This is a genomic window from Clostridium sp. MCC353 (genome assembly GCF_018785315.1).
Taxonomy (GTDB): domain Bacteria; phylum Bacillota; class Clostridia; order Lachnospirales; family Lachnospiraceae; genus CHH4-2.
In genome coordinates this window covers 1-115,343 of record NZ_WQPN01000008.1, presented here as the reverse complement: position 1 = coordinate 115,343, position 115,343 = coordinate 1, and the positions used below count along the sequence as shown (strand labels likewise).

90 protein-coding genes and 1 pseudogene (1 of these 91 running past the window's edge) are annotated in these 115,343 nt (G+C 46.3%); 8 read left to right on the top strand and 83 right to left on the bottom strand.

Going from position 1 to position 115,343, the window contains the following annotated elements:
• The 20 genes from GPL15_RS02490 to GPL15_RS02390 form a co-directional block, all read right to left on the bottom strand.
• Positions 1-2,505: the 5' portion of an AAA domain-containing protein gene (locus GPL15_RS02490; protein WP_215695634.1), read on the bottom strand. It extends 1,425 nt beyond the left edge of the window; the window shows 2,505 of its 3,930 coding nt (coding positions 1-2,505); its start codon is at positions 2,503-2,505; its stop codon lies beyond the left edge, outside the window.
• A 658-nt stretch (positions 2,506-3,163) separates the two neighbouring features.
• Positions 3,164-4,279 carry an ADP-ribosylglycohydrolase family protein gene (locus GPL15_RS02485; RefSeq protein WP_215695632.1) on the bottom strand — a complete coding sequence of 372 codons (1,116 nt, stop codon included), beginning with the start codon at positions 4,277-4,279 and terminating at the stop codon, positions 3,164-3,166.
• A gap of 743 nt (positions 4,280-5,022) precedes the next feature.
• The gene (locus tag GPL15_RS02475; protein WP_215695628.1) at positions 5,023-6,087 is read right to left on the bottom strand and encodes a hypothetical protein; all 1,065 of its coding nucleotides are present in this window, start codon (positions 6,085-6,087) and stop codon (positions 5,023-5,025) included.
• A gap of 44 nt (positions 6,088-6,131) precedes the next feature.
• A complete protein-coding gene (locus tag GPL15_RS02470) occupies positions 6,132-7,628 on the bottom strand; it encodes an endonuclease NucS domain-containing protein (RefSeq protein WP_215695626.1) in 1,497 nt (498 codons plus the stop codon).
• A 547-nt stretch (positions 7,629-8,175) separates the two neighbouring features.
• Entirely contained in the window at positions 8,176-8,433 is a 258-nt protein-coding gene (locus GPL15_RS02465; RefSeq protein ID WP_252198043.1) for a hypothetical protein, read from the bottom strand.
• A gap of 42 nt (positions 8,434-8,475) precedes the next feature.
• Positions 8,476-8,880 (bottom strand): GNAT family N-acetyltransferase, encoded by a 405-nt coding sequence (locus tag GPL15_RS27240; protein ID WP_215695624.1) that lies wholly within the window; start codon positions 8,878-8,880, stop codon positions 8,476-8,478.
• On the bottom strand, positions 8,877-9,302 hold the full coding sequence (locus GPL15_RS02455; protein ID WP_215695622.1) for a UPF0158 family protein: 426 nt from the start codon (positions 9,300-9,302) through the stop codon (positions 8,877-8,879). Before GPL15_RS02455 ends, GPL15_RS27240 begins: the two co-directional genes overlap by 4 nt.
• A gap of 456 nt (positions 9,303-9,758) precedes the next feature.
• A complete protein-coding gene (rhuM, locus tag GPL15_RS02450; protein ID WP_215695620.1) occupies positions 9,759-10,763 on the bottom strand; it encodes a virulence RhuM family protein in 1,005 nt (334 codons plus the stop codon).
• A gap of 134 nt (positions 10,764-10,897) precedes the next feature.
• Positions 10,898-11,047, bottom strand: a complete 150-nt coding sequence (locus tag GPL15_RS02445) for a hypothetical protein (protein ID WP_215695618.1) — start codon at positions 11,045-11,047, stop codon at positions 10,898-10,900.
• Positions 11,048-11,096: 49 nt separating this feature from the next.
• Positions 11,097-12,104, bottom strand: coding sequence for a DUF2971 domain-containing protein (locus GPL15_RS02440; RefSeq protein ID WP_215695616.1), 1,008 nt, complete (start codon positions 12,102-12,104; stop codon positions 11,097-11,099).
• Positions 12,105-12,725: 621 nt separating this feature from the next.
• Positions 12,726-13,802: a PDDEXK nuclease domain-containing protein gene (locus GPL15_RS02435; RefSeq protein WP_346344881.1), complete on the bottom strand. Its 1,077-nt coding sequence runs from the start codon at positions 13,800-13,802 to the stop codon at positions 12,726-12,728.
• Between the two features lie 240 nt (positions 13,803-14,042).
• Positions 14,043-15,539, bottom strand: coding sequence for a serine/threonine-protein kinase (locus GPL15_RS02430; RefSeq protein WP_215695615.1), 1,497 nt, complete (start codon positions 15,537-15,539; stop codon positions 14,043-14,045).
• 561 nt (positions 15,540-16,100) lie between these two features.
• Entirely contained in the window at positions 16,101-17,171 is a 1,071-nt protein-coding gene (mcrC, locus tag GPL15_RS02425; protein WP_215695613.1) for a 5-methylcytosine-specific restriction endonuclease system specificity protein McrC, read from the bottom strand.
• Positions 17,168-20,008, bottom strand: coding sequence for an AAA family ATPase (locus GPL15_RS02420; RefSeq protein ID WP_346344880.1), 2,841 nt, complete (start codon positions 20,006-20,008; stop codon positions 17,168-17,170). Before GPL15_RS02420 ends, mcrC begins: the two co-directional genes overlap by 4 nt.
• A 9-nt stretch (positions 20,009-20,017) precedes the next feature.
• Positions 20,018-23,086, bottom strand: coding sequence for a DEAD/DEAH box helicase family protein (locus GPL15_RS02415; RefSeq protein WP_252198042.1), 3,069 nt, complete (start codon positions 23,084-23,086; stop codon positions 20,018-20,020).
• Positions 23,079-24,314, bottom strand: a complete 1,236-nt coding sequence (locus GPL15_RS02410) for a restriction endonuclease subunit S (protein WP_215695610.1) — start codon at positions 24,312-24,314, stop codon at positions 23,079-23,081. The genes GPL15_RS02415 and GPL15_RS02410 overlap by 8 nt, the downstream gene beginning before the upstream one ends.
• A 12-nt stretch (positions 24,315-24,326) precedes the next feature.
• Entirely contained in the window at positions 24,327-26,465 is a 2,139-nt protein-coding gene (locus GPL15_RS02405) for a class I SAM-dependent DNA methyltransferase (protein ID WP_215695608.1), read from the bottom strand.
• 177 nt (positions 26,466-26,642) lie between these two features.
• Positions 26,643-28,007, bottom strand: coding sequence for a 23S rRNA (uracil(1939)-C(5))-methyltransferase RlmD (rlmD, locus tag GPL15_RS02400; protein ID WP_215695606.1), 1,365 nt, complete (start codon positions 28,005-28,007; stop codon positions 26,643-26,645).
• 346 nt (positions 28,008-28,353) lie between these two features.
• Positions 28,354-29,301, bottom strand: coding sequence for an HD domain-containing protein (locus GPL15_RS02395; protein ID WP_215695604.1), 948 nt, complete (start codon positions 29,299-29,301; stop codon positions 28,354-28,356).
• Between the two features lie 145 nt (positions 29,302-29,446).
• Positions 29,447-30,760, bottom strand: coding sequence for a PDZ domain-containing protein (locus tag GPL15_RS02390; protein WP_215695602.1), 1,314 nt, complete (start codon positions 30,758-30,760; stop codon positions 29,447-29,449).
• Between the two features lie 230 nt (positions 30,761-30,990).
• On the opposite strand from GPL15_RS02390, the gene GPL15_RS02385 reads away from it, so the two are divergent.
• From GPL15_RS02385 to GPL15_RS02375, 3 genes are read left to right on the top strand one after another with little or no spacing between them, the layout of a single operon-like run.
• Positions 30,991-33,390, top strand: a complete 2,400-nt coding sequence (locus GPL15_RS02385; protein WP_215695600.1) for an endonuclease MutS2 — start codon at positions 30,991-30,993, stop codon at positions 33,388-33,390.
• 14 nt (positions 33,391-33,404) lie between these two features.
• The gene (locus tag GPL15_RS02380; protein ID WP_215695599.1) at positions 33,405-34,115 is read left to right on the top strand and encodes a response regulator transcription factor; all 711 of its coding nucleotides are present in this window, start codon (positions 33,405-33,407) and stop codon (positions 34,113-34,115) included.
• Entirely contained in the window at positions 34,112-35,518 is a 1,407-nt protein-coding gene (locus GPL15_RS02375; RefSeq protein WP_215695597.1) for a HAMP domain-containing sensor histidine kinase, read from the top strand. Before GPL15_RS02380 ends, GPL15_RS02375 begins: the two co-directional genes overlap by 4 nt.
• Before the next feature lie 488 nt (positions 35,519-36,006).
• Here GPL15_RS02375 and nagA (GPL15_RS02370) read toward each other — a convergent pair whose 3' ends face one another.
• From nagA (GPL15_RS02370) to GPL15_RS02235, 29 genes are all read right to left on the bottom strand, one after another.
• Positions 36,007-37,155 carry an N-acetylglucosamine-6-phosphate deacetylase gene (gene nagA, locus GPL15_RS02370; RefSeq protein ID WP_215695595.1) on the bottom strand — a complete coding sequence of 383 codons (1,149 nt, stop codon included), beginning with the start codon at positions 37,153-37,155 and terminating at the stop codon, positions 36,007-36,009.
• 212 nt (positions 37,156-37,367) lie between these two features.
• Entirely contained in the window at positions 37,368-39,062 is a 1,695-nt protein-coding gene (locus GPL15_RS02365) for an FAD-dependent oxidoreductase (protein WP_215695593.1), read from the bottom strand.
• A gap of 16 nt (positions 39,063-39,078) precedes the next feature.
• Entirely contained in the window at positions 39,079-39,396 is a 318-nt protein-coding gene (gene trxA / locus GPL15_RS02360; RefSeq protein ID WP_215695591.1) for a thioredoxin, read from the bottom strand.
• 92 nt (positions 39,397-39,488) lie between these two features.
• Positions 39,489-40,160: a Crp/Fnr family transcriptional regulator gene (locus GPL15_RS02355; protein ID WP_215695654.1), complete on the bottom strand. Its 672-nt coding sequence runs from the start codon at positions 40,158-40,160 to the stop codon at positions 39,489-39,491.
• A gap of 174 nt (positions 40,161-40,334) precedes the next feature.
• The gene (locus GPL15_RS02350) at positions 40,335-40,826 is read right to left on the bottom strand and encodes a 4Fe-4S binding protein (protein ID WP_215695589.1); all 492 of its coding nucleotides are present in this window, start codon (positions 40,824-40,826) and stop codon (positions 40,335-40,337) included.
• 4 nt (positions 40,827-40,830) lie between these two features.
• Positions 40,831-41,496 (bottom strand): rubredoxin, encoded by a 666-nt coding sequence (locus tag GPL15_RS02345; RefSeq protein ID WP_215695587.1) that lies wholly within the window; start codon positions 41,494-41,496, stop codon positions 40,831-40,833.
• 415 nt (positions 41,497-41,911) lie between these two features.
• Positions 41,912-42,040 carry a hypothetical protein gene (locus GPL15_RS27680; protein ID WP_275950450.1) on the bottom strand — a complete coding sequence of 43 codons (129 nt, stop codon included), beginning with the start codon at positions 42,038-42,040 and terminating at the stop codon, positions 41,912-41,914.
• Between the two features lie 15 nt (positions 42,041-42,055).
• Positions 42,056-43,765, bottom strand: coding sequence for a DEAD/DEAH box helicase (locus tag GPL15_RS02340; RefSeq protein ID WP_215695585.1), 1,710 nt, complete (start codon positions 43,763-43,765; stop codon positions 42,056-42,058).
• A gap of 205 nt (positions 43,766-43,970) precedes the next feature.
• Positions 43,971-45,212: an ROK family protein gene (locus GPL15_RS02335; protein WP_215695583.1), complete on the bottom strand. Its 1,242-nt coding sequence runs from the start codon at positions 45,210-45,212 to the stop codon at positions 43,971-43,973.
• A 54-nt stretch (positions 45,213-45,266) separates the two neighbouring features.
• A complete protein-coding gene (locus tag GPL15_RS02330) occupies positions 45,267-45,923 on the bottom strand; it encodes an XRE family transcriptional regulator (RefSeq protein WP_215695581.1) in 657 nt (218 codons plus the stop codon).
• An 85-nt stretch (positions 45,924-46,008) separates the two neighbouring features.
• Positions 46,009-47,295: an AGE family epimerase/isomerase gene (locus tag GPL15_RS02325; protein WP_215695579.1), complete on the bottom strand. Its 1,287-nt coding sequence runs from the start codon at positions 47,293-47,295 to the stop codon at positions 46,009-46,011.
• Between the two features lie 61 nt (positions 47,296-47,356).
• Positions 47,357-48,517 carry an ABC transporter substrate-binding protein gene (locus tag GPL15_RS02320; protein WP_215695577.1) on the bottom strand — a complete coding sequence of 387 codons (1,161 nt, stop codon included), beginning with the start codon at positions 48,515-48,517 and terminating at the stop codon, positions 47,357-47,359.
• A 183-nt stretch (positions 48,518-48,700) separates the two neighbouring features.
• A complete protein-coding gene (nagA, locus tag GPL15_RS02315) occupies positions 48,701-49,879 on the bottom strand; it encodes an N-acetylglucosamine-6-phosphate deacetylase (RefSeq protein ID WP_215695571.1) in 1,179 nt (392 codons plus the stop codon).
• Positions 49,880-49,897: 18 nt separating this feature from the next.
• Positions 49,898-50,653: a glucosamine-6-phosphate deaminase gene (locus tag GPL15_RS02310; RefSeq protein WP_215695569.1), complete on the bottom strand. Its 756-nt coding sequence runs from the start codon at positions 50,651-50,653 to the stop codon at positions 49,898-49,900.
• Between the two features lie 59 nt (positions 50,654-50,712).
• Positions 50,713-53,130, bottom strand: coding sequence for a glycoside hydrolase family 2 protein (locus tag GPL15_RS02305; protein ID WP_215695568.1), 2,418 nt, complete (start codon positions 53,128-53,130; stop codon positions 50,713-50,715).
• The gene (locus GPL15_RS02300) at positions 53,117-54,160 is read right to left on the bottom strand and encodes a uroporphyrinogen decarboxylase family protein (protein ID WP_215695567.1); all 1,044 of its coding nucleotides are present in this window, start codon (positions 54,158-54,160) and stop codon (positions 53,117-53,119) included. The genes GPL15_RS02305 and GPL15_RS02300 overlap by 14 nt, the downstream gene beginning before the upstream one ends.
• The gene (locus tag GPL15_RS02295) at positions 54,157-55,926 is read right to left on the bottom strand and encodes a family 20 glycosylhydrolase (protein WP_215695566.1); all 1,770 of its coding nucleotides are present in this window, start codon (positions 55,924-55,926) and stop codon (positions 54,157-54,159) included. The genes GPL15_RS02300 and GPL15_RS02295 overlap by 4 nt, the downstream gene beginning before the upstream one ends.
• Positions 55,927-56,057: 131 nt before the next feature.
• Positions 56,058-57,476, bottom strand: coding sequence for an extracellular solute-binding protein (locus GPL15_RS02290; RefSeq protein WP_215695565.1), 1,419 nt, complete (start codon positions 57,474-57,476; stop codon positions 56,058-56,060).
• A 12-nt stretch (positions 57,477-57,488) separates the two neighbouring features.
• On the bottom strand, positions 57,489-58,343 hold the full coding sequence (locus GPL15_RS02285; RefSeq protein ID WP_252198041.1) for a carbohydrate ABC transporter permease: 855 nt from the start codon (positions 58,341-58,343) through the stop codon (positions 57,489-57,491).
• A 16-nt stretch (positions 58,344-58,359) separates the two neighbouring features.
• The gene (locus tag GPL15_RS02280; RefSeq protein ID WP_215695564.1) at positions 58,360-59,262 is read right to left on the bottom strand and encodes a sugar ABC transporter permease; all 903 of its coding nucleotides are present in this window, start codon (positions 59,260-59,262) and stop codon (positions 58,360-58,362) included.
• 130 nt (positions 59,263-59,392) lie between these two features.
• Positions 59,393-60,883 (bottom strand): response regulator, encoded by a 1,491-nt coding sequence (locus GPL15_RS02275; protein WP_215695563.1) that lies wholly within the window; start codon positions 60,881-60,883, stop codon positions 59,393-59,395.
• An 11-nt stretch (positions 60,884-60,894) separates the two neighbouring features.
• Entirely contained in the window at positions 60,895-62,682 is a 1,788-nt protein-coding gene (locus tag GPL15_RS02270; RefSeq protein WP_215695562.1) for a sensor histidine kinase, read from the bottom strand.
• A gap of 298 nt (positions 62,683-62,980) precedes the next feature.
• Positions 62,981-64,579, bottom strand: a complete 1,599-nt coding sequence (locus tag GPL15_RS02265) for a D-aminoacylase (RefSeq protein WP_215695561.1) — start codon at positions 64,577-64,579, stop codon at positions 62,981-62,983.
• A 15-nt stretch (positions 64,580-64,594) separates the two neighbouring features.
• On the bottom strand, positions 64,595-65,680 hold the full coding sequence (locus GPL15_RS02260; RefSeq protein WP_215695559.1) for an alanine racemase: 1,086 nt from the start codon (positions 65,678-65,680) through the stop codon (positions 64,595-64,597).
• Positions 65,677-67,152, bottom strand: coding sequence for a tripartite tricarboxylate transporter permease (locus tag GPL15_RS02255; protein WP_215695557.1), 1,476 nt, complete (start codon positions 67,150-67,152; stop codon positions 65,677-65,679). The genes GPL15_RS02260 and GPL15_RS02255 overlap by 4 nt, the downstream gene beginning before the upstream one ends.
• 29 nt (positions 67,153-67,181) lie before the next feature.
• A complete protein-coding gene (locus tag GPL15_RS02250; protein WP_215695555.1) occupies positions 67,182-67,625 on the bottom strand; it encodes a tripartite tricarboxylate transporter TctB family protein in 444 nt (147 codons plus the stop codon).
• A 46-nt stretch (positions 67,626-67,671) separates the two neighbouring features.
• Positions 67,672-68,787, bottom strand: a complete 1,116-nt coding sequence (locus tag GPL15_RS02245; RefSeq protein ID WP_215695553.1) for a tripartite tricarboxylate transporter substrate binding protein — start codon at positions 68,785-68,787, stop codon at positions 67,672-67,674.
• Between the two features lie 14 nt (positions 68,788-68,801).
• The gene (locus GPL15_RS02240) at positions 68,802-69,692 is read right to left on the bottom strand and encodes a dihydrodipicolinate synthase family protein (protein WP_215695551.1); all 891 of its coding nucleotides are present in this window, start codon (positions 69,690-69,692) and stop codon (positions 68,802-68,804) included.
• Positions 69,685-70,167, bottom strand: coding sequence for a RidA family protein (locus GPL15_RS02235; RefSeq protein ID WP_252198040.1), 483 nt, complete (start codon positions 70,165-70,167; stop codon positions 69,685-69,687). Before GPL15_RS02235 ends, GPL15_RS02240 begins: the two co-directional genes overlap by 8 nt.
• 381 nt (positions 70,168-70,548) lie before the next feature.
• Here GPL15_RS02235 and GPL15_RS02230 point away from each other — a divergent pair, with 381 nt between their 5' ends.
• The gene (locus GPL15_RS02230) at positions 70,549-71,325 is read left to right on the top strand and encodes an IclR family transcriptional regulator (RefSeq protein ID WP_215695549.1); all 777 of its coding nucleotides are present in this window, start codon (positions 70,549-70,551) and stop codon (positions 71,323-71,325) included.
• Between the two features lie 150 nt (positions 71,326-71,475).
• Positions 71,476-71,661 (top strand): annotated as a pseudogene (locus tag GPL15_RS02225) (type II toxin-antitoxin system RelB/DinJ family antitoxin); the annotation flags it as partial.
• A 474-nt stretch (positions 71,662-72,135) separates the two neighbouring features.
• Here the strand turns inward: GPL15_RS02225 and GPL15_RS02220 are convergent.
• The 4 genes from GPL15_RS02220 to GPL15_RS02205 all read right to left on the bottom strand — a co-directional run bounded on the left by GPL15_RS02220 (position 72,136) and on the right by GPL15_RS02205 (position 78,173).
• Positions 72,136-74,580 carry a hypothetical protein gene (locus tag GPL15_RS02220; protein ID WP_215695547.1) on the bottom strand — a complete coding sequence of 815 codons (2,445 nt, stop codon included), beginning with the start codon at positions 74,578-74,580 and terminating at the stop codon, positions 72,136-72,138.
• Positions 74,581-74,644: 64 nt separating this feature from the next.
• Complete coding sequence (locus tag GPL15_RS02215) at positions 74,645-75,511, bottom strand: carbohydrate ABC transporter permease (RefSeq protein WP_215695545.1); 867 nt, start codon at positions 75,509-75,511, stop codon at positions 74,645-74,647.
• An 11-nt stretch (positions 75,512-75,522) separates the two neighbouring features.
• Positions 75,523-76,449, bottom strand: coding sequence for a sugar ABC transporter permease (locus GPL15_RS02210; RefSeq protein ID WP_215695543.1), 927 nt, complete (start codon positions 76,447-76,449; stop codon positions 75,523-75,525).
• Positions 76,450-76,715: 266 nt separating this feature from the next.
• Positions 76,716-78,173 carry an extracellular solute-binding protein gene (locus GPL15_RS02205; RefSeq protein WP_215695541.1) on the bottom strand — a complete coding sequence of 486 codons (1,458 nt, stop codon included), beginning with the start codon at positions 78,171-78,173 and terminating at the stop codon, positions 76,716-76,718.
• A 187-nt stretch (positions 78,174-78,360) separates the two neighbouring features.
• On the opposite strand from GPL15_RS02205, the gene GPL15_RS02200 reads away from it, so the two are divergent.
• Positions 78,361-79,944 carry a helix-turn-helix domain-containing protein gene (locus GPL15_RS02200; protein WP_215695538.1) on the top strand — a complete coding sequence of 528 codons (1,584 nt, stop codon included), beginning with the start codon at positions 78,361-78,363 and terminating at the stop codon, positions 79,942-79,944.
• 18 nt (positions 79,945-79,962) lie between these two features.
• Positions 79,963-81,819: a histidine kinase gene (locus tag GPL15_RS02195; protein ID WP_215695536.1), complete on the top strand. Its 1,857-nt coding sequence runs from the start codon at positions 79,963-79,965 to the stop codon at positions 81,817-81,819.
• On the opposite strand, the gene GPL15_RS02190 is transcribed toward GPL15_RS02195, so the two are convergent.
• From GPL15_RS02190 to GPL15_RS02105, 19 genes are all read right to left on the bottom strand, one after another.
• Entirely contained in the window at positions 81,813-82,103 is a 291-nt protein-coding gene (locus tag GPL15_RS02190) for a hypothetical protein (protein WP_215695534.1), read from the bottom strand. The genes GPL15_RS02195 and GPL15_RS02190 overlap by 7 nt on opposite strands.
• A 98-nt stretch (positions 82,104-82,201) precedes the next feature.
• Positions 82,202-82,891 (bottom strand): L-ribulose-5-phosphate 4-epimerase, encoded by a 690-nt coding sequence (locus tag GPL15_RS02185; protein WP_275950449.1) that lies wholly within the window; start codon positions 82,889-82,891, stop codon positions 82,202-82,204.
• A gap of 4 nt (positions 82,892-82,895) precedes the next feature.
• Positions 82,896-83,750 (bottom strand): L-ribulose-5-phosphate 3-epimerase, encoded by an 855-nt coding sequence (locus GPL15_RS02180; protein ID WP_215695532.1) that lies wholly within the window; start codon positions 83,748-83,750, stop codon positions 82,896-82,898.
• 100 nt (positions 83,751-83,850) lie between these two features.
• Positions 83,851-84,891: an FG-GAP repeat protein gene (locus tag GPL15_RS02175; protein ID WP_215695530.1), complete on the bottom strand. Its 1,041-nt coding sequence runs from the start codon at positions 84,889-84,891 to the stop codon at positions 83,851-83,853.
• A gap of 283 nt (positions 84,892-85,174) precedes the next feature.
• A complete protein-coding gene (gene ulaG / locus GPL15_RS02170) occupies positions 85,175-86,239 on the bottom strand; it encodes an L-ascorbate 6-phosphate lactonase (protein ID WP_215695528.1) in 1,065 nt (354 codons plus the stop codon).
• A 15-nt stretch (positions 86,240-86,254) separates the two neighbouring features.
• A complete protein-coding gene (locus GPL15_RS02165; protein ID WP_215695526.1) occupies positions 86,255-87,739 on the bottom strand; it encodes an FGGY-family carbohydrate kinase in 1,485 nt (494 codons plus the stop codon).
• Positions 87,739-89,532, bottom strand: a complete 1,794-nt coding sequence (locus GPL15_RS02160; protein ID WP_215695524.1) for a sulfatase — start codon at positions 89,530-89,532, stop codon at positions 87,739-87,741. Before GPL15_RS02160 ends, GPL15_RS02165 begins: the two co-directional genes overlap by 1 nt.
• 428 nt (positions 89,533-89,960) lie before the next feature.
• A complete protein-coding gene (locus tag GPL15_RS02155; protein ID WP_252198039.1) occupies positions 89,961-90,323 on the bottom strand; it encodes an MGMT family protein in 363 nt (120 codons plus the stop codon).
• 28 nt (positions 90,324-90,351) lie between these two features.
• Positions 90,352-90,891, bottom strand: a complete 540-nt coding sequence (locus GPL15_RS02150) for a methylated-DNA--[protein]-cysteine S-methyltransferase (RefSeq protein ID WP_215695522.1) — start codon at positions 90,889-90,891, stop codon at positions 90,352-90,354.
• Positions 90,892-91,394: 503 nt separating this feature from the next.
• Positions 91,395-92,882: a tripartite tricarboxylate transporter permease gene (locus tag GPL15_RS02145; protein ID WP_215695521.1), complete on the bottom strand. Its 1,488-nt coding sequence runs from the start codon at positions 92,880-92,882 to the stop codon at positions 91,395-91,397.
• 18 nt (positions 92,883-92,900) lie between these two features.
• A complete protein-coding gene (locus tag GPL15_RS02140) occupies positions 92,901-93,380 on the bottom strand; it encodes a tripartite tricarboxylate transporter TctB family protein (protein WP_215695520.1) in 480 nt (159 codons plus the stop codon).
• 39 nt (positions 93,381-93,419) lie between these two features.
• Entirely contained in the window at positions 93,420-94,526 is a 1,107-nt protein-coding gene (locus GPL15_RS02135) for a tripartite tricarboxylate transporter substrate binding protein (protein ID WP_215695519.1), read from the bottom strand.
• Positions 94,527-94,728: 202 nt separating this feature from the next.
• Positions 94,729-95,745 carry a uroporphyrinogen decarboxylase family protein gene (locus tag GPL15_RS02130; RefSeq protein WP_215695518.1) on the bottom strand — a complete coding sequence of 339 codons (1,017 nt, stop codon included), beginning with the start codon at positions 95,743-95,745 and terminating at the stop codon, positions 94,729-94,731.
• 490 nt (positions 95,746-96,235) lie between these two features.
• On the bottom strand, positions 96,236-96,913 hold the full coding sequence (locus GPL15_RS02125) for a TIGR00266 family protein (protein WP_215695517.1): 678 nt from the start codon (positions 96,911-96,913) through the stop codon (positions 96,236-96,238).
• A gap of 32 nt (positions 96,914-96,945) precedes the next feature.
• Positions 96,946-97,068 carry a DUF6783 domain-containing protein gene (locus GPL15_RS27865; RefSeq protein ID WP_346344882.1) on the bottom strand — a complete coding sequence of 41 codons (123 nt, stop codon included), beginning with the start codon at positions 97,066-97,068 and terminating at the stop codon, positions 96,946-96,948.
• A gap of 54 nt (positions 97,069-97,122) precedes the next feature.
• Positions 97,123-97,626 carry a DUF2007 domain-containing protein gene (locus GPL15_RS02120; protein WP_215695516.1) on the bottom strand — a complete coding sequence of 168 codons (504 nt, stop codon included), beginning with the start codon at positions 97,624-97,626 and terminating at the stop codon, positions 97,123-97,125.
• Positions 97,627-97,769: 143 nt separating this feature from the next.
• Positions 97,770-98,885, bottom strand: coding sequence for an alginate lyase family protein (locus tag GPL15_RS02115; protein WP_215695514.1), 1,116 nt, complete (start codon positions 98,883-98,885; stop codon positions 97,770-97,772).
• Positions 98,886-99,065: 180 nt separating this feature from the next.
• A complete protein-coding gene (locus GPL15_RS02110) occupies positions 99,066-100,949 on the bottom strand; it encodes a M56 family metallopeptidase (RefSeq protein ID WP_215695511.1) in 1,884 nt (627 codons plus the stop codon).
• 15 nt (positions 100,950-100,964) lie between these two features.
• Positions 100,965-101,336 (bottom strand): BlaI/MecI/CopY family transcriptional regulator, encoded by a 372-nt coding sequence (locus GPL15_RS02105; RefSeq protein WP_215695509.1) that lies wholly within the window; start codon positions 101,334-101,336, stop codon positions 100,965-100,967.
• Positions 101,337-101,591: 255 nt separating this feature from the next.
• On the opposite strand from GPL15_RS02105, the gene GPL15_RS02100 reads away from it, so the two are divergent.
• The gene (locus tag GPL15_RS02100; protein ID WP_215695507.1) at positions 101,592-102,377 is read left to right on the top strand and encodes a DeoR/GlpR family DNA-binding transcription regulator; all 786 of its coding nucleotides are present in this window, start codon (positions 101,592-101,594) and stop codon (positions 102,375-102,377) included.
• A 50-nt stretch (positions 102,378-102,427) separates the two neighbouring features.
• On the opposite strand, the gene GPL15_RS02095 is transcribed toward GPL15_RS02100, so the two are convergent.
• The 11 genes from GPL15_RS02095 to GPL15_RS02045 all read right to left on the bottom strand — a co-directional run bounded on the left by GPL15_RS02095 (position 102,428) and on the right by GPL15_RS02045 (position 115,156).
• Positions 102,428-104,395 carry an MATE family efflux transporter gene (locus tag GPL15_RS02095; RefSeq protein WP_215695505.1) on the bottom strand — a complete coding sequence of 656 codons (1,968 nt, stop codon included), beginning with the start codon at positions 104,393-104,395 and terminating at the stop codon, positions 102,428-102,430.
• Between the two features lie 314 nt (positions 104,396-104,709).
• Positions 104,710-105,777: a hypothetical protein gene (locus tag GPL15_RS02090; RefSeq protein WP_215695503.1), complete on the bottom strand. Its 1,068-nt coding sequence runs from the start codon at positions 105,775-105,777 to the stop codon at positions 104,710-104,712.
• A 10-nt stretch (positions 105,778-105,787) separates the two neighbouring features.
• Positions 105,788-107,287: a sulfatase-like hydrolase/transferase gene (locus tag GPL15_RS02085; RefSeq protein WP_215695501.1), complete on the bottom strand. Its 1,500-nt coding sequence runs from the start codon at positions 107,285-107,287 to the stop codon at positions 105,788-105,790.
• 12 nt (positions 107,288-107,299) lie between these two features.
• Positions 107,300-107,629 carry a hypothetical protein gene (locus GPL15_RS02080; RefSeq protein ID WP_215695499.1) on the bottom strand — a complete coding sequence of 110 codons (330 nt, stop codon included), beginning with the start codon at positions 107,627-107,629 and terminating at the stop codon, positions 107,300-107,302.
• A gap of 22 nt (positions 107,630-107,651) precedes the next feature.
• On the bottom strand, positions 107,652-108,965 hold the full coding sequence (locus tag GPL15_RS02075) for a PTS ascorbate transporter subunit IIC (RefSeq protein WP_215695497.1): 1,314 nt from the start codon (positions 108,963-108,965) through the stop codon (positions 107,652-107,654).
• A gap of 28 nt (positions 108,966-108,993) precedes the next feature.
• Positions 108,994-109,452, bottom strand: coding sequence for a PTS sugar transporter subunit IIA (locus GPL15_RS02070; protein ID WP_215695644.1), 459 nt, complete (start codon positions 109,450-109,452; stop codon positions 108,994-108,996).
• 293 nt (positions 109,453-109,745) lie between these two features.
• Complete coding sequence (locus GPL15_RS02065; RefSeq protein ID WP_215695495.1) at positions 109,746-110,975, bottom strand: HAMP domain-containing sensor histidine kinase; 1,230 nt, start codon at positions 110,973-110,975, stop codon at positions 109,746-109,748.
• Positions 110,976-111,139: 164 nt separating this feature from the next.
• Complete coding sequence (locus tag GPL15_RS02060) at positions 111,140-111,811, bottom strand: response regulator transcription factor (RefSeq protein ID WP_215695494.1); 672 nt, start codon at positions 111,809-111,811, stop codon at positions 111,140-111,142.
• 120 nt (positions 111,812-111,931) lie between these two features.
• On the bottom strand, positions 111,932-112,945 hold the full coding sequence (locus GPL15_RS02055) for an ABC transporter permease subunit (RefSeq protein WP_215695492.1): 1,014 nt from the start codon (positions 112,943-112,945) through the stop codon (positions 111,932-111,934).
• Positions 112,890-113,897: an ABC transporter ATP-binding protein gene (locus GPL15_RS02050; RefSeq protein ID WP_215695489.1), complete on the bottom strand. Its 1,008-nt coding sequence runs from the start codon at positions 113,895-113,897 to the stop codon at positions 112,890-112,892. Before GPL15_RS02050 ends, GPL15_RS02055 begins: the two co-directional genes overlap by 56 nt.
• Positions 113,898-113,953: 56 nt before the next feature.
• Positions 113,954-115,156 (bottom strand): NEW3 domain-containing protein, encoded by a 1,203-nt coding sequence (locus tag GPL15_RS02045; protein ID WP_215695487.1) that lies wholly within the window; start codon positions 115,154-115,156, stop codon positions 113,954-113,956.
• Between the last annotated feature and the right edge of the window lie 187 nt (positions 115,157-115,343).

Genomic DNA, 115,343 nt, shown 5'->3' with positions numbered 1-115,343 from the left:
TAACAGCAGATCAAATAATTCCGGCACCATTGCAAATACCTTTTTCCGAAAAGAATGGAGCGTTGTTGTTACAACTGGAAAACACAGAAAAAAGGTCTCCCATAATATCCGAACTAACTCAGCCCGTTTTTCTGAATATGGCGCGTCGCCGTTGTACAGGACACTACACCAGTTATAAAAGCCATTCCCACTATCTCCATCCTTTTTTATCAGTAATAGCTTCAGATTATTTAGTATCGGCTCTTTGTGGCGAACGATATAACACTCAAACAAGGATAAGGCCGCCAGGAAAAGCTGATTACGGAGCTTATAAACATCCGGTAGACTGTATAGCTCATGAGGTTCCAGCCCCATCCATTGATCTTCGGGAACCTGAACCCTCTTCCGAAGCTCTTCAATAGATCCAAGGGGCTCTTTTAATATTTCCTGTTCCATCTGATTGTCCGCTTCATTAGAACTGATTTCAGATAGTTGTTTATGGATTTTCTCTGCCTCATTCAAAAGCGCTTTCTGTCTTTCCTCCGCCTGGGAAATGTCCTGCTGAAGCTGCCTCATCCTCTCTTCAAGATTGCTACACTTGACATTTTCTGTTTCAATCTTATCACGAATCTGCTGTTCAGAACCATAATCCCTCTGAACCCGACGTGTCTTGGGAAATAGGAAGCTAAACAGCCTTTTAAGGCCGGTTATACTCATATATTCCTCCAAATCCGAGTAGAGTGAACGAATCAACTTTTGTGCCAAAACACACTCGTTTACTTTTTCAGACATTTCCTGCTTCCAACATTCTATATCCTCTCTTATACCTTTAAGCTGCTTCTGAGTATCCCTGCATTCCTTCTGCCATTTCTTACGTTCCATGTCCAGTTGAAGTTGCATTGCCTCAAGAGCTTTCTGCCTCTCTCTCAACTTATCGGGAGAAAATTCAACTCCATGTGTATCCCGCTGGGAAATGAAGTCTGATATTGCACGGTTTAAATCTTTCATTTTCTGGCGCACTTCCGCATACCGGGCTCTGACAGCCTCTTCTTCTTCTGCACTTATCTCTTTTCCTTCGAGAAATACGAGGAACGGCTGAAAAATGCTTCTATAAAAATCCTCTACTTGTTTTGCCTTTCCCAATCTGGCACAAAAAATCCCTTCGTAATCCGTATCTATTTTCTGTTTTTCATGGTGTTCGTGATCTTCATAGACTACATTGTTTTCGCATATTTTTACAGCGCTTTCTTCATTTGTTTCTGCTTCATCATTTTCAGCATCTTCTCCGTCTGGCTTCCTAAGAGTAGTATGCGTAAATTCAGAAAAGAACGAAACCTCCTTCAATAACTCAAATCCGATATTATCGACCGCCTTATTATTGGTACTGCTTATAATGATGGAGTACAGATTTTTTCCCATTAATGGGGAACGGCTGATTTCCTTTCCCTCTTTTCCCATATCCGTCCATGGCTCATCCCATACCTTCAGCAAGGCATCCGCCTTCTGTACCATTGCATCTGCAATCATCTCCTTCAGCAAAGTGGTCTTTCCCGTCCCCGGAGGGCCTTCTACACACAAAATCTTTGAGCTGCTTACAAGCTGCATTAATTTCCATTGCTTCTGATTTACTGGATATTTTGCCTGATAACTCCCAATATGACTGTCCTTAAACAACACTTTACTGATATCCTGAGGCCGGCGGTCAGATAGCCCCATAAAAAGTTTCACCGTTTCTGGTATAATACTATCCTGACTGATGAAACGCGCCATGGTTTCCATCTCATCATAGAAACAATTTTCAATGACCGCTTCCGAGGATTCAAATGAAATCATTGCCTTCCCAAGCTGTTGCCACTCCTCTGGTACCCTGCATTTACCCAGTTTCACTCCAAAAATACGCTCGAATTCCTCACATATAGTCTGATATAGGCAGGAAAAATCAGGGGATGCATGAAGTGCGTCCACTGCGGATACCATTTCATCCATCTTCTTACCAAAAGAGGTTTTAATATCTGATACGTGCATATCCATTGTTTCTGATAACAGCAGGGTTAGTACATTTTTATTGACAAACGCCTTTTGAATCTGGAACGCGTTCTCCTGACATTCACAAGAAAATGTAAACATAGGCTGCTGTTTTTGTTTCGTTTTGTTCAACACCACCGGGTAAAATACAAAGAATCTGGAATTTTGTTCAATCTCATTGATTTCACTTTTAACATCCTGGGAAAAGCGGGGTATTTTAAAAGTGAGTTGCTCAAACAGCTCCTCCAAGGAGATTTTGTGATCCACATAGTCCCCAACAACGGCGTTTAGCTTATTCTTATCGTTGAGGGATACTCTGGTTTTTAAAATATGTATAATCTTCTCCTTCTTCCAGCAGTTAAATCTGGATGATATAAAAGCAAAATCACACTTTTCCAGTGAAATATCTTCCACGTCTTTATCCCTTACTTCCGTCGACAAAACATTATTGTAAAAATCATAATCCTTGAAATACGCAGTCAGTTGATGGATGTCTCCCATATATTCGTACCGTTATCCTTTCGTAGAACTTGCATTTTTATTTACAAATGTACTATTGCTTCACTTATTCTCTATTGTACCAAGGTGTTAACGTGACGGCTAGTCTAAGTTACATAAAATTACGATTTTTTATTAAAAATCAGCATTTTTTAATTTTTCTATCTATGATTTTATAGATTCGGATCAGACAGCTCAAAAATCGGAATAGAATAAATTAAGGGGAGCGATAATATTCATCTTTTTCCTATTCGGATTATAAATGGTTGTAGAAAAAAAACATTGAAATTTGTATTTCCAAATAAAACTATGTACTAATATCCACCACTTCTTACAATCTCAAAACACTTTAATAAATAATGAATTCGATTGACTTGATTTAAATTATGTTGTATAGGTTATTTTTTTATTTAATCTTTTCATAATACTCCTCATCTCACCAATAAAAGAGGCGCAAAAGTCAAAAACCTTTACGCCTAATCATACCACTACAATTTAATTTCATCCTATCATGATTTAACACCTATATAAAATCGGTTTATGCCTTCTGGTTTTTCCAGTTTACGTTAAATATATATTTGATAATCACATTACACAAAAGCCAGAAAAAACCATCTTTAAACATATTGTTGACATAATATTACAGGCACTCAACGTCCTCTCATATGCAGTAATCACCAGTACAATACTTTGAATACCATTTATCATCATGATACTCTCCATATTCACTCATCTTACAATCTTCGAACAAGTCAACTGCAATTTCTGAAATAACTTCCTTTAATTCCAAGGGCTCTATAAACTCATCAGGTATGTGCTGCTGCCCCAGATATGCCCCTATAATATTGCCTGTTACCGCTCCGGTGGAATCGCTGTCTCCATCGTGATTCACAGACGTTGTGACTGCCTTTACAAAATCATTTTGATATTTTAAGGAACAATAAACAGCTATTGCCAATGTTTCCTCTGCAACCCATCCCTGTCCGATTTTCCTAATCGCCTCTAAATCATCTAACTCCTGGTGAGCCAAACATATTGCCTTATTCATGATATTTATAAAATCATCAATATATTGTTTGTTTTTGTAGATTAATGCGGTTGTCTCAATCGCCTCAGTGACAATCTTCTCCAACTTCATATCCGTGAATGTACACCTTGCTATGATGTGGGACAAAGTGGCTGCTGGAATATACCCTAATGGATGGCCGTGTGTAATTGCCGCCACCTCCGCTGCTATCTGATCGATCTTGACTATGTCATTTTCATGTTTCGGAAGATACAAACCAACAGGAGCTACTCGCATCACGCCTCCGCACCCTTTGCTTCTATTAACCGGTTTTGATACACTTCCGCATTTTTCAGCCTTTAAGGCGGATAGGCACGTATTGCCAGGCGCTCTCCAGTTATGCATTTCTTCAACATTCAACAACCAGGATTTGCAGTATGGATTTGTTGCCTCAGAATCTTCATTCTGAGTTATCAGCCAGTCTCTGTACGCTAATTCAACATAACTCTGCCACTCTCCCATGATTCCAAGCAGACATAATCGGGTATATCCAACCAGCAGGCCGACTGCTGTAAATAATGTCATTTGAGTGTCATCTGATATGATGGCTTTTCCGTTAAACAGCTCATAATACTGTATTCCATTCTTACCATAAATTGTTTGGATATCTTTTGCGCTGCGGAACTCTATTGGATAGCCCAAGGCATCTCCTATGGCTCCGCCATATAGGCAGCCTTTGTATTTATTCAATATTTTATTGCTGTTATTCACTTATTTGTCACTTCCTTTGCGTTTTGGGGGAAATATATAACGTAGCGCTTATTATAAAAATTAAGGTGCTTGTTTTTATATGAGAAACTACTTATTGTTAGGCATTGATTATGAATTATTTATATTTTAAATCATTATTTTTAACTATTATTTTGGACTTAGTTTGCAACAAGCTTTGAAGGGGGATAAAGGGTAATAATGATTCCTGTAAAACACAGTTAAGCCTTGTCAGAAGCCTTCTCTGCCTCCAACACGCTAAACAGACTGTATAGCCGCTCCGGCTGATCAGTATAAGGATATTTGACACAGTTGTCTGGCTTACAATCACCCAACAGGCAGTCTCCGTTTTCCTGCAAAAAGCCGCAGGGAGTATGTATAGTCTGAAATATACCAGTGGAGGAATCTTGGCAAAGGTACTTCTTTATGAAGGTTTCCTCGGTCATCTGTAGATGTTCCGCATCTTTCCTGATATCCTCTATTGGAATGTTTCCTGGATACATTTTACAACAATTTCTGCATTTACTGCAGTCAAATGCGGAAAATAGCTTCTGATGCAGGTTTAAAGATTGCTTACCATCTGCATCCTACATAACTGGAATCTAATTATGCCAGAGTCTGTAGTATAAGTGACAACTCTGGGTATTATAAACAAATAAGTCTTCTATTCAACTTTGCAAATAAAATCAGCCATCTTTAAGCTTGCTTTTTATATCAAATTATTGCATATTCTGTACACTCTTTCTTTAAGAAATAGACGCCGTTTTTCTTTTTCTAAAATCTAATATTGAAATATTTATATATAGCTGTATAGTATCCGTATAAACATGATTTCTAATAAACCGTTCACTTCGTTCATACTCACTATCTGTAAAACATGCAATCAAATAAAAAGCATTCTTATAATTAGTAGATAGCATGTAATCCGTTAGCTGTTTCTCATAACCTTTTCTTAAATAAGAACTACTGCCTCTTTTTATTTCAATTAGAACTTTTTCATCTTCATGATCTGCTTTGTATAATTTAAAATCTACTCTTCCATTTCCAACTAACGCCTCTCTGGTTATTTCTATTGCTTGATTATAAAAATATGCATCCATAATATTTTCTAATATAAGCTGTATACGTTCCTCTTTTACAGGAGTATCATTTTCCCAAAAAAGCTTATATAAATTTCCACACTGAATTCTACCCTCAACATACTTTAACATTGCCTCAACTTCACTCGTTAGCGTAATATGCCTTGTCTTATATTGTTCCTGAATATCTTGTGGCATAAGTTCAAAATAGTAATCTATATTAATTCCTAATATGTCCTCAATAAATGTTTCACCAGCTTTTCTGGTATTATATATTTTATCAATAAACAAAAAATCAGTATCTATAAATAAGAAATCCGGATAAAAAACAATATCATAATAAATTTCTTTACAGTCTTCATATCCAAAATCATCAGATTCAGCCAAATCATTCTGAGCAGCCTGATCTATCAAAAAATGTCCTTTTTCATCAATATAAAGTTGATTAAATTCGGGGATTTCTCGCTGTAAATTGGCCATATATTCGATAAAATTATATAATAGTAATTCATGTAGTGCACACATCTCGTGATAAAACGAATCCTCTGTCCATTGATACAGCTCATTAAATGCTTTAACGCATTTATGATATTGTTCTCTATATAAATATTTAGGCAGAAGAATCTCAATCATATCCCCTAGATCCATCTCCTCATTAAAAACCTCTTTTTTTAAAAAATGATGTATAATATAATTAAATAGTTCCTGATGACCCGTCTGAAAAATTATCATCTCATTCTCCTTCACATAATTAAACAAACAGTTCTCAAAGTATGTTAATACGCGATATGTTCCAAATACCATTGTTGAATTTTCTTGATTTTGTAAATATTCTCCTTATAAAACGTCATAAATTTTAATTTTTTAAAATTTCTTCGTAGTATCCAGCATCCATTTTCATAACTATATTTCATCCAATCATATGTAAGTCCAAGGTTTTTCATAATTTCATCATTATATATCACTATTTCCCCAGACCAAAGCATTTGCATATATACCGAACCATCTCCTTTCAATAGGCTATCTAATATAAAACACTCTGACTTTATTTCTCCTTGCCCATATGCCAATAGGATTACATATCTATCCACTTTTCCATCATTGTATTCTAAAAAAATATCAGCATAAGGTAACTCTTCTATATTTCCATTAATTTCATACATTATTAAATTTTGTATGATATTCCCACTATTATATATTTCAATAGTAGTTCTCTTAACTTTCTTATGTTCGATGACATTCCATACTTCATCAAAACAGCTAAGCATATCATCCTTGTGGTACATAAACTCTCTAGCGCTATTTAACATCTCCGAGAACCTAAGTTCAAATTTATTATCACAAAAATTTTCAAATATATAATTATTATTATTTTCTTCTACTCCCGTTGCTTTTCTAAAAAACCATTCATCTGATCTATTCTCATGGACAAAATATCCGCTCTTAGTAACCCCTATAGGGATCCATCCTTGCTGGGCAACCATCGATACTATTGTTTCCGGACTACAAACTTGTACATCATTAAATAACCTGTAACTATTTATTTTTTTATAAATACTTTCTTCAAAAAAAACTAACAGTTCTTCTCCTTCATATTCATAACTTTCCTGTTCATCCCATTCTTGGTTCCAATCACTACTGGTTAATATTGAAATATATTTATCTTTTGAATAACGTTGAATCACTAAGATTAAAGCAACGGGAAACACCACACTAACATTCCCCTCATTTCTAAGCTCAAGTAAGAAAAAATCCTGCAATTTGCATTTTTGAATTATATTTACTAATTTTTCCTTACATCTTTCTAATTCGTTTACCGTTTTATAAAGAAACGCCAATTGATTTCGAGAAAGTTCACGCTCCTGCTTATCCTCAATTACATCTAAAATTTCTACACATTTTCTCTCAGGTGTAAATTGGTAGCCTTCTATTGCCAAATTCACCTTCTCTTTCCATTCACAAAATGGCGTAATAAGTTCATCCCATTCTGTAGATATTATTATTACTCGTATCTCACTGTCTTTCAAATGTAAAGTAGTTTTAAGTAAGGAGACATATTTCATAATTTCATGTATTGCAGACCGTGATGATTGTTTAGATCGCTTGATCTCTATGATCACATAATTATCATATATATCTCTTGCTAATATATCAATATAGCCATCTGTACCCACATTATTTTCAAGTTTATATTCCGTTTTTACCAGTACTAGTTCACTCGAAATAACATGAAGATTTTTCGCAAGATAATTTTTTATTTCTGCCTCTTTCATATATTTGTTCTCCTATGTACTATTCCTCAAAAATAAATTGCCCTAAAGCATACCGACATTATAAAGGCTCTGGCCGTTGTTATATTAGCAATCATATTTCCGGATGTTTGTAGCCAATCGATTTACGCACTATGGCGTCATTAAATATGCCATAGCAAATATGTTAGAATTTAATATGAATATATCTTCAATTGTTAATCTCACAGGCAGAGATGCTAAATTTATCCTTAGTTGCAAACCTCAAAACGCACTATCTAGTAAACAACAAAGCAACTTGATGCCAAAAAGGTATAGTCTTCCCTTGGCGGAGGAGTTTTTTCCATCCAAATCATAGATTTTCTATTCTGCTTTCTGTCCTTCTTGTATCTGTAAAGTATAGCATTAAAGAGATTGTTTGGAGAAGGTTTTATTATACCAGGAAAGGTATTTTATCAGCAAACCCACCTCCAAGAATAAAATACTCAAGGCTCAAGCGTTTTATTCTTACCAACTTTATTCTGCATAAGTGTTTTCTAATTGTGCAACAGACCGTTGCATAATTACTACATTAGCTCTTTTTCAATTGCAACACCGTTCTTTCAATACTCAGGATGCACGGCAAGAAAAGACAGTTCTTTTTCTTTGAGCACAAAAGTAATCCCGCTATTCTCCCATCTTTTTCTTCCATAATTGCTCCATCATTGCTGGTAGCATTATATACTGCTCCTAAAAAATTCTTTTCTTTATACCCGGCAAAATCATCTTTTACCAGTTCCATCAAGGATAGGATTTGACCTTCATCGTTCTTTGTTACATACCTTATCATGGGCCTGCCTTCCATATCATGAATAAAAATAGTGACTTCAACCTATAGCTTCTTTACAAAAATAATTTCCAGGGGCTCTTCTGGCAACAGGAGTGCACCAGAATCCACATAGTTCAATTTACGGTGAAAATGCTGTGCCGCTTCATTCGACAAAGAAGATGTCATGACTAAATCATACCCCTTAGTCTTCATTTGTTTTTCCCAATAAGCAACCATTTTTCTTCCATAGCCACAGCTACGATACCGTTCAAGTATAAACAACATATTCATAAACGGCGTGTTATCCCAAAACAAATTCCACCGCAGCCAGCCTATAAAGCTTCCGTTATCTTCTGCCACAATTACCCGGCCAAGCGATACGGCAGATTCCAGTTCAGTTATCCTGATATGTTTATCATATATAGAAAGAATTTCAATATCTGATTTTTCCGCAAGCCTAATATTCACATGCTCTCCTCCTCATACTCCAGCCCATACTCCCGGCACCAGTCAATGGCCAATTTCCTGTAATACTCTGCCTGAAAATCATACCACTGCTGTGAAATCCCCATTCTGTCTACCATATCCTTAAATCTCCTGAACGCTCCCCGCCTCCGTATGGCACATTCCAGTTTATCCGCCCTTTCACCTTTTAAAGTCCAGATAAATTCTTCCATGATATGATATTCGTGAATTTCAAATTTCGTTGGAAGCCTTAAATAGCGTTCCGGTTTTTCTTCAATTTCATCTTCCAACCCCTCATTGTCCAGACCAGTAATCAGCTCATCTGCAAGGAACACACTTTCTCCTGTTTCTAAATCCAAAAAATATGTATAATTATCATCTGCCATCTCAATCGCATCCAAAATGACACCTAATTTTACTTTCATCCCTAAAGCCCCCTGTCTATTGTTAAAAATCTGGCATCTTAAATTGATTTCTTTCAAGACTTATTTTAATAAGTATAACATGAGCAGAAGAATGTTTCAGTAATTTGTTACTTTCGCCATGAATTATAGTTTTTGCCAAACAGTATCCACTTTTGCCAAATAGTATGGTTTTTGCCGGATTGTATCTTTTGCCCGACAAAGCCCTCATTTTCAAACTATCCGGCGTTATCCCCGTCCCCCTATCTGCGGAAACTTATCTATCTCACCTTCTGGAAAAACACAACTCCATTTTCTCCAAAAAATCCCGAACCCCCGCCTAGAATCAAGGTTTTCGCACCAGCAACACGGCGGTCTCAACGTGTATTGAGTGAATAATAATGATGTCTGAAAGACGTGGCGCACCCCTGGCGGAGTTTCGCTTGTCTTATTTATTAACTCGTAAATAATATCACCTTTTCAACTCTTATCCGTTTTATGTTCCAATATTTTTATCGAATCCAAATAATCCTTCTCCACATCACTGAGGGTTCTGGTTTTATATTTTCTGTATTCACTCGTTGCTTTATCAACTGCTTGTTTATGAGTAACACTTCCGTTTCCTTGAAGTAACTGTTCGCCACTCATTGTAAGTATACGATCCAAATGCGCTGCCCAATCGCTCATAGTCATTACCTGTTCCCGCTCTGCCTGACGTTCCGCAAAATCAAGATACCCTGAAACAAGTTGTCCCATCGCCCGAAGTTCTTTTTCATTCAGATAGTTTTTGGCAATGACAGCCTCTTTTAATGTTGGCTGGTTTCCTGCAAATGTCATAAGTCCCATAAACTCTTTTTCAGCATCCGCTCTGGTATAAATAACTTCTGCTGCAGTTTGTCCATGAATCGCATAGTGAATCTTATTCTGAACCTTTTTAAAGAACTGAATAGATATTTCAGCTTTCGGATCATAATCAATACTTGTAGCATAAATTTCTAAGACTTGCCTGTAAAATACCTTCTCAGAAGCACGTATATCTCTAATACGTTCGAGTAATTCTTTAAAGTAGCCTCCACCACCCAGATTCTTCAGCCGCTCATCGTCCAGCGCAAAACCTTTTCTCATATATTCTTTTAAAATGCCTGTTGCCCATATTCTAAATTGTGTGCCGCGCTTTGACTTCACACGATAACCGACCGAAATAATCACGTCAAGATTATAATAATCTACATCATAAACTTTTCCGTCAGCAGCAGTATAGGCAAATTTTGCCCATACTGATTCTTTGGACAATTCTCCTTCTTTAAAAACATTTCTCACATGCTTGCCTATTACGCTTCTATCTCTTTGAAACAACTCCGCCATCTGATCAATTGACAGCCAGACCGTATCTCCATCAAAAGTTGTATCTATCTTTGCCAAACCGTCTTCTGTTGTGTATATAATAATATTTGATTTCCTATTAATAGCACCTTGACTATTCACTCCGTTCACCTCCTCGCCTTTGCTATGCCTTTACTTTTTTAATGTATCGGTTCTTTGTTATGTGCATTTTTTGAACTATCGCAAAATTTGCAACAGTTGCGGTCTGAGCCAGCAATTCCTCTTTCAAAACATTATTAATATGTAAGCCAATCGTTTTTTACATCTCGCTTGAATAATTCGGCCATCTGATTTTGGTTTAGCCATATGGTATCCTGTTCCGGTGTAATGAGTACCTCTAATGCAACATTGCCATCAGTAAATATCTCTATTTCTTTTTCATCCATTCTAGCCCCCTGGCCTAATTATTTTGCATTACTTTTTTTAAATTATTGACTATATATATGGGCAATTAGAATTTTTTATTATTATTGAATCAGAATATATATCATCTATATATTTATTCTTTGCCAAAAGTAGCTTCAAATCAAATGCTTCAATTTTACATTTGGGTCCAATAATAATTTCCTTTATAATTTCTCTTTTACACTTTTCAAATCCAAGTTCAAAATATAACCGAATATCATTATTTACGCTTCTAAACTTTAAAGGTCCTCGGGTAAACTCACCAAGATATTTCTCGTTGCTATAAAAAAAACCTTCAAGAAAATGTGCATAACCATAATCATCAACGCCATCACAATAATCAAAATTACCTGATTGCAACCTACGAAACAGCCTCCATTCCTGTTCCTCAATAAACGAATTATGTTTATATATAGGTCCTTCTTGCCACAACGAATAAACTAACAAAGAAATATTCATTGCTAGTTCCATTTCATCTAGTTCTTTGGTTTTAGAGCTAATACTACTTTCAATTGCCCATTTAAGTGGTTCATCAATAGCGGAATGCATAAACTCTAAAATATCTTTATCAGAATAAATAACTTTGCTCATAATATAATAAGATTCGTCTGTAAACTTTTCAAAAATACTGGGATTGAAACCAATGGCAATACCATTCCCATCATTTCCATATGCACGCCATTGACTAAGTAAATCACCGGATTTCGAAAAACATGCTAAAAAACTTTTTGAATTCTGTACTATTGGGGCTTTTTTATTTAATAAGTTTTCAGCTATTTGATATGTAAGCTTTTTACTTTTTAGAATCACCTCTTCACTAAAAAATTTTCGATATGACAATAATGCTTGTTCAACCGTTTCATGAATTTTTGAAAATAGCCACTTCATTTCAGTATAATCATTTGTCTCTTCAGCATCCGAAAGCCAGATATTGCTATTATTAATAATGCTCAAAAAAGTATCTACTGAACAGTAATGATAAAAAACTGATGGCACTTCTGGATGAAAACTTAAATACTCATTTGTAAGTACTGGCATATATTTCTCCCTATATATAGTTAAGTTCTTTTACCAAATCAAGTCGAATTAATTACTTTTATCAAATAAATAAGCCGTTGTCCAGAAAATCTTTTATAACTAGTGTGCAATTACCAACATGGAATGTAGAAATAGAGTGTTTCACTTCCTTCTACACTATTGCCTTTTGCCAATACGTTAATTTTCCTTACCCATCAAAGTAACTGGAAACATATTTCACTCCAACTAACCATAAAAGCATACCTACATCTCCTGCCCAATTTCCCGAAACCCTTTGATTTACTGGGCCTTCCTCACGAGAAGCACAACCGACTCTGCATGCGTAGAAGCGGTGATTCGGATATCCGAAAGACGCAATTAAGCCTTGGAGGAACCCTTGCTATTCTTGTCAAAATGGAAACCACGTCTTTTCAAACTCACTCCACTTCTACTTCCTACGTTTAGATTATATCATAGATTTTGATATATGGGGATGCTTCGCATCTCCAGAAAGAGAAAGGTTTGCTGGTAGTAATTACTGGCAACAATAAAACACTCGAACTATCAAAGTTCAAGCATCTTATTCTTGCCAGTATTGTTTGGCACATCTGGAATCTAATTGTGCCACAGGCTGTGGCACAATTACTCCAGTTCTTTTTCGATTTCTTCAATGGATGGCAGGCTGCTACGCAGCTCTTCCGGCAAAGCCTTAGCAATCTGGTTCTTCCACTCTGCCACACCAATAGGGTTTTGATATCCTGCCAGTGAGTACTCTACTACAGTTTCATTTTTACCCTTTACCAGCAACAGACCAATGGTCGGCTTGTCATCTGGGTGGCGTAAAACATCGTTAACTACATTTTGATACATATTGAGTTGGCTGATAAACCCCGGCTCAAAATCACAGGCTTTCAATTCAATCACCACATAACATCGCAGCTTCAGGTGATAAAATAAGAGATCAATATAAAAATCATCGCCGTCGACCTCCAGATGTACCTGTCTGCCCACAAAAGCAAATCCTTGTCCCAATTCCAGCAGAAAACTTTGAATGTGTTCTGTTAGTTTTCGTTCAATCTCAACCTCTCTCCGGGGCATGTCTGTCCCAAGGAAATCAAACAGATAGGGGTCTTTAAACACTTGATTGACCAGATCGGAATCTATAGGAGAAAGTGCATCCGGGAAATTATTCACGCTTCTTCCTAAACGCTCCATGAGACCGCCCTGTATTTGCAATTCCAATACATTGCTGCTCCAGCCATTTTCTATTGTTTTATGTGCATACCAGATGCGGCTTTCCATAGAATCAAGTTTATCTAATAGCATACGATTCGTTCTCCACGGAATTTGTGCCACAACCTGTTGCACAATTTCAAAATCAGGCCAGCTCTCGGCGAACTTTCGCATATACTTAATGTTTCTGGGCGAAAAACCAGACATTTCAGGGAACGCATCCTTTAAGTCCTTGGCCATACGGTCAATGACTTTTGCACCCCAGCCTTCTTCTTCCTGTTTTTTCAGAATGGCTCTGCCAATGTTCCAGTAAAGGCAGATCATGCTGGAATTTGCATTCAACACCACAGAAATTCGCTGCTTTCGGATTTCCGCTTTCACTTCTTCTATAAAACTCAAATAAGCATCACTCATCTCAGAAAGATTTGGAGCAACAGGGAATATTACTCCATCTTTATTCTTTCCCATTTGTTTTCGATTATTCAATTTCTCACCTCGCTATTACACTTAATCCCGTTTAGACAAATACCTCTATTTATACTATAGCTTTAATAACAGGGCAATACTTTTGCAGTATCTTGTTTCATTGTTATTAATTACATTTCAATATTCCCCCCTTGTTAATCACCAATTTTCCATTAACTTACACTTTCAATATTAAACAACGAGCTTCGTAAGGATGGAGTGTATGATTCGAATTCTCAAAAAGAAAATTGTTATCTTCTGCTAGTTAAAAGGCAACTCTTGCGTTTCTATAGAATTTCCTAAAATAATTGAATAAATTCCTTTAACTATATATGATTTTTCTTTTTCCGAGAATTGAATGTATGTATTATATAACTCTTCAATTGGATATTTTTCTATTTCATAACTTTCATTTCTATAAACATGAATTTGATAGAGACCAGGAAATTGTTTAATCAACTGTGTGAAGTTCATTTTGCTTCGGAAATAATGTTTCTCAATAAAATCCGGCAACTGTATCTCTACCCATTCTTTAACCGTATTCAAAGATGGTAACATTCCTATTTGAAATTCGATACGTGCAATCTTATTAACCATTTCTTCAAAATAATCTAGAGAAAATCCATTGCTTATTTTATTTGATGCGACTGGCATACTTATGTTTTGATGCCCCTCAATCATAGCTTCAAAATCATTCCTCAGTTCAATTGCTGACTGATATCTATTATCTGGATTTTTCTCTAAACATTTTTTGATTATATTATAAACATTTAAGTCACTTAAGCTAATGTCATCTATCTTTGAAATATGAAATTCTTCTTCTGCATAAATAGAAAACAACACGGCCCCTATACAGTAAATTTCTGTTCTAATATCATACTGTTTATCCGGTGGCATAAATTTATGGACTATATCTTGATATATCGTATCGTACTCACTATCTTTCATGCCCCTTGCAAATCCAAAATCTAGCACCTTAATATTTCCGTCACCATCAACCATTATATTTGAATAACTAATATCGCGATGTATATCCGCCTTACCATGTATATATGCCATCGCTGAAACATATTGACTTGCCAATCTATTTTTGTCTTCCTCCGACAAAAAATTTTCTTTTATATAATCAATAACTTTTTTTCCATCAATATGTTCCAATTTTATGTATCCACTATCATTACCTAAAAATCCGAAATCATATGCATGAACAATATTCTCATGGGAATAACTTAACACCTTTCTGGCCTCACGCAAAAATCGTTTTTTCATGATTTCTTTACTACTTCCTTGAAATGGCGATGGATCAAATATCTTATACGCAAATGATACTCCAATCTCACTATCATCCACCTTATAAATTGAAGCGAATCCACCTGTACCTATTAAATCATTGGCCTTGTCTATCTCCACATGCTTATTTATTATAATACGATTTGATGTAATAACATGATCTTCCATCTCTGCACTTACAAAAATAATCAATTCCATTAACATGTAATCATCTCGCACACCATGTAAGGAATCCATAAATTGATACAATCTTTTTTTTTGGCTTTCTAATACAGCTTTTCCATGAGCAGAACAATATATTTTTAATTTTCTAATATAAGTATTCCACTCCCTTTTTGTAAAAATAGAAGAATCTTCAAATTCAAACTTTGAATTCTCTAATGCTTCAACAACTTCATCCGAGTAAGAAGCATCGTTCTGAATATTAATTATAACATCTTTTTTAAACTGTTCAGCTTCATAATTCATAAATTAAATCCCCTAACATTTTATTTACTAAAACCAACTATCTTATCCGACAAAATTTCACGCAGACCTCACAATGTCTCGAGTGTATAAAAATGATGTCCACAGGACAGAAGTGACCCCGGGCGGAATCCCACACTTCTTAATTACTTGATACAATTCATTATCACACTAATCATCATCTCTTTTTCCTCTGGCCTTGATTCTGCAATCAAAATTGTCAAGGTCACCAGCGTATGGTCAGCAATCACCTTTTACCCATCCCGAAACAGCGCCTGATTCCTATCCATAAAAAATAAGAAAATAGCAGCAGCAATTCTTTTATTTCCATCCGAATCATCCGAAAAAGAATGGTTCAAAGGTCTGGTAAAGCGCTCCAATGCTTCCCTTAAAAGAATCATCCTTCTCGTTACCGAAAACATTACTGGGCTTTCCATTATATTTTTCAATCTGGCTAATTTCTTCTAAAGACCACGAATAGCTCTCATAATCTGCTTTTCATCTTTTCCTTTGAGATATTCCTCGTAGTAGCCTTCCGGGCTAATCATCATAAACCTTCACCTTCTATCCCTGATATAATCCATCACCGAAATGTTCAATAGCGATTTTATTCAGCTGAGCCGCAATGTCTGCAAACGGCAAATTCAAATCTAGCGTTTTCACGCTTACCTTGCTGCCGTGCATCTGATACTCATTATCCGGCTGTATCTCTTCTTCTGTTTTTGCATACAGAAGCATACCAGAGACCACATTCGGCTTGTTGCCAAAGTCATAGTGCCTGTTCTTCACATAAGTAAAAATCTGGTACAAATTGTTCGAATGCAGGGTATGCTTATCAAATTGAACTTGGGTCATGTGGCTATAATACTTGGCATCTATGATAAGTATAGTGTTGTCTTTTTGCAGATGAATATCGCTCTGCATAACCGGAAGCATCGTACCTAAGCCGTCATCCAAGGCCCACGGTATTTGCGCTGCACTGACGGATAGTTTTGGAAAGTGCCTGCTGTAATACTCAAGAATAAACTTCTCATACAATCGGCACATCCGCTGTTCGTCAACAAAGGATGCCAAACGATAATCACCAGCATCTGTCGTGATAAGCATACCCTCTATGATAAGCTGGCAGATAGCTATCAACATCCGATAAGTCTGGTTATTTCTCTGAAAACGTATGGACGACCAGCGTATATCATTAGGCTCCAGTGTATCAACATTGGAAAAATAGAGTATTTTCTTTCTTAGGTCGTCCTTATACTCAGCTTTTACCTTAGCATTTCGGAGTAACAGCAAAACTGTTATTTTCAGAATTTGATTCAGCTGGTTATTCTCTGAAAGCTCATCATAATCGCAAGTAAGTACACGTTCATGTGCCATACGATTCTTAATCGTTCCAGGTATGCTGATTTTGCCTCTCATAATAGCCAACTCTTCTTGGCAACTGATATACTCCCGATACAAACCTTGTTTCAACTGCTGTCCTATGCCTTTGGCCAATATAGCCGCCAGAAGGTCGTACATCTCATTAAAAGATTCAACTGCAACATCATCATAAGTTTCCTGATTCAGCGTTTGAAAAGCATAGGATAGCATGTAATAAATGTTGTTAATTAAAATGCTCTTGTCCTTTGTCATTGAAATACACCATGCAAGATATTCTCCCAACGCTGCAGCTTATTCGCATCGTCAAACCAATACTCGCTAAGCATAGGAAGAATATCAAAATCGACAACATCCTTCATCCAGTCATCCGTACATTGTTTGGCATTGCATAAATAACTGTGACCAATGCAGAAGCCCTTACCCAGCGACTTATCCTGCATTATCTCTCTATTCAAGTCTTTGATTTTATCAATCAAGGCGTCGAATGTGTCGTTTGCTAATCCTTTCTGGTATTTCATAAAGCCTTCCGACTCAAATCCCGGCTCCATATCAAAGAAGCTGAATCGACGACGCAACGCATAATCAATCATCGCCAGGCTACGGTCAGCTGTATTCATCATGCCAATAATATGAAGGCACTTCGGTACCGAAAAGCTCAAGCCATTGTAGGCGAGTGTTGCTTTCTTATCACGATAATCTGCCTCAATCAGCATCAGGAGCTCTCCGAAAATCTTACTCATATTACCACGGTTTATCTCATCGATGATAAAGAAGTAATCTTTGTCCAGATGGTTTGCCGCCTTCTGACAAAAACGATAGAATATGCCATACTTCAGCTCAAATCCGTCCTCAACCGGTTTGTAACCCATCATGAAATCTTCATAGGAGTAATTTTGATGGAACTGTACGAATTCAATGCGGTCATCGTCCACCTCCTCCATGATGGAATATGCCAGCCGTATCGCAGCAAATGTCTTTCCAACACCCGGAGCGCCTTGAAGGATGACATTCTTTTTCTTTTTCAGAACAGCTACCAGACGGTCATACTTGCTTTCCGTCATATAGACATCTTCTAAGAATTTTGCTTTATCATATTTCTCATTGCCCTTTGATGCCGGTGCCGGATTTTCATCCCGAATCATATCAAGGATAAATTCATATTCGCCCTTCGTCAGCTTAAACAGGCTGCCTTGCTGCATACCAAAATATTCCATCTTTTCGAGTTCAGAACAGGCTTTCAATGTTGCAAAGTCTATCGGAGAAGAAAGGCCCTCCAGCTTTTCAAAATAAATCTTATCTCCGTCTTGCTCAGCACTGATACGCATAAGGGCTACTATTTGTTTAACTGGCGTAGATTCATATCCGATAACCATATCGCCAGCTTTGGCATCCAAAAAGTTCTGGAAAATACGACGCTTGTTGCCATTGTCGTTATAAAGAGTGTAATCCTGCACCTCACCAACCGGCATGCTGGACATACTCCACATTTTTGGATTAGCATTCAGGAACCAATAGTGCATACCTGATGTGTCATTGCGCAGCAAATCCTCCGTCGTTAAATTGAAGTACGGTTTTAGTATATACTCATCAAACAGTCCTTTTTCACTTTCCGGCACGGGAATGCAGGTGGAGTTATCATTTGGCGTCCACCACTTTTTTTCTCCAGAGTATGCATTTGTATCTCGTGACTCGGCAATGACAGTATAACTGCGTTCACACCATCCATCCTGTTTTTCCGGATTCTCCTCAACTTTATCTGTATCAATACGGCAAAGGAGCCGGATACTGTTTCCACGGCACAGATAAAAGAAGTCGCCTTTTTTCATATTGGCCACAAAATCTTCTCCCTGTGATACCTTTGATTTTCCTTTGGCTGCAGTATCTTTATGGACAACAACTACTCGACGTTTATTGAAAGTTGCTGCTTCCGCATTCGTGATGCAATCAGTTCCATGACTGATTTTCCAGAAAACTGGAGTCAAATTTGCATATAGCTTGATTTTCGTCAAATCAATTCGTTTCAATGCTTCATTCAGCTCATCGCGTAACTTCCAAACAAAGGAACCGTCTTCATCTTTCTTTGCATTCTTCCCAACATAAAGGACGGGCCACCAGCGTGTGCTATCATCATCGCGTGGTATTACCGGGCAGCCGGTTTTCTGCACAACACGCTTTGCAAGGGCAGAGGAACCAGCGTTATAAAAGTTTTTGCTTTCACCGTATTTAATAGAAAGCTGTGTGCAGGTAGCCTTTCCACCGTAATCAAGCATGCGCTTCATGATTTCGAGGCTGCTATCCGTGAATACTTCATTATCACCCAGAAGAGCTTCCCACTCGTCCACAGAAAGGGCCGGAGTATAATCACTTGGCCACCAGTCATCCGTAGTGGGTGCGTCATCCTTTTTATTGAGGTACCTGCTAATAAAGAATCCTACATCAATGGTTAATGTATGGAGTTCTGGGTCTGGATAACAAGTGCCTGTAATCTGTGATGCCATTAAGTTCTTTAATTCATCGTCCTGTTTAAGTTCTGCACATATCTCATCATAAAACGCAAGGAAATTACGAATATTGTCGACATAAGCTCCTTTTTTGAAAGTGTAATCGCTCTCCAACTCACTGGATACAGCCTTAATTTCACTTAATTTATAGATGTAATACTTGTCCGGATAACGCAGCCACAAATATGTACATATCGCACTTTCATACTGATAATGCTGTGCGTCTCCATTACCATAACGTTCGAGCAGGCTATTGGACTTCTGCTTGAAATTACTGATTCTCTCATATACATCCTTGCTCTCATCAAACAACTCGATGAACATAGCACGGACTTCTTCCTCTGCAATCTCTGCAAACTTGGTAATCATTCTTGCAGGGAAATTATTTACAGAGGCCAACAGATTACCTGTTTGAGAAAGTGCCTTATTCAGCATATGCGCAAAATCATCGGAATTGACATCCCAATTCACCTGAAAGCATTTTACTGCTTCCCATTTGTACTTTTCATCTGGCCATTGCGTTTGCACAAAACGCTTTTTATATTCAACCAGCGCCTCTTTCAGTCTGAACTTATCAAACATTTTCATTCACCGCCTTTACATTGCTTCACGCAGGCTTCTGTAAATTTCATCCGAGAAAATCCCCAGCACCTGACGCTTCATTTCATCATTCGATAACAGCAAAGAGAAGAAATCCTGATTCTGTGACAGTCCTTCAATAAGCGCATCGTCGATATCATCAAAATAGGAAAACTCAAAGTCGTGCTGCGTATTGTTCTTTGCGCTTGTTTTCAGTCTATCCGACTTCATCATAATATCCCGAATCTGCAACATGGCTTTTACAACTACGTCATTATCATAGCTCTTTCCGGTACGGCTGTTGATTTCGTCGATGATTTCTGACAGGCGTTTTTCTTTATCTTCTGTAAGCCCGAAATGTTCTGCTGTTGGTAATTTCATCACCGGCTTAGCAACAAGGTTTGATTCTACGTGCTCTTCGCCCTTTTTCTGGACAAAGTTTGACGCTTTAATTTTGCCATCTAAGTTAAATCCACCCCCCGGATGCTTAATGTTGATGAAGGACAGAAGGTAGGAAATGAAGTTATATTTTTTATGCAAGTCTGTATCCTCAAAACTGGACACCTGCAATAAAAACTCATAATACCTTACAAACCCTCGCATTGTTTCAACTACCTCACGCTGTTCGTTATACTCGAAGCGTTCCAACAGTTTTTTGCTCTTCTGCAGGAAAAAGGTCAGACGCTGCTTTTGCTTTCCTGTAACTTTATCTACATACAATATGTCATTCGCAGCCTCGATATCAGCCGGGTCGAACAGGGCATAGGCATCAATCTTTGCTTCCAAATCATAAATCGCACTCGGTGTAACAGAATTGGCTAAAAGCGTCGTCGTATAATATGGGGCAAAGGCCGCCTTGATATCTTCATAGGTATTCACAAAATCCAAAACAAAAGTCTTTTTCTCGTATGGAACGCAAATTCGATTTAACCTGGATAATGTCTGGACTGCATTTACGCCCTTGAGTTTTTTCAAAACATACATTGCACACAGCTTTGGCTGGTCAAATCCGGTCTGGTATTTATTTGCTACCAGCAGCACCTGATATGCATCAGAATCGAATTCTTTTGTAAGCCGGTCTTCAGAGAACCCGTTCAGTGATGCTTCCGTATACTCCTTCTCATCACCGTCTAGCTTAACTTTGCCGGAAAATGCAACCAGAGCATGAATGCCTTTATAGCCCTTTTTGGTAATATAGTCCTCAAATGCCTGACGGTATTTCACTGCACTTTGACGTGAAGCCGTGATAACCATTGCCTTTGCCTGTCCACCAAGCTCATGCATAACGGTGGTACGAAAATGTTCTACAATAACTTCTATACGCTGTGCAATATTGGTCTCATGCAATTCGACGAATCTGGCAATCTGGCGCTTTACGCTGTTTGTCTTGCAGCGTGGATCATCTTCTATCTCTTTGTTGATTTGATAAAAGGTCGAGTATTCTGTATAATTCTGCAACACATCAAGAATAAAGCCTTCTTCAATCGCCTGCTTCATAGAGTAAACGTGAAAAGCCTCTCGCTGGCCCTTGGTGTTCAGACGACCAAAAAGCTGTATCGTAGTCGGCTTCGGTGTGGCTGTAAATGCAAAAATCGAAACATTTGCCTGCTTACCATTTCTGCGGATTTCATCTGTAATCATATCCTCCACATCACTCTCAACCTGCTCGCCTGAGCCAAGCGACAGAGTGACAGCTGCCATATCTTTGCCGGCAGTGGAAGAATGCGCTTCATCAATTATGACAGCAAAGCTCTTATTCTTCAGGTCTGCAACACTATCCACAATATACGGAAACTTTTGGATAGTCGTTGCAATTATTTTTGTGTTTCCATTCAGCGCAATCGCAAGGTCTGCCGAATTGCATTTATTATCCATCACACGGATAAGACCAGCTTTGTGCTCCATACCCATAATAGCTTTCTGCAGCTGACGGTCAACTACCACACGGTCAGTTACAATGATGATATTATCAAAGATGATTTTGTTCTCGGCATCGTGCAGGGATGTCAACCGATGGGCCAGCCATGCGATAGAGTTCGTTTTGCCGGAACCTGCACTGTGCTGTATGAGATAATTTTGCGCTGTGCGATTCACACGCACATCCGCAAGCACCTTACGAATGACATCCAACTGATGGTAACGAGGGAAAATCAGATTCTCAGACCGCTTGATTTTACCTGTTGCATCATCGACTTTTTCCTTGCTTTCCACAAAAATGAACTTGCTGACAAGGTCAATTACAGTATCCTTTGTCAAAATGTCTTCCCACATATAAGAGACACTGTATTTATCTTCATACACCGGGTTTCCTGCACCAGCAGTAACACCGGTACCATTTCCAATATTGAATGGAAGAAAGAATGTGGCATTACCATCCAGTTTGGTGGTCATGTACACCTCTTCCAAATCCATCGCAAAGTTTACCAAGCAGCCAGACTTAAAACGGAACAGACGAGTCTTCGGGCTGCGTTCCGTTCTGAACTGATAAATCGCGTCCTGATAAGATTGTCCGGCAGCATTGCACTTCAGTTCAAAAGACATGATTGCTAAGCCGTTCAAGAAAATCACGACATCTATACGCTCTTTGTCGCTGGCCCAGACTTCCTCCATCACAGAGAAGATGTTCTGACTGTATTTCTTCGTCAATTCCGAATTAAAGGTAGTGGCTGGCTTGATATACATTAGCATCAACTTTCTGTTAGATATTTCGATGCCGTGTTTCAGCACGTCCAATAAGCTGCCACGTGTTTTTGTGGTTTCTGCATTGATGAAATTCACGATGGTCTCTTCAAGGTCATCCTTATATATTTTTCGCAAGTAGTCCATCGTGTCTGCCTGTGTATCATTGAGGAACTTATACAGCAATTCCCGATCTATTGCAAAAGACCGGTCAAAGCTGCTGGCCTTACGAATGATATAACCGTTATCCTTCTCCAGTCGCTCAAGGAGATATTTTTGATACTCCTTTTCCGAAAGAATGGATGTCTTGTGAATCAGCTTATCATAGTAGACTGCCACCCTTTTAGCTGTACCATCTTTATCCTGTGCTTCTATGATAACACCGTCGTCGCTTCGCATATCAGACATTCGCAGGCACCTCCTTCTTTCCGGTCACATATTCATAAATGAGTGACTTTTTGTAGTTATCCAATGTTTCCAATTGCGCTTTTTTATCCGCAATTACGGCATTCGCTTTCTCTATGGTGGCATCGATATGGGCCACAATCGCCTCCTGCTCTTCTCGCGGTGGAACAGGGTAAACCAGCTCGGCAAGTTTATTCCAACGCAAATCACATGAGCGAACTCGAATCCCAGTCGTCAAAGCAAGAAAGACATCCCCATAAGCCATACTCCGCAGATAATACATAATATATCTTTTGTTCTGTACAGTATCTAATACATTCAGTACCGGTGATGCCTTTCCACGTGAATCGGAGATTCCAATTGCTCCGGCAAATCCATCCATACCATGCACTACTAAATCACCCACATCGATACCTTGGTACCCAATCTCTTTATCAGCTATTGTGAAACCGTCTTCTCGACGATTGCTGCGAAGGGTAACCTCTCCATCTCGGAAGCACGTTATGATACCATCATCTTCCCGTATTGGTTTCTGTACATATTTAAGAATATACTTTCCTCTGATGATTTCCCATTTTTTCGGCATTGCTCCAATCCACGGTGTTCTGCTATCCTTCATCTCGACGTCTGGATTCAGCCCCTTGGTTACAGTTTCGGTAACAACTGACCTCTTATACTGTTCCAGTACATCAATTTGCGATTGGATATTCGCAGCAAGAGTGTCAATTTCATCACACTTCTTGCTAAGGAATTGTGCAATTATTTTTTGTTCTTCAAGTGGAGGAACAGCAAACTTAATGTTTGCCATTTCATTACTCATTATTTTAAATCCATTGATATCATACCGTTTATTCCGCTCTGCCACCATTCCGATAGCATAGGTAAAGAATAGCAAATCCGAGCTCTGTCTATACTGTTGCTTTAATTGTAAAATACCACAAACATTCGTACAATTGTATTTCCCATCTCGATAAAACACAGTACCAGCTTTTGCTCCATCAGTAGTCCATGTAATTGCGGGGCCGCTGTAATCAAATGTATTTAGAAAACCAAAACATCCATCGTTCTCTGTTTGTGATGAGAATACTGGATATATTCCGTTTTCATCCAAATCAAATACAGATATGACTCTACCTCTGCTGATAGCAAAGTAGTACTTTACAGGCATAACTACCCAGCCGTTTGGAATGACACCAATCCATTCTATCCCACTATCTTTCATTTCTCTCATATCATCACCGCCTTATTCAAACAGGTCAGCGACACGAGAAGAAACAGAAAGTTCCAATTCCATGAACTTGGTTTCCAACTCCTCACTTGCCACAGGCTGCTGATATTTATAGAAATAACGAGTAAACGGAATCTCTGCGCCCGTTTTGATTACGGGTTTCTTCTTTCCTAAATCCTCTTCAAAGAATGCCTTAGCATCCGGGATATGCGGCAAAACCTCTCGTGCCATATAAGTATCAATATCCTCATCAAATCTGACAATTTCGGTGTCCTTGGTTTCTTTGTCATAAATGATATTGCCCTTTTTATCACGCTGGATTTCTGCCTTCTTGTCCATTACTGAAAGTCCATCGGCAATCTTGTCCATCAGCTTTTTGTTAACCATTGGCTTTGCATCTGCACCTGCTGGAGCCGGAAGATTTCCATTTCCAAGAACACGGGCAAGTACCGGCGCAAAATCTGCTGGGGAATAATATACATCATCCGAAATCGCAGCTCGCAACGCACTGACAATGGCCTCGTAAACAGGCTGATTGTTTTGCATTGATTCCAGTTTCTTCTGGTCTTTTCCTGTCAATTCTTCTGCATTTTCCAGCTCATTCACTTTTGCTTCATCGTAAAGAGAAGATAATGCACCTTTCGAGAGCATTGCATCAATGCGCTCGTCCGTTATGGCATAGCTACGCTGAAGCGGCTGCATTATCACATACTCGCGGTAGATAAATTCCTCGTTTGCGTATATTTTACAATATTCGTTTTCTACAAAATCTGCATACAGTTTTGTAATAGCCTTACGGTCTTCCAAAGAGATGTCGTTCTTTTTATCACCCAACGCTTTGCGCAACTTGTGGAAGAAAGAAGATGCATCAATCAGCTGGATTTTACCCTTGCGTTCCGGACGTTTGTTTTTGGAAAGCACCCAAATATAGGTGGCGATTCCGGTATTGTAAAAGAGGTCAACCGGCAAAGCAATAATCGCTTCAATCAAATCGTTCTCCAGCATCCAACGACGAATTTGACTTTCACCGGACGCTGTTCCACCTGAAAACAACGGGGAACCGTTCTCAATAATTGCAGCACGTCCAAAATTGTCATCCATCTTATCAATGGCAGACTGTAAGAAAAGCATCTGCATATCACCGGAACCCGGTAATCCAGCACCCCAGCGCCCGTCGAAGCCTTTTCCGTATTCATCATTAACAGCGGCCTCTACGCCCTCTGCTGCATCCTTGCCACCCCACGGTGTGCCAAAAGGCGGATTTTCGATGACAAAGCGCATCTTTGTACCTTTAAAGCGATCTGCCACCATCGTATCCTGATAGCAGATATTTTCTGCATTCTGCCCCTTAATCAACATCTCTGCAAGGCAGATGGCATAGGACTCTGGATTGATTTCCTGACCAAACAGATACACTTTTGCAGTCGGATTATAGCGCTTAATGAAATTGTAGCTGGTAGACAACATACCACCGGTTCCGCACGCTTGGTCTAAAACTGTAATAACCTTACCGTCATCAAAGATATCGTCGCATCCTTCAGCCAGCAAAATATTGACCATGAGCTTGATAATATCACGGCCAGTGTAGTGATCACCAGCTTCAGCATTTTCAGAAAACTTACGGATAAGCTCCTCAAAAATGTATCCCATCTTCACATTGTCAATTGTACGCGGATTCAGGTCAAGCTCGGAAAAGGCCTTAACTACACTGAGCAGGCGATTGTTCTTGTCCATTTTGTCAATCTGCTTGTAAAAATCAAGACCCTTTTCTGCAGACACAATAATCTCCTGCACATTCTGAGAAAAGCTCTGCAAATATGCTTTGAAATTTGCCGCAAGAATATCCGGATCATTAATCAACTCTGCAAGATTTAATTCACTGGTATTATAGAAATGATATCCAGATATATGATACATCGCCTTTGCCGGATATTGAGGATTTGCCTTAAACTGGTCTACCACCTTCTGCTTCGTCGGCTCCAAGGCACACTCAAAACGACGGATAATAACCATCGGGATGATAACATCCTTATACTTATCGCTCTGGTATGTACCACGCAGCTTGTTTGCGATAGACCAGATAAAATTCACTTCTGTTGATACATCAATAGGAGAGTCATCCCACATTGCATCAATTACCTGCTTGTCAGCCATTTGCTTTATCCTCCATTCACGGGAATATTCTACTCCCATCTTGTATTCATTATAAATCTTTAGATGTCCAATAATCAGGACTTATTCTTCTTCGTAGTGGTCTTCAAACGGTGAAAGACCTTCATATTCCTCCGGATGAAGCTCTCTATCCCCTAACCTTTTATTTTCCAAAACTATCTATTTTAATCGACGAATTTCGACACAAACTTCACAATGCACCGATCCTGGGAATAAATCGCACCCTCTAACCTCTCCCAACTCATACCCCCAATCCACCAAATACCTCAAATCCCGCGCCAACGTAGCCGAGTCACAACTCACATAAACCACCTTCTCCGGCCTCATCTTCACAATCGTCTCCAAACAAACCTGATCGCATCCCTTTCTGGGCGGGTCCACCACGATAACATCCGCATGAACCTTATTCTTCTCAAACTGCTCCGGCAGCACCTCTTCCGCCTTGCCCACAAAAAACTCCACATTCTCAATTCCGTTAATCCTCGCATTTTCCCTGGCGTCCTCTATAGCCTGGGGCACGATCTCCACGCCGTACACCTTCTTCGCCTTCTGCGCTAAAAACAACGAAATGGTTCCGATCCCGCAGTACAGATCCCAGACCACCTCATCCCCTGTAAGTCCCGCAAATTCCAAAGCTGTTCCATACAGTTTCTCCGTCTGGACAGGGTTCACCTGATAGAAAGAAAGGGGCGAAATCCGGTACTTTACATTGCCGATATAATCCGTAATATATCCCGGCCCAAACAAACTAACCACTTCCTTACCCATAATGACATTAGTCTTTTCCTGGTTTATACTATAAGAAATGCTCGTCATCCCCGGAATCTCCCTCAGGCTCTCCACCAGATATTCCCCGTAAGGAAGTTTTTTCCCATTAATCACAAGACAAACCATGATCTCGCCGGTTTTGAATCCCACCCGGATGAGGGCATGGCGGACCAGGCCTGTGTGGCTTTCTTCGTCATACGGCTTAACCCCGTAAGCATTCATAAATCCCTTAATCCGGCCCAGAATCTCCTTGTTCCCTTCCACGCCGAGCAGGCAGTCCTCATTTTCAATGATGGAATGGGTCCGGCCTGCATAAAAGCCGGTGATCGTCACACCGTCCTTATTCGTGCCAAATGGAAACTGGGCCTTGTTGCGGTATCTCCATGGATTTTCCATGCCGATAATCGGCAGCATGTGGATCTGGTCATCCGTGAATTTGCCGATACGGCGCAGATTGTTATAAATTTTCTTTTCCTTAAATTTAAGCTGGGCTTCATAACTCATGGCCTGGAGCTGGCAGCCGCCGCACTGGCGGGCCACTGGGCATTTGGCCTCCACGCGGTCGGGAGACGGCTTGATTACCCGGATTAATCTGGCAAAACCGTATGATTTCTTCATCTTCATCACTTTTGCTTCCACTTCGTCCCCAATTATTGCGTCCTTGATAAACCAGATGTATCCGTCCACTTTCCCGATTCCTTCTCCTGTATCACTCATATCCTCTATTAAAACGGTAAACAGATCATTTTTATTCATATAGTCCTCCTTGTCTTGCATCACTGATATATTATTATTTTTTGTAACAGTACAGGACGGCGGAAAATTCGGTGGAGAAGATCAGCCGTTCTGAACAGTTCCATTTTTTCTCATATTTCCGCAAGAAATATACAGATAAATGTAACAGAAACTTCATTTCCATTTATTGTTATTTTATAGATTGATAAAACTTTGTACACAACTGTTTTGTATCATTATTACATGAAACAAATGAATCCCGGCAGCGTTAAGCGCGCACCGGCTGCGGGATTCGCCTAACAATAAAAGCGTTCCAACTCATTCAGTATCCCCCACATGAATGAAAGTAGAACGCTTCTTTTAATGTTTACACTTCCGATGTCTTCCTCACATTGCTGTCCAGCAGCCTGTTAAATCCCAGCCAGCCGTTATTCTCCCCGGCCCCATTTAACAGTTCTGTCATGGTCTGCAGCTTTGCATCCGTATTATCTGCAAAATTGAGGGCCAGCGCTTCAATGAGAGCAGGTTTTTTAGGTGATCCGTATTCCAGTTCGCCGTGATGGGCCAAAATGCAGTGTTTCAGCTCAGCAGCCAGCTTCTCGGGAAATCCCGGAATGGAGCGGATACGCGCGCCCACCATCTCTGTGCCGATAATGATATGGCCCAGCAATTGGCCGTCGTCCGTATAGTCATTTTCCGGAAATGCGGATAATTCCTTGGTTTTTCCAATATCATGGAACATGGCCGCGATGATCAGCAGATCCCTGTTGATCAGAGGATAATAGCCTGCATAGTAATCACAGAGCTTAACCACGCTCAATGTATGCTCTAAAAGCCCTCCCACAAATCCATGGTGCACGCTTTTTGCGGCGCTGTGGAACTGGAACGCTTTTGCGAATTCTTTGTCGTCCGTAAAATAACTGTCGGCCAGGCGGCGGAGATAAGGATTTTTAATCGTCCGTATAAAACCCAGCAGTTCTTCATACATCAGGCCGATATCTTTCTTGGAAACAGGAAGATAATCTCCTGGTATGTATTCACTTTCATCCGCCTTTCGGATGCGTTTGATGCTGAGCTGGTTGGAATTCATAAATACTGTCACATCAGCATCAATGTATACATAATCCATTGTCTCGAAATTTCCGATTCCCGGAGAGCCCAGATCCCAGATCTTGGCATCGATTGTGCCGGTCTTGTCCTGAAGCACCAGGTTTCCGTATTCTTTCCCCGCTTTCGTCAATGCGATCTGTTTGTTTTTACATAAATAAACATCTGATATGTGCATTCCTTCCCGGAACATTTCAATATATCTCATAATTTTTCAATTCTCTCTTTCTTTTATCTCATAAAACTTCTATACTCTGTAAATCTTTCATATTCCTTTAACGTTTTATATACCCAAACGTCTTATATACCCCAAACGCCTCATATCCCCTAAACGAAGAGCCAGTCGCTACCTGCTACCTGGCTCCTATCGTTATATGATATTCAATTTCTTTGTACTCGTCAATTCCATTCCTCTGAACCAGAACAGTTATGGCCTCTTCCGGGTTTAAGTTCTCCACCTGGGCCTGGAAATCTTTCATGGTGCGGATCTCCCGGTCCCCGATCTTGGTTATGATGTCGCCATTCTGTATGCCTGCGTTGTACGCCGGGCTTTCTACAATGACATTAGCCGCGTAGACGCCTGCGGGCAGTCCCTGCTCCATCATCGCCTCGTTGACCTCCTGGCCGATAATTCCAAAATAAGCGGCCGGACGCCCATTGCTCATGCGCTCCAAAATGCCTTTATAATCGGAAATGGCCATGACGCTGGTCATATTGGGACTGGCCTCCATCGTGAACTCATCCGTCACCCAGCCCACCATCTGGCCGCTGGTATTGACTAGAAATGTTCCCATCGAAGCGCTGCCGCATAAATCCACATACAAGATGCGGCTTGTGCCGTCCGTAACCTGGACGTTGCGCATCACATAGGTTACATCTCCATATGCGGTGGAATGCACCATTCCTGCCGGCCCTCCGACCGCGATCAGCATATCTCCCTGCTTCACGCTGTAGGAATTGCCCAGCTCTATGGCCTTCACATTCTTTAAGGCATTGGGATCCATGGCCTCGGTGCTGACGCTGACAATGGCCATACCGGAAATGGTATCCGCCTGTTTCATGACGCCGCTCACCTCGCTGCCGTCGCTGAATGCCACTTTAATGGAATCCGCATTCTCCACCGCCGCTTCCGGCGTGAGGATCAAAAGTTCGGTTCTGGTAGCGGCGATTACCGCTCCCGCATAAAGGCCGGCGGTTTCAATCGGGTTATCAAACCAATCCATCTGCTGTTTTACAGAATGGACGGTCACCACACCCTTGTCCGCCTCCTGGGCGATAGTACGTAAATTCCCATATAAGCTGTTAAAGTCGTCAATGGTGAATTTATAATCCTCAATCGCCGACTGAAGAATCTCTTCAATCGGTTCTGTCTCCTTGGGTTCCGTCGTCTGAACGACTGTCGGCGCCTGTGTGGTCGTCTCAGGCTCGTCCTTTGGAATCGTGATCTGCGTCATCTCTTCCGTAGTGCTGCCAAGATAGCGGTCCGCAATCGGCCTTGCTACCGCAAAGCTGACGCCCGCTGCCACACCTGCTGCAAGCGCAATAAAGAATAAGACAGCAACCCGCATAGCAATCTGCTTCTTTGTCATCGGCTGTCTTACAATCTTCTCTCGCATAAAGCGGCGTTTTTCAGCTGCTTCTTTGTCAGGACCTTTTACATCTGGCATAGCAACCTCCACTTCAAAAAATAGCTACATATATTATATGATGGTTCTCCCATTTATGCAAGAAAAAGATAGTAAATCAAAGTTTTTATGGTATAATATCGACAGGATATTATACTTGCGTGAAGGGGATTTTCTCTCCAAATCCCCCTATTTTACAGCATTTCCATAATTATCCCATATCCCACAGCAGCACCATGACCTTATTTATCTGTGATGAAAGGTATGTATCTATGAATTTGAAAGCATTAAAAACATTGGAATACCATAAGATTATCAGCCAGTTGACGGAATACGCCACCACCCAGCCGGGCCAGGAACTCTGCCGGAACCTGGTGCCGTCCTCCGATCTGGATGAAATTATACAAACACAAACAGAAACCAGCGATGCCGTAACCCGCATCCGCCAGAAAGGAAGCATTTCCTTCAGCGGGGTCCGGGATATCAGGGATTCTTTGAAAAGGCTGGAAATCGGAAGTTCCCTGGGGATTGTGGAACTGCTTTCCATCAGTTCCCTGTTAACCATCTCGGCCAGAGCCAAGAATTACGGACGCCATGAAGAATCCGGCGAATTTCCCGACGATTCCCTGGAAGAGATGTTCCGCTCGCTGGAGCCCCTCACTCCGGTCAATGCGGAGATCAAGCGCTGTATCATTTCTGAAGATGAGGTGAGCGACGACGCCAGTCCGGGGCTGCGCCATGTGCGCCGTTCCATGAAAGTGATCAACGACCGGGTTCACACCCAGTTAAACTCCATCCTCAATTCCAACCGGAATTACCTGATGGATCCGGTTATCACCATGAGAGACGGACGGTACTGCCTGCCAGTCAAATCAGAATATAAAAACCAGGTTGCGGGCATGGTCCACGACCAGTCTTCCACCGGTTCCACTTTGTTCATCGAGCCCATGGCGATCATTAAGCTGAATAACGAGCTCAGGGAACTGGAGATTCAGGAGCAGAAGGAGATCGAAGCCGTTTTGGCGGAATTGAGCGTCCAGCTTGCCCCTTACACGGAGGAACTGGGTTTAAACCTTCAGCTTTTGGCTAAACTGGACTTTATTTTCGCGAAGGCCGCCTTATCCAGACATTACAAATGCAGCGCGCCTGTATTTAACAACAAAGGCTATGTCAATATTAAAGACGGACGCCATCCCCTTTTAGATCCACAGAAAGTGGTTCCTATCAATATCCATTTGGGCCGGGACTTTGATCTTCTGATCGTGACCGGGCCCAACACAGGCGGTAAAACAGTCTCCTTAAAGACCGTGGGACTGTTCACCCTGATGGGGCAGGCCGGGCTCCATATTCCGGCATTTGACGGGTCTGAGCTGGCAGTATTTGACGAAGTGTTCGCGGACATTGGAGATGAACAGAGCATTGAGCAGAGCCTCAGTACATTTTCCTCCCATATGACCAATATTGTGGATATACTGGGCAAAGCGGACAGCCGTTCCCTCTGCCTGTTTGACGAGCTGGGGGCGGGAACTGACCCGACGGAAGGCGCGGCTCTGGCCATTGCCATCCTCTCTTTCCTCCACAACATGCAGTGCCGCACCATGGCGACCACCCACTACAGCGAATTAAAGGTATTCGCTCTGACAACCCCAGGCGTGGAAAATGCCTGCTGTGAATTCAACGTGGAAACCCTGCGGCCCACCTACCGTCTGCTGATCGGAATTCCCGGCAAGAGCAATGCCTTCGCCATTTCCAAGAAGCTGGGGCTGCCGGACTACATCATCGAAGAGGCCAAGGGCCACATTGAAGCGGAAGACGAAACATTTGAAGATCTGCTGGCCAGCCTGGAAGAAAGCCGGGTTACTATCGAAAAAGAGCGGGAGCAGATCCAATCCTATAAGCAGGAGATTTCACGGCTGAAATCACGGCTGGAACAGAAAGAAGAACGGCTGGATGAGCGGAAGGACACACTGATCCGCAATGCCAATGAAGAGGCACAGCGCATTCTCCGGGAGGCAAAGGAAACCGCCGACCAGGTGATCCGCAGGGTCAACAAACTGGCTTCCCAGTCCGGCTACAACAAAGAGCTGGAAGCAGAACGCGCCAAACTGCGGGATAAGCTGAATTCCGTGGACAAAGATCTGGCGGTTAAGAATGCGCCCAATCCGAAAAAAGCGGTCAACGCCAAGAGCTTGAAGATCGGCGACAGCGTCCGCGTACTCACCATGAATCTAAAAGGAACCGTCAGCACTCTGCCGGACGCGAAAGGCAACCTGTTCGTGCAGATGGGAATTCTCCGTTCCCAGGTCAATATTAAAGACCTGGAACTGATCGACGAGGCCACCATCACCGGGCCGTCGGTTCCCGGCGGCGCAGGCGGTAAAAAAGGGATGAGCGGCAGCGGTAAGATCAAGATGTCCAAGTCCGCAAACATTTCCCCGGAGATCAATCTGATCGGGAAAACCGTGGATGAGGCCATACCGGAACTGGATAAATATCTGGACGACGCCTATCTGGCCCACCTTCCCCAGGTGCGGGTAGTTCATGGCCGCGGCACAGGGGCTTTGAAAGCCGGAGTCCATAAGCATTTGAAAAAACTCAAGTACGTGAAGGAATTCCGCCTTGGGGAATTTGGTGAAGGAGACACCGGGGTAACCATCGTTACCTTTAAATAAACAGGAGGAGCATAATGGCAGAAAAACAACGGGTATTAATTGTTGACGACGACGCGAATATCGCAGAACTGATTTCCCTCTATTTAATGAAGGAATGCTATGAAACCAAAATTGTATATGACGGAGAAGAGGCGCTCCGTGTATTTCCGGATTTTAAGCCTAATATCATACTTCTGGATCTCATGCTGCCGGGGATTGACGGTTATCAGGTCTGCCGGGAGCTGAGGGCATCCTCTCAGGTTCCCATCATCATGCTTTCCGCAAAAGGGGAGATTTTCGATAAGGTCCTGGGATTGGAACTGGGCGCAGACGACTATATGATGAAACCATTTGACTCCAAGGAGCTGGTGGCCAGGGTAAAGGCTGTGCTGAGAAGATATCAGGCCGCTCCCGCCCCGGCCGCGCCGCAGACGGAGCAAAAGGGCGACTATGTGGAATATCCGGATTTGATTGTAAACCTGACCAATTACTCAGTTATTTACATGGGGCACTCCATTGAGATGCCTCCTAAAGAACTGGAACTTTTATATTTCCTGGCATCCTCACCCAATCAGGTATTCACAAGGGAGCAGCTTTTAGACCATATTTGGGGATATGAATATATCGGAGACACCAGAACGGTGGACGTTCATATTAAACGGCTCCGGGAAAAGATCAAGGATCACGAAAGCTGGGCCCTCACTACGGTTTGGGGCATCGGCTATAAATTCGAGGTGAAACGATGACCCATTCCCTCTATTCCAAATTTATTATAGGCTATCTTGTATTTGGCCTTTTGGGATTTATTACAATTGCTACATTTTCATCCAGAATCACCTATCATTATCTGATTGATGAAAAGGCAGAAACGCTGTACGACGAAGCAAATCTCATCGCTTCGTCGTACAGCGCCATGTATAAAGGGCAGAATATCGACCTTGTGAGCGCTTATCCGCAGCTCCAGGCCGTCTCCACATTTCTGAAATCGGAAATCTGGGTTGTGGACCGGAAGGGCACCATTACGGTGGACAGCAACCATTCCAGCCGCATCGGCAAGGTTGTGGAGGGGTTTGACCCAACCCTGACGGGCAACAAATCCTACGGCATCGGCAATTATTACGGTTCCTTTCCATACGAAGTGCTGAGCGTATCCGCCCCCATTACGGGCAATTATACAACCCACGGATATGTGATCATCCACCTGCCCATCAGCCAGATTTTGGATTCGCAGAATGGAATCCTGAACATTTTATATATCACCTCAGGAATTGTGTTTGCCCTCTCCTTAATCATCCTTCTGGTGTTCACGAAAACCGTATATTTTCCTTTAAAAAAGATCACTGCGGCGGCCAATGAATACGCGGCGGGCAACCTGGATTACAAGATCAAGCTGGAGACCCAGGATGAGATGGGATATCTGGCCGCAACCCTGGATTACATGTCGGACGAGCTCAATAAGGGGGAAGAATACCAGCGGACCTTTATCGCCAATGTCTCTCATGATTTCCGCTCTCCGCTGACTTCCATCAAAGGGTATCTGGAAGCGATTCTGGACGGAACCATTCCGCCTGAGATGTACGATAAATACCTCCATTTGGTACTGTCCGAAACCTCCCGCCTGACCAAGCTGACCCAGGGTCTGCTGACGCTGAACTCTTTGGACAGCAAGGGTTATTTGTCCCGGACTAATTTTGATATCAACCGGGTCATTAAAGATGTGGCCGCCTCCTTTGAAGGCACCTGCGACGCCAAGAATCTGGTCATAGACCTGACATTTTCCGACAGCATCCAGATGGTTTACGCCGATCTCGGAAAGATCCAGCAGGTTTTATATAACCTGATCGACAACGCGATCAAATTCAGCCATCATAATTCGGTCATCTATATCCAGACCTCTACCAAATACGAAAAGGCATTTATCTCCGTCAAGGACACCGGAATCGGAATCCCAAAAGACAGCATTAAAAAGATTTGGGAACGTTTTTACAAATCCGACTTGTCGAGGGGCAAGGACAAAAAGGGCACCGGGCTGGGCCTGTCAATCGTAAAAGAGATCGTCCAGGCACACGGGGAAAATATCGACGTAATCAGCACGGAAGGCGTGGGAACGGAGTTTATCTTCACTCTGCCGCGTTCCACTAATTTATAAAAATATGGCAGCAATTCAGAACGGCGGGAAAATAGGTAAAAAAAGGCGCGTCAAGCTCGCTTGTAAGCACTTTTCTTCACCTATTTTCACATCGGATGGACATCCGATGCTTCTTGACCGGCTTTTTTGGTCAAGAAGATAAGGCGTTCTGAACTGTTACAAAACGTGCACCTTTCCCAAAATAGAGAAACGATACAGATAAGAGCCGGTTCATGGATGGGCTGCAGAATCATCTGCATTCATCCATGAACCGGCTCTTCCATTCATTAACCTTCCATTCATTAACCTTCCATTCATTAACCTTCCATTCATTAACCTTCCATTCATTAACCTTCCATTCATTAACCTTCTATTGATTAACCTTCTATTGATTAAACTTCCATTGATTAAACTCCGATTGATTAAACTTCTATATGATTAAACTTCCATTAATTAAACTTCCATATGATTACTCTCCCACATGGCTGTTTTTTCATATAGCTGCTTTCCTATCGGTCATTAACCATCTCTTTCCCTCTGCAATATGTCTGAACCACCTCATAATCTCTGTCCAGAACCACCAGGTCGGCATCATAACCGGCCACAATTTTCCCTTTTCTGTCGTCCACGCCCAGACATCTGGCCGGGTTGATGGTACAGGAATTTAATGCAGTGTCAAATGGCACCATAGCTTCTTCCACCAGGATCTTCAGCCCCCGGTTCATATACAGGGTGCTCCCCGCAATGGTTTCTGTTCCCTTCAGGTAAGCCAGGCCATTTTCCCGTATCTCGATATCATGGCCTCCTAACTGGTATTTGCCGCCGGGAGGGCAGTGTTTTGCTCTCAGGGAATCGCTGACCATGATTCCGAAATCCCTGCCTTTGGCTGTGAAAAAGTTATTGAGGGCTGCTACGCTGCTGTGACATCCGTCGCAGATCACTTCCCCATAGATATCGCGGACCCTGAATGCGGTTCCAACCAGTCCCGGATCCCTGTGATGGTATGGCGTCATGCCGTTATAGACATGGGTCATGGAAGTAGCTCCATGGGCGATTCCCATCATCGCCTGTCTGTAATTAGCCGCCGAGTGGCCCATGCTCACAACCACACCATGGCTGCTGCAGTATTTTGTCAATTGGAAATCTTCATCCTGTTCCGGGGCGAGAGTGATGTATTTGATCAGCCCGTCGGCCGCTTCCTGGTACATCTGAAACTGTTCCACTGCCGGCTTGGCAATGGCTTCCGGCGGCTGGGCGCCTTTGTATTTCATATCCAGATAAGGCCCTTCAAAATGAATGCCCAGAATCTCGGCTCCCTCATAACCGTCTTTCACCACCTTTGCCACGTTTGCCACCGCAGCGGTGAGCACATCCGGCATCTGGGTAACTGTCGTCGGGAGGATGGAGGTCACGCCTTCACTGGGAATCCGCTTCATCCAGTCCCTGAGCCCTTCCTCTGTACCGTCATTGGTATCATAGCCATAAGCACCATGTGTATGAACATCGATAAAACCGGGTACGATCCGGTCCTCTCCGTAATCTCTGTCAGCCGGGTGAGAATCATATGGATAAACCGCTTCAATTTTTCCATCCCTGATCTCTAACTGCGCATCCAGAAACTGTCCGGCAATCCAGACTTTTTTACTTTGTATCACCATATTTTATCCCTCTATTCTGCCGAATAAACGGCTTGATATTTTTTTAACTGTCTACGTTCTCTATTCTACGATGTTTTACAGTTTTTTTCAATCCATATCTATTATCCTGCAAAATATGACTGTTCACAGTCCCCTCTGGCGGGTCCGCCAGAGGGGGCTGTAAACAGTCACTGCAAAATTATCCGGCAGATTCATCACGGGTTAGAGCGAATCTAAATTCTGATCCCACACGGATGAACCGGGCTTTCATCATAAATACGGTCATTTAGCATGCATTCATAAAAACGGAATCCGCCTGATAAATTATAACAGTTGAACCCGCTGGCAGTTAAAATCCTGCATGCAATATAGCTTCTGAGGCCGCTGTGACAGTTTATATAGATATCTTTCGCCTGATCCAGCTCTTTCATACGCTCTCTCAGTTCATCCAGAGGAATATTCACAGTTCCGGGGATGTGGCCTTTTTCGTATTCATTGACATTTCTCACGTCCAGCATGGTGACGGAATCATCGCCGGTCAGCCGCTCCACATCGTGCCAGTGAAATTGTTTTACATTGCCTGTCATAATATTTTCAATCACATAACCGGCCATGTTCACCGGGTCCTTGGCCGACGAGTAGGGAGGAGCATAGGACAGATCCAGTTCCGTCAAATCCTCCGCCGTCATACCGGCATGAATTGCTGACGCCATCACATCCAGCCGCTTGTCGACGCCTTCAAATCCCACAATCTGGGCGCCTAAAATCCGGCCGTCTTCCGGTGAAAACAGGGTTTTTATGGTCATATTGGTGGCGCCAGGATAGTATGTGGCATGGGAAACGCTGTACGTCACCACTTTATCATAAGGAATTCCCGATTCTTTGGCCATTTTTTCATTAATTCCTGTAGATGCCGCTGTCATATCAAACATCTTCAATACGGAAGACCCCTGTGATCCTTTAAATGTGCTGTTCCGCCCGCAGATATTGTCCGCCGCAATGCGCCCCTGCTTGTTGGCCGGGCCTGCCAGCGACACCAATGTCCGCTCACCAGTCACAAAGTTTTTCACTTCCACCGCATCACCGGCAGCATAGATATCCGGCTCCGAAGTCTGCATGTGTTCGTTCACCCGGATGGCGCCTCTGATCCCCAGTTCCAGACCGGCTTTTTCGGCCAGCTTAGTGTCCGGCGTCACGCCGATTGCCAGGATTACAAAATCCGCTTCTATTCCATCTCCATTTTTCAGATGAGTCACCACGTTTCCATTTTCATCCGAAAATCCATTCACTTCCGCGTTCACTCTCAGATCCATGCCCTTTCCTCTCAGGTAAGAATGCATTTCACAGGCCATATCGTAATCAAAGGGCAGCATGATCTGGTTTTCCCGCTGTACAAGCGTGGTGTCAATTCCCCAATGGATCAGGTTTTCAGCCATCTCCAGGCCGATAAATCCGCCTCCCACCACAACGGCCCGGCCGGGTTTATTTTTCTCAATATACTCCCTGATCCGGTAGGTGTCCTCCACGGTCCGCAGGGTGAAAATCTTGTCATTATCAATTCCGGGAAATGGAGGAACTATGGCTTTAGCGCCCGGAGAAAGGATCAGTTTGTCATAGTGTTCCGTATACTCGCTTCCGTCCTCCAAACGCTTGACCGTCACGGTCTTCGCCGCCGGGTCAATGTCCGTGACTTCATTCTTTACCCGCACATCCACGCGGAAACGGTTCCAGAAGCTTTCCGGCGTCTGAAGAGTCAGCTTCTTCTTCTCTTCAATCACCCCGCCGATATAATAAGGCAGGCCGCAGTTGGCATAAGACACATATCCGCCCCTTTCAAATACAATGATCTCCGCTGATTCATCCAAACGGCGGAGACGGGCCGCTGCCGTCGCTCCGCCGGCCACACCGCCGACAATCAATACTCTCATATCCGTTCCTCCTTCTCTAAATGTACTCTTTAATCATTTTTTCAATCCTGGACTTAGGCTGAAGCCCCACCGATCCGGAAACCTGTTTACCGTCCTTCATCAGCACCAGGGCAGGTATGCCCATGATCTGAAACTGTTCCGCCAGTTCCTGTTCCTCTTCCACATTGACTTTTCCGACTTTAATTGACGGGTTTTCGCTGGCCACTTTATCAATCAGCGGCGAAAGCATCTTACAGGGCATGCACCAGCCGGCCCAGAAATCCAGAAGCACCGGCTCCTTGGAATTTAAAACTTCTTTATTAAAATTCTCCCTTGTTACAGAAAAAACAGACATATTTATCTCTCCTTTTCATCATGTTCATCGTTCATGTTTAAAGGATACTATAAAATGTCTGTCTTCACCGTGACTTTGCTACATTCCGTTCATCACTGCCGCAGGCTGGCCGATGCCAGCGTTTTCATCCGTTCCCTGTCCAAAAGCAGGATTCCGCCCCGCTTCAGCTTCACTAGCTGTTCATTTTGAAAATACTTCAGCATCCGGGTGACCACTTCCCTGACGCTGCCCAGATGGTTTGCAATCTGCTCATGGGTGATCTGAAGTTCTTCTGTCCCTGAAAGCTCACTCTCTTCCAGAAGAAATGCCGCCAGCCTGCTGTCCAGCTTCTTATTCAGCACCTGGTCCATCAGCCACATCACATCCGAAAACCGGGTTGCCATCAGTTCATTGGTATAATTGGCCACAGCCGCAGATTCGTCCATCAGCTTCTTATAAATGTCCACCGGGATATGGAGCACCACCGAATCCTGTTCCGCTTCCACCACCACGTCAAACTGAATCCCTTTCAGCAGACAGGCAGCCGAAAACAGGCACATATCCCGTTCCAGCAGACGGTAAAGCGTGAGTTCTTTTCCCTCTTCCGACATGGTATAGACCCTGAGCTGTCCGCTGACCATCACTAAAAGCCCGATACAGTCGGAGGAACCGTTGTGGATTACGGCACCCTTGGCAAATCTCCGCTCTCTTACCGCATTTCTCAATAAACCCTGTTGGGCTGGCGTTAACTTTTTCCAGAATGGAAGGTACTCACTCAGATCCATCAAATTTTTCAGTCTCCTTAAATATGTATAATGGATCTATTGTACCTCGATTTCATTCAGAAATCAATGACCGGACGGGCACAAGCCGTCCCGGTTCCCGATGTTTTTACAACCGTTCAGACGGCGCTTTAACCCATAAGCCGGTCAAGAAGCCGTCTGAACTGTTACGCAGTTTTATTCATTACAGGGAATCAGCCGCAGAAGCTTTTCCACCGCATCCACGGGAAAGTCTTCTGCCGGGGGATTTTCCGCTAATGACTTTAAAAAGTCACGGGTATTCCGGCTCTGGGGCAGCATATATCCGGCCTCCCGCAGTATATCTTCGGCCATCAGGTGATTGGATTTTGCCGCAGCCTCCATAAGCTGGGCCAGAACCGGGTCATCGGCGTTCTTTGCAATCTGAAGGGCAATATTTTCCTGGTCCGCCTTGCTCTGTGCGAGGGCAAACAGGCTCATTTTCACCGGTTCCGCCTTTTTCTGCTGCGGAGGGTATTTCTCAGGGACCATGGAAATGGCATGGGACGGGCAGGCATTGGCGCAGATTCCGCAGCCGATGCATTTGTCCCCGTCAATCTGCCCGGTTTCCGTATCAGTGGCCCCGGTGGGACAAACGTAAAGGCAGAGACAATCTTTAGTACATAATCTTATATTCCTTACTGCACGCATATAGTTACCTCCTTTTCAGCTCTGTGAGTTTTAATTTGGGCACTTTACAGACCGGGCAGATCTCAGGCGGTTCCTCACCCACATAGATAAATCCGCAGATTTCACAGACATAAACCCTGGTTCCGGCTATAAACCCGCCCTGTTCCTTTTCATAACGCGCTAGCAGGGATTCCAGCATGCGGGTCACCTTTTGGCTCCAGGTCAACGCTCTCAGCGCCCCCCGGTCAGATGCAGATGAAGCTGCGGCCTCCGCCTGTCCAAACCCTTCTTCCAAATCCATTTTAACCAGTGCCAGCAGACGCTCCATTCCGGCATCGGCCACCGGCGACGCTTTCCCCATAAAATACTCAGAGAGCTGGTTAAACAGCCCGGCCTCCTCCGCCAAATACTGCTTCTCACACCCTTTTGCCAGATTGGAACACAGAGCGCCCAGTTCTCCAAAAGATAATTCCCTCAGTTCGTCTTTTCTGTTTTCTTCTGCCGGTTCATCCTTATGTACTGCTTTCTCCTCTTCTGCAAGGCGGAATGCCTCCTTAGGCGCTTTGCAAAGCGGACAGGCCCAGCCATCCGGCAGTTCCTCCCATCTGGTTCCCGGGGCAATCTGCTGATCGGGAATCCCTGCGGCCTCGTCGTAAATATAACCGCAAATACTGCATACATACTTACTCATGCACTGACCTCCTTCTTTTATTTTTCTTATTGATCTTACTATATCAAATAGAAGGACAAGCCACAGTGACATTGTTACATAAATAGTAATAATTACCATTTTTATTTTCATAAAATGATGGGAACCAAACTCTTCCCGAAAACTGAGGGTATCACATCAGGTGATTTAGATCAATTCCCGGCCCGCCCCATGGCTGCAAATAACAGCACAAAAAAACCGGCGAACCGGAAACGGCGGTAAGATTAAAACTTCCGCAGTCTCCGGTTCACCGGTTTTTATTACATTTTAACTTTATTACTTTTTTAATTTTATTACTTTTTTAACTTTATTACTTTTTAACTTTATTACTTTTTAACTTTATTGCCTTTTTAACTTTATCATCTTTATTATCACTTCATACTGTCAGCGCATTCAATCAATTGCCTCCGCTGTCCGGAAACTGTCTATCCGGATACTGTCCGTCCGGATACTGCCCATCCGGTAACTCCCCATCTGGAAACTGTCCATCCGGATACTGGAAACTGTCCATCCCGATACTTTCCATCCGGAATAGCTTCTGCTATTTACCCGAATTGGCTTTCTCCATATGAATATTCTTTCCTTTAATCTTAACGTCTTTCATGGCCTTCAGCACCGTATCCGCGCTCTCACGTGGAACCTCCACGAATGTATATTTGTCATACATGTCAATGCTTCCCACCATCTTGCCGGGCATACCGGATTCTCCTGCAATCGCTCCCAGGATATCTCCAGGTTTGATATTCTGATCCTTACCGATATTAATGAACAGACGGGCCATGCTGTCGTCACGGGCGCTTCTCTGGCTTCTGCCGTATCCGTTGCCATTGCTGCTTCCGCCGCGTCCGCCTCTGCTGCCATAGGCATTTCCACGGCCGCCACGGCCTGAATCAGAATAAGAACTTCCCAGATCGTCTAATGAGCGGGCCGGTCTTCTGTCGTCAATAATGTCTTCATTTTCTTCGCCCATGGTCATTTTTAACAGGGCTGCCGCCAGGTCGAGAGAAGTGTAATCTTCCTCCAGAAGCTTCTTTTCAATGATATTGATCATCTTGCTCAGATCGTTGTCATTGATCACGTCCACTACCTGTTCCATGATTTTTTCCACTTTGATTTCCGTGATATCATTGAGCGAAGGAATGGCCTGAGGGATGATCTTGGTCTTGCAGTAACGCTGGATGTCCCTGAGTTTATAAACTTCCCGTCCAACTACGAAGCTGAAAGCGATTCCTTCCCGTCCTGCACGGCCGGTACGGCCGATTCTGTGAACATAATATTCATCATCCTGGGGAAGATCGTAGTTGAACACAGCTCCCACATCATCCACGTCGATACCGCGGGCCGCCACATCCGTTGCAACCAGAATCTCCGTTTTGCCGTTGCGGAAACTGTTCATAACCCGGTCACGCTGAATCTGCTTCAAGTCTCCGTGAAGGCCTTCCGCAAAATATCCCCGTCCCTGAAGGGCCTGAACCAGTTCATCCACCTGGCGTTTTGTATTGCAGAAAACTACGGAAAGTTTCGGCGCATACATATCCAGAAGGCGGCACATCACTTCCACCTTGTTTTTCGGCTTTACTTCATAATAATACTGGGTCACTTTTGGAACCGTCAGTTCCTTCTTCACAACCTTAACCGTAACCGGATTGTTCTGGAAGTTGTTCGCAATTTTAGCGATGGCATCCGGCATGGTTGCGGAAAACATGATTGTCTGGCGCTCATCCGGAAGCTGGCTCAAAATGGTTTCCATATCTTCCAAAAAGCCCATGTTCAGCATCTCATCCGCCTCATCCATGATAACCGTATGGACATGGTCGAATTTTACCGTCTTACGGCGCATATGATCCATCACGCGTCCCGGTGTTCCGATGATAATCTGGGTTCCGTCTTTTAAGGAACGGATTTGTTTCACAATATCCTGGCCCCCGTAAATCGGCAGCACCTTAACTCCATGCATATATTTAGCTAATCTGCGGATCTCTTCAGCTACCTGAATAGCCAGTTCCCTGGTTGGGCAAAGGGCAATTGCCTGAAGCTTTTTGCTTTTCGGATCGATCTTCTGTAATAAAGGGATTCCAAAAGCCGCTGTTTTGCCGGTTCCCGTCTGTGCCTGACCGATAATGTCAAGCCCTTCAAGCTGTACAGGTATAGCCTGTGCCTGTATCGGGGACGCCGCTTCAAAGCCCATGTCCGTAACTGCCCGCAGAATTCTCTCGTCTAATTGTAACTCGTCAAATCTCACTGTCTCCATATAATTCCTTTCTCATGGCCGCCGGTTCCTGTAATTTCGGAACGCTCCGACAGCCGCACACACATCATGCAGTCTCATACTGCCGCAACAAAAGTATCCCCATATTTCCCATAGGATACACACAAAGAAAAAGAGAACTCAAAGCACGTTTCAGACTTTGAATCCTCTCGTTTCTACACGAGTACTTATTTTAACAGACTATTTTTTACATGTCAAGAAAAAAGTCTTGGAACAATTCCTCGGCCATGGCGGCAGAAAGCCCGATTTCCGCCAATTTCCAAATATTTTTTTCATCATAAAGAATGGACCAGTCGGATGTATTGGGAAAATAAGCCGGATTATAAAGTTTTTCCTCTATTTTCCGTCTGAAATATTCCCCTCCGGCGGAATACCGCCCCTGGATCACAATGATCTCAGGATCCACGGTGAGAATAATATTCCTGAGGGCAATGGCAAAATACCCGGCCGCCTCGTCCACGATCCCGCAGGCATACTCATCCCCCTGATTGGCCGCCCGCAGGATTTCCCTTATATGGATTTCTTCCAGGCTGCCCAAAATGGAGTTTTCAAGGCGTTCCGGGTACAAATGTACCCGTTTCACCATCCGCTCCTCGGAAACCATATTTTCAAAACACCCTTTGCTCCCGCACCGGCAGACATCCTGATCCTCCGGGCAGATGATGATGTGGCCGATTTCCCCGATCAGGCTGTTTCTGCTGTTCTGCACCTTCCCCTGGTCGATCAGACAGCCGGAAATGCCCCGGTGGGTGAACAGGGTAAATACCTTCTTATCATCGAATTCCCGGTTATAATAGAGTTCCGCCCTTCCCGCAGCCCGGGCCACATTTTCCAGCAGGATCACAAGCCCCGGGTACTCCCGTTCAAATATAGCCCGCATGGGGATCTCATTTCCCCAGTTGGGATAGGACAGGATGTGCTGCAGGCTGCCCGTTTCCTGATTGATCAGTCCGCTGGTGCTGATGCACAGCCCATAGACTTTTTCTGTGGGAATCCCGGTCTCTTCCATCAGTTTCCTGTAACAATCCCTGCTGACGCCGATCATTTCGTCCAGGGTGGAACTGATGGAAATGTCGGCCTGAATGCTTTTTAGCTCCTGCAGTTTCAAATCCAGAACGGCCATGCTCATCCAGCCGATTCCGATGTTCATATACGCCAAAAACTGGTTTTCCTTGTTAAACGCATAGACATCCGGCCGTTTCCCGCCGATCTCCGTGGAATTCCCTTTCCCTCTATATATAAGGATGTCCTTCTGTACAAATGACATCACCGCCTTTGTTACCGTCGCCCGGCTGATCCCCGTCTTCTCAGACAGTTCCGCCAAAGACCAGTCCTCTTTTTCCGAGTTCTGGAATACTTTTAAAATCTCTTTCCGGTTTTTCCGTTTCAGATCCTTTGGGAGAGCCGCTTTATTTTGTGTATTTGCCATAGATCTTTCCTCTTTTATGAATATATATGTAACCGTCTGACTGTTACCATTATATCATAGATTTCCAAATAATTCTCCGGCCTGTTTCACACATTTTTCATATTCCTGACGGTCAAAGCAGAAATTCAGAGTTCCGATCTTTTCCGAACAGCCCTCCGTCCTCAGATAGGGCGCCACAAAGTTTTGATACCTTCTTCTCTGCTCCTCCTCCCAATGCAAACCGGTCCACTGCCTCCACAGGGAACTTCCCGGGCGCTCCCAGGCCAGAGTTTCCCCGTATTCCAGCCAGTCCTCTTCCGTATAAGCCTCTGTCCAAATGATTCCGTATTTTTCCGCCGTTTTTTCATCCCAATGATTTAAAAGCCCCAAATAATCCCAGTAAACCGCATTCTCCGTCTTGCGGACTTTCACCACAACTACGATGCAGCTTAAATCCAAATCGTCTTCACAGATCAAAACGGGAACGCAGACAGCCTCTTCCTCATCAAATAATCTCCATACAAATTCCCTCTCATATGCAAACAGCATATGGCCGCTTCCCGCCGGACAAAGCCCGGACATGGTGCCGCCATATACATAAAGCCGTTCATATCCCTCTGCCTTCACCATCTCTTCCAGATAAGCTGTCAGCGGTTTCCCGTCAATAAACCACATATACTGCCGGTAATGATATGGCGTATCCGCCATCCCTATCTCTATCCTGTTGTACATAAGCCCTGCACCTCACCAGCCTTTTCTTAGATTATATCAATTTACAGGGCATAGGGCAAATAAAGGGCGGATGGACAGGATATTTTTACCCCACCTCGTCATTTATTAAATCCACAAGCAGCATCAGCGTCCTGATCAGGTGGTAAGGGTCTTTCACCGGAAGCCGGCCGCCCACCGTTCCCGTCACAGGCTGCCCCTGGCGGTCCCTGATCTGAATCCATTCGCCCACCTCTTTGTCTGGGTTTGGAAATGTGCGGAATGTATATTCATGATATCTGTTATACTCATACAGGCACCTCTCATCCCCGCAGACCAGATACCCCATTAAAGAGGCATAGACCGTCTCCAGGTTGGGCCACCACATTTTATTGCTCCAGTCTCTGAGCGCCCCCTCTGCCAGTTCCTTTTCCCCTTCAAAAAAGGCGCCCTCAGGCTCTCCCCCATCCCGGTCCAGATAATAATACATGCCGCCATACCGTTCATCCCAGCCCATGCGGCTGATATGCTTTATCACTTCCAGCGCCGTTCTTTCCGCCTCTTCCATCCCCAGCCATCTGGCGGCCTGAATGATAAACCACATGCATTCTTCCGTATGGCCCGGGTTAATATGCCGTCCGTACAGGGTGTCCAGCTCTTCAAAATCAGGCCCCAGACATTCCAGCAGAACCATGTCTTCCGTCAAAAAATGGTTCAGTTCCATGTTGATGGCGTATCGGCACATTTCCCTGGCGGATTCGGCTTCTTCAAACATTCCGGCTTCCGACAACGCATCGGCCAGCTCATAAGAAGTGTTAATCATAATCATATAGGCTGCCTGGCTGCGCCAGCCCTCGGGCAGCACATCCGGCGCGGTGCGGAATGTATTATTTTTCAGTTGTTCTGCCACCTGTTCAAACATCAGGAAAGCCCGTTTGATCCGTCCCACATTATGTTCCAGTGCACCGGCCGCCGCCAGGCCCATGGCGGCAAAGCAGTCCGCAAATGAACTGATGGATTTGCTGTGATAAGGTTCCACCACTTTGGCCTGATTATTTTCATCCAGGACAAATGCCGCCCGGTCTCCCGGCAGTATGCAGTATTTTTCCAGGAAATCACATCCTTTTAAGGCCAGTTCCCTGCATGATTCCCTCATTTTTTCATCCATCAAAATTCTTTCATCCCGGGCCAGTTTTGAATAAATCCAGGTACATCTGCCCTGGGACCAGACATATTTTTCCTTTGACAAAAGCCGGTCGCCCAGCACATTGTAACACGTGTAAAAACCGCCGCTCTCCGGCTCCGTCTTCCCCAGCCAGTATGGGAGAATATCTTCCAATAATGTCTTTCTGTAATATTCCTTCCGTTCTAAAAGAAGTCCTTCTTCCTGTCTCATAGCCCAATTACGTCCCTTCACGTGGAAAGGGATATCAGCCCTGATACCCCTTTCCTCTATCTTATTCAATGGTCTTATATAACTCCAGCGCTTCGCCCATCACATCGAACATCACATAGTCTTCCACAGGCACTTTCTCCTTGATGCGCTCCGAATCGATGAATACCTGCTGCTGGCTCTCATAACAGTTCTTGATGGATCCGTCGGCCAGCCCTTCTTCCACATCTTTGGCAGTCAGCCACTCATAGTTGTCTTTGGTGGCAATGATGGTTTCCGGATCCGCCTCGATCTCTTTCGCCAGCCACCTGCATACTTCTTCCACATTTTCTTTTCTGTAATCCATGGCTTTCAGAACCGCACCGTAGAACCGCACAATGGCATCGTGGTTGTCCTTCGCAAATGCCTCGGTCACGATAAAGCTTCCCGGAAATGCGACCTGGTCGAAGAAATCCGCATTGCCAGCCAGCACGATCACGTTATCGCCCATTTTCTCACGAATGATGTTGGTGCTGGGGGACCAGGTGGCGCAGGCATCCACTTTCCCGCTTATCATGGCCGTAACCGCGCCGTTGGCGTCCATTTCCACCAGTTCCATGTCATCACGGGTCATGCCCGCCTTCTGAAGGGCCAGATCCAGCACGATCTCTGAAGAAGTGCCGGCGGTCACTGCTACCGTCTTGCCTTTCAAATCCTCAATTTTCTCAATTCCCTTCTCTTTATTGGCCATGACTTCATCCGACTTTCCATAAAGGTCCAGGCCAAATATCTGCGCCTGCCCTTCAATGCAAAGCGCGTGCGCGCCATGGCCGATCTGGGATATGTCAATGTCCCCCGACGCCATGGCCGCAATCTCCGCAGGCCCGCCCTGGAACTGGACTAAATCCACGGTGATCCCCACCTTGTCAAAATATCCGCCGTCACGGGCCGCGATGATCGCTGATGCGCTTCCCATATTGGGCATGTAGGCCACTCTCAGGTGAACGGGTTCGTATTCTGTTTTGGCGGCGTTTTCCGATTCTGCCTCTTTTTTCGTTTCCGATTCCGCAGACTTATCAGCTTCTGTTTTCTTCTCCTCAGAAGCAGCGGCGGCCGGGGCCTCTGTCTGCTTTTCAGTTTGAGGGGCGGGCGTTTCCTTTGGCTCAACTTTGGCCTGGTTTGCACAGCCTGAGAGCATGGCGGCGGTTAAGGCGGTGGCTGCTAGAAGCTTAAAACATTTTTTCATGATACTTCCTCCTTTGTTGTGTTATATAGTTTCGTTACTTTATTACATAACTATATAATATAACTTTTTATATCATGCGTCAAGCCATTTAATGTAAATAGCCTGGGACTTTAACATAAAGGGTGAAGGCATTTTCGAAAATGCCTTCACCCTTTATGTCACCCTTTATGTTAAAAACCTCACTCACTCCAAAATCCAGTTCCCTCTCGTCATAACCTTCTCAATCCGTATCTCCTCATCAAAGACCACCAGATCAGCCATTTTCCCAACCGCTATCGATCCGGTTTGGGCATCTATTTTCATCAGCTTAGCCGGTGTCAGCGTCATCATCTTCACAACTTCATGGAGCGGAGCATCCGTCAACCGGTACATGGTACGCACCAGCCGGTCGGCAGTAGCCACGCTGCCGGCAAATGCGCTTCTGTCACAGAGTTTTGCCACACCATCTTCAACGATCACCTTCATACCTCCATTCCGGCTCCCCAGCACGGATTCCCCATCTGGCATTCCCGCCGCCCGCATGGAATCTGTCACCAGACAAATGCGGTCCGCGCCCTTCACTTTATAGATTAGCTGTAAAAGTTCTTTGGGCAGATGTCTGCCGTCGGCAATCACCTCCACATAAAGATCGTCCAGCAGATAGCCGGCTTCCACCGCGCCTGCTGCCCGGTAAGCGTTCACCCGCCTCACTCCGGTCATAGCTGAATAAAAATGAGTTAACGCCGTCATCCCGTTCTCATAGGCTCTCATCACCTGGCCGCAGTCGGCGTCAGAATGGGCCAGGGAACTGACGATTTTATGCTCTTTCAGCACATTAAGGAACTCATCCGCTCCATCCAATTCCACGGCAAAGGACCACCTTTTGATTCGGTCCGTACGCTTTAACGCTTCCAGATATTCTTCTCTGTCCGGATTTCTCAAATGCTCTGGGCTCTGGGCTCCTCTCTGTTCATACGAGAAATAAGGCCCCTCCAGATGGAGTCCAAGGATGGTACTGAGCCCTCTCTTCTTCATTTCCACCTGGTTGAACAGCTCCAAACAGCTCATCAGCGATTCTCTGGTACTGGCCAGCGTGGTGGGCAGGATGGATGTAGTCCCGTGCGCCAAATGCATGCGGCAAGCCTGATAGATATCCTCCAACGTACCATCCATGAAATCAGAGCCGCCTGCACCATGGGTATGGATGTCGATAAACCCGGGAGACAGATAATTTCCCCTGACGTCTGTCGTCTCATCTGCGGCATCATCTATCCTACCATCAAACACGATTTTTCCGATCCGGTCCCCAACTGTCAGAAGTTCTCCAGGCGTGATGCCTGTGGGCGTGATGATTCTGGCATTCTTAAAAAGAATTTTTCTCATGTTCAGCCTCTCTCCTGATTACAATTTCGATGCGCTTCCCTCATCCAGATAGAGCTTTGCTCCGGCCTTCCTTCTCAAAATACTGGCCGGACACGCTTCATCAATATCCCCGTTCAGCATCCGGCTCACTGCCTCTGCTTTTCTCTCATTCGGCACCATACAGAACAGATGGCGCGGGGCTGTCAGAGCAGGAACCGTTACAGTCAGAGCCCTCTCAGGCACCTGATCAAGGGTTTCAAAACAGCCGTCATTCACCTGCTGCCGCCTGCATAACTCTTCCAGCTCCACTATCTTTACCAGTCTGGGATCCTTAAAATCAGCAGCTCCTGGATCGTTAAAGGCGATATGTCCATTTTCCCCAACTCCCATAAACACGATATCTGCCGGATATTGTTCCAGAAGCTCTGAATATCTGCCGCACTCTTCTTCCGGCTTTGCCATGCCGTCCAGCAGATTCACGCTCCTGAAAGGTGCTCTGTCAAATATGGCCCGGGATAAAAATCCACTGAAAGAACGGCTGTCCTTCTGCTTGAGGCCGATATATTCGTCCATATGAAAAGCGTTGATCCGCTCCCATGGAATGCCTTTCCACTCAGCTAAAGTCTTCAAAAATTCATTCTGCGATGGAGCCGCTGCAAAGATACAGCTGATCGTTTCCTTCTCCTTCAGACAATCCAGTATGCAGGCGGCGGCATCCTCCGCCGCCTTCCGGCCAAGTTCCTCTCTGGTTTCAAATATTTTAACTTCTAATTCCCCATATTTTCGTTCCGTCATTTTCCATTTTCTCCTATTTATAGAATTATACTGCCTCAGCATCAGTCCTTCAGACACCTCTAGCGGATATCATATACGCTCCTAAGCCGGAATGTATCCGGCCTGCCCTCCAGAATCTCCACTGTTTTTTCACCGCCGTTTAAGTCAAAATAATTATCACTGAACACGCATTCCTCTCCCTCTGCCTGAATTTCTACAGATTTTGCATAGCAGTCCGATGATACGATCAGTTTTCTGCCCTCCAGCCTCCAGTTCAGTTCAGGATGCAAAAATTGAAAATGTTTTGGCGCTGTAAATAGTATCGTGCCGTCCGAATACGTTCTTCCATCCAGGACGAGCTGATAGCTGAGGTATTGGCACAAAAAATCAACTCCGGCAAATTCCATTTTAGGGTGCCAACAGCTCTCCAGCGCCGGGACATCGATTCCAAAAGCTCCGGCCTCCAGCACCCTGCCTGTGTTCTCTCTAAGCTGCCAGAACACGCTGGCTTTCACTGGTTTCATCGTCTCATTAGATACGGAAAAACGGACAGAAGTCTCGATTGCAGACGGTTCCGTGACAACAGATACCCGTTTGGTGGTTTCCCCCGTCTCTTCACAGGATAAGAGCACAGGCGCAAAAAAGCGCTTTGCATAGTAATGAAGAGCTTTTAACCGCCCGTAATAGTCGATTGAGGACCAGGACGCCACCGGCCAGATATCATTTAACTGCCAGAATACGGCTCCCATACATCTTCCCCTGTTTCTGCGCCAGTGTTCCACTCCATACCGGATCGCCTCTGCCTGAAGGATCTGGGAGGCATAGGTCAGGTTCTCCAGCCCCTTAGGATACAGGAATGTCTGGGACAGATACTTCATGATCTTCCCATTAGCCCCTTCATTTCTCTGATGCATCTCCATCACCCGGGAGAATATGTTGCGGTCCTCAGGCAGGGTAAACGATTCTATAGTCTTCATGCAAGGAAATGACTGGAACCCGAATTCTGAAACATACCGGAAGAAAAATTTCCTGTATTCCGTAAATGGCTTCTCCCCATGCCATACATCCCAATAGTGCACGTCCCCCCGGTCCGGGGCGTTGGGTTCGTCGAATCCGCCTCCGCTGGAAGGGGAGGCAGGCCAGTAACAGGTATCCGGATCATACTCCTCCAACACCTCGGGAATGATGTGTTCGAACATCCTGATATAGTCAGAACGCGTTTTTGCATTTCCCCCATACTCTCCCTGAGCCTGAAACATTTCCATCTCATTGTTGCCGCACCACAGCCCCAGGGACGCATGATGCCGCAGACGTTTCACATTGTCTATAAACTCCGCTCTTATATTTGCCGCAAACGCCCCGGTCAAATGGTAATTGGCACAAGCAAACATAAAATCCTGCCACACCACCAGCCCCAGTTCATCGCAGATATCATAAAAATAATCATCGGGGTAATACCCTCCGCCCCACACCCGTATTGTGTTAAAATTAGCGGCCGCACACCGTTTTAAAAGCGTTCTCGTCCTCTCAGGTGTGATTCTGGAGAACAAGTTATCCTCAGGTATATAATCAGCGCCCATAGCGAAATAGGCGGTGCCGTTGGCGCACTGGGCAAAACTCTCTCCCCACTCATCTTTTTCACGCCTCACATTTAAAGTCCTGAGCCCGATTCTCTTCACCGAATAATCCGCTATTACTCCATTTTCCCATAGCCTGGTTTCCACGGTATAGAGCGGCTGTTCACCATAACCGTTGGGCCACCAAAGCCTGGGATTCTCAACCCAATACGGCTTTTCACATACCATGTCATGCTTTAGCCCGTCCGGGTCTGTGACGGTGATCTCCACATCTGCTCCGCCCGACTGCTCCACTGAAACCTCCAGCTCCACACTCCCATCTTCATAATGCTTCTGCCGGATGGAAAAGTTAAGGATTCTGGAACTATCCACAGCCAGAATGCAGATATCCCTCCAAATTCCGGCATCAGGCAGGCGGGGGCCCCAATCCCATCCGAACATACAGTGCGCCTTTCTCATATGAGGAAATCCGTGCATGGCATGATAGCTGCCTCCAATCTCATCCCGGTTGACCGCATCCTGTATCCACCGGGTAGGCGAAAGAAACAGGATAGAAATCTCATTTTCCCCTTCTTTCACCATCGATGAGACGTCAAATTCCCATATGCGGTGCATGTTGTCCGCCTGCCCCGCTTCTGCCGCGTTTATGAATATCCGGCAGACTGTATCCAGCCCTTCCGCATGAAGGAGAAGCTTTCCACTATCTATGAATTTCCTGTCCAGGGCGAACCGGCGTGTAAACAGATAATCTTTTTCCATCATTTTAAGCGCTTTCAGCTCATTATCCCTGTAATAAGGGTCTTCCATCATACCTGCTTCCAGATATGCAGAATAGACAGAACCTGGAATTCCGGCAGGCACTTCCAGGTCCGTTCCTGCCTCCCTCATGGACCAAATCCCATTTAACTCAAACCTTTTCATTTCCGCTCCATCCCTTTTCCATGAATACAGCTCTCGCCCATCCGGCCCACTCCTCTTTCACTTGAATGGTCGGATAATCCATGTAATCACCGGCTATCAGGCCTCCGCCTTTTGCAAACAGCCGGATCATCCGCTCCGCTTCCTCTTCAATCTCCTTTTTATCGCCTCCGGGAAGGACTTTCTGGATATCCACAGGAGAAAATAAAGTCCTCTTGTACTGTTTGAGCAGAGCTGCCACCCGCTCTTCTCCCATCAGTGTGGGCTGGTCAAACTGAAAGACATCTACTCCGGCTCGTATCATATCCTCCAGCACATCGTAGATATACCCGCAGGAATGCACAATTAACGACAGGCCGCATTCATGTGCTTTAGAAGCCAGCTGTTCAAAAAACGGGAAAAAGATTTCTCTCCAGCAGGCCGGGCTTATCAGCAGCCTGTCCTGGATTCCCCAATCCTCATAAACCATCACCGCGTCCATTCCCACATCCGCATAGTTTTCAATAATTCTGCCAAGCTGGTCCGTCACCCTCCTGCCAAGCTCTGTCACCAACTCCGGTTCCAGGATCACATCCATCAGAAACTCATCGAATTTCCTCAGATTGCGCATAATAGAAAACGGAAATCCCGGCAGTATCCCGATCATATACTTATCAGCATGTTCCTTCACAGTCTGCCTTAAATGAACTGTGAGGGCCGGATCATCCAATGGAGGCAGTTGGTAATCGTCCAGATCCTCCCACTCCTCCAGCGCTCCCCATAAGGCCTCTCCCTTTCCGGTAGTGTCCTGTCTCATTCTTCCCCAAAGATTCCCGTATTCGTCATGACGGACGGTTCCGTTAAAATGTCTCAGTATCTCATATCTGTCTGCGTATTCCGATGCTTCATGCCAGGAAACATCCATTCCCTCCGGCACCGCCAGATTACACATATACAGGTCGCTGGGACCATACTCCGGATTAAAACCATATCCGATTCTGGGCGCGTCATTGTAACTTATCACCCGTTTAACTATCTCTTTTCCTGTCATCATTCATCCTGCCCTTCCAATAATTTCCTGATATTCCTCTCATAGAGTTCCGGCAGATAAAACCTGGATCTAAGGAACAGATCTGCCATAGATGCTCTTAACAATCCCGACACTGCCTCTTCCATATCTTTTTTCACACCCTCCAGCGTCCGGTATGTGTAATCCGCCTTAGCACGAAGAGACAGGGCCTCCTCCTCACGGCCTGGAAACATGGCCAGACGGAACATCTGGCTGTGAGCTGGAAAATGCAGGTTCATAGCGTGTTCATATCTGCGCATCACTTCAATCAGCCGCGCAGTCTCCTGATTTCTGGTGATTTCGGAACACATCTGCGGAATCAGGTTATAATAATCTTCCGCCATATACCCTCTGTCTGCCAGACGGCTGTCCGGTACCCCATGGAACACATGGAAGAAACGGTCCAGAAAATCCATCGTCCCTTCTTTCTGATTCCAGCAGCGCTCCGCTCCGTAAATAATCGTATAAAACGCGGATTCATACAGACCATATGGCCTTCCCAGTGAAAAAGGAGAGGCCCAATTGGTATTGATCATTCCTTCCAGCTGTTCCTCCACGACAATGCGACTCCAGCCATCCAGGTTAGGAATCCGATTTTGGACTACAGGATAGTTCTGATCCCCATTGCCGTCTCCCGACCGCACCGCACCGGCTCCAAGCACCCGGATTCCCTGCTTTCTCAGTTTTCTTATCATGGGAACCGCCTGATGTCTCAGATCATTGCCATTGTAGATCCAGACGGCTGCGATCACCCGCTTATCCAGACGGGACAGTTCCGCTTCCCCGCATCTGGCAATCATGTCGTGCCAGAGCACAGGCTTCTTTCCCAGAGCACAGACCATATCCACCAGCCGGTTCACGTACTCTATAAATATCTCTTCCCTGGATTTACCCGATTCCATGCATTCACGGCTGCTGCCCAGGCTCCATACCTCGTCACAGCCTATATGGAGATATTCCGCCTGTGGGTGAAGCGCCGCTGTCTCTTCCAGCAGGGCGCGGGAAAGTTCCAGAGCTCCCTGCCGCAGCGGGCACATCTCTCCCACGGCCTGGGGAATCTCCCTCAAACTGCGGTATTTTTCATGTTTCAATACATATTCCAAATGACCGAAGGACTGCTGGAGAGGAATGATTTTAATAAAATTTCTCCTGGCAGTCTCCAGAATCTCCTGGAATTCTTCCATTGTAAACGCATACTCCGGATGGCAGAGAAATTTCATCTTCTGAAACGGCAGTTTATCTTCATATTCGATAACCAGTGTGTTGAGCTTAAATTCCGCCAGCTTTCCGATATATTCCAACATATGGTCATAGGTGGGATAAATGGTCCTCAGATCCAGATAGTCACTGCGAAGCTTCATATCCGCCCAGTCCACCACAGTGACTTGGGGAAGTTCCCCATATGTCTCTGTAAGCTGTTTTACAGTCATCATTCCATAGAACAGTCCCGGAGCCGTATCAGCATAGAGCTCCAGCGTGCCTTTTCCTGTCCGCAGGGAATATCCGTCCGTCTTTCCAACGCTCCTGTCTGCCAGAACGGGATCATATTCTTTTATATTACAGACCAGAGAATAGCACCCCCGGTTCTCTGCCCTGACGGTCAGCCCTGCAAATATCTCTTTTGCATGGCTGACCAGCCGCTCATCTTCCTGCGGCATGGAGAGCTCAGCTTCCAAGCCGCTGGTTTTCAGTCCTGATTTTTCGCCCTCTGAAACCACGTACCGGGGTTGTGGTATGATATGTATTTCCATAGTTCTCACTCCTCTTTTCTGCGCTGCGCCTGGAGAATTTGAACCTGCGAAGGCAGCGCTGGCACAGGCTCATCTTGTTACTTCCGCTTTTAAGAAAGGGCGGCCAGCAAGCCGCCCCTCATCTGTTTATTTTATTTATTTTTTTCTATGATTTCCGTAGCTCTTGTCTGCATGTTGCTGATCGTAGTGTCGATATCCTGAAGCCCGGTCAAATATTTTTCCCCTTCTTCCGCCTGGATCGCATCGATCTCACGGTCATAAACAGGGATATAAGTCTTGTTATTTTCGATCATATCGGACTCATACATGACTTTATTAAATGCGTCCAGATCATATAAAGACTGATCCTCTCCCATGATACTGGCTGCGATGGCCGCATGATCCGCCTCCTTCCAAGGGGATAAAAATGCCTTGCTGATATTATATCCTTCTGAGGTGATGAAATTGATCAGATCAAATGCCTCCTGTTTATGTTTGCTGTTGGCATTGACACAGTATCCCAGCCCGTATGTGGATATGGTGGTGTTCGGAGTAGCCGTTTCATCATATCTGGGCAGGGTAGCAAATGTGGTTCTGAAGGTATGAGGATACTTCTCCTGGTCCTTGATATCCGTCAGCATCCAGGTACCCTGCGGCATCATGGCTACCTTGGAATCAAAGAATAAACTCCTGTACGCCAGGTTCTGAGTTTTAATATCGATATACGGCATGGAGATTTGATCCACATTTTCGATCTGGTTTCTGAATTCCATAAATCCCTTGATGGCCGGATGGTCAAAATTAGCGCTGCCGTCTTCTTTATAGAAAGAGTTTCCAGGTATCACGCCCAGGGTTCCGATCTGATAGAAATCATTCCAGGTATGGAAATAGGAACCGTATACCTTGTCTCTTCCCTCCCCTTTTGTCAATTTTTTTGCGTAATCCGCATATCCTTCCCAAGTCCAGTCAATCGGAGGGTTCTCAAGCCCCGCTTCCTTGAGCATGTCTTCATTGATGAACACGATATACGCGGAGTCCTGATTCACAATCTGGTAAATCTTACCGTCCACCTCCATCGCGCCCTTATAGTCATTCTTTAAATCCACGCCCCGATACTCCGCGTATTCATTCAGCGGTTCCAGCACGCCGGCGTTGATTTTCTGCACCACGTTGGAAGAGCTGGAGAAATTCATAATATCGATCTGCTCGCCGCTGGCAAGCATCAGATCTACCTTTTTGGCGTACTCTTCGTTATTCGTATTGGCAACCAGAGGCTGTACCTCCACCTTGACGTTGGGATATTTTTTCATGAACGCATCAGCGATCTCCTGTGTCTTGTATACATTCTTGTTGGAAACTTCATCTGTTTCCGTATACCATTTGAGCACTACCTGTTCTCCGCCTTCTGCGGATTCAACGTCGCTCCCATTAGCAGAGCTCTGCTCTTGGGCTGCTCCACTGCCTGCGTCAGTTTTGGATGCTCCATCATCTTTCTTCGGGCTGCAGCCGCACATCATAGCCCCGGCCAGCACCACGCACATCACACTTCTCAATACATTTCTTTTTTTCATGCCTTTTCTCCTTTATCCCTTTACACTGCCGGCTACTAAACCGGAAATTATATATTTTTGCCCAAACAGAAAAATGATTAACAACGGCAGAATCGCAGATACTGCGGCCGCCATCATAAGCGAATAGTAATCGCCATAAGCGTCTGAAAACATCTTAACTCCCAACTGGATAGTATACAGATCCGACGAGGTGAGAAACACCAGCGGATTCTGATAGTCATTCCAGGTCCAAACAAATTTCAAAATACCGAAGGTTGCTATCGCCGGCTTTGCAATCGGCATAATAATCTGAAACAAAATGCGCAGATGGCCCGCGCCATCAATTTTGGCGGCATCCGTAAGTTCAAACGGCACCGTCACCATAAACTGTCTCAGCATAAATACGCTCAGCACGCTGAACATGGCATTTATAATCAGACAGATATGAGTATCAAAGATTCCCATCTGGCGGAAAATCAAAAACCTGGGGATCAAAGTCACCTGCTCCGGTATAGCCATGGTGGCAATATACAGCAGAAACAGCTTATCCCTCCCTGGAAAATCAATTCTGGAAAAACCATATGCTCCCAGACATCCCACAAATATGGACGCAGCCACTGAAATCAAGGTGACCTTTATAGAGTTCCAGTAGTAAAGCCCGAACGGCATCACTCCGTTCCATACATCCTTATAATTTTCAAACCCTCTCGTCCTCTTCGGAATCCATTCAATCGGGAAGTTGAACACATCTGCTTCTATTTTAAATGATGTGCTGATCATCCACAACAGAGGGGCGCACATGATGATTCCCAGCAGAGCCATCAGACAAGTGATTATAACTCTCGGCATCATCGGAACTGTGTCCACACCAAATCTGCGTCTTTTCATTTAACCTGCACCTCCCTTAATAATTGACCCATTTTTTCTGCCCCCTCCACTGCAATATGGTGATGATAACCACTACCAAGAACAGAATGATCGCCATGGTGCTTCCGTAACCGATTTTATAAAATTCAAAGGATACCTTATAAAGGTAATGCACCAGTACAGAAGAAGAGGTTCCCGGCCCGCCTTTTGTCAAGATCTGGATCGCGTCAAAGATCTTAAAGGAGCTGATGATTCCCGTAATGAACAGGAAAAATGTGGTGGGACTGACTAAGGGGATAGTTAAATATCTAATCTTTTGCCACTTACCGGCCCCATCGATATCCGCCGCCTCATACAGATCCTTCGGTATGGACTGCAGACCTGTTATGTAAACCAGCATATAATACCCGATGTTCTGCCAGATAAACATCAGCGTGATGGTGAACAGCGCCCATTTTGGATCAGCCAGCCATTTGGGCGGATTTACCATGCCCAGGCTTCTGAGGAATTCATTGACCGGTCCGTAAGTCGGCTGGAACACCACTTTCCAGACAGTTGCCACCGCCACGCCGCTGGAAATATAAGGCAGGAAGTAGACAGTCTTAAACAGTTGTTTTGAAAATACATAGTCATTGATCAGTATTGCTCCGAAAAGCCCTAATATCAACAATGCCGGCAGGGACCATATGGCGAACAGGATATTATTCTTTAAGGATTCATAAAATACAGGATCTTTAAAAAGTTCCACATAATTACCGAATCCAATCAGTTTAATTCCTTTCAGACCTGAGACTAGGTCCCACTGTGAAAAACTAAGCACAATTGTCAAAATCAAGGGGAACAGGCTGAACAGGATGAAACCGATAAAGCTCGGTGCGATAAACAGACAGCCGGCTATGGTATTGCGCCGGACGTTCTTTTTGCTGAGTCCTGTCATCATATTCTTGTAAACTCCCTTTCTGTATCATAGCCTGGAAGGCTTAATAATAAAGCAGCTGCTTGATGATTAAACTATATCATCCAGGCAGCTGCCAAAACATAACCAATATTTACATAAGTTTCCGATATTTTTACATCTTTTTTTCTTGTCTCCGATAGGCACCCGGTGTCTGTCCTGTATATTTCTTAAAGGATTCATTAAAATATGTGATATTGGAATACCCCACTTCCGCCGCAATGGCTTCTACAGAAAGCCCTGTATATTTAAGCTTCTGCCTCGCCCGGTCCATCCTCTGGCGAACCAGATAATCCACAAAATTCTCTTCCATTTTCCCCTTAAAATAGCGGCTGAAATAGCTGGCATTCATGGAAACATGCTGCGCCACACGGCCCAGGCTCAAATGCTCTCCCAGATTTTCCTCTATATAGCGCAGAGCGTTGGTGAGCACCTCATCCCGGCTGGAATATGCGCATTCCCTGATTCTGGCGATACCGTCCGCCAGCATCCAGTACAGAAGCTGTTCCAGTTCATAGATACTGCATACCTGGTAAATCCGTTTTCTCTGCAGGCATGTCATCACGTTGGGAATCGATGCATTGACCCGCATAGCTTCGCGCAGAAGAAGGACAAGAACCTGCTCTCCTGTCTCCAGGACGGATTCCGGTGTTTCCCGTCTCCCGGATACTTCCTTTAGAAAACCTTTGACCCATTGTTCCGATTTCTCCGTATCCAATTCCCGGATACAGTCCTCGCAGCGGTTCAGCAAAGCCGCTTGATCCGTTTCTTTTACAAAATGCTCCTCTTCCCCACTCTCCTCAATTAAAAACATTCTGTGTTTTCTATAGAAACGCCGAGACCGCAGCTGCCTCAGATTCTCGTATAATCTGCTGATATTGTCTTTCCTGCAGGGCTCCAGGCCAGCATAAAAATAAGTGAGCGTCTGTTCTCCGTCAAATTGCCTGCTGATCTGCCCATAAAGTTCTGATACAAGCTGCTTCTCTTCTCCCTCCTGTCCTTTCATCATGACCACATATTCATAATCCGACCTTCTAAACAAAAAACAGTCAGGAAACTTTACGATCAGCTGCTTTAAACGGTCCGCAGGTCCATTTTCTTCTTCTCCATATAATGGCAGTACATATAGAAGCCCCATCAGATAGCGGTTTTTCTCAAAATCCAGTCCATAAGGCAGAATCTTCAGTTCATTGGAAACCACTGCTTTATTGAGCATATTTTCCCGATAGTTTACAATCTCTTTTTCCGCCTTTTCTATGGATTTATACAGTTCTTCCCGGGTCATGGTTTCCTTCACAATATAATCACAGGCTCCCGTACGAAACGCGCTTCTTGCCATCTCAAAATCATCATTACAGGTCAGATAGATGAAACGCATGGCAGGAAACCTGGATCTCAGCTTCTCCACCAGCTTAATGCCGTCCATTCCAGGCATGGTGATGTCCGTGATCAAAATATCCGGCTCCTTTTCACAGACCACATCCCAGGCTGCAATACCGTCATAAGCAGTTCCCACAACCTGGCAGCCATGCTCTTCCCACTCTACAGTTTTTTTAAGTCCTTCCACAATATTAATTTCATCATCCACGATCACTATCCTAAGCATGGCCTTCTCCTTTACTCATCCTGTTCCCGTTCATACCGTTCAATCGCCTCAAGACAGATGGATATCTCCACTACCGCCCCCCTGCACTCTCCGTCCTCCATCCGGTTATACAGGCGGAAATGAGAATTCCCCTCATAGTACAGGTTAACCCTGTCCCTCACGTTGATAAGGCCTATGCTGGAAAAGGATGCCTTGTTCCGCTTTTTATCCATCTGCCTCAGTTCAGGATCAAAGCCCTCCGGAAAGCCCACTCCGTCGTCCTCTACCCGGATGTTTAGAAAGCCGTCCTTTTCCTCCCCACGAATGGTGATATGGCCGCTCTCCATGTTTCCCATCCCATGGATAATGGAATTCTCCACCAATGGCTGCAAAAGGAGCCTGGGAAGCAGATGATATCCCATCCCTTCCTCTATAAAGATTCTGAGTTCGACCTTATTCTGATGCCTCAGGTTATGAAGGCTCACATACTTTTCCAGCATTTGGCAGCTCTCAAGCAAAGTAATCTGTTCCTGCCCCTTTTTTATGCTCATCTTGAGCAAGGCAGAAAGCTGGAGCACCATTTCCTCCACGCCCGGATCTTTAGCCGCAGCCGCCCAGCGGATTGAACTGAGCACGTTGAACAGGAAATGGGGATTGATCTGTGCCTGGAGCGCGTCGATCTCCGCCTCACGCTTCTGGTTTTCCCTGATCTTCAGCTGTTTCATCAGATCATTGATCCTGTCCAGCATGCGGTTGAAGCTGGTCTGCAGCACCCGGATCTCTCCCTGTCCCGTCTCAGGCACCCGGATTCCCAGATTTCCTTCTTCCACCTGATTCATCTTCTCGCTCAGAGACATCACCGGACGGCTGATTAACTGGGCGATTCCCAGAGCCACTGCCACAAATATGCCCAGCAAAACCAAGGTTATGATATAAGTCCTGTTATGGACTGCATTTACCCGTGAAAAGATGGTCTCATATGGGGTCACAGACACCGCCCTCCACTCTTCTACCATAGGAGAGGAATAGACCACCATCATCTCCCGGCCCTCATACCCGACCTTCTTCCAGCCGCTGGAATCCGCAGCTTTCTCAAATGACAGGAGAGGGAACTCCCTTCCGATAGCGTTCTTATCACCGCCCGACACGATATGGCCGTCGTTATCCACAAGGTACAGTTCGGAATGGGACGCACTTCGTGTCATCATGTCATAGATATATTTTTCTGATAATTCAATATAGATGATCCCAATATTCTTCTGGCTGGTCATGCTCTCTTTTACCGGAATTACAGCGCAAAACCGGTTTTCCTTGATGGAATCCCCTGTCTTTAGAGGATCCAGCCACAGGATCGTGCTGTCTCTGCTGGCCATCACTTCAGGAAACCAGGAAGAAGCTTTCAGGCTTTCCGCATAAGCGCCGATATTTTCCCTGCTTCCAAAGCTCTGCCCCTCATTGGGGATGATCATGACTGCAAACGGATACTTCATCAGAAACATCTGCGCGCCTTCCAGAATATCGTCAAACATCTGTAGCTGCTGATATTTAAACAGCATGTCTCCGCCATCCTTTTTTTCTGCCTCTCCGCTCATAAGACGGCGGACGTCATTATCCGACGACATGTTGAGAAGCAGACGGTTCATATCCATCAGCATGTCATTAACGGTTCTGGAATAGCTCTCCACCGTATGGACCTGGGCGTCGCTGATCTGATCCAAAAGGACCTCCGACGATATTTTATTGCTGTATGCCATCAAAACCATCAGTGGTGCAATGATAAAAAATGAAAACGCAATGGCAAGGCGAACTCTTATGCTCATGTACTCCTCCCGTCTTTCCCGCTGCCCTCGTCTCAGCCCCTTAAACCGCAAAAATCCGGGCTTTTCTCTCAAATTCCAAGTTTCTTGGTTTCATCTTATCATGCAAACGGCAAGCAAGTCAACACGCCCGAAAGAACGGTAATCTTTCCTGCTCCACATCATAACAGTATCAATATTCTTATTCATAACCGCTTAACTTTACCGCAAATAGAAGAACGCCTCCAGGTTCTATACCTGAAAGCGTTCTTTTTCCATAGGACTTTTTCACATCCCCTAACGATTTACCCTTAATATAACATCACTCCAAAATCCGCCCCCCAGTCACTCCCGTCTTCACACCATCCCGGATCTCCAAAACCCCATTCACCATCAAATATTCAATCCCCGCAGAGACCCGGCACGGATTCTCATAATCTCCCATTGCCTTAAACTTCTCCCGATCAATCACAGCCAGGTCCGCCCAGTATCCTTCTCTCACCTCTCCCCGCTCCAAGAGGCCGAACCGTTTGGCGGCCGCCCCGGTCAGCCTGTGGATCAGTTCTTCCGGAGAAAATGCCCCTTTGCCCACATACCGGTTCCACAAAACCGGAAAACTTCCATAATATCTGGGGTGGGGCATCTGGCGGATCAATGGTTTCACATCTCCCATGGCCAGCCCGTCCGTCCCGTACAGACACCTGTCATGCAGGGCGATCCGGTCCATGTCCTCTTCATCCGTCAGAAACATAACCATTTCCACACGGCCCTTTTCCTCTGCCATCAGGCGGCAGGCCGCTTCCGCCGGAGAACAGTTCCATCTCCGGGCGATTTCAGATATCCGTTTGCCAATACATTCCTTATGCAATGCCAGGCTGGTAATCATCAGGTTTTCCCCCTGCTGTTCCCCTATGAAGGTGCTCCAGCCGGGCGTTCCTGTTTCCATCTGTCTGATGATTTCCCCCCTCATTTCAGGATCATTCAGCCGCTCTATCAGCGCCTCCATTCCCCCTTCATGAAATGCCGGCGGAAATACCAGCCCCAGATAGGAACTGCCCGCGGTATATGGATAGAGGTCAAAGGTGATATCAACGCCCTCTCCAGCCGCTTTATCGATCAGGTCCAGCAGTTCCCCGCTGCGTCCTTTATTGTGAACGCCCGCACATTTCAGGTGGGATATGTGAACCTTGGCCCCGCTGTTCCTTCCTATGGAGATCACCTCATTTACAGCCTTAAAAAGCGTCGCCCGCTCACCTCTTATGTGGAACGTGAAGATCTTATCCCATTTCTTCACCACACGTGCCAGGGCCGTCAGTTCTTCCTCATCTCCATAGAAATCAGGCGGATAACCTAATCCTGTTGAAATGCCGGCGGCCCCCTGTCTGAAATGTTCCTCCAAAATGCCGCACATCCGTTCCAACTGCCCGCTGTCCGCCTTTTTATCCTCGTACCCCATCACCGACGCCCGGATGCTTCCGTGACCCACCAGAGGAACCAGGTTTACATTGGGCCCGGCCGCCTCCATCCGTTTTCGGTAGCCTTCAAAGTCCGCCCAGTCCCAGGGCACCTCCTCCACATCAATAAATGCCAGCGACGCCCTTCTCCGCTTTAACCATTCCCTGTCCCGTATCAGCGGAAATGGAGAAAACCCGCAGTTTCCCGTCACCTCCGTCGTGATCCCCTGGAACACCTTGCTTCCCGGATCATTTTCATACAGCAGGGAAATGTCGGAATGGGAATGCACATCGATGAATCCGGGGCACAGGATTTTCCCCTTTAAATCAATTACCTCTCCCCCATCCGCGTCTATTTCCGGCGCTATTTTCACAATCCGGCCGTCCCGAACCGCGATATCCGCGATCCTGCCCTTTCCTCCCGTACCGTCAATCACCCATGCCCGCTGAAATAAATACTGGTACATAGTCTCCTGCCTTTCTCAATAATTCCTGCCTCTCGCGTCCACATGGATTATCTTTTCAAATTCCCCATTGCGGAACGCAAAATAGTCATCATGGAGATTGCCGATCACACATGCATGATTTGGAATGATATCCACCTGCTGCCCGATCTGAAACTCCGTCTTCTTCTCATCAAACCTGAGATAACCGTGTTCCTCATTCAATTTATACAGTTCCACATCCGGAAATCCCACCAGGTATCCGTATCCCTGCCCCGGCTTCGTATCCGACGACAAAGACTTGCTGCCCGCGTCAATGGTAGCCAGCCCCGGTTTCGGCGTGCTGACCACCGACGCCCTGATTTTAAGGGCGCAGTCTCCCGTCTCCGCCGTATGTAAATGAACAGAATTCATATCATTGAACACACAGCTCCCCGCCCTGGATTCCGTAATCACTCCGTGGAGCCCGGCATACATGGAAGTGGCGCTGCTCCCGGCGGAAACCACCTCCACCTCATATCCCCCATCCTCCAAAACCTTTTTGTTATGGGCCATCAGCTCTGCTTCTTCCATGGCAAACTCCTCTAATTTCCCAGGTTCCTTCAGATCCGGCCTCAGCCCCACATAGGTGAAAATGCCTTTGACCTCCAGCCAGGGAAGTTCCCTCAGCTTTCCTGCAAATTCAATCAGCCTTTCATCGTCAAATATCCCGCCCCTCTGGTTTTGGGCCCCGATTTCTATGAGCGTTTTTATCCTCATTCCCCTGCTCTTTCCAAGGCTGTTCAACTGCCCTGCGCTGACCTCATTGTCCACCGTCACCGTTACGTCCGCTATGTCCATTAATTTCCCCAGACGTTCCATCTTGTCCGCTCCAACTAACGGATAAGCCACTAATATATCCTTAATTCCCGCCTCTGCCATGACCATAGCCTCTGAAATCTTGGCGCAGGTAATCCCCTTTGCCCCCATCTCCAACTGCATCCTGGCTATTTCCACTGATTTATGGGTCTTGATGTGAGGGCGGTAGCTGATCCCTTCCTTTTTAAGCCGCTCCGCCATGGTTTTAATGTTCCGTTCCACTATGTCCAAATCCAGCCACGGATATGGCGTCGATAAATTCATCATACGCTTTCCTTTCGGTTCTTAATCACAAACATCACAATGGTCACCACCACCAATATGAGGAAGAACAAACTGATCGGCTTTTGAACGAATATCAGACAGCTTCCCTTGGATAAAGCCAGCGCCCGCCTGCAGTTCTGTTCCGCCATGGGCCCCAATACGATTCCCAAAAGCAGAGGCGTAACCGGCAGTTTCAGCTTTCCGGCCACATAAGCCAGCGCTCCGAACACAAGAATGATCTTCACGTCAAACATAGAGTTATTGGCCACAAATACCCCCACCACACAGAGCACAAACAGCACCGGAATCATGGCCTGCATGGGAATCCGGTTCACCTGGGCGAACAGTTTGACAAAATATCTTCCCTGAATATACATAAATATATTGATCACCAGCAGGGAAATCATGATTCCATAAATGATATCCATATTATTTTTAAACAGCGTCGGCCCCGGTGTCAGCCCCTGCATTAAAAATGCGCCTACCAGGATCGCCGTAACCATATCCCCCGGAACCCCTAAAGAGAGCAGGGGAATGAGGGTGGACCCGGTCACGCCGTTGTTGCCCGCTTCCGAAGCCGCAACCCCTTCAATGGACCCTTCCCCAAATTCTTCCGGATGCTTGGAAACCCGTTTCGCTTCATTATAAGAGATAAAAGAAGCAATGGCCGCCCCTGTTCCCGGAATCGCCCCGATGATGGTTCCGATCCCGCTGGATTTGAGAATTGTGGCCATACACCGCTTCATATCCGCCATGGTAAGCCGGTCCTCTTTGGAGCTGAGATCGGCGTTTACATCGATCTTTTCAATCCCTTTGGCCTTGTTGAACATTTCCGAAAGGGCAAACAGGCCGATGAGGGCAGGAATCATGTCAATTCCTCCCGCCAGATACAGATTCCCAAACGTCAGCCTCTGTATCCCGTCCATGGGGTCCATGCCGATCATGATTACGAACATTCCGAGACATCCCATCAACAGCCCTTTAAAAATGTTCTTGCCGCTGACCCCTGAAATGATGGACAACCCGAACACAGCCAATGAAAAATACTCGGCCGGCCCAAATTTCAAAGCGATTTTGGACAGAATCGGTGAGATGAAAATCAGCGTAAATGTGCTGACAATCCCGCCGATACAGGAAGCCGTCAGCGCCATCATCAAAGCCTTTCTCGGCTTACCCTTTTTCGCCAGGGCAAACCCGTCCATGGCGGTCGCCGCCGAAGCGGCCGTTCCCGGCGTATTGATAAGAATCGCCGTAACCGATCCCCCATAAGTCCCGCCGCAGTACATCCCCAAAAGCCACGACAAACTGATTATGGGATCCAGATAAAATGTAAACGGCATAAACAAGACGATGGCAACACCGCCCGAAAGCCCGGGCAGCGCCCCGAATATAATCCCGATAGCCACCCCAAGATTCATGAACAGTATATTCTGGACTGAAAATGAAACCGACAGCGCTTGAATAAATTGTTCCATATCATACCTCCTTCATTTTTGGCGTGCGCTTACGGCAGATACACCTTCAAAAAGATTCTGAACCCATAATAAATCGCCGCCGTCAACCCAATGCAGACAACATAATATACCGGGTTTTTAGACTTAAAAAATACCAGTATCCCGCTGACAAACAATGCGGAGGACAGAATAAATCCCAACGGTTCTATCAAAAATATGTACGCAGTCATGATGAGAAACATCAGCCCCACCCGTTTCAGTTCATACAGGTCAACTTCCACGGTCTCCTTTTTCATATTTTTTCTGTACCTGCCCCACTCTCCAGCCAAAACCCCCAGGCTGGAGAGGATCATGATAACAGAAACAATGTAAGGAAACAGTCTCGGCCCATAGTCATTATGGCCTGCCGGAATCTGGGTGGGAATGATAAATAAAGCGGCCGTTCCCAGAACCAGAAAAATAATTCCGGTACACAAATTAGTATTTATCTTCATATTTCCTCCATTCTGAAGCATTTTACCGCAGCCCTGCTTCTTATGCCTAATTTTGGCTCAGGCCCAGTTCGTCCAGAATTTTTCCTGTCTGTTCCACATTACTCAAAAGCTTTTCTTCCACTTCTTCAGGGGTATTGTGATCCATCATCACGGAACCGCCCTCTTCCAGAAGTTTTTTGATCTCAGGATCTTTCAGAATCTTATCAAATCCATCGTACAGATAATCAATGATCTCGTCAGGAGTATCCTTAGGAGCTGCTATGAATTTCCATACTTCAAAATCGAAATTATAGCCCATTTCTTTGGCTGTAGGTACATCAGGATACTGGGCAATCCGCTCATTGGAATATACCAGCAGCGGAACAAATGTATCCGCGTCTTCGTATGACATGATATTGACCGGATGCAGAGAACCGAACTGGACATGGTTCCCCATCATAGCCGCCAGAAGCTCACCGCCTCCTGTATAGTTAATTCCATTCACATCCGCATCCAGCTCGCCAAACAGCGCATAATTGGCTATCTCATGGAGAGAACCGCTGCCGGTAAACCCGAAATTCACCGTGTTATTCTTGGCATATTCCTTAAACTCGTCAAATGTTTTAATCCCGGTCTGGGTGGTGGTCACCAGCATGATGGGATCTACTGTAGTTCCGATAACCGGCTTGAAATCTTCAGCCTTATAGGTAACGGCGTTCATCTTCGGCTGAGTGGAAAATACTCCAATGGCTTCAAAAATAATGCTGTACCCGTCCCCTTTTTCCTTTAAAAATTCCGTGGTGGCGATCGTTCCACCCGCACCGCCCCGGTTCACAATATTCAGCGGCTGTCCCAGATATTTCTCTGCTCCGGTTGCTATGGTTCTCACAAATACGTCCGTTCCGCCGCCTGCATCCCAGGGAACAATGATCTTAATGGGCTTTTTCGGATATCCGTCCGGAAGTTTTTTCTCCTCCGCCGAAGCCTGGCTCACAGCGGCGGTCTCCTCCGCTTTTTTGGTTTCCTCCGCTTTCTGGGTTTCTTCCGCTTTCTTAGCCTCTTCCGCCTTCTGCGTCTGCTCCGTTTTTGCAGCCGGCGCCTGTTCCGTCTTGGAAGAGCCGCAGCCCGCCATGAGAACTGCCGATACCGCTAACGCCATACATAAAATACTTGTTTTTCTCATAATATTTCCTCCTTTTATTGAACGATTTCCATGTATCTGTCTTTTAACAACATGCACTCCTGTTCCGAAAGCACCGGGTCAAATCCGGCCGTATAGGGACGGCAGAACCCGAGCGCCGACAAAAGCCCTTTTAAATTAACATTAATCGACATATTCTTATAGGAAAACAGCCCCGTAATCCTGCTGATCTTCATCTGCAGGTCAATGGCCTTCTGAGTTTCCCCCTGTTCCAAATAATGGTAAATATCCAGATCCAGCCTGGGATCCAAATTTGGAATCGGCGACATCGATCCCGCCGCCCCCATCTGGAGGGAAGCGCAGATGAGCGGCGCCCTTCCCACAAATACGCTGAAATCCTGTTCTTTTGTTTCATGCACCACCCGCTGGAATGTGATGTGATTGCCGCTGCTGTCCTTCAGCCCCACAATATTCTCATGGGCGCTCAGATCCACCAGCGTCTGAATCCCCACATTATTCCTGGTGATTGACGGAATGTTATAGATCATCGTGGGCAGTTCCGAATATTCTGCCAGCCGCACAAAATAATCTCCCATGGCTTCCTGTGTCTCGTCAAAATACATCGGCGGTATGTTGAGCACATAATCCGCATGATGTCTGTATGCAGTTTTTATATTCTCCTTCACCCGCTGTACCGACGCAGCCCCGGTAGAGACAATCAATACCCCTCTGTCCTTTGTCTCATCCCTGGCCGTTTCCACCGCCTGTTCAAATGTTTTCTGTTCCACGACCACCCCTTCGCCGCAGGATCCCAGAATCATCACCCCCTGGCAGCCCCCGTCCAGCGCTCTTTTTATCAACTGCCGGTAGCTGTTCTCATCCAGAGAACCATCTTCATTCAAAGGCGTTATCATTGCGGGAATACTTCCTTTTAAACATTCATTCATCCGTCTGCCCATCCCCCTTTATCTCTGCTATCAGTTCGACCTCTACGCTTATGTTGCCCGGAAGAACCGCCATTCCCAGCGCGCTGCGGCTGTGCCGTCCCGCCTCTCCAAATACCTGTTCCATCAGGTCTGAAGCGCCGTTTATGACTGCCGGCTGTTTGGTAAACTCCGGATCGCTGGCCACAAACCCCTTTAAATGGACGATCCTCTCAACCCGGTTCAAAGTTCCCAGATAATTTCTTAACTGGGCCAGCAGATTCAGACCGCAGATCCTGGCCGCCCGGTACCCTTCCTCTTCCGAAACCTCTTTGCCCAGCTTGCCCAAATATCTCCGCTCCCCCTGATACATCGTGCCCTGGCCGGATAAAAACAGCAGGTTTCCCACCCTGACACAAGGAACATATGACGCCTTAGGCACAGGCGCGTCCGGAAGTTCAATTCCCAATGACGTCAATCGTTCTTCCGCATTCATCATACCCCTCCTTCGTTCGAATAATCGAACCACCATTGATTCGAATATACGAATAATCATTCTTATATACAAACTACAATTTGATAATATCATACATATTTTCTCTTGTCAACAAAGTGCGCTTCTTTTATTTATCTATTTTTATTACTTTTATTTCATATTTTTTCTAGTTTTTGTGTGTATTTTACAATATTTACCAGTGATGTTTGACAATGCGGAAAAAACGTGTTATGTTTTAATTGTTCGGTATTACGAACCGATATTATTTTTAATAGACGAGTTATTAATCAAATTACTAACAAACTAAGCGGCACAAAAATTGTACGCTTATAAATCAAATGATTTATAAAAACATTTTTTGTAATACCATAAAGGAGTGATCATATGCCAGATAAAGAACTTCACCGTCCAACCCTGCGCGTTTTAAAAATTTTAGAAGCGGTTGCCTTCAACAAACAGGGATACACATTAACTGAAATGGCGGATTTTATAGGAGCGCCTAAAAGCAGCATTTTCCCGGTTCTGCACACATTGGTAGATCAAAAATACCTCTATTACAACCGGCAGAGCATGCGTTATTTTATTGGAATGAAAGCCTACGAAGTGGGCCAGACTTATGCGAAACAGTCAGATGTGCTGAAAGATATTTCGGAAATTATTTTAAATATGGTCAATGTATGCGGGGAAACTTCTCATTTTGCGGTTTTGGACGGAGGGAACATCTTCTACCTGATCACCCACGATTCCCCCGAACGGGTGAGAATCTTCACCACCGTGGGCGCCAGAATGCCGGCATACGCCACCAGCTTGGGAAAAGCCCTGCTTCTGGACCATTCCTTAGACCAGCTTAAATCCATGTATCCGGAACAACTGCCGCCCTTAACTTCCCAGACAGTTTCCACCGTCCCCCAGCTATACCGGCAGTTACAGGAGTTCCAGGCCGCCCAGGTCACCTTTGAGCAGGGGGAATCCAACGCCAATATCTCCTGCTTCGCCGTCCCGATCCGGAAAAATGGAGGGATTATCGCGGCTCTGAGCATCTCGGTGCTCCAGTCCCATTTTACGGATGATAAGGCGGAACTGCTGAAAGTATTGCTGAAAAATGCTAAGAATAAGATTGAGAATCTGGTGCGGGATGTGGATGTGAATTTTATAAAGTAAACTGTGTGTATCTTGTTTTTTAGTTGTAAATATCATACACTAAAACCATCAAGTACAATGAGGTTGATAAATGAAAAAATGCAGATCGGCTGAAGTATTGAATATCAGCATGGAAGAATTGATTGAGTAACAGTAAAAGGGGGAAATCGCATGAATATATCAACAGCATTTAATATTTTTGTCCGTCAGGCTCTCCGCGAGTGCGGTCTCCCCTTTTTTCATGTAACGCGGAATCAACCAAACACGGAAACCATTGCTGCAATGCATGAGGCGGAAAGGATTGCGAAAGATCCCTCTGAAAAAGGGTATACTGATTTAAACCAGCTTTTCGCAGACCGTGAAACTGGCTACTTACAAAATTCAAAAGGGTACTTGAAAAATTCAAGTACCCAGTGTATAATTTACTTAGAAGTAATCAAAAGACATGGATTTGTCTGATGATTGCGCTTCGGATTAACTCACAATTTTTAGTTATGGGCTATCCTCTATTTGCGGTAGAGGATAGCTATTTTTTGTTCTGATGGTTATCTATGCAGGCAAGCGCGGCAAAAATCACCAGCACCAATGTCAACACTTCAAGTGTATCCATATTACATTTCCTCCTTCGCTTATTTCCGAAGGAAACCACCAGACTATCCTCTGACTTCTTTTCAACTATACACCAATTTTTTATCGTGGAGAGGAACCAAATACAATGATAACTATTATATATTTAAATTGCTATATGACTGCGATTTATAACAGACTACATTACCATTAAGGCTAATCTCAGCACTATTAAAATATAGTTTATACCGCAAATTTCTTTACCTATATATACTGCGTCACATCTTCCCGCTTTTCATAAACCAATTCCAATCCCTCAGCCGTCAGACGCTTCATTTCCCCATCATAAACCGGCTCATGTTTTCTGCACCACTCCGCAAACGCCTCTAAATCAGGATATTCATCCTTCCCCGCTCCCATACAGCAGTAGGCGATCTCATCCCCGTAGCTTCTGTACTCGCAGTCGAATACCTGATCCTGATGGACCTTCATGGGTTCGCTGCACCAGAGGGCCAGATATCCGCCGTCCTTCTGACCGAACAGCCAGTGTTCCTCCACTGCCTGCCGTTCAAACTTAACCCCTGGCCAGAATGCATGGGTAAAATGAATCGGGTGTTCCTCAGGGATCACATAAATGGCTCCCAGCACGCCCTTTTCCTGGCGGATCGCCGGCATAACGCCGTTGCCGTACCAGAATCCCGGACGCATTTCGCTGGAATCGCAGCTTCCGCCCGGATGGTTGGTGAACACCTGGGTCTGGCCGTCCAGCGCCGCGCTCCACATATGCTGCTGGTATCCATAGACGCCCGGCTCAAAGCAGGTGGTGCCGTGGAAACGTTCATTTAAGGACTTGGTGTACTCGTGGGTCTTCTTATCCACCGGCTCCATTTCCTCAACCAGCGTCAAATTGGTCCATCTCTTAAATCCTTCGTCCATTCTGGGCGACTGTACGGAAGTCATGCAGAAACCTTCGTTCTTCTCCAAACGGATCATGGCATTTCCCGTCTCATATTCCGTGGAAATGTCCTCCGCCATCTTTTCGGCCAGCCCTTCCGGTATTTTATATTTGCTGGTAGCGTAAAATGCCAGCCAGCCCTCGCCGTAAGAATAAGGCACCTGGGGATTGACCAGGTTCATGAGAGCCTGGGCTCCCTGGAGGAAGGGGTAGATAACCTGGCGGTAAACCCGGCCCATGGGCGCGATAATCGATCCCTTATAGGTGTGCATTGCCAGCATTCCCAGCAGACGGTCCGTAACTTTCGCGGCCCTGGCGGAAATCTCCTTCGTCGTATAGTCAATGGCGTTCAGCAGGCCCGCAAATGTAACGCACATATAAACCGTGCTCAAAAATTCCTCAAATCCGTGTTCTTCCACATCATCCAGCCACTGCTCCACCCGCTTTTTACCGGCTTCATACAGTTCCTGTCCCGTCATATGGGCCCGTGTGAAATATTCCTCCGGGTAGAGTTCCCCGGCATTCATTGCGGATACATAGAACATGAGGGAATGGTTTTCACTCCAAAAGCACATGGCGTCGGAACCTTCCTGATCCATCCAGAAACGGTAATGGAGCAGAACATCTTTCACCCGTTCTTTCAGCTCTTCATCCAGCTCGTAATTTTTCAGATAGCGGACCAGGCCGCATACCAGGAAATCGGAGCAGTCAAAACGCTTTTCAATCTGGGATAAGGTTTCTAAAAACAGCTCCCTGTCCTTTGGAGTTGTGGTTCCCGTCACCTTCCGGGCCAGGATATTGGAAATGGAAAAACCGAATTTCCCGCCGCGGCTCAGCGATTCCACCGCCGCAGTCCGTTTGAATATCTCCATTTTATTCTCTTCAAAGCTGAGTCCTTCCAGCTTTTTGGGCAGGATCCGGCTGATATCTTCCATCCGGCGGCTCAGTTTCTGCCCATTTATCATACATTCCACAACGATATAGGGGCGGCCTTCTTCCAGTTTTTCAGCCGTAATGCCGCTGATATCATGGCGCACGATTTTGGTTTTCACCTGGCCGAAATCAGGGCTTAACGAATCGTACCCCAAAGTGGTTCCGGCAGGGGCAGGGCCGTCAAACCGCACTTCCCCGTCCTTTATCACAGCTCCCGACAGCCACTCTGCGCAGGAGACAACCGCATCCGTATGCTCCTGATCCGGCAGAGATACGCTGATCTGATCCCGGTTTTCCAGAATCTGGATTCCGAATAAAGTTCTGGTATCCCTGACCCCCAGGGTCTGAAGCCTGATGCAGAGCTGGTTTACGCCCTTTTTCAGCTTCAGGATCACTTCCTGTTTCCTGATCGGTTTGTAAACAGGGGGCATCATGGAACACACATGATCGTCATTGCACCACAGGTCTATGGAAGAATAGGACCACACCACCGCTTTAACCTCCATATCCCTGTCGGCCACAAGCTGGGTGCAGGCATCCATTTCCACTCTGGTCAGAACGGAATAAAATGTGCTCAAATCCACAAACCAGTTTTCGTAATTATAATAATAACGCCACGGAAGCCCTAAACTGCTGGTTTTTCCAAGCAGAATCTCTCCTTCCGGCTTCCTTTCCTGCTTCTTTGTAAGGATGGAACGGAGATATTTTTCATAACGGAGCTGGTTTTCATCCACTGTATTGTCCTTAAAATCTTCCTCTTTCAGGCCTGAAACCAGATAACTCATGATAAAACCTTCTGAATTTAATTGACTTGTCTTCATACTTTCCTCTTATTCCGCCGCACCTGCGGCATCTTAATTATTGTGGACAGCTTTTTGGACGTATTTAACCTTTCACCGCTCCGGCCGTCATTCCGCTCATAAACTGCTTGCTGGTGAATATGTAGATTACCACAATCGGTATGATGGAAATGGTGGCGCCGGCAAACATCAGGTTCCAGGCCGCGGTTCCGTCACCGCTGTTCTTTAACATTGTAACACCAACTGTCAGCGGACGCATCTTTTCATTGGACATTGTAAATACCAACGGCATGATGTATTCGTTCCAGCCTGCACGGAAGGACAACAGTCCTGTGGTGGCTAAGATCGGCTTTAACAGCGGCAGTATCACTTTATAATAAATCTGGAAAAATGTACAGCCGTCAATTTTAGCCGCGTCGTCCAGTTCTTTGGAAATGGTATTCATGAAACCTCTGACCAGGAATATATAAGTGGCCTGGCCGGTACCCGCCGCAATCAGGATTACACTGAGCAAGGACGTGTTCATTTTCACCTTAACAGCCAGTTCAAACAGCGGCCTCAGCGTAACGCTTCCTACATTTACAAACATAAATGCCACAAAAAGGCTGTACAGAAGCTCTTTTCCCCTGAAATTCTTTCTGGCGAACACATATCCTGCCATGCTGGTGGCAACCAGAGTGACGATCATAACGCCCACACTGATCATAATACTGTTGAAGGTATATCTGGCGAAATTGGCCTTGTGCCACGCCTCTTTGTAGTTATCCAGGATAAATTTCTCAGGCAGCAGTTTTGTGCCGCCCCTTAACAGTTCCGCATTCTCCTTAAAGGACCCGAAGATGATGTAAATCAGCGGATATAAGGTGAGCGCCGCAACTAAAATGAGAAACACAACCAGCAGCGCGCGGATAATTTTAGATTGTGTCGAATATACGGTATGACTCTTTTCCATAAAAGCCCCTCCTAAATCACATCATCAAGTTTTCTGGCAACAAACATATAAATGGCGGTAATAATCCCGATAATCAGGGCAGCCACGATACTGAGCATGGTCGCATAACCGATCTGCGGCGTGGTGCTGGAACTGAATATCAATTTATATATGTAAGAGAACATGACGTGAGAGCGGTTATTTGGCCCGCCGTCCGTCAATACCAAAATGGACTGGTAATCTTTAAATGCATTGGTAATCGCCAGCATGAGAATAACTTTCAACACCGGGCTCAGCATCGGAAGGGTGATTCCGAAAAATGTCTGCACGCCGTTGGCTCCGTCAATCTTGCTGCTCTCATATATTTCCTCAGGAATACTGGTCATTCCTGAAATAAACAAAATCATGTAGTTACCAAAACCGCCCCAGACGGCCACGATAACAATGGATATCATAACAATGCTGGCATTTCCAAGCCAGTCAATGGGCGCGTTGATAATTCCCATTTTTTGAAGGAAAGAATTCAAAACGCCGTTATATACCGCAAAAATGAATCCGAAAATCAAACTGTAAATAGCCGCGCTGATAACAGTGGGCATAAAATAAATACCACGGAAAATTCCGGTCCCTTTCAGCTTCTGATTTAAAAGGACAGCCAGCAAAAGGGATAAAGGCACGATGATAACCAGCTTCATGCCCGCATATTCAAAGGTGTGCAGCACGCTCCGCCAGAACGTCTCATCGCTGAGCATACGCATAAAGTTCCTGGAACCTGTAAAATAGGCTTTAAAACCGTTGTAGTCATAGCAGACATAACGGAACAGCCAGAAAAACGGGTAAACGGACATTGTAATCAACAGAAAGACGGAGGGAAGCATCATAAAGAATGCGGCAAAATCCCCTCTGTTCCTTGCCTTGGCAAACTTCTCCGAAAAACTAAGTTTCTTTTTATTTTCCATACTTACCTCTCAATCCGCCGCTTTAGCGGCATTTTATCAAAGACAGAGTTTGGCGGGCCAAACTCTTTGAGCGAAAGGTACTTTCGCTTTTACCTCACTATCCGCCGCTTCAGCGGCATTTCTGCATTTTTTGGCATAAAAGAGGCGCTGCAAGACTTATGCCAGTCAATTTGCAGCACCTCCTGCACTACTCAAACACTATATTTTTCTAAATTTCTTCCACCGGTCATTGCTTTCAATTTTGAATATACTTATTCTGAATCTATTTATTCCGTATATTCAATCGTACCTTCGCCCGGATGAAGCGGATCAAAGTCTTTAATAACCACACGTTTGATCTTGCCCAGCTTGATGTCATTTTCCAGGGCGTCATTGTAACGTTTATTCAGGTCGGCAATGGCTTCGTCTGCGCTCACATCGCCCATGATCGCTCTCCAGATAACAGTGCCGTAATCGTCGCCTTCCAGGGAGATGGCAGGAACTGCCGGATAAACGCTTTCATAATCGGTTAACTGGAAGTCTGCCAGACGTCCTGTCTTGGTTTTGTCGATCACGCCGTCCATGTAGTTTGAAATCGGAAGATATAATCCGGCTTCCAGGTATCCTTTTAAGAACTCTTCGCTGCTGAAATATTTGATAACTTCCCATGCTTTGTCTTTGTTCTTGCTGGATGAGAACATCATGTAGCCCTTCTGCGGCTGGATGGACTGAGCGCCCTTTCTGGTTCCGTCCAGAGAAGGAACTTCTGCAACGCCCCACTCAAACTTGTCGATCGGGAACTGTGAAGTGAACACGCCTGCTTCCTGGGATGCATTGCCCCAGATGCCGAATGTGCCCTCTACGAACTGGGCTCTCATTGCGTCTACGCCCTGGCTGGTTGAACCTGGGAATACGCTGCCGTTCTGGAAGAATTTGTTGGCTGTTTCGATGATCGGTTTGTAGCCGTCAAAGTTAAATGTACCTGTCTTAAAGTCATAACGGTAGATTCCGCTGGTCTCTGCGGTTCCTTCCAGCCATCTGTTAAATGGTACGGCAGAAGTAAAGCCTACTCCGTAAGAAACGCCGTTTCCGTCTTTTGTGATCTTGTCGGCCAGTTCCACAACACCGTCTAATGTGTCAGGGAATTCCGTATATCCTGCTTTTTCAACCAGGTCTTTATTATATTCAATTCTGGTTCCGCTTCTCATTCCCGTTGGAATCCAGTAAACGTTTCCGTCGATCATATTGATTCCTTCGAACTGAAGTTTACTTGCCTCAGTTACTTTTTCAAACTCAGGATCTGTGATATAATCATTTAACGGGTCAATGATACCGGCCTCAACGAATGTTTTCAGATCGAATCCGCTGGTTGCGCCGCCAACGCCTGCGATATCAGGAGCTGTTCCTGAAGAATAGGCAAGGGCCATCATATTTGGATAGTCGTCTGTGATAACATTTAAAGCGATTTCGATCCCTTTATCGTTGTTAGCGTTGAATTCTTCAATTTTCGATTCCACATATTCGGAATCATGGCGGTCCATGGTCCAAACGGTAATCACTGTCTTTTCACCGGATTCCTCTTTCTTGGCTTCCGTTGACTGGGCTTTGGCATCCTCGCCCTGCTTCGCCTCCGTGCTTCCCTGTGCCGGTGCTGCCGTGGTGGATTTTTCAGCTCCGCCGCCGCATCCTGCCAATGAGGCAGCCATGACTCCTGCCAGCATAATACTTACAATTTTTTTCTTCATACCGTTCCTCCTTGTATTAAAACTTTGTTTTCTTGATGACTTAACTTTACCATCAAATATAACAATTTATAATGACACTTTTCAATACAAATGTTGCATTTTCCATTAATTTATACAATTTCATTTTACAGGAAGGCCTGTTAATCGTATACTTTTGACAATTATCCACCAGAGGGAGGGGATTACTATGGATACCGGACAAATGATCCGCATCGTGATCGCGGACGACGAATCTTCAATCAGAAATGGTTTAAATACAGCGGTTCCCTGGGAAAGTTTAAACATGTCCGTCATCGGAGCCGCGAAAGACGGGATGGAAGCCTGGGAACTGATCCGGGCTTATCAGCCGGCCATTGCTGTCACCGATATACGGATGCCCAGGCTCAGCGGCCTGGATCTGATTAAAAAATGCCACGAGGCAAATATTCCCACCAAATTTATTATTTTAAGCGGCTTCGATGATTTTTCCTATGCCCAGACAGCCATACGCTACGGGGCCAGGGCTTATATCCTGAAACCCTTAAAAATAGAGGAACTGACTGCGGAACTGGAAGGTCTAAGGGATGAAATCCTGGAACAGAGGGCAAATGGTTCCATGCCGGATATGACGGATTACCAGTCCTTGCGCACTTCATCGAAAAAACTGTTTTTAAACCAGCTTGTGCAGAATGAATTCCGCCACAACAGCGACATTTTAAAGAAACTTCAGGAGCTCCACCTGCCGCTCACGGATTCCCCTTACCGGATTCTGGTATTTTCCATCCAGCAGACCGGGGAACCGTCCATTCCCGATATCACGTCCGAACTATTGGAAATCGTGAATGAAGAAGCCGGCGCCTCCCGTTTTACGGCATGGGAATGCAATCCCTCCCAAGTCATACTGCTGGTACATACGGACGGCAAGGCTGAACCCGCGCCGGTCCGGGAACTGGCCAAACGCTGTCTGAAACAGTTCAAAGCGCTGGAAAATTACCGCATCGTGGTGGGAATCGGTTCTGGAGAACAGGAGCTGATTAACGCTTACCGTTCCTATGGCACGGCCCTGACCGCCCTCTCCTATCAGATTTATGAAAAGGAGCAGGATATCTACGACGAATCCGTGATCTGCGGCCTGGCGCCCACCATATCCACCAGCAGTATTGACATCAGCGAACTAATCAGCGCCATCCGCCGCAATGACGCGGAACAGGTGAAGGCCTACTGCCGCAGTTATTTCAATTCCCTGCTCTACGTCCCCATGCCTCCGCCCAGCTTCATCCGCGGCATGTGCATTTACCTGATCACCGATGTGCAGAACACCCTCCGCAAGCAGATCCAGAGCGACATCAACCTGTTTACGGAACTTCCCTATGTGACCATCAACCAGATGTCAACGCTGAGACAGATCGAAGAATGGACCACCGGCCTGTTTTCCCAGTATGCCGATCTGATCAGCCAGTACCTCCAGGACCGGAAAGACAGCATCATACTGGACGCCAAACAGTTCATTCAGGACAATGTGGATAAAAAGATACAGGCAGAAGATGTGGCCGCCCACGTAAACCTCAGCACGTCCTACTTCACCATTTATTTCAAGGCCAAAACAGGGACGAATTTCAGGGACTATGTTTTAAATGTAAAAATGGAGCAGGCCAAGCACCTTCTGGAATCCGGCCAGGCGAATATCAGCGAGATATCCTACGCCGTGGGGTACGACGACTACCGTTCTTTTTACCGGGCGTTTAAGAATCATACGGGGATGACGCCGTCCGAATATCAGGCCAAACATTGAGATAATATTGAGGTAATTATGAAACGGATAAAAACTTACATCGCAAATTTAAAAATATCGTCAAAAATATGGCTCTGCATGATTTCCATCGGGCTGGTGCTGGCCCTGTTTCTGGGGATTTTGAGCAGTTGGTATTTCGCCAGGCTGTATCAGGAAGACACTTACGCCCAGACCGCGGATTCCCTGCATATCGGAAGCCAGTCCCTCACGGATTCCTTCAATATTCTGCTGAACAATGTGATCAATTTTGCTTCCACCACAGATTTTAACAACATCGTGGAGGACGCCCGGTCCGGCAGTTCTACCAGATTTGCCCGGAACACGGCATTGATCCAGGATCCTCTGGCAAACCTGACCCTGACCAATCCGCTTTTGGACACCATTGTCATTTTAGGAAAGAATGGGGAGTTTTATTCCCTGTTTACCAATACATTAAAAAAAGAGGAAACCGCCTCCGACCTGTTCGGCTGGGATCTTTCCTCTGTAAACGGCATCACATGGCTGCCCATACGGCGCAGCCCATTTATCAAAAATAACTACATTATCCCGGTTATCATACCCATTTCCCAGTTGAAAGGCACCCGGTATCTCCATATCGCGGACAGCGCTGAGACTTCCGATGTCTGTATTGTGCTGATGCTGGACAGCAAAAGCGTGGCCCAGAGGCTGGCTTTATCCGATTCTTCCTACGCCAAACGCACGTTGTATCTGGTGGACCAGAACGGCAGAAACATCAGCCTGGATTCCTCTTCCTCTTATTACAAACTGGCGTCCTCCGAAGAAACGGCCCAACGGGTCAGCAGAGAAGGCGGCGGGGAAGCCATTCAACTGCTGTATGATAACATGGATTACAGCCTTTACGGGAAACCCCTGGATTTCTGCGGCCTGAAGCTGGTCAGCATACTGCCGAAAACCCTGCTCCACCAGCGGATTTCCATGATGAACGCCTTCATCCTTTTGATCGCCATTGCCGGATTGGCCGTCACCACCCTGCTGGCGTTTATGCTCTCCCGCTTCGTCACCAAACCGTTTAAGCAGTTGATTTCCAATGTGAAAGCCATTGAAAACAACAACTACAACACGCCTCACCAGATGAAATACCAGGATGAAATCGGCCACCTGAACATGGCCATCAATTCCATGTACAATACGATCCAGCAGCAGTTCCAGCGGATCAAACAGAGCGAACGGGCCAAATACCGGTCCGAAATCCAGCTTTTGTCGGAACAGATTAATCCTCATTTTCTATATAACACCCTGGAATGCATCAATATGGAAATTCTGGGGGGACACAAGGAAACGGCTTCTTCTATGATCACAAGCCTGGGGGATTTTTTAAGAATTGGGCTCAGTTACGGCAATGAGGTGATTCCCATAAGCAAGGAACTCACCCATGTGAAAGCCTATATCGATATTATGAACCGGCGGTTTAACCGGAAAATTGATTTTAAATATACGCTGGATCAGGAATTGGAAAACCTGTATGTGCTGAAATCCATTTTACAGCCCCTGGCGGAGAATTCCATCCGCCACGGATTTGACGTGGATGTCAGTTTTTATGAAAATATTCTGATGCCGGCCATTGAAATCAATGTGCGCAGGGAATCAGACCATATTATAATGGAAGTTTCCGATAACGGAAGGGGAATTGATATAGAAAAAGCAAATTCCGCCCTGCACCCGGAACACCCGGAAAGCGGACGGAAACAACATGTTGGCCTGAACAACATTTATCAGAGACTGAGCGCTTATTACGGCACAGTTTCCATTACATTTGAAAGCATTCCGTATTTTAAAAACACGGTGAGGCTGATCATTCCGCAGACCAACGAAACAAATCAGAACGAAACAGTTCAGAACGAAACAGCTCAGTAATCAAAATCCTCAAAATTACCCACCAGCGGCAGGCTGCCGATGTCACAGTACTTGGTTGTGATCGTGCCGCAGATTCCCCTGCTGAACATGGGGCGCCGCTGGATGGTTTTATTCCTGTTTTTCACCAGTCTTTTCTCTTTCAGAATTTCTCCTATGTATTTTCCATCGGCATTATAGATCTCATTGCCGTAGAATTTCCCGATAACATGACCGTTGTATGAAACCAAATAACCATTCTGACAGACGCCGATATAACGGCCGCTGCAGGTCCAGAAACCATTCATATGCTCCCTCCTTCCTATGGCTTAAAGGGTATTGCCCTGAATCTATTACTTAATATAATACAATAGATCGGAGGAAGTTGCCAGCTTTTTGCGTTTTTTTATTTCTGTCCGTAATAAGCATTGGCTCCATGTTTCCTGTAATAATGCTTATCCTGAAGAGATTGTGGCGCCGGTTTGACCTGTGGGTTGATCTGCTCACATCTGGCGGCCATTTTGGCCACCTCTTCTAATACTACGGCGTTGTGTACCGCTTCTGCCGCGTCTTTCCCCCAGGTAAATGGACCGTGGTTTTTACACAGCACAGCGGGAACCGCTTTCACGTCCTTGTTTTTAAAATAATCTGCGATCAAAAGCCCTGTATTGGTCTCATAATCGCCTTCAATCTCTTCTTTTGTCAGGCATCTGACACAGGGCACCTCTCCATAAATATAATCCGCATGGGTGGTGCCGTAGCAGGGGATGGACCGGCCTGACTGGGCCCAGCTTGTGGCCCAGGAGGAATGGGTGTGGACGATTCCGCCGATCTGCGGAAACGCCTTATAGAGTTCCAGATGGGTGGCCGTATCGGAAGAAGGGTTTAATTTTCCTTCCACTACAGTTCCGTCCAGGTTCACAACTACCATGTCATCAGGTCGCATGGTTTTGTATTTCACTCCGCTGGGTTTTATCACCACCAGCCCGGATTCCCGGTCAATCTGGCTGGCGTTTCCCCACGTAAATGTGACCAGTCCGTACTCCGGGAGCTGCATATTGACTTCATATACCAGTTTTTTCAATTCTTCCAGCATCTCTTTATCTCTCCTTATCCAATATCCGCGCCATGCTGTCATGGGCAAAAACCAGGTCATCTTTCCATGTTTCACTGCCATGATACCAAAATTCCGTCACATAACGGCGCACGCCCATGTTCCACGCGGTATCAATGGCCTGCTGAAAGTCCACATATCCGTCCCCATACATCATATCCCGGAATTTTCCCGGACAAGTTTCCTTTAAATGCATGGCTAACAGGTGTCCCGATCCGGACTTCAGATCATCAAATACATCCGTTTTATATGTATAAGCCGCATTGGTAATATTTCCAATATCGGGGTATATCTGGAGATAAGGGGACCTGATCCGTTTCACATGGTCCGCTGACTTTTCCACCGTGTTCATGAATTCCGTTTCCATGGTTTCAAATGCCAGGAGAATCCCCGCGCTAGCCGCCATTTTAACCGCTTTCTCCAGATTTTCGCCAAAACGCTTTCTGGTCTCCTCGTCGGATTCTTCATAATACACGTCATATCCGGCCAGCATGATCATGCGGATTCCCAGATCGTCGGCCAGTTGTATGGCCTTTTCCATGATTTCCATACTCTTTTTCTCTGTTTCCGGGTCTTTGCTTCCAAATGGGTACTTCCGGTGGCCGCTGAGGCACATGGAACGGATAGGAATCCCCGTTTCATACATGGCCTTTACCAGATCCAGACGTTCTTCCTTTCCCATGTCCAGACGGCCCAGTTTATCATCTGTTTCATCAATGCTGATCTCTATAAAATCATAACCGGCGTCTTTTGCCGCCTGAAGTTTTTCTCTCCAACTGAGCTCCGGAGGCGCTGCCTTTTCATAAAGCCCAAGGGTATACGCCTTTCTTCTGCCCGTCATTTTGCTCTCCATCCGCCTGTCACTTCACCTTTCTTTATCATTTTTCGCATCGGATGTTCATCCGCCGCTTTTTATACCTCTCTATTCCGGAGTTTTTGCCTCACTCTTTCTCTATCTCATAAAATGCGATTTCATTTATCTCCCTGTTGGCGGAAACCATGCATTCCACGCCGTCTCTCTCGTAGCGCATCACATTAGCTGAGCCTGCATCCGATTCAAGGACAGAGGCGTGATAGCTGTTTTCATAGGTGAATCCCAGAATCTCCCGTTTTTCTTTCCGGTAACCGATGACTGCCGCAGGTTTTCCGTATACGCTGCCCGCCCAGATGGCGTGGCCGAATTCCGCCGGCTGTTCATACCGGTATGCCACCTGATATCTGCCGTCTTCCAAATGATAAATCTTGATTTCATTTCCATGGAACGGTGCGATGGCGATCAGTTCCTGACTGCCGTCTCCGTCAAAATCCACGGCCGCCACGTCGCTGGCCGGTTCATCCGTTAACTGTTCCATCTGCCATTCTCCGTCCGGTCCGTCGGGCGGCGTGACACGGAAGATTCCATTTTCCGCAGAGATCAGGCCGTAACCGTCATCCGGTCCGCCGCATCTGCAATATCCGTGGTTTTTGAGCATTCCCTCTTTTAAGCAGGTGAGGGAGAGTTGAACTTTGCCGTAATCCTCCGGCTGATCCGGCAGGCGGCAGCCCCAGACAGCGCCTGGGGACGACCAATCGTCCTTATATTCATGGCCCGATTTCAGCGTGCAGGCGATCAGATAGTGGGAACCGTTTCTGGTAAGGATATCAAAACGGTGCACAAACGGCAGCTTAACCATGGTCTGCACCTTCCAGTCATCCCTGCCCTCCGGCCTGACCAGGACGATTTCGGCCTCCTTGGAATCATTGGGTGAATAGAATTTATGGGTTGCCAAAAACCAGCCGTCGCTTCCAGGCACCTGCACCATGGACATGGTTCCTCCCGGCGCGTCCCAGACGGTTTCTTCCAAATTTCCGTACAGGTCAAAGAGAAGGCACTTATTGACCTTTTCCGCCGCAACCAGAATATGCCGCTTGCCCTGATAGAAAAGGGGGGCGATTGAATAACATTTTTCTAATTCATAGGTTTTAATCTTTTTCAGTTTCATAATGATCCTCCATGCCGGAACGTTTTTTGATGCAGCATTTGCGCTTTGTAAATATGTAACAGTTCAGACAAGTCTGAACTGTTACGCATCCAGCCCATTAAAGTCGCCTACGGCGAGGGGCTGGATGCCTGCAACCGCAATGTTTTCGTACGGTCAGCGCAGTAAATGCGCAGACCTATCTGAACTGTTTCGCAAATATTGCGTTATGCAAATATTACGCTCCGCAAAATATTGCGCTCCGCAAAATATTACGCTCCGCAAAATATTGCGCTCCGCAGACATTTTATAAAATAGAACGGAAAGGAGTATTTGGCTCATGCTCAAAACAGTCATGGAAGCCCCTGTCGTGATGATACGCCATTTTATCCTTATCTGTCGGGTAAACATATTTTCCGCCCACTTCCCAGAAAAATGGATGGAATTTATAGTCCAGGCGGTCTTTTTTCATGTCGTAGAGCACCTTGATTTCATTTAAATCAGCCATGAAATTGGTCCACACATCATAATGAACCGGGATCACAACCTTACATCTCAAAGCTTCCGCCATTCTCAAAATGTCCACGGAAGTCATCTTATCCGCCAGGCCCACCGGATTCTCACCGTAAGACCCTAGAGCTACATCGATATCATAATCTTTACCGTGTTTCGCAAAATAGATGGAATAATGGCTGTCGCCGCTGTGATAAATGTTGCCGCCCGGGGTTTTAATCAGGTAATTGACCGCTTTTTCATCCATATCATCCGGGCAGGTATGCCTGATATCCTGATACCCGTCTGTGGTCACAAGGCAGGTTCTGTCAAAAGAATCCAAAACCACGATCTCCAAATCTTTGATCTTAATGGTGTCGCCCGGCTTCACCGTCACGCAGCGGTCCTCGGGAACTCCCCATTTCACCCAGGTTTCCACCGATTTCTTAGGGCCGATAAATGGAACCTTTTCTTCCACATTGTTAAGGACTGCGGCCGCATAGTTGGGGTCCATATGATCCTGGTGATAATGGGTCGCCAGCACCGCATCCACCTTTTTCACGGCAAATGGGTCCATCACGAACACAGACGCCCTCAGATTGGGCTGGAGTTTTCTGCATCCGCACATATTTGCCATCTGATGCCCTGCCGCCATGTCTTTGACTTTTTTGGTCTGTTTGCCCTTTCCGCACCAGAAATCAATGCTGATATTGCAGTCTCCCGGGGTCTTAACCCAAAGCCCGGTACAGCCAAGCCACCACATGGCCACAGTGCCCGGTTTTACCTCTTCCTCTTCAATCTCTTCATTTAACCAGGTTCCCCACTCGGGAAATGTACTCATAATCCATGATTCTCTTGTGATCTCATCTACTTTTGACATAATCTTGTTCTCCTTTTACTGGTGATATACAGCGGCTTCCTTTTCTCTCAGCCTGCCGTAGAGGTTTTCATAAATTCTTATATGATCCGGGTCGGGATCGTATCGTTTCTCCGCCGTCCCTTCCGCGGCCGTCTCATATGCTTCTTTATAAGAGGCGTACCAGCCCATTTCCCTGGCCGCCGAAATCCAGGCGCCAAGCCCTGTGGCCTCATTGTCGAATGCCCGGATCACCGGCACTCCATAAATATCCGCCTGAATCTGGTTATACAAATCATTCCGGGTCATGCCGCCGGCCACTTTTACCATTCCATATTCAGTACCTGTCAAACCGGAAATGATCTGGATGCATTCCTTCATCTCAGAAGCGATCCCTTCCAACAGCGCCCGGCCAAAATCGCCCTTTGTGTGTTCAAATCCCAGGCCCAGGATCATGCCTCTCATATCAGGCCTCCACACCGGCGTCCCCTTTCCGGCCAGCAGAGGAAGGAACAACAGCCCTTTCGCTCCCGGAGGCGACATCCGGCAGGCATCCGTCATCTCTTTAAATCCGCCGTCGCCGCCAAAGAGCAGCCGTTTCAGCCAGTTTACCGTCTTTCCCGCGCTGAGTACCGAACCCTCCACAATCCATTTTCCGGGGATTGCGGACAGATTGCAGTTCACCTGCATGGCCTCATCACCGACAGGCTGATCCGACAACGCGATCACGTAGGAACCGGTGCCGGAATTAGCCGCTATCCTGCCGTCCTCGACGCATCCCATTCCCAGGGACGCGCACTGCTGATCCCCTCCTGCCGACAACACCGGCACCGGGCGTTCCAAATGAAGCATCCGGGTGATCTCTTCCCTTGTCTCCCCGGCAGCGCTTCCGGCCGGGATCAGACGGCAGAGCTTTTCTTCATCCACATGAAACAGGTTTAAAAGCTCATCCGACCATTCCAATTTTCTGATATCGAAGAGGCAGGTTCGGCTGGCGATGGACAAATCCGTGGCAAACTGCCCGCTCAAACGGCAGAGCACATATTCCTGAAACCCGGTCAGCTTAAATGCCCTGCGGTAAAGTTCTTCATCCTGTTCCCTGATATATTGAATCTTAGGGGCTGAAAATACCGGCGACGGCCTCATGCCGCAGATCCGGTAAATCCGGCTCTTTTCACCTTCCAGCCTGCCGCAGATTTCTCCTGCCCTGGTATCCTGCCACATCATGGCTTTGGAAATCGAATTTCCGTCCCGGTCCACCGGGATTACGGAAGACCGCTGGGCTGTTACCGTGATACAGGCCAGCTTCCCGTCCTGCTCCCTGAGCCATGTTCCTGCCTGTTCCAAAATGCTCCTGAGGCAGCCGTCCAGGACCCCGAGATCCATCTCCACAGCTCCATCTCCCGATACCTCCAGTTCATATTCTCTCTGTTCTTTCCAGACCGATTTCCCCTTCCGGTCGAACAAAATCCCTCTCAGGCTGGATGTCCCCACATCCACCACCAATATCCTGTCCTTCTCCATTATCTGATCCTCGCAAGCTTATTCAGAAAATAGAACACCTTTCCCTCCTGGTCTGAATAGAACTTTTTAGCGATCCGCTCAAAATGTTTCCGTTCTACCCTCTGGTCCCCTGTTTCCTTCATCACTTCTTCAATAGAACTGAAGTATTCATCCGTCTGGTTCTCCGCCAGCAGAGACAGCATGCCGATAAAAATATTCTTCGCTTCATCCGACCAGCTGTATTTCTTCGTTATTTCAAAACTGTCAAATGTGACCGCCTGTTTTCTGTCCTCTAAAATCCGCCCTTCGTCATAAACCGCTTCCGGATCAATTCCCAGCCGTTCAAACTGCTCTGTTGGCGCATCGCTTTCCTGTAGTTTAAGGATTAACGCATTGACAAACCGGGCTTCCACAGCCGGATTATCGATGGGGTTCAGCTGTTCCGGATCATTTTTTAAGTCAAACAGCATGTTGCCGTACTGGAATGAATTGCAGAATGTGGCATTGGCCAGGCGGCTCTGGTTTTTGATCTTCATCACCTGGCATCCCCGTGTAAATGGCAGCGGCCCGCAGATTTCGATCTCTTTCAACTCCTTAGGGCTGAAAAATCCCTGCTGGTGAGTTGGCATCAGCGTATATTCATTCAACGGCTGGTTGGATACGGAGGACGAGGCCCTCATGTACAAATATTCACCGTCCGTAATGTTGACAAATGATCCGTGGAAACCAAAAATGGCATAATCCCTGACCTTCTCATCCTCTTTCAGCGCATTGGCAAGAGGTTTTCCCATCATTTCCCCCGGCCGCTTAACATGGAAGAATTCCAGCAGGGACGCCGGAATGTCGATGGTCTGGCACAATGCGGACCTGCGCTCTCCCTGAACCGGGAATCGGGGATCCCACATAAAAAATGGTGTATTGGCCAGTTCGTTATAGCAGGGCATCACTGATTTGGCCCACCAGTCCTTCTCACCCAGCATAAATCCGTGATCCGTATTGACGATCAGCATGGTATCTTTCCACATATCATGTTCATCCAAGAAATCCAGAACTCTTCCCAGGTTCCTGTCGCACATGGAAAGCAGAGCCGCATACCGTTTTCGGATGTGTTCCACCGCATCCCTGCTCTCGCTGACCGGCGCATAAGGCGGCCAGTCGAAATGATCCCCGCTGTAGTCATCCTCATAAAGTTCTGCAAATTCCTGGGGCACATCAAATGGTTCATGGGGATCAAATGTCTCGATCTGCACAAACCAGTTGTCCTGATCCTTGTTGGTCTCCAAAAATTCCAGCCCCTTGTCAAACACCAGGTTCTGAGGCCATTCGTTCTTTTTATGTATGATTTCCCGGTTGCACCAGTTATCCCGCCACCATTCCGGATGAGTGAACTCTCTCATGGTCGGCACGTGTTTCGGAATCTCCGGCTCGTCGGTCCGCCAGGACCAGGGATCAGCCTCCTGCCCCCTCACACATTCCCAACTGGAATACATGGTGTGATAAGTGCATCCCCCATCTTCCCAATAATGTCCATGATCGCTGATCAGCCGCGTATAGATTCCATTTTCTTTCAAAATCCTGGGCATCGAATTATCAAACGGCTCCAGCGGCCCCCAGCTCCTATGTAAAAAACTGTACCGCCCCGTGTGAATATCCCGCCTCGCCGGCATACACGGAAGGCTGCCCACATAGAAATTGTCAAATACCGCTGTCTTCTCTGCCAGCCTTTTAAAATTAGGCGTCTGAGTCCAATCACAACCGTATGGCTCCAACAACCTCCGGTTTAATGAATCAAACATTACCATTATCGCTCTCATAAACCTCTTCCTCTCTATTTTATGATCGTTTATTAGCTATTTGTATATATTTTACGTTATTTCGTTCGTATTGTCAATGGGTTCGATAATTCTTTATTCATAAAACATTCGTTTTTTGATAATTATCAGGAGATTAAATATGATTTTTTGATAGGTTTTAGATTTTATTGATATTATATGATTGAATTTGTGGGGATTGATTTTTGAAATGGTTGTTTATAGGGGATTTAACAATAAGGGATTTTGCAATAAGGGATTTTACAATAAGGGATTTTACAATAAGGGATTTTACAATAAGGAATTTTACAATAAGGAATTTTACAATAAGGGGGATTTAACATTAAGGGTGAAGGCATTTTCGAAAATGCCTTCACCCTTAATGTAAAATCCCCTTATTGCCCCCCATAATGCCCAAAACACTCTATCTCTTATAACGGTAACATCAACTGCTCATATTCCCCCCACTGATGACGTTCCATATTAATCCGGCCATCCTGCAGGAAGGTAATGCCTTCCGCTTCCAGCATTGCACGCTGTCTTTTCTTTCCGCCAAACACATAATCCGGCGCCAGCGTTCCGGTGCGGTTCACAACTCTGTGACAGGGAAGTGCACTGCCCGGCGGAACCTGGCTCATAATATAGCCAACATCACGCGCCGCCTGCGGATCTCCCGCTTTTTCCGCTATCTGCCCATAAGACGCAACTTTTCCTCTGGGTATTTCCGCCACGATTCCATATACTCTGTTGACGAAAGCAGAGTCAATCTCACCTGACATCCTGTACCGATCCATGTTTCCTCCTGTATCACATTTTTCCCGGTCAAAGCGCTGTTCCCTTTGCGGGCACAAACAGCTTTTTCATATCAACGCCTTCTATTGTAAGCAGTTGAATTTTCTTTGCCAAACCTCCTGCGTACCCGGTCAAACTTCCGTCCGAACCGACTACCCGGTGGCAGGGGATGATAATGGAAATCGGATTATGCGATACGGCGCCGCCTACGGCTTGGGCGGACATTCGTTCCAAACCACGTCTGGCAGCAATCTTTTTTGATATTTCTCCATAGGTAGTCACATCACCATAAGGAATTTCACAGAGGATTTTCCAAACCTCTTTACGGAATTCACTGCCGTGAGGGGCCAGCGCAAGTTCAGCAGCCGATGGTTTTTCCCCTCTGAAATATCGGTCAAGCCACTCTTTGGCCTGATCAAAGATTGCAGAATCGTTCTTTTCCTCCATTTCCTCCTTCACCGATCCGAGGAAATATTTCTGTCCTTCCATCCAAAGCCCGGTCAGTGCGCCGTTTTTTTCGGCCAGCACAAGGCTGCCGAGCGGAGAATGATATGTAGTTGTGTACTGCATGATTCCACCTCACATTTCTTAGTAATTACTGCATAGATGCGCCAGGGCCGCCACTGCACCGAAAGCCCGGACAATTCCCTGGGCGGGGGGCTAATTTTCCAATGCCCTTTAATTCGTATCATGTTCAAATAATTCTTTAAAGGCTTATTAATTATATCACATGTGGGGAATAAAGCGGGGGATAAAGTAGGGGATAAACTTCTTTTTCTGACATTTTCCTTCTCAGTCATAGTAAACTATTTCCTTGATGTCAGGGGCAAAAGGAACTGAAAAAAACTCCTTGTCTCTCTTGCAAACAGCATCTTGTAAAAGACAAAAAGTTTTAAAATAAGTACGAATATGTTGTTATATCCACAAGATTATGCCAGAATTAAAACAGAAGTTTTTCAGAAAGAAAATGGCGGAAGTAATTATCCTTCCGCCATACATCTTTATATCCTAAAATATTTCGATTCTCATCCATCCTTCACCAGCGTCCGGATTCCCACCGTTTCCCTCGCAGATCACTTAGCAAAAGACTTCTTCGCGTTCATAATCCCGGACACCACCGGAATAATAACCGCAATCGCAAAAAACAATGTTCCCACCGACTTTATGGTAAGGCAGTTCTGGAAGGAACCGTAATAGCTGATTGACCGTCTCAGGTTTTCTTCCACCGTTCCGCCCAGAATCATTCCCATGATCAGCGGAGCCACCGGATAATCATTTTTATCCAGCACATAGCCCAGAATTATGAATCCGATCGTATAATACAGGTCGAAAATATTGGCATTCAGGCAGAAGATTCCCGTTACACAAAATGTCACGATCAAAGGCATCAGGTACATTTTAGGAACCTCAATCACCCGGGCCATGAAGCGCAGGGTTGATCCCTGATACAAAAACATGAAAATATTCGCCACGAAAACCGCCATGATGATGGAGCGGAAAAGAACCGGCTGCGTCAGGCTCAGGTTTGGCCCGACCACGATTCCCTGAATGGCAAATGCCCCCATAATTACTGCCGTCGACGTATCTCCAGGTACGGACAGGGAAAGCATGGGGATCAGAGCCCCTCCCGTGGTAGCATTGTTGGCGCTTTCCGATGCGGCGATTCCTTCATCACAGCCTTTTCCGAACATTTCCGGCGTTTTGGACGACTTTTTAGCCGCCGCATAGGCCATAAGCCCGGCAGGCCCGCCGCCAAGTCCCGGCAGAATGCCAATCACGGTTCCAATCACGCTCGACCGCATAAAATTGGGAAAATGGCGTTTGATGTCTTTCGGCGGCAGCATGTGGAAAAGTTTTTTCCGTATCTTTGTAACGCTCAGGGTATCTCTTAATTTCCCCGCATTGTTGATGATTTCCGGCAAAGCGAATACTCCGATAATCACGGCAATCAGGCTGAATCCATTTTCCAGATTCACATTGCCGAAACTGAAGCGGTACGCCATGCCGTCGATTGGGCTCATGCCCACGCATTTTGCCAAAAGCCCGATTCCCAGGGTGATAAACCCTTTCACCATCTTCCCCTGGATCAATACACAGACCATGCTGAGGGCCAGAATCGTCGCCCCGAAATACTCCCATGGACCAAACCCAATGGCCAGCTTCGAAAGAAGGGGAGCCAGCATAAGCAGCATAATACTGCTGAAAATACCTCCGAAAAACGATGCGAATGCCCCCAAAGTCAGAGCTTCCGTCCCCTGCCCGTTCAGGGTCATGGGATAGCCGTCCAATGTTGTGGCCACCGCCGCGGCCGTCCCAGGTATTTTAAGAAGAATTGCGGAAACCAGACCGCCGGAAACGCCTCCCATATAAATGCCCATGAGAAGGCAGACTGTTGGAACCTGATCCATCGCCATGGTAAAGGGCAGACACAGAGCAATTGCAATCGGAGTATTCAGCCCCGGAATACATCCGAATATATTTCCAATCACCACGCCAGCCAGAATCAGAAACAGGCTTCCCGGATTGAATATATTTTGAAAGACTTGCACCATCATATCCATACATTCACCTCATATCCTTTAAAATAATTGGGGCAGAAATCCGGACGGCAGCATGATATGCAGAATCCGGACAAAAAAGTAATTCATCGTCAGCGTGAATACCGCCAGCAAAACATTTCTAAGCACAATTGACTTCACCGGCCCCCAGCCGTCCTTTGTCTTGTAATAGAACACATTTACCGTCACTGCAAGAAATGCCAGTGTACAGATGATATATCCCAAATGCTTCAGCGCCAGTATATAGCAAACCAACGAGGCAAAAAAGAACAAGCGCATTCCCGTAAACAGTTCTTTAAATGCAAACGGCTTTTTCTGTTTCTCCCTGAGAACCGTTATAAACCGCACCACTAAAAATACCGCAAGAAATACTATTACAAATCTTGGAAATACCGCGGCTCCGCCCGACTTATCCAGGATGCTGACTGCAAACCCGAATGTCAAAGTATAGAAGTAAGCGCACACCGCCATCAATATTCCTAAAAAAATCAATTCCCCCATACGTCCTCCATCAGACATCCTGTCTTTGTCTGTAATAAATTATTGTAAAAGTCCCTGAACCGCTTTCTTTGTTCCTTCCAGCACATTTTCACAATTTTTTGCATAATCTGCAGGCGTATCGAATCTGGCGCCATATCCCAGCGCATTGAGTTCCGCGATGCAGTCAGGGTTTTCAGCCGCCTGTTTCACCAGGTCTGCATAATATTCTACCGCTGCCGGATCGGTTCCTTTTGGAGCCCACATGCCGAATGACTGGAGCAGATAATCAAAATCCGTATATCCCAGGCTCTCAGCGCTCGGAAGTCCCTCATAACCAGGAATCTCTGTATTTTCATGTGCAAATGCCATCAGACATTTGAAATCTCCGCTGTCCACATACTGTTTAAACTGTCCCACGCCGTCAATATACGCATCGATCCGTTTTCCCAGCAGCTCGGTAGCCTTATTATTGGAACCGATATCCACCATATTAAATTCCACGCCCTCTTTATCCACAATTGCCAGGGTCGCAAGCTGTGGAAGTGTGCCTGAAACGGAACCGACTTTAATGGTTCCCGGATTCTCTTTCGCCGCGGCGATAAATTCTTCATAAGTGCTGTAAGGAGCGTCCGCTCTCACCACAAGCCCTACCCAGGAATCACACCACATGGTAACCGGTTCAAAATCTTCATATGTAAAGTCTGCATTTCCAAGCGCCGCCTGCATATAGTAACCTACCGGAACGTGAAGAAGGGTGTAACCGTCCGGATCTGTGGATCTCACCTGGTTTGCCGCCACACGTCCGCTGGAACCAACCACATTGCTGACCGTGATATTAACGCCTGCATACTGGGACATATATTTTGCCACAATTCTGGCCGGAATGTCCGCCGAACCGCCTGCGTCAAATCCCACCACAAAATTCACGTCTTTTGTAGGTTTAAATGCCCCTGCGCTGTCACCGCCTGCCTCTGCCTGGTTTCCCTCCGCTTTGGCCGCCTCTGTTTTGCTTTCTTCCCCTTTGGCGGCTTCTGTTTTAGCCGCTTCCGTCTTAGCCGCCTCTGTCTTAGCCGGAGTTTCCGCAGGTTTGCTTCCGCCTGAACTGCACCCAGCCAGCGATACCATCATGACCGTTCCTAACATAAATAACAAACTTCTTTTCTTCATTTACTTTCCCTCCATACGTTTTCATTCACCCGCATAAGTTTTATGAATGTTTTATTTATTTTTGTTGTTCGTTAATCGTATATTAACATTATATTGTCATTTTGTCAAGCTTTTTATGTTCATATGAACACTTTATTTGTTGCTGTCCGCGGCCCCCTCTGGCGGCTTTGACGGCGGCGGAGTGTGAACACAGCTATTTTTATTAATACTTCCCATAATCCCTTCCGGCCTGAACAAATGCACGGATATTCGCATCCGGCGCCGATTCCGTAATCTCACATCCGCTGCCCAAAATAAACCTCCTGCTGCCTTTGCAGAGTTCCACAACCCTGGCCGTCTCCTGGTAAACTTCCTCCGGCGTGCCGTTGGAAAACAGCGCCGGATCTAAGTTGCCTCTGACGATCCTGGTGGACGACTGAAGGATTGCAGCAGGATCGCATAAATGATCGAAATCAATAATATCACTTCCATTGGTATCCACATCAGATATGATTGGCTGGATATTTCCGCAGATATGGGTTATGGCCTTTCCTCCGGCCTCGTGAATTGCCTGAACCAGCCGCTTTTCATACGGAAGGGCAAATTCCCTGTACCGGTCCCTCGAAATGACCGTGCAGGATGCCATGGCATGTCCGAATGAAACCGCGTCCGCCCCGGCTTCTACAAGCATTTTTGCATATCTCATGGAAAACTGCAGGCACCTTTCCAACAGCAGATGCAGGGTATCCGGATCATCGATCATGCCGATCAGAACCTCTTCCAAGGGTACAAGCTGGCTCGCCACATTTAACGGCCCGTTGCACCAGGAAGTGATGTAAATTTGATCTCCTATCTCCTTTTTCACCAGCTCCGTTGCCCGTATGATGGTTCTAGCTGGCTCTCTGTCCATGGGGTCGGCCATCACAACCCGCTCATAATCGTCAAGAGAATCCATCAGGTAGCGTACCATTTTTGAAGGCCGGTCCCCAGGCCGCTCATATTGGCTTCCCAGAGCCATTCCTTCATTGGCAATATCGGTGGTAATGCCCACCGCATCATAACCGAACTTCACGGCAGATGAAATAATAGCATTGGCCATATGTTCAGGATCGGTCGTATAATCATGAAAATCCATTCCTGGCACCGCATTGATCGTCGCAAAACTGATTTTAGGAAAAACCGGAACCATATCAGGTTGTTTTCCGTCCAGAAGGGATTGAATACGTTCTTTTGAGTTCATTTTTTACTCCTTTCGCTAAAAAACGCTTGTGTTATTAATTTTATATTATCGTTATCATTCGTATATGTCAATGTTTTTTGCAATACTCATTCATAAATCTTTTAATATCTTTTTCGCGAACTCAGGCGAAGGGAATAACGGCATAAGCCAATCCAGGTTTACAGAAACAAAAAAGACAGGCGCAAACTGAACTCAAATTCAGTTTACACAGCGCCCCTGAGAGTTGAAGTTCATAAAACCTTCACCTCTCAGCGACACCGGCCTGTCTCTTTTCCCCTCTGCGTACCCGATTCCGATTACGTTTTTAGACGAATCGAATCCGCTTTTATTTCTCCGGCTCCGCATTTCTATTCCTGCCCACATTTCTATTCCAAATTAATTAAAAATGCAGTTTCTAACACATTTTATCTCTAACAAATGCATTCCCTGATAAATACTATCCTAAATAAATACTGTCCTTAACAAATAATATCCTTAACAAATACTCCCCCTAGCTCTTTGACGGAATCCCACTGGCAATTTTTCCGGTAAACTCCGCAAAATTCATAGTCTGGAGATAAATTCTCCCCGGCCCCGTCAGCTTGGTGAGGAATAAGCCTTCGCCGCCAAACAGCACATTCTTAATCCCCTTAATCATTTCCACTTCATATCGGATCCCTTTTTCAAAAGCGAATACATTTCCCGTATCCACCTTAAACACTTCGCCGGGGGCCAGCTCTTTCTCAATCACGTCGCCGTCCACTTCCAGAAATGCGGTGCCCGTTCCATCCAGCTCCTGTAAGATAAATCCTTCGCCGCCGAAAAAGCCGCCGGAAATCTTCTTGGTGAATGCGGTCTTCAGCTCTACGCTGGTCTCCGCACACAGAAACGCCCCCTTCTGGCAGATCAGCTTATGGGCTGAAACATCGACCGCCAGAATCGTTCCCGGAACCGTGGACGCAAATGCGATCTGGGAATCCGGCCTGGTAGCCGTATAGGTAGCCATGAACAGGGATTCCCCTGAGAGCATTCTTCCAAACCCTTTCATCAATCCCCCTTTTACATTGGATTCCAACTGGAATCCGTCGCTCATCCATGCCATTCCGCCGGATTGTGTGCAGATAGCTTCTCCTGGCTGAAGGCTCAGCTCCACTGCCGGTAAAATATTTCCTATGATTTCGTACTTCATTTGATTCTCCTCTTCTTTTATCTTTATTAATTTTACTCCATCTTCCTGCAATTGTTTCCGGAGTTTAATTTTCCTGTTCTGACCGGGCTAGAGCGTGTTTGAAAATTCATTTCCGCCATCTGCACGTCCCACTTTGCGGTATATTTGCCCCGAATTCAGGTTACATAGCCCGCCCTGTCTTTACCTATATAAATCCTGTCTGTGCATTTTCAATTCACCACCACAAACCGCAGTGCAGCACATAAAATGGTGCTGACGGCCGCAGCCATAATTATAAGTCCCACAATTATCTGCACAGCCCTCCTCTTGGAACGGTAAATGTCCTCGCCGCTGATCTCATCCGATCCGGCATCCCATCCCTCATCCTCTTCCGCTCCTGCGTCTTCCCCTTCATCCGGTTCCCCGCTGATCTCATCCGCACCAAAACCGCCGCATCCGCTGTTTCCATCGTCCCCGGCCTCCATTTCCCAGCCTGTCTGCTGCTCCTGTCCGCTCAAAAGGGCCTTTGCCGCCTCCAGGTCGCTGCCCCTCACATAGATTTCGCTGCCGAAAACAGAGTATCCCATATAGATATTCATGTAGCCGCCGGATTCCAAATCCTTTATAAAGCAGGGGATTTGGCACTCCTCCAACATGCTTTCGATCATTTCCGCTTCCACTCTGGTTGCAGCAGAAGTCAATTTTACCGGTTCATTTACCTTTTTCTCCCCCATCGTGCCTCCCCTTCCCGCCAAGCATCCTCATACATGCTCCGATCTCCCGAATGCCCTGACGCTTTTATTATACAATAGAAAAATCCCGGTGTACACGGCGGCACCGGGATAAAGTCTTAAACTTTATTAACGTTTTTCTTTATTTACATCCATAAATCCGGCAGGCGCACCGCAATATTGCGGCGGGCTTCTTCGTCTTCCGGCTCAATGGGCAGACTTTCATACAGATCCAAAAGCTCCTGTCTTCCCAGCCTGCATCCGGCAAATACCATGAAAGAAGCTCTGGCCGGAAATGCGTCATAATGCATCACATCCGGCGGATAAGGCCAGACGCCCTTGTCCAGGATGTAGGGGGTGATGAAATCCAGGCCCATTTTGATGCCTCTGCCGTCGGAAAGGGTAAATTCCCACAAATCGTCGTCCGGCTTGGAAAGTATCTGACAGAGCGACACCATATTATCAACCACAAAGATGGAATAATTATACGGTTTGGTCCTGCCCAGCTCCCGTGGGAACGAACCGTCCGGGGCCATCTGCTTCATGAGGCCGTTTTTATAATAATCCCGGCAGAAATCCACGATCCTTTCATTGTCCGTAAAGAGGGCAAATGCCGCTGCCTGGACAAAAAAGCAGACGCCGTGGTTATTGTCGGCATTCATCTCCTTAATTCCATTGGCGCTGGTCAGCATCCATCCCAGATAGGAAGCGAACCACTTCTGCAGTTCCCGGTACATATCATCCGTCACCGCGTCCAGTTTTTTCAGACGCTGAACCGCAAACACCACATCCACCAGATGGAGGGTGTCTATGATCCCGATCCCCCGTCCCGGACAGATTCCCAGAAGGGCCTGGGCGTAGTTCAGGTTCGGGTTCATTTTCGTCTCTTCGTCCAGGAAAAATTCTTTTAAAATGCGGGATGCGCGGTCTGAATAGATCCTGTCCTTACTCAGTTCATATGCCGCGGTCAAAAACACCACATTGGTCCGCATATGCCTGAGCATCACCCGGTGTCCGTTGAAATTATCCGGGTTGGTCTGGCCGTCCCGGTGTACGTAAGGCAGGCCGTCCGGGGTATCCGGATTGGGCCACCAGTAATCCCCATTTGAATAATAGTCATGAGGACCGCCTTCACTTTTATCCGACACAATATCCGTAATATGAGGCACCGGCTCTTCCATAGCCTGATCTGCTTTTTTAAAAATCCATCTCTCGTCCGCTTTTGGCGGTTTTAAACTGTAATTTTTTGGATACCAAATCATTTTACCCTCGATTCCGCATGTATTTTCATGCATTGTGCTGTGTTTTTATAGAATAATAGTAGCACATCGGGGGCATTCTGTACAAATATATAATATTGATCAAATTCATCACTTTATCTTATGTAAGTTTCCGGGCATCCACTGATTCCCATTCAACGGTTACCGTTTCCTGGTTACCATCTACTGGTTCCCCTCCACAACGCTCCTGCTGCTTCCGTCAAAAGAGAGTTTGACTGTAACCAACTGCTCAAATCCCGCTTTCGTGCCCTCCCGGGCCGCCTGATAGACGATAAATCCCTGGTCAAACCGGACGCCGCTCTCCAGATCCCGCAGACAGAACAGGTTGTCTAAAACCTCCGCCTCACCGTCTGCAAAACGAACCAGTTCCATCCTTCCTTCCACCGGCTCTGAACCTTCGAAATCCAGCATTGTTGCCGGCGTGCGGATAAAATAATCCCAGCCTTCATCAGAAAACAGGTAACGGCGGTACGAAATTCTGCCTTTTTCATTTACAATCGTCTTCCCATCGCCGCCAAATGGATAAACCTGGGTTAAAGTTCCCGCCGCCGGATCATACAGCCCGAAAAAAAGATCGGATAATATAGCCGAATCGGAAAATGATCCCAGCACCGCCACCGTTTTGTCTTCCATTTCCTTCACATCATACGTCACGATCCCCATACTGCTCAGGCCTTTTCCCGAAAAGCCCTGCTCCGCCAGATATCCGGCATCCGCCGGTTTATCCTGTTCCCTCAGTTCATTCAAAAATTCCCTGACGTAATCCAGGTCTTTCCCCTTTAAAAACGGCATGGGACGCCACACATCATCCTGCCTCTCAAAGTAATAAAAACCGAAATCCCCATAAATCATCCAGGCGCCGTTGTCCGACTTGCCGATTGCCGCCGGCGTCCGCTCCTCACCGATATCCAGATAGTCCACAGGCAGTTCCATAATGGTTCCGCCCTCAGCGCCTCCGTCCTCCCCATTCCCATCGCCCAGCTTTCCCGCCAGGAAAATGCTGGTAGGCCCGTCGGAGCCGCCGATGATGCTGACAGCCATTGCGCCGTTGTCTTCCTCAGAAGCAGCCATTACGGGATCAACAGGTCCTTCTTGGCCCATCTTCTCCCTTTTGGGATTTGTCATCAGCGTAACAGCCGAAATGACTAAAATAATCACGGCGCAGGCGCTCATCCACACAGCCGGTTTTTTATAGGATAAAATATTTTTAATCCTGATCTTCGTATTGCTTTCCCCGAAAGCGGTTGGCAGAAGCAGACCGCTGTGTTTGAGGGATACATTGAACAAAGTCATGGTGTACTGCTGGCGTTCTCCCATTCCCAGGTGTTTCAACGCCGTCTCATCGCACGCCATCTCCATGTCCTTACACATCAGGGAAATGCCGATCCAGGCCATCGGATTAAACCAATGGATGGTCAGAACCAGCATGCCCAGCATCTTTACCAGGCCGTCCCTCCGCCTTATGTGCACCCATTCATGGGCCACGATGCATTTTTCCTCCGCCTTGCTCAGTCCGTAGGGCAGATAGATCCTGGGGTTAAAAATTCCCATGGCAAAAGGACTGCTGATCTTCTCAGAAGCGAATATCCTGCGTTTCAATTTCACCGCGTCTTTCAGTTTCCTTCTCAGGCAGAGATAGGAAATGAGATGATAGGCCGCAAATCCGGCGGCCCCCGCAAGCCATATGATCCCACATACAAACAGGGCAATCTGGACCGGATTGGCGGAAACCGCCTCGCCTGCAGGCGTCATCGTCTGCTTCAAAACCTGATTGACGGAATTATCAAACCACACCACTCCCGAATGAACGGACGGCGTCCTGTCATAGATGATTCCGCTCCCGACCGTTTCCGGATTGACCGGAAGCAGGCTCACCGCCGTCTCCAATGTAAATGGGCACAAAAACCGGAACAAAACAATTCCCCATAACGCATAAGAATATATCTTAGGCAGCCGCCTAATCAGCACGCGCAGCACTATCACCAGCAGGCAGGCGCAGCCGGCTGTAAAACTCATATTAAGAAGCCGTATCATAAATCCATCCATGAATTTCCTCCCTCGTTAATCCTCAGCGCTCACCACTGCGTCTTCTATCATCTTCCTGATCTCTTCCGCTTCCTCCCGGGACAGTTCCCTGTCCTTTAAAAATGCGGTGAGAAAAGCCGGAAGAGAGCCGTTGAAATTCTTCTTCACCACCGCTTCGCTCTCATATTTCTGAACCTCTTCCCTGCCGATCAAAGAGGTTACAACCGCCTGTTCATTTTTAATAAAGCCCCTGTCGGAAAGCTTTTTCAGCACAGTGTAGCAGGTAGATTTCTTCCACCCCAGTTCCCCATAACATGCCTTTGCCAGTTCCGTGGACTTCACAGGTTCCATGTCCCACACCAGATCCATAAACCGGTATTCACTTTCAAATAACTTGCACTCCTCCATACCCGCCTCCTGATTGGTCTATCGCAATAGTCCTTCATTATTTCAAGTCTATCACAGTAGACCACAACATGTCAAGCATATTCCACAATATATAGTTATTTTTTTATGAACGTTTTAGTATTGTTTTCTTCTTGCCCTTTTAGAAAATTCATGTTAATATTTTTATAAACATATCGGAATATAAGTAACAGTCCGGCAGATGAGCCGTCCGGGCTGTTGCGAACATACATTCAATAGGAGAAGGGAATCAGATATATGAAACAAAGCCAGGCCGAAGTGCACAAAAGACACCAGCGTCTGCTGGAGCTGTTTAACGCTCACGGCTCTCTGCAGGTATCAGAAGTGAGCAAAGAATTGAATATGTCGGAATTGACGATCCGGAGAGATTTTGACCTCCTGGAGAAAAAGGGGTATATCGTGCGTTTTCACGGAGGCGCTAAACTGGCTTCTTCCGGCACTGAGATGACACCCGTTTTCGAAAACAAGGGGTCCATGAACCAAACCCAGAAACAGCAGATAGCCGCAGTGATTTCCAAATATATCCAGGAGAAGGACACCGTATTTTTAAACGCCGGCACCACCACTCTTGAAGTTATCAAATGCATCAAGAACCGGGATATCACCATCATCACCAACAACGCTTTGGCCTGTCTGGCCTTAGAGGACGGTTCCGCCACATTGATCTCCACAGGCGGGGAGTACAACGGCCGGAATAAATCCTATACCGGCGCCCTGGCAACCAATTTGATGAACCGGGTATTTGCCACCGTATGCATTCTGGGCGTCAACGGGATCACCCACACCGACGGAATCACCACCTCTGCCTATTTGGAAACCATGATTAACGAAGAGATGTTAAAACGATGCAAAGGGAAAAAGATCGTGGCCGCCGACGGCTCCAAAGTAGGGCGCACCTTCTGTTTTACCAGCGCCGAAATCACGGACATCGATATCCTGGTCACCGATTCCTCCGCAGATCCAAAAGAGCTGGAACGGATGAGGGAAAAAGGGGTGGAGATCGTTTTAGCAGATAAAGTTTAAAGGAGCATCCGCGCCACTGATAGTTCAGTGGCGCGGATGCCCCTTTTTATTTATTGTATATGATTGATATAATCGTAAATTATTCCTGCTGCAGCATCCATGCCCACGGAACTGTCAATGCACAATTCATACTCATGCGGATTGCCCCATTCCCGGCCGGAAATGCTCTTATAGTATGCTGAACGGGCCGCATCAGAACGCAGGATGCTTTTCTTGGCCTGTTCCCTGGTGTCTCCATACATTTTCATCACATTCTTTATGCGGTGCTCAGCCGGGGCATATATGAAAACGCGTACCACGTTCTTGTATTCCCTCAGCACATAATCGGCCGCACGGCCGACAATCACGCAGGCTCCCATATCTGCAAGCTGTTTTATCGCCTTATCCTGCGCCGTTACCGCCTGCCGGACAGGTTCCGTACTCAAATATAAATCCCGCATAACCGCATTCTCATTGGAATTCAAATTTGTGATAAATTCTTTGGACAGGCCGCTTTCCTTGGCCGCCAGCGCGATCATTTCCTTATAATAGCAGGTAACGCCCAATTTTTCCGCTGCCAACTGCCCGATCCTCTTACCCGCCGATCCGTGTTCACGGGAAATCGTAAGGATAATTCCCTCTTTCGCTGGTTTTGGGAGCGTGGTTCCTACCGCTTCTGATGGTTCAGGAAGACTTTCAAGACCTTTCCAATGGCGGATCATCACACAAACAGTTATGACAGCTGCAATCACATCGGCAGCCGGAGCGGCCCAGAAAATCCCTGTTACTCCCAGCTGAAAGGGAAGGATCAGGGAAAACACGATGAGAAGCGCATCACGCATGATTGACAACGGCGCCGCCGCCTTGGCATGGCCGATGGATTGAAGGAATATTGCGCAGACCTTCTGGACAGTGGTAAACAGAATCAGGGAAAGATAGATCCGCAGACACTGCATGGCAAATTGTGTGTACAGCTCTCCGTCAGAACCAAACATACGGATAAATACTTGAGGAACGGCCTCAAACAGCACCGTACAGGCCAGGCAGATCACTGCCGTCCATTTTATCATCAGTTTCAGCAGTTCCCGCACCCGGTCATAACGCCCTGCCCCATAATTATATCCAACGATGGGCTGGGCTCCGGCTGCTATACCGATTCCCACATTCAGCACGATCTGGAACAGCTTCATGATCACCACAAATGCAGCCAGCGGAATGTCAGAACCATAGGATGATTCCGCTCCAAACCGCACCAACAAGATATTATTAATCACAGTGATCACAACAATTGATAACTGGGTCAGTAAACTGGAAGTGCCCAATGCCGTCACACGCTTCAGCACAGCAGAATCTATGCGGAAACTGTCTGCCGACAAACGGAAGGTTTTGCTTTTCACCAAATAGAAGATACAGATCAAAAAACTGACGAACTGCCCCAATATGGTCGCATAAGCAGCCCCTTTGATTCCCATATCCAGCACAAAAATCGCAAGCGGATCACCGATGATGTTGATGACGGCTCCAACCAGCATAGCACCCATGGCATAGCGGGGGCTTCCGTCCGCACGGATGATAGAGGACAGCGTGGTCTGAACCAGTGCAAACGGCATCATGGCATAGATGATAAAGCCGTAATCCCGGGCCATCCCCAGATTCGCCTCAGTCGCTCCAATCAAACGGAGCAGGTGGTTTCCCCCAAGGTAACCCACGGCTGCAATCACAAGACCTGCCAGGAACGAGCATAAAATGCTGTTTCCCACGCTTTTATGGATTTGCTTCGTCTCCTTCCTCCCAAGAGAAACGCTGAGCGCAGCGGCGGCTCCGTCTCCAAAAAACAGGGCTGCCCCCCAGCCCACAACAGTGATGGGGAAAATAACCCCCGTTGCGGCATTGCCCAAATATCCAATGCCGTTTCCAACAAAAATCTGGTCTACAATATTGTAGAGACTGGAAATGATCAAAGAAAAAATACATGGGATTGCAAACTGCCTTAACAGTTTCCCCACCTTTTCTGTTCCTAAATAATTACTTTCCTGCATAATATTCCTCCTGCTGCAGACAAAAAAACAGCACATGCGGAACACATGTGCTGTAAAAACATGAAAATAAAACACAACACATGCACGCCTTGTACCGTGATCAGATTTACGCGCCGAGCGCCACATGTGTCGTTAATTGCCTTTATTTAATTTCATATATGATTATAACAATTCTCCAAATAAATTTCAAAGGCATTATTTCACAAACTATCCCTATGCATATATTTGGTTATTTTTCCACAAATGCAGGAAGAAATGAAGTTATGCCGCACAGGAAGAGTTTGGGCTGCCTTTATCAATACAGCTCCTCCTCATTATCTCCACTTATCCATCGCCTTTTCATAGGCCTCTCTGTCCGCCTCCGTCCCCGAACAGATAAAGCAGATTCTGGACGGGTCTTTAAAATGCGACGCAATGATTTCAATCATGGGTATTTCCTCTGGTTTTTCGATAAAGACCTGCAAAAGCTTATCGGAGGCGTTCACCATATCATAGAATTCTCCCCATTCCCCCACAGGGGCCGCCCCCGCGCCGGGAATCCACTGGACGCCGTTTAACTCCGGGATTCCCAGGATATCCGGCATGTGTTTGATGAAGCCCGGGCCGTCTAAATGGAGCATGCTGCGGGGAAATGCCTGAGCCTCTTTTACAATCAGCGGATGGATAAACTCCCTGTAGTCGTCCGGTCCCACCAGAAATGCCAGATCCGCCTGTATCATATCATAAGGCGTCTTTGACAGGATTCCCGTCCAATGGGTATACCCGTGATTCAAAACGGGATCCACCAGATAGAGCAGTTCCTTCTGAACCTTCATCCACTGGTCGTGGATTTCGCCCATCCCGGCCTTGACTTCGTCAGGGTAATCGCTTAAATCATACAACGTGTTTTCCATCCCCCTTATGGAATGGTACACGTCGCAGACCCCGCCCAGGTTCGCACCTCCAAGCACGGCTTTTCCCTGAAAATAGTTCTGAAACTCTATATTCAAATCTATCATTCTCCGGTACATGGGGTGGCTGGCATCCACTTTAAAATGCATGTTTTCAGGATCGGTTTCCATCCCTTTATACCACACCGTCCCATTTGCCGGGGATACTTCATATTCCTGGCCCATGAACACGCCCAACAGCCCTGTGGTTCTCACATAGAAAAATGGAAAGCCGTCCCCCATAAAATCCTGGGCCGAAAACTGTTCTTCATACCGTTTCATCACCTCTACGGCCGGCATGTTCCGGTCATAAACAAATTCCAAAAGTTCTCCTCTGGTGTACTGAGGGCCGTTTTTCAGTACAATGTTGAAAATGGGGCGGTCCAGTTCTTTATTCCACCATTTTTCATAGCTGTCTGAAAGACGGCTGTAATCTATTTCCGTATACTGCATCTTTTACCTCTCATTCTGCTGTTTCCAGCCCCATCCTGATAAACTGTTCCTTTGGCGCGTCAAATTCCCTCATCTTCATCACAAGTTTCCTGCAAAGCCTTTCCTCTGTCTCCGGGTCATTCAGCGGGTGTTCCTGCCCGGGATCATTTTTCCTGTCAAACAGCAGGCTGCCGAAGCGGGCCGCATGATAGAGATCTTTAGAAGGGATCTTTAACAGTCCGCAGCCTCCGGTAAATGAAAACGGCGGCACGAATTCCATCTTCTTCAGCTCCTCAGCGCCAAAGGGGGTGAACATATGCAGAGGGAGCACCGTATAATTCCATACCTGATCCGCCCGCTCCGGCTTTGCGGCCCTCATATAAATGTATTCCTGGTCCACCATGTTTACATGGCCGCTGAACACTCCGAATATGGCCGCATCCCTGACCGGCTCGTCCTTTTCTATCACAGGTCTCAGGGAATGCCCTTTCATCTCTTCAGGAACTAAAATCCCATAATATTCCAGAAGCGTGGGCGCCCAGTCGATCATCTGCACCAGGGATTTCCTTCTCTCTCCCGGGTGGGGGGATCGTGGATCGTGGATAAACAGAGGCGTATTGGCGATTTCATCATAATAGGGCATCACATTTTTTGACCAGTACCCATGCTCACCCAGCAGGATTCCGTGATCCGCACCCACGATCAGCATGGTATCTTTCCACAGTTCCAGCCGGTCCATAAGCTTTAAAATGCGGCTCAGATAATAATCGCTCATGGAAACAGACGCTTTATAAAGGGCCCTCATATGGGCGACGATCCGGCTGTCCTCGAAATCTTCCAGCCTGCCTCTGGGCCAGTCATAAACGGGGCCTTCATATTCATCCTCATATTCCTCCCGGAAGCAGTCAGGGACCACAAATGGCTCATGAGGGGAAAATGATTCGATTTGGAGCACCCAATTGTCTGCGGAGGCATTTTCCTCCAAAAATTCTTCCGCAAGGGCGAACACCTTGGCCTGTGGATAGGTGTCCGGATCTTTCGGATCCAGTTCCCTGCGGTTCACCCAATTGGCCTGCCAGGAACCTGAGGTTCCCTTTCCGCTGTGGCTCTTCAGCTCCTTTAAAACAGGGGGAATCTCAGGCCCGGCGGCATTTCCCTTCCACCGGTCGCCTTCCTGGCCGCGGACGAACTGGAAGGAGCTGTATTTGGTGTGATACCCCCCTCCGCCCTCTTCCCAGTAATTATAGTGATCGGTGATCAGATGGGAATAGATACCATTTTCCTTTAAAATTGAAAAAACAGACTTGTCGTATGGTTCCAGCGGCCCCCACTCCCGGTGAAGGAAATGACACCTTCCGGTGTGCAGATCCCTTCTGGCGGGAATACAGGGCATGCTGGCCACGTAGCTGTTGTCAAAGACTGTGCACCACTCGCCCAGCCGCTTGAAGCCGGGCGCATTTACATCACTACAGCCATAAGGCGGCAGAAACCGCCGGTTCAGGCTGTCAAACAACAGTAAAATTGTTTTCATAAGGCATACTCCTTACTTCAGCAGATGGGGATAATGCTCTTTCATAATCTCTTCAATCTGCGACGCGATCTTGTTTCCGTCCATTAAATTGACGATTTCTATCACATGTACGTTATCATCAGGTGAAAGCCGCACCACGCTGACTAACTTTTTCGATACGCCGATGATATCAGCCCAGCCTTTATAAGAGCTGACTTCCCCGCCGGAAGCGTGTTCCATCACCGCTTCTATCCCTTTATTGGCAAGGGCTTTTCGGACATTATTTTCCATGATAACGCTGGTGCCCACGCCATAACCGCAGACAAACAAAATATGTATTTTATTCGGATCTTTTGCTTTCATTTAATTTTCCTCCATTTTAATGTTAATGAATCAGGTTTCCAACAGCCTTCAGCCCTTCCGTAACAGCGGGCCAGAAGGTTGCAAAGTCGAACATTCCGGACCACCCGGCTGTCCCCGGCAGAGTGGTAAGGCTCAGGGCCCACACCGTGCCGAATGTCTGAATAATGCCTACGGAGATACAGCACACCAGGATGGACTTCCATCCGCCGTATTTGTTAGCCAGAACCCCGATGGGGCCGCCCACGAAAAACAGGGGCAGGAATCCCGGAAGCACCATAACAGGGCTTTTCACCAGATAGAGGGCCAGCATGGCCAGAATGGTTCCGAATGTGGTGAAAATAAATCCCAGGGTAGCGGATGTAGGCCCAAATCCCAGAATTGCGGCCACGTCGATTGCCGGAACCGCATTGGGAGCGATCTTCTCCTGAATGCCCTGAAATGCCGTCGTCAGCTCGCTGGTCAGCATGCGCACGCCCTGAAGCACGATCACCATAAATGCCGAGAACTGAATGCCGATCATGAAGATATAAATCAGCACATTGGTCCCTCCTGCAACCGCCTTTGCCCCTTCCCATCCCAAAGTGAGAAGGAAACCGCCGCAGAATAAGGACATGATGATGGCCACGCCGATTACATTGTTGTCAAAGATCGCAAGCCATCCGGGAAGGTTTAAATTCTCCGCGTCGTCCTTCACCGGATCACCGAACAGATGAGCAAACTTGGAATAGAACCAGAATGCCAGGGTCTGGTTATGGCCTACGGTAAAACCGCCCATTCCGTCTGTAATCTTATCAACCGGCTTAATGGCTAAAGTGGTTGAAAGCGACCAATAGAGGCCTACCAGCACGCCTGCGATGATCACTACCAGAGTATTTCCCAGACTTCCCAGGTAGGCGAACACCAGCCAGAGTATGGCCTGGGAGTGGGATACGCCCGCATTGCCGGTGAGAAAAAGCCCCCGCACCTTGGTGTATTTCCCCAGCAGAACCAGAATCAGGTTGACCGCAAATGCGATTAAAAATACATACCCCACAAACTGAAAGATCCCCGCATCCGTAAGGGCGTTGATGGCTACGGAATTCATGACCACCTGGTCCATCACATACCCCTGGATGCCGAACGCTTCTTTTATCGCATCCGTTATGGGCGAAATCAGTCCCCCAAACTGGTTCCCGCCGAATATAATCAATTGCAGCCCCACCATGGTGGTAAATGCGCTGCTGATCACCTGAACAAACCCCTTCCGCACCAGAATATTGCCAAGGGCAACCAATAAACCGATAAAAATAACAGGCTGCCGCAGCAACTGGTTCAGAATAAAATCTAAAATAATCATATGTATCCCCTTTCCCTCTCCTAAAAAACTATTGTCCGTATTTAACTTCTAATTTCAAAAGATCCTCTTCTGTCCGGCAGGATAACAGATCCTCCGTCAAGCCTTCCGTCATCAGTTCCTCCGCCAGATACTTCATATTTTCCAGATGTTCCTCCGGGTTCTGCGCTGCCAATGAGAAAAACAGCCGCGCGTCATTTTCCGGATTATCCTGGGTAAAATGTACCGGCTGTTCTACTTTCATAAAACTGATGGCAGAGCATTTTACCCCCTTTGCCCCCATCGTCGTATGAGGCATGGCGATATCGGGGGCCAGCACAATGTAAGGCCCCAGTTCCTCAATACTGGCTATCACCTGATCGATATAACACGGTTCTATCGTGCCGTCGTCAAGCAGAGGCCGGTAAGAGGCTTTGACCGCTTCTTCCCAATTGGGAAAACTATCGTGAAAGCACACCCTCTTTTTTCTTACCAAATCTCCTATTAACATCTTCACCTTTCCTTTCTCTTTTGCTCTTGGTGATCGTTTACATTCGTAACAAGTGCATAAACACCAGTTATTTATAAATTCCGCCAAATCTATGTACTTTATTCGTTATTATATACCACATTTTCAACAATTACAAGATGTTTATATGTTCGTTTTAATTTTGTCATGAACGTTTTACCATATTCTTCCATTATATGTGTCTATGGGACATCAAAAGGCAGTATAAGTAGAAATGAGGGCCGGGAACCGGCTTCACTTCTTCTTATACCGCCTTTTCTTCTTTCACACTGAACTCAGCTCTTTTCATTAACCAGCTTAAATTCCACATAGAAACAATTCATTCCGTCCAGATATTCCACTCCGATGCCCGCTCTATGGTTTCCTGCAATCCCCTGGGCGATGGCAAGTCCCAGCCCGTAGCCGCTCTGGCTGCTTCTGGCCGCGTCGCCACGATAGAACCGGCGGAAAACCGCTTTTCTCTTCTCCCTGGGTATGGCCTCTCCCTCGCTCTTCACCCACAGCCTGGCCTTCCTTTTGGAAATGCGCTCCAAGGTCACCAAAACCTTTCCCCGGGGCGCTGAATATTTCACCGCATTGTCCAGGAAAATCTTCACCAATTGGCGGATCTGTTCCGGATCGCCCTTGATCACTATATCTTCAGCAATTTCATAATCCAGGTTCTTTTCATTCTGGTAAAATACGGGTTCAAATGTGAGGATGCCTTCCATAACCAGATCGCTGAGGCTGCACTTCCCCTTTTTGCTCCGGTTCTGCAAAAGCACCTCGCTTTTGGCCAGCAGAAGCAGGTCTTCGACCAGAGAACGCATGCCCACGCTCTCCTGATGGACATTATGGAGCCATTTGTCCACGTCAGTCCCGATTCCGGCGCACCGCTCTTCCAGCAGTTCCGTATTGGCCATGATCACAGTGAGCGGGGTCTTCAGTTCATGGGACGCGTCGGCCACAAACTGCTTCTGCATGCGGATGGATTCTTCCACCGGGCGTACGGCCCATTTGGAGAAGAAATAGGACAGGACAAGAAAGCACAGCCAGATCACGCCGCAGATGAGAATGACGGTCCGAAGCAGGCTGCCACCAATGGAATCTTCATAGGAAGTATCCACGAATGCGATCTTATATCCAAATGGATGGCTGATTCTCAAATACCGCAGGTGGTATTCTTCCAAATCCCCGGTATCCTTTGCCCCGGACACTCCCATTCCTACAATCCGCTCCAGAAAATCCTGGTCCGGGAAGGAATTATACGCCCCCTCATTCAAAAACACCACGCCGTCCCGGTCAACCAAAACGGTGAAATAGGGAACCCGCACGTGGGGCGACACCTCAAAGATCAAAGTTCCCGTCTCCTCTGCCGCCGCCCGGGAGAGCAGGGAATTGCTCTCTTCCATGATTCTGTTTTTCACTAAAAATACCGCTGCAAAAAACGCCGCTCCGATCACCACGGTCACGATGACCATATTATACAGCATGAATTTTATCCGCAGCCTGCTTATCTCTTTCACGTGAACCCCCGTTCTGTGTTTTTACTTTGACTCTGCCTTTTACCTTCAGTTCCGCCTTTTTACTTCAGCCCTGCCTTTTGCCTCCAGCTCTGCCTTTTACCTCCAACTCTGCCTTTTGCCTCCAGCTCTGCCTTTCATCTCCAGTTCTGCCTTTCTTCCGCTTTTCATTTCAGCGTCAGCCGGTAGCCGAAATTGCGCATGGTCACAATCGTCACATTTGTCTTGAGGAAATCCAGTTTTTTCCTAAGAAATGATATATAAATCTCCACATTATTTTCCACCGCGTCCGAACCGGCGCCCCAGATTTTAAGGAGAAGGGTTTCCTTGGATACCACCATCTCTTTATTGGATATCAGTATCCACATCACGTCATATTCCTTTTTCCCAAGCTGGATGCTCTTTTCCGGCCCCGAAAGGCAGTAGGTGGACTGGTTCAGGGTTAAATTGCCATAAGCCAGGCAGTCGGGGAGAATTTCCCCCTTCCGTCTGACTACGGTCTTTATTACAGCTAAAAGTTCCTGTTTGTCAAATGGCTTGGTCAGATAATAATCCGCCCCGCTTTCCAGCCCCGCCACTTTATCCTCCACTTCGCTTTTGGCGGTGAGCATGAGGACCGGCACGCGGCAGCCCTTGGCCCTGGCCTCTCTCAAAAGGGTAATCCCGTCTTTGCCTGGCAGCATCACATCCAGGATCACCGCGTCATAGGCCCCTTCCATCATCTGATAGCCGCCGCTCACTCCGTCCGTACAGATATCGGAATCGTACCAAACCTGTTTTAAGATATCCTGGATCGATTCGGCCAGTCTTTCATTGTCCTCCACGATTAGAATTCTCATGTTTCCTCCCGTTCCTGTCTTTTCCCTCTATTTTCTTCCTTTCTCTCCGTCAGGTCAATATTTCCCCGTTATATTTCATCAATATTTCACAAACACGAGGTTGGGATTTCCCGCCCATTTCTACCTGCTGCGTATTTCCTTTCTCATAAAACTGATGTAGGAACCGGCAAATATCACAGCCGTAACCGCCAGAAGCCCGGTCATATGAGGCCATACCAGCAGAAGGCTCTGGCCCAGAGACAAATATCCCGTAATCGCGCCGGAAAGCTGCTGGGGAGTGATCACATTCATGGAACGGACGCTGGGGTTCATGATCGTGGAAACCGCCTCGCTGTAGAGGTAATAGGGGGACAGCCTGTTTAAATTCAACTGGCAGTTATAATTGCCCAGAATCTGCCTTGCCGTAGCCATCTGATTGACCGGATACAGGGAATTTGCCACAATATTCACCACCAAACTCATGAACAATGCGAAAAAGATCCAGATCGCGATCACCGCCAGCGCAGAGGTGGCCGCATGGCGGCAGATAACGGAAAACAGGATGGACAGAGCCAGCCAGAAACAGATATAAACCGCCGTAAATAAAAGGAACACCAGCAGTCTGCCCACCTCTTCCCCTTCCGGCGGAATCCCTGTGGTTAAAAGCCCTACCGCGCTTATGATCATCCCCATGGCAAATACCATGATGAAGATGATGGTGGCCCCTGCCAGAAACTTGCCGTTGATAACCGCGTCCCTGTAAATAGGCTGGGCCACCAGCCGGTTTAACGTCCCCTCCGACCGTTCGCTGTTTATCGCGTCAAACCCTAATGTCAGGCCCACAAACGGCCCCAAAAGACCGATAAACGCAGTAAAAGAGGGGATTGAATTACCGCTCAGCGTAAATAATTTCAGGAAAATGAAATCGGGATCGGCTGAAACCGCGCTCTCAAGGCTGGATAACGCCCCATAAATACTGGCAAAACTGGTCAGCAGAATCAGCGCCAGGACGATGAGAAAACGCCTGCTTCTGATGTGGTCCGCCATTTCTTTCCGGTAAAGCGCCGCCAGGCCGCAGCCCGCCTGAATGCGGCCGGAATCATTTCCTTGGGAAGGAAATAAATGTTTTATTTTTTCTCTCACTATCATTTCCATCTTTAAGCCCTGCTTTCTCAAAATAACGTCTATAGATTTCATCCAGGTCATTGCCCCGCTGGCGCAGATGGGAAATGGTGTATCCTTCATCCAGGCATTTTCTCAAAAGCTCCCTTTTGATGTCCGAAACGGACCGGATTACATAGAAATCGCCTTCCCGTTCCACCTGCTCCACATTTCCCATTTCACTGATCAGCCGTTTGAAGCCCGCATTGTCGGGAAATGCGGCGGCCTCCAGCACATAACGCCCTTCCTGCTGCATCTCTTTTGCCAGCTCGTCGATCCTGCCGCAGGCCATCAGCCTGCCTTCTACAAACAGCCCCACCCGGTCACAAATCTGCTGGATCTGATAGAGCTGGTGGGAGGAGATCAAAATGGTCCTCCCGTCTTTTTCCGCCAGTTCCCGGATCAGCGCCATCAGTTCCCGCATTCCTTCCGGGTCAATTCCAAGGGTGGGCTCATCCATAATGACCACTTTCGGGTCTTTCATCAGCACATCCGCGATGCCAAGCCTCTGTTTCATACCTCTGGAATAGGTTCCGGCCTTCTGGTCCGCGGCGTATGTCATGCCCACCTTTTCAAGCAGCCCATCGATCCTCGCTTCAATCACATCTTCGGACAGGCCGTTGAGCCTTCCGGTGAAGCGCAGGTTTTCCCGGCCTGTCATATCCGAGTAAAAGCCCACGCTGTCGGGCAGATAACCCACGATTTTCTTAACTTCTATGGCCTCTCTGGTACAATTCTTCCCGTCAATATAGGCGCTTCCTTCTGTCGGCTCCGTGAGCCCTAAAAGCATCAGGGTGGTGGTGGTCTTTCCGGCTCCATTGGGGCCAAGAAGCCCGAACACCTCTCCCTGGCTGATACACAGATTCAGATCCGAAACCGCCGTCTTAGAACCGTACTCCTTGGTGAGACCTTCTGTCCTTATGATTACATTTTGGTTTTCTTCCATCTTCATCCTCCATGCCGGAGCGTTTTTGCGCAAATATTGTGCTGCGCAATGGCTCCTTACCTTCTGCCATATTTTCGGAACACATATCCCAGACCACCCGCTGTGCAAAGAATGATGATTACCGCCACAGCTCCCCATACGGTTTTCGTCTTCACGGATACGCGGAAATCGGCATTGGCTGACGTCTGGTCGCTTTTGGCCGTAAATGAAGTCACATAGTCGCCTGTGATCACATCAGAACCCGGCTTCACATGGGCAATCACTTCGGTGGTGGTTCCGGCCGGAATATTTTTGATGACATTGTCTTCCAAGTTATAGGTTACGGTCCAGTTAGCGGGAGCGCTGGAGTTTAGGGAGACATTTTCCAGGTCCACATTTCCCGTATTGGTGATGTTGAGGGTCACGTCGGATTCCCGGTTTGCGTAGGCGTCAAAGCTGAGGCGGCCGTCGGGAGTTTCCAGTTTCAGCCCGTATGTACCTGTAATCACCACTTTTAAATCAGTCGTCAAAGTCTCTTCTGCGGAAACCGCGGAACAGGAAATGTTATACTCTCCCGCTGCGATATCGGCCGGAGGGGCTACGGAAACGGTAATTCCCTGGCTGGCCCCGGATTCCACGTCAATTCCCGCAATCTTGGTGCTTTCCCCAGAGGGCGTAAACCCTACGGTCCATCCGGCAGGAGCGTTGGAAGAGAGGCTGTAAGACTGTGAAGTCAGCCCGTTATTGATCAGCGTGGTGCTGAAGCTGAAATTCGTTCCCGATGCGCCTTCCTGCTGGGGATACTCGGAAGAAAAACTGCCTTTTCCCGCTTTCATTTCGCCGATGGTAAATGTCAGTGTCTGGTCTGCAGCCGCGCCCGCAGCGGAAGAAGCGTGTACGGACGCCGTATAAGTGCCTTCCTGCGCGTCTTTCGGCACTGTGATATGAAGGGTGATCTTAGCGCCCTCCGCCCCGTCTTTTACATGCACCTTGCTGATCTGATAGCTGCCGCCCTGAAGGTAGCCTTCCCATCCTTCCGGCAGGGCAGAAACAGATACGTCCGCATCCATACCCGCGCCGCTGTAATTATTCAAAGTGACCGGAATGCTCAGGTTATCCCCAGGCTTCACCGACATGCCCGGATAATCGGTGCTGAGTTCCAGCCCTCCCGCCGCATGGGCCTGAAAGGGCGCGATAAACAGCATAAACAGCGCCATGATAAAGACCATGGCGGCACAGATGTTTCTCCGGATAACCTCCAATTTTTTAGCTTTTACCATAATATCCTCCTCTTCTGCCGCTTTGCTGATGCGGCCATAATCTGTCATGTCTTTATCATAAGGAGGAAACCTTTAGGGAAGCTTTAATAAGTATGAAATAAGTGTGAACATGGAGCGTGGACAAGGAGCGTGGACAAGGAGGGTGGACATCGAGGGTGAAGGGATTTTCGAAAATGGCCTCACACTT

Coding starts and splice junctions, on each gene's coding strand:
- GPL15_RS02475 (WP_215695628.1), bottom strand. CDS start 6,087: ATGATAATTTTTCAGACGGGTCATCAGGAACTATTTAATTATATTATA.
- GPL15_RS02470 (WP_215695626.1), bottom strand. CDS start 7,628: ATGAAAGAGGCAGAAATAAAAAATTATCTTGCGAAAAATCTTCATGTT.
- GPL15_RS02465 (WP_252198043.1), bottom strand. CDS start 8,433: ATGATAAGGTATGTAACAAAGAACGATGAAGGTCAAATCCTATCCTTG.
- GPL15_RS02455 (WP_215695622.1), bottom strand. CDS start 9,302: ATGAAAGTAAAATTAGGTGTCATTTTGGATGCGATTGAGATGGCAGAT.
- GPL15_RS02445 (WP_215695618.1), bottom strand. CDS start 11,047: ATGGATGAAAAAGAAATAGAGATATTTACTGATGGCAATGTTGCATTA.
- GPL15_RS02440 (WP_215695616.1), bottom strand. CDS start 12,104: ATGCCAGTACTTACAAATGAGTATTTAAGTTTTCATCCAGAAGTGCCA.
- GPL15_RS02430 (WP_215695615.1), bottom strand. CDS start 15,539: ATGAATTATGAAGCTGAACAGTTTAAAAAAGATGTTATAATTAATATT.
- mcrC (WP_215695613.1), bottom strand. CDS start 17,171: ATGACAAAGGACAAGAGCATTTTAATTAACAACATTTATTACATGCTA.
- GPL15_RS02420 (WP_346344880.1), bottom strand. CDS start 20,008: ATGAAAATGTTTGATAAGTTCAGACTGAAAGAGGCGCTGGTTGAATAT.
- GPL15_RS02415 (WP_252198042.1), bottom strand. CDS start 23,086: ATGTCTGATATGCGAAGCGACGACGGTGTTATCATAGAAGCACAGGAT.
- GPL15_RS02410 (WP_215695610.1), bottom strand. CDS start 24,314: ATGAGAGAAATGAAAGATAGTGGGATAGAATGGATTGGTGTCATTCCA.
- GPL15_RS02405 (WP_215695608.1), bottom strand. CDS start 26,465: ATGGCTGACAAGCAGGTAATTGATGCAATGTGGGATGACTCTCCTATT.
- rlmD (WP_215695606.1), bottom strand. CDS start 28,007: ATGAATAAAAATGATCTGTTTACCGTTTTAATAGAGGATATGAGTGAT.
- GPL15_RS02395 (WP_215695604.1), bottom strand. CDS start 29,301: ATGAGATATATTGAAATGTTCCGGGAAGGAATGCACATATCAGATGTT.
- GPL15_RS02390 (WP_215695602.1), bottom strand. CDS start 30,760: ATGCCAGATGTAAAAGGTCCTGACAAAGAAGCAGCTGAAAAACGCCGC.
- GPL15_RS02385 (WP_215695600.1), top strand. CDS start 30,991: ATGAATTTGAAAGCATTAAAAACATTGGAATACCATAAGATTATCAGC.
- GPL15_RS02380 (WP_215695599.1), top strand. CDS start 33,405: ATGGCAGAAAAACAACGGGTATTAATTGTTGACGACGACGCGAATATC.
- GPL15_RS02375 (WP_215695597.1), top strand. CDS start 34,112: ATGACCCATTCCCTCTATTCCAAATTTATTATAGGCTATCTTGTATTT.
- nagA (WP_215695595.1), bottom strand. CDS start 37,155: ATGGTGATACAAAGTAAAAAAGTCTGGATTGCCGGACAGTTTCTGGAT.
- GPL15_RS02365 (WP_215695593.1), bottom strand. CDS start 39,062: ATGAGAGTATTGATTGTCGGCGGTGTGGCCGGCGGAGCGACGGCAGCG.
- trxA (WP_215695591.1), bottom strand. CDS start 39,396: ATGTCTGTTTTTTCTGTAACAAGGGAGAATTTTAATAAAGAAGTTTTA.
- GPL15_RS02355 (WP_215695654.1), bottom strand. CDS start 40,160: ATGGATCTGAGTGAGTACCTTCCATTCTGGAAAAAGTTAACGCCAGCC.
- GPL15_RS02350 (WP_215695589.1), bottom strand. CDS start 40,826: ATGCGTGCAGTAAGGAATATAAGATTATGTACTAAAGATTGTCTCTGC.
- GPL15_RS02345 (WP_215695587.1), bottom strand. CDS start 41,496: ATGAGTAAGTATGTATGCAGTATTTGCGGTTATATTTACGACGAGGCC.
- GPL15_RS27680 (WP_275950450.1), bottom strand. CDS start 42,040: ATGGAAAGTATCGGGATGGACAGTTTCCAGTATCCGGATGGACAGTTT.
- GPL15_RS02340 (WP_215695585.1), bottom strand. CDS start 43,765: ATGGAGACAGTGAGATTTGACGAGTTACAATTAGACGAGAGAATTCTG.
- GPL15_RS02335 (WP_215695583.1), bottom strand. CDS start 45,212: ATGGCAAATACACAAAATAAAGCGGCTCTCCCAAAGGATCTGAAACGG.
- GPL15_RS02330 (WP_215695581.1), bottom strand. CDS start 45,923: ATGTACAACAGGATAGAGATAGGGATGGCGGATACGCCATATCATTAC.
- GPL15_RS02325 (WP_215695579.1), bottom strand. CDS start 47,295: ATGAGACAGGAAGAAGGACTTCTTTTAGAACGGAAGGAATATTACAGA.
- GPL15_RS02320 (WP_215695577.1), bottom strand. CDS start 48,517: ATGAAAAAATGTTTTAAGCTTCTAGCAGCCACCGCCTTAACCGCCGCC.
- nagA (WP_215695571.1), bottom strand. CDS start 49,879: ATGAGAAAAATTCTTTTTAAGAATGCCAGAATCATCACGCCCACAGGC.
- GPL15_RS02310 (WP_215695569.1), bottom strand. CDS start 50,653: ATGACGGAACGAAAATATGGGGAATTAGAAGTTAAAATATTTGAAACC.
- GPL15_RS02305 (WP_215695568.1), bottom strand. CDS start 53,130: ATGAAAAGGTTTGAGTTAAATGGGATTTGGTCCATGAGGGAGGCAGGA.
- GPL15_RS02300 (WP_215695567.1), bottom strand. CDS start 54,160: ATGATGACAGGAAAAGAGATAGTTAAACGGGTGATAAGTTACAATGAC.
- GPL15_RS02295 (WP_215695566.1), bottom strand. CDS start 55,926: ATGGAAATACATATCATACCACAACCCCGGTACGTGGTTTCAGAGGGC.
- GPL15_RS02290 (WP_215695565.1), bottom strand. CDS start 57,476: ATGAAAAAAAGAAATGTATTGAGAAGTGTGATGTGCGTGGTGCTGGCC.
- GPL15_RS02285 (WP_252198041.1), bottom strand. CDS start 58,343: ATGAAAAGACGCAGATTTGGTGTGGACACAGTTCCGATGATGCCGAGA.
- GPL15_RS02280 (WP_215695564.1), bottom strand. CDS start 59,262: ATGATGACAGGACTCAGCAAAAAGAACGTCCGGCGCAATACCATAGCC.
- GPL15_RS02275 (WP_215695563.1), bottom strand. CDS start 60,883: ATGCTTAGGATAGTGATCGTGGATGATGAAATTAATATTGTGGAAGGA.
- GPL15_RS02270 (WP_215695562.1), bottom strand. CDS start 62,682: ATGAGCATAAGAGTTCGCCTTGCCATTGCGTTTTCATTTTTTATCATT.
- GPL15_RS02265 (WP_215695561.1), bottom strand. CDS start 64,579: ATGTACCAGTATTTATTTCAGCGGGCATGGGTGATTGACGGTACGGGA.
- GPL15_RS02260 (WP_215695559.1), bottom strand. CDS start 65,680: ATGATGAATTTATCGACGCCATATCCGTGGCTGGATTTGGACATAGTG.
- GPL15_RS02255 (WP_215695557.1), bottom strand. CDS start 67,152: ATGGAACAATTTATTCAAGCGCTGTCGGTTTCATTTTCAGTCCAGAAT.
- GPL15_RS02250 (WP_215695555.1), bottom strand. CDS start 67,625: ATGAAGATAAATACTAATTTGTGTACCGGAATTATTTTTCTGGTTCTG.
- GPL15_RS02245 (WP_215695553.1), bottom strand. CDS start 68,787: ATGAGAAAAACAAGTATTTTATGTATGGCGTTAGCGGTATCGGCAGTT.
- GPL15_RS02240 (WP_215695551.1), bottom strand. CDS start 69,692: ATGAATGAATGTTTAAAAGGAAGTATTCCCGCAATGATAACGCCTTTG.
- GPL15_RS02235 (WP_252198040.1), bottom strand. CDS start 70,167: ATGATGAATGCGGAAGAACGATTGACGTCATTGGGAATTGAACTTCCG.
- GPL15_RS02230 (WP_215695549.1), top strand. CDS start 70,549: ATGCCAGATAAAGAACTTCACCGTCCAACCCTGCGCGTTTTAAAAATT.
- GPL15_RS02220 (WP_215695547.1), bottom strand. CDS start 74,580: ATGAAGACAAGTCAATTAAATTCAGAAGGTTTTATCATGAGTTATCTG.
- GPL15_RS02215 (WP_215695545.1), bottom strand. CDS start 75,511: ATGGAAAAGAGTCATACCGTATATTCGACACAATCTAAAATTATCCGC.
- GPL15_RS02210 (WP_215695543.1), bottom strand. CDS start 76,449: ATGGAAAATAAAAAGAAACTTAGTTTTTCGGAGAAGTTTGCCAAGGCA.
- GPL15_RS02205 (WP_215695541.1), bottom strand. CDS start 78,173: ATGAAGAAAAAAATTGTAAGTATTATGCTGGCAGGAGTCATGGCTGCC.
- GPL15_RS02200 (WP_215695538.1), top strand. CDS start 78,361: ATGGATACCGGACAAATGATCCGCATCGTGATCGCGGACGACGAATCT.
- GPL15_RS02195 (WP_215695536.1), top strand. CDS start 79,963: ATGAAACGGATAAAAACTTACATCGCAAATTTAAAAATATCGTCAAAA.
- GPL15_RS02190 (WP_215695534.1), bottom strand. CDS start 82,103: ATGAATGGTTTCTGGACCTGCAGCGGCCGTTATATCGGCGTCTGTCAG.
- GPL15_RS02185 (WP_275950449.1), bottom strand. CDS start 82,891: ATGCTGGAAGAATTGAAAAAACTGGTATATGAAGTCAATATGCAGCTC.
- GPL15_RS02180 (WP_215695532.1), bottom strand. CDS start 83,750: ATGACGGGCAGAAGAAAGGCGTATACCCTTGGGCTTTATGAAAAGGCA.
- GPL15_RS02175 (WP_215695530.1), bottom strand. CDS start 84,891: ATGAAACTGAAAAAGATTAAAACCTATGAATTAGAAAAATGTTATTCA.
- ulaG (WP_215695528.1), bottom strand. CDS start 86,239: ATGTCAAAAGTAGATGAGATCACAAGAGAATCATGGATTATGAGTACA.
- GPL15_RS02165 (WP_215695526.1), bottom strand. CDS start 87,739: ATGGAGAAGGACAGGATATTGGTGGTGGATGTGGGGACATCCAGCCTG.
- GPL15_RS02160 (WP_215695524.1), bottom strand. CDS start 89,532: ATGAGAGCGATAATGGTAATGTTTGATTCATTAAACCGGAGGTTGTTG.
- GPL15_RS02155 (WP_252198039.1), bottom strand. CDS start 90,323: ATGGATCGGTACAGGATGTCAGGTGAGATTGACTCTGCTTTCGTCAAC.
- GPL15_RS02150 (WP_215695522.1), bottom strand. CDS start 90,891: ATGCAGTACACAACTACATATCATTCTCCGCTCGGCAGCCTTGTGCTG.
- GPL15_RS02145 (WP_215695521.1), bottom strand. CDS start 92,882: ATGGATATGATGGTGCAAGTCTTTCAAAATATATTCAATCCGGGAAGC.
- GPL15_RS02140 (WP_215695520.1), bottom strand. CDS start 93,380: ATGGGGGAATTGATTTTTTTAGGAATATTGATGGCGGTGTGCGCTTAC.
- GPL15_RS02135 (WP_215695519.1), bottom strand. CDS start 94,526: ATGAAGAAAAGAAGTTTGTTATTTATGTTAGGAACGGTCATGATGGTA.
- GPL15_RS02130 (WP_215695518.1), bottom strand. CDS start 95,745: ATGAACTCAAAAGAACGTATTCAATCCCTTCTGGACGGAAAACAACCT.
- GPL15_RS02125 (WP_215695517.1), bottom strand. CDS start 96,913: ATGAAGTACGAAATCATAGGAAATATTTTACCGGCAGTGGAGCTGAGC.
- GPL15_RS02120 (WP_215695516.1), bottom strand. CDS start 97,626: ATGGGGGAGAAAAAGGTAAATGAACCGGTAAAATTGACTTCTGCTGCA.
- GPL15_RS02115 (WP_215695514.1), bottom strand. CDS start 98,885: ATGATTTGGTATCCAAAAAATTACAGTTTAAAACCGCCAAAAGCGGAC.
- GPL15_RS02110 (WP_215695511.1), bottom strand. CDS start 100,949: ATGGATGGATTTATGATACGGCTTCTTAATATGAGTTTTACAGCCGGC.
- GPL15_RS02105 (WP_215695509.1), bottom strand. CDS start 101,336: ATGGAGGAGTGCAAGTTATTTGAAAGTGAATACCGGTTTATGGATCTG.
- GPL15_RS02100 (WP_215695507.1), top strand. CDS start 101,592: ATGAAACAAAGCCAGGCCGAAGTGCACAAAAGACACCAGCGTCTGCTG.
- GPL15_RS02095 (WP_215695505.1), bottom strand. CDS start 104,395: ATGCAGGAAAGTAATTATTTAGGAACAGAAAAGGTGGGGAAACTGTTA.
- GPL15_RS02090 (WP_215695503.1), bottom strand. CDS start 105,777: ATGCAGTATACGGAAATAGATTACAGCCGTCTTTCAGACAGCTATGAA.
- GPL15_RS02085 (WP_215695501.1), bottom strand. CDS start 107,287: ATGAAAACAATTTTACTGTTGTTTGACAGCCTGAACCGGCGGTTTCTG.
- GPL15_RS02080 (WP_215695499.1), bottom strand. CDS start 107,629: ATGAAAGCAAAAGATCCGAATAAAATACATATTTTGTTTGTCTGCGGT.
- GPL15_RS02075 (WP_215695497.1), bottom strand. CDS start 108,965: ATGATTATTTTAGATTTTATTCTGAACCAGTTGCTGCGGCAGCCTGTT.
- GPL15_RS02070 (WP_215695644.1), bottom strand. CDS start 109,452: ATGTTAATAGGAGATTTGGTAAGAAAAAAGAGGGTGTGCTTTCACGAT.
- GPL15_RS02060 (WP_215695494.1), bottom strand. CDS start 111,811: ATGAGAATTCTAATCGTGGAGGACAATGAAAGACTGGCCGAATCGATC.
- GPL15_RS02055 (WP_215695492.1), bottom strand. CDS start 112,945: ATGGAAATGATAGTGAGAGAAAAAATAAAACATTTATTTCCTTCCCAA.
- GPL15_RS02050 (WP_215695489.1), bottom strand. CDS start 113,897: ATGGAAGAAAACCAAAATGTAATCATAAGGACAGAAGGTCTCACCAAG.
- GPL15_RS02045 (WP_215695487.1), bottom strand. CDS start 115,156: ATGGTAAAAGCTAAAAAATTGGAGGTTATCCGGAGAAACATCTGTGCC.